The 113,523-nt window shown below is 71.8% G+C and carries 105 protein-coding genes and 1 riboswitch (2 of these 106 running past the window's edge); of the genes, 66 read left to right on the top strand and 39 right to left on the bottom strand.

Annotated elements, in window-relative coordinates; genetic code table 11:
• On the top strand, positions 1–176 hold the final stretch of the coding sequence (locus F0U47_RS07500; protein WP_149749691.1) for a GNAT family N-acetyltransferase. Its footprint begins 850 nt before the window's first position; only the last 176 of its 1,026 coding nucleotides appear in the window; its start codon lies off the left edge, out of view; its stop codon occupies positions 174–176.
• 14 nt (positions 177–190) lie between these two features.
• On the opposite strand, the gene F0U47_RS07495 is transcribed toward F0U47_RS07500, so the two are convergent.
• Genes F0U47_RS07495 through F0U47_RS07480 form a run of 4 tightly spaced genes read right to left on the bottom strand, consistent with a single transcriptional unit; the run spans position 191 to position 5,047 of the window.
• Positions 191–1,372, bottom strand: a complete 1,182-nt coding sequence (locus tag F0U47_RS07495) for a S1C family serine protease (protein WP_149749690.1) — start codon at positions 1,370–1,372, stop codon at positions 191–193.
• A 56-nt stretch (positions 1,373–1,428) separates the two neighbouring features.
• Entirely contained in the window at positions 1,429–3,063 is a 1,635-nt protein-coding gene (locus tag F0U47_RS07490; RefSeq protein ID WP_149749689.1) for a long-chain-fatty-acid--CoA ligase, read from the bottom strand.
• A gap of 59 nt (positions 3,064–3,122) precedes the next feature.
• Positions 3,123–3,767, bottom strand: a complete 645-nt coding sequence (locus F0U47_RS07485; protein ID WP_246159509.1) for an HAD-IA family hydrolase — start codon at positions 3,765–3,767, stop codon at positions 3,123–3,125.
• Positions 3,758–5,047 carry a citrate synthase gene (locus F0U47_RS07480; protein WP_149749688.1) on the bottom strand — a complete coding sequence of 430 codons (1,290 nt, stop codon included), beginning with the start codon at positions 5,045–5,047 and terminating at the stop codon, positions 3,758–3,760. The genes F0U47_RS07485 and F0U47_RS07480 overlap by 10 nt, the downstream gene beginning before the upstream one ends.
• Positions 5,048–5,272: 225 nt before the next feature.
• Between F0U47_RS07480 and rplM the strand changes: the two genes are divergently transcribed.
• Genes rplM through glmM form a run of 3 tightly spaced genes read left to right on the top strand, consistent with a single transcriptional unit; the run spans position 5,273 to position 7,621 of the window.
• Complete coding sequence (gene rplM, locus F0U47_RS07475; protein WP_149749687.1) at positions 5,273–5,716, top strand: 50S ribosomal protein L13; 444 nt, start codon at positions 5,273–5,275, stop codon at positions 5,714–5,716.
• 32 nt (positions 5,717–5,748) lie between these two features.
• Entirely contained in the window at positions 5,749–6,261 is a 513-nt protein-coding gene (gene rpsI, locus F0U47_RS07470; protein WP_188111213.1) for a 30S ribosomal protein S9, read from the top strand.
• A 13-nt stretch (positions 6,262–6,274) separates the two neighbouring features.
• Positions 6,275–7,621 carry a phosphoglucosamine mutase gene (gene glmM, locus F0U47_RS07465; RefSeq protein WP_149749686.1) on the top strand — a complete coding sequence of 449 codons (1,347 nt, stop codon included), beginning with the start codon at positions 6,275–6,277 and terminating at the stop codon, positions 7,619–7,621.
• A gap of 6 nt (positions 7,622–7,627) precedes the next feature.
• Here glmM and coaA read toward each other — a convergent pair whose 3' ends face one another.
• Positions 7,628–8,599: a type I pantothenate kinase gene (gene coaA / locus F0U47_RS07460; protein ID WP_149749685.1), complete on the bottom strand. Its 972-nt coding sequence runs from the start codon at positions 8,597–8,599 to the stop codon at positions 7,628–7,630.
• Positions 8,600–8,748: 149 nt separating this feature from the next.
• Between coaA and glmS the strand changes: the two genes are divergently transcribed.
• The 12 genes from glmS to F0U47_RS07395 all read left to right on the top strand — a co-directional run bounded on the left by glmS (position 8,749) and on the right by F0U47_RS07395 (position 21,074).
• Positions 8,749–10,593 (top strand): glutamine--fructose-6-phosphate transaminase (isomerizing), encoded by a 1,845-nt coding sequence (glmS, locus tag F0U47_RS07455; protein ID WP_149749684.1) that lies wholly within the window; start codon positions 8,749–8,751, stop codon positions 10,591–10,593.
• Positions 10,594–10,606: 13 nt separating this feature from the next.
• Positions 10,607–10,960, top strand: coding sequence for a holo-ACP synthase (locus tag F0U47_RS07450; RefSeq protein ID WP_149749683.1), 354 nt, complete (start codon positions 10,607–10,609; stop codon positions 10,958–10,960).
• Entirely contained in the window at positions 10,960–12,339 is a 1,380-nt protein-coding gene (locus tag F0U47_RS07445; protein ID WP_149749682.1) for a bifunctional ADP-dependent NAD(P)H-hydrate dehydratase/NAD(P)H-hydrate epimerase, read from the top strand. Before F0U47_RS07450 ends, F0U47_RS07445 begins: the two co-directional genes overlap by 1 nt.
• Before the next feature lie 16 nt (positions 12,340–12,355).
• A complete protein-coding gene (gene alr / locus F0U47_RS07440) occupies positions 12,356–13,534 on the top strand; it encodes an alanine racemase (protein ID WP_149749681.1) in 1,179 nt (392 codons plus the stop codon).
• A complete protein-coding gene (locus F0U47_RS07435; protein WP_246159508.1) occupies positions 13,531–14,628 on the top strand; it encodes an alpha/beta fold hydrolase in 1,098 nt (365 codons plus the stop codon). Before alr ends, F0U47_RS07435 begins: the two co-directional genes overlap by 4 nt.
• Positions 14,625–15,578: a tRNA (adenosine(37)-N6)-threonylcarbamoyltransferase complex ATPase subunit type 1 TsaE gene (tsaE, locus tag F0U47_RS07430; RefSeq protein ID WP_246159507.1), complete on the top strand. Its 954-nt coding sequence runs from the start codon at positions 14,625–14,627 to the stop codon at positions 15,576–15,578. The genes F0U47_RS07435 and tsaE overlap by 4 nt, the downstream gene beginning before the upstream one ends.
• Before the next feature lie 160 nt (positions 15,579–15,738).
• Complete coding sequence (locus F0U47_RS07425) at positions 15,739–16,635, top strand: glycoside hydrolase family 16 protein (RefSeq protein WP_188111212.1); 897 nt, start codon at positions 15,739–15,741, stop codon at positions 16,633–16,635.
• A gap of 17 nt (positions 16,636–16,652) precedes the next feature.
• The gene (locus tag F0U47_RS07420; RefSeq protein WP_149749679.1) at positions 16,653–18,062 is read left to right on the top strand and encodes a glycoside hydrolase family 16 protein; all 1,410 of its coding nucleotides are present in this window, start codon (positions 16,653–16,655) and stop codon (positions 18,060–18,062) included.
• Positions 18,063–18,100: 38 nt separating this feature from the next.
• Entirely contained in the window at positions 18,101–18,739 is a 639-nt protein-coding gene (tsaB, locus tag F0U47_RS07415) for a tRNA (adenosine(37)-N6)-threonylcarbamoyltransferase complex dimerization subunit type 1 TsaB (RefSeq protein ID WP_149749678.1), read from the top strand.
• Positions 18,736–19,194, top strand: coding sequence for a ribosomal protein S18-alanine N-acetyltransferase (rimI, locus tag F0U47_RS07410; protein ID WP_188111211.1), 459 nt, complete (start codon positions 18,736–18,738; stop codon positions 19,192–19,194). The genes tsaB and rimI overlap by 4 nt, the downstream gene beginning before the upstream one ends.
• Positions 19,191–20,243: a tRNA (adenosine(37)-N6)-threonylcarbamoyltransferase complex transferase subunit TsaD gene (gene tsaD / locus F0U47_RS07405; RefSeq protein WP_149749677.1), complete on the top strand. Its 1,053-nt coding sequence runs from the start codon at positions 19,191–19,193 to the stop codon at positions 20,241–20,243. The genes rimI and tsaD overlap by 4 nt, the downstream gene beginning before the upstream one ends.
• A gap of 429 nt (positions 20,244–20,672) precedes the next feature.
• Positions 20,673–21,074 (top strand): acyl-CoA thioester hydrolase/BAAT C-terminal domain-containing protein, encoded by a 402-nt coding sequence (locus F0U47_RS07395; protein ID WP_188111210.1) that lies wholly within the window; start codon positions 20,673–20,675, stop codon positions 21,072–21,074.
• A 146-nt stretch (positions 21,075–21,220) separates the two neighbouring features.
• On the opposite strand, the gene F0U47_RS07390 is transcribed toward F0U47_RS07395, so the two are convergent.
• From F0U47_RS07390 to F0U47_RS07380, 3 genes are all read right to left on the bottom strand, one after another.
• Entirely contained in the window at positions 21,221–22,423 is a 1,203-nt protein-coding gene (locus tag F0U47_RS07390) for a hypothetical protein (RefSeq protein ID WP_149749675.1), read from the bottom strand.
• Positions 22,420–22,959, bottom strand: coding sequence for a SigE family RNA polymerase sigma factor (locus tag F0U47_RS07385; RefSeq protein ID WP_149749674.1), 540 nt, complete (start codon positions 22,957–22,959; stop codon positions 22,420–22,422). The genes F0U47_RS07390 and F0U47_RS07385 overlap by 4 nt, the downstream gene beginning before the upstream one ends.
• A gap of 119 nt (positions 22,960–23,078) precedes the next feature.
• Positions 23,079–23,465: a Fur family transcriptional regulator gene (locus F0U47_RS07380; protein WP_246159506.1), complete on the bottom strand. Its 387-nt coding sequence runs from the start codon at positions 23,463–23,465 to the stop codon at positions 23,079–23,081.
• A gap of 196 nt (positions 23,466–23,661) precedes the next feature.
• On the opposite strand from F0U47_RS07380, the gene F0U47_RS07375 reads away from it, so the two are divergent.
• Genes F0U47_RS07375 through F0U47_RS07365 form a run of 3 tightly spaced genes read left to right on the top strand, consistent with a single transcriptional unit; the run spans position 23,662 to position 25,423 of the window.
• Entirely contained in the window at positions 23,662–24,393 is a 732-nt protein-coding gene (locus F0U47_RS07375; RefSeq protein ID WP_149749673.1) for a F0F1 ATP synthase subunit B family protein, read from the top strand.
• The gene (locus tag F0U47_RS07370) at positions 24,390–24,854 is read left to right on the top strand and encodes a phage holin family protein (protein ID WP_223162690.1); all 465 of its coding nucleotides are present in this window, start codon (positions 24,390–24,392) and stop codon (positions 24,852–24,854) included. Before F0U47_RS07375 ends, F0U47_RS07370 begins: the two co-directional genes overlap by 4 nt.
• Positions 24,827–25,423, top strand: coding sequence for a DUF3618 domain-containing protein (locus F0U47_RS07365; RefSeq protein ID WP_149749672.1), 597 nt, complete (start codon positions 24,827–24,829; stop codon positions 25,421–25,423). The genes F0U47_RS07370 and F0U47_RS07365 overlap by 28 nt, the downstream gene beginning before the upstream one ends.
• 82 nt (positions 25,424–25,505) lie before the next feature.
• Here F0U47_RS07365 and F0U47_RS07360 read toward each other — a convergent pair whose 3' ends face one another.
• On the bottom strand, positions 25,506–26,690 hold the full coding sequence (locus F0U47_RS07360) for a class I SAM-dependent methyltransferase (protein ID WP_149749671.1): 1,185 nt from the start codon (positions 26,688–26,690) through the stop codon (positions 25,506–25,508).
• A gap of 222 nt (positions 26,691–26,912) precedes the next feature.
• Between F0U47_RS07360 and groES the strand changes: the two genes are divergently transcribed.
• The 6 genes from groES (at position 26,913) to F0U47_RS07330 (ending at position 33,201) form a co-directional block, all read left to right on the top strand.
• A complete protein-coding gene (gene groES, locus F0U47_RS07355) occupies positions 26,913–27,212 on the top strand; it encodes a co-chaperone GroES (RefSeq protein WP_149749670.1) in 300 nt (99 codons plus the stop codon).
• A 79-nt stretch (positions 27,213–27,291) separates the two neighbouring features.
• Positions 27,292–28,917 carry a chaperonin GroEL gene (gene groL / locus F0U47_RS07350; protein WP_149749669.1) on the top strand — a complete coding sequence of 542 codons (1,626 nt, stop codon included), beginning with the start codon at positions 27,292–27,294 and terminating at the stop codon, positions 28,915–28,917.
• A gap of 121 nt (positions 28,918–29,038) precedes the next feature.
• Positions 29,039–29,800, top strand: a complete 762-nt coding sequence (locus tag F0U47_RS07345; protein WP_149749668.1) for a DUF1684 domain-containing protein — start codon at positions 29,039–29,041, stop codon at positions 29,798–29,800.
• Positions 29,801–29,869: 69 nt separating this feature from the next.
• Entirely contained in the window at positions 29,870–30,736 is an 867-nt protein-coding gene (locus F0U47_RS07340; RefSeq protein WP_149749667.1) for a GNAT family N-acetyltransferase, read from the top strand.
• A gap of 66 nt (positions 30,737–30,802) precedes the next feature.
• Positions 30,803–32,203: a cytochrome ubiquinol oxidase subunit I gene (locus tag F0U47_RS07335; RefSeq protein ID WP_246159505.1), complete on the top strand. Its 1,401-nt coding sequence runs from the start codon at positions 30,803–30,805 to the stop codon at positions 32,201–32,203.
• Complete coding sequence (locus F0U47_RS07330; RefSeq protein WP_149749666.1) at positions 32,200–33,201, top strand: cytochrome d ubiquinol oxidase subunit II; 1,002 nt, start codon at positions 32,200–32,202, stop codon at positions 33,199–33,201. The genes F0U47_RS07335 and F0U47_RS07330 overlap by 4 nt, the downstream gene beginning before the upstream one ends.
• Before the next feature lie 145 nt (positions 33,202–33,346).
• Here the strand turns inward: F0U47_RS07330 and zwf are convergent, their stop codons facing one another.
• Positions 33,347–34,804, bottom strand: coding sequence for a glucose-6-phosphate dehydrogenase (gene zwf / locus F0U47_RS07325; protein WP_149749665.1), 1,458 nt, complete (start codon positions 34,802–34,804; stop codon positions 33,347–33,349).
• Positions 34,805–34,859: 55 nt separating this feature from the next.
• Between zwf and guaB the strand changes: the two genes are divergently transcribed.
• A complete protein-coding gene (gene guaB, locus F0U47_RS07320) occupies positions 34,860–36,362 on the top strand; it encodes an IMP dehydrogenase (RefSeq protein ID WP_149749664.1) in 1,503 nt (500 codons plus the stop codon).
• Positions 36,363–36,368: 6 nt separating this feature from the next.
• Here the strand turns inward: guaB and F0U47_RS07315 are convergent, their stop codons facing one another.
• On the bottom strand, positions 36,369–37,001 hold the full coding sequence (locus F0U47_RS07315) for a TetR/AcrR family transcriptional regulator (protein WP_188111208.1): 633 nt from the start codon (positions 36,999–37,001) through the stop codon (positions 36,369–36,371).
• Between the two features lie 49 nt (positions 37,002–37,050).
• Here F0U47_RS07315 and F0U47_RS07310 point away from each other — a divergent pair, with 49 nt between their 5' ends.
• Positions 37,051–38,799, top strand: coding sequence for a hydroxysqualene dehydroxylase (locus tag F0U47_RS07310; protein ID WP_149749662.1), 1,749 nt, complete (start codon positions 37,051–37,053; stop codon positions 38,797–38,799).
• Between the two features lie 4 nt (positions 38,800–38,803).
• Here F0U47_RS07310 and F0U47_RS07305 read toward each other — a convergent pair whose 3' ends face one another.
• Positions 38,804–40,867, bottom strand: a complete 2,064-nt coding sequence (locus F0U47_RS07305) for an AAA family ATPase (protein ID WP_149749661.1) — start codon at positions 40,865–40,867, stop codon at positions 38,804–38,806.
• Positions 40,868–40,956: 89 nt separating this feature from the next.
• Between F0U47_RS07305 and F0U47_RS07300 the strand changes: the two genes are divergently transcribed.
• Both F0U47_RS07300 and F0U47_RS07295 read left to right on the top strand, forming a co-directional pair.
• The gene (locus F0U47_RS07300) at positions 40,957–42,063 is read left to right on the top strand and encodes a GuaB3 family IMP dehydrogenase-related protein (RefSeq protein WP_149749660.1); all 1,107 of its coding nucleotides are present in this window, start codon (positions 40,957–40,959) and stop codon (positions 42,061–42,063) included.
• Entirely contained in the window at positions 42,060–43,574 is a 1,515-nt protein-coding gene (locus F0U47_RS07295; RefSeq protein ID WP_246159504.1) for an MFS transporter, read from the top strand. The genes F0U47_RS07300 and F0U47_RS07295 overlap by 4 nt, the downstream gene beginning before the upstream one ends.
• Positions 43,575–43,621: 47 nt before the next feature.
• Here F0U47_RS07295 and F0U47_RS07290 read toward each other — a convergent pair whose 3' ends face one another.
• Positions 43,622–44,215, bottom strand: coding sequence for a TetR/AcrR family transcriptional regulator (locus tag F0U47_RS07290; RefSeq protein ID WP_149749659.1), 594 nt, complete (start codon positions 44,213–44,215; stop codon positions 43,622–43,624).
• Between the two features lie 120 nt (positions 44,216–44,335).
• Here F0U47_RS07290 and F0U47_RS07285 point away from each other — a divergent pair, with 120 nt between their 5' ends.
• The 3 genes from F0U47_RS07285 to F0U47_RS07275 are packed head-to-tail and all read left to right on the top strand — an operon-like array spanning position 44,336 to position 48,121.
• Positions 44,336–45,493, top strand: coding sequence for a phosphotransferase family protein (locus tag F0U47_RS07285; protein WP_223162689.1), 1,158 nt, complete (start codon positions 44,336–44,338; stop codon positions 45,491–45,493).
• Positions 45,490–46,653, top strand: a complete 1,164-nt coding sequence (locus F0U47_RS07280) for an Rv3169 family protein (protein WP_149749658.1) — start codon at positions 45,490–45,492, stop codon at positions 46,651–46,653. The genes F0U47_RS07285 and F0U47_RS07280 overlap by 4 nt, the downstream gene beginning before the upstream one ends.
• A gap of 13 nt (positions 46,654–46,666) precedes the next feature.
• A complete protein-coding gene (locus F0U47_RS07275) occupies positions 46,667–48,121 on the top strand; it encodes an aldehyde dehydrogenase (protein WP_149749657.1) in 1,455 nt (484 codons plus the stop codon).
• Here F0U47_RS07275 and F0U47_RS07270 read toward each other — a convergent pair.
• On the bottom strand, positions 48,087–49,778 hold the full coding sequence (locus tag F0U47_RS07270) for a PP2C family protein-serine/threonine phosphatase (protein ID WP_149749656.1): 1,692 nt from the start codon (positions 49,776–49,778) through the stop codon (positions 48,087–48,089). The two genes, F0U47_RS07275 and F0U47_RS07270, sit on opposite strands and share 35 nt — an antisense overlap.
• A gap of 257 nt (positions 49,779–50,035) precedes the next feature.
• On the opposite strand from F0U47_RS07270, the gene F0U47_RS07265 reads away from it, so the two are divergent.
• From F0U47_RS07265 to guaA, 4 genes are all read left to right on the top strand, one after another.
• Positions 50,036–50,806 carry a class I SAM-dependent methyltransferase gene (locus F0U47_RS07265; protein WP_149749655.1) on the top strand — a complete coding sequence of 257 codons (771 nt, stop codon included), beginning with the start codon at positions 50,036–50,038 and terminating at the stop codon, positions 50,804–50,806.
• Between the two features lie 99 nt (positions 50,807–50,905).
• The gene (locus tag F0U47_RS07260) at positions 50,906–52,540 is read left to right on the top strand and encodes a succinic semialdehyde dehydrogenase (protein ID WP_149749654.1); all 1,635 of its coding nucleotides are present in this window, start codon (positions 50,906–50,908) and stop codon (positions 52,538–52,540) included.
• A 2-nt stretch (positions 52,541–52,542) separates the two neighbouring features.
• Positions 52,543–54,270: a GMC oxidoreductase gene (locus F0U47_RS07255; RefSeq protein WP_149749653.1), complete on the top strand. Its 1,728-nt coding sequence runs from the start codon at positions 52,543–52,545 to the stop codon at positions 54,268–54,270.
• 218 nt (positions 54,271–54,488) lie between these two features.
• Positions 54,489–56,069 (top strand): glutamine-hydrolyzing GMP synthase, encoded by a 1,581-nt coding sequence (gene guaA / locus F0U47_RS07250; RefSeq protein WP_149749652.1) that lies wholly within the window; start codon positions 54,489–54,491, stop codon positions 56,067–56,069.
• Between the two features lie 16 nt (positions 56,070–56,085).
• On the opposite strand, the gene F0U47_RS07245 is transcribed toward guaA, so the two are convergent.
• Positions 56,086–57,600 (bottom strand): adenylate/guanylate cyclase domain-containing protein, encoded by a 1,515-nt coding sequence (locus F0U47_RS07245; RefSeq protein WP_149749651.1) that lies wholly within the window; start codon positions 57,598–57,600, stop codon positions 56,086–56,088.
• Between the two features lie 99 nt (positions 57,601–57,699).
• Positions 57,700–59,043: an FAD-dependent oxidoreductase gene (locus F0U47_RS07240; protein WP_149749650.1), complete on the bottom strand. Its 1,344-nt coding sequence runs from the start codon at positions 59,041–59,043 to the stop codon at positions 57,700–57,702.
• Between the two features lie 87 nt (positions 59,044–59,130).
• Here F0U47_RS07240 and F0U47_RS07235 point away from each other — a divergent pair, with 87 nt between their 5' ends.
• The 3 genes from F0U47_RS07235 to F0U47_RS07225 are packed head-to-tail and all read left to right on the top strand — an operon-like array spanning position 59,131 to position 62,098.
• Positions 59,131–60,108 carry a LysR family transcriptional regulator gene (locus tag F0U47_RS07235; RefSeq protein WP_223162688.1) on the top strand — a complete coding sequence of 326 codons (978 nt, stop codon included), beginning with the start codon at positions 59,131–59,133 and terminating at the stop codon, positions 60,106–60,108.
• Complete coding sequence (locus F0U47_RS07230; protein ID WP_246159503.1) at positions 60,105–60,986, top strand: DUF1295 domain-containing protein; 882 nt, start codon at positions 60,105–60,107, stop codon at positions 60,984–60,986. The genes F0U47_RS07235 and F0U47_RS07230 overlap by 4 nt, the downstream gene beginning before the upstream one ends.
• Positions 60,983–62,098, top strand: a complete 1,116-nt coding sequence (locus F0U47_RS07225) for an FAD-dependent oxidoreductase (protein ID WP_149749649.1) — start codon at positions 60,983–60,985, stop codon at positions 62,096–62,098. The genes F0U47_RS07230 and F0U47_RS07225 overlap by 4 nt, the downstream gene beginning before the upstream one ends.
• Positions 62,099–62,183: 85 nt before the next feature.
• On the opposite strand, the gene F0U47_RS21050 is transcribed toward F0U47_RS07225, so the two are convergent.
• Together F0U47_RS21050 and F0U47_RS07220 are read right to left on the bottom strand one after the other, a co-directional pair.
• Positions 62,184–62,330: a GPGG-motif small membrane protein gene (locus F0U47_RS21050; protein ID WP_188111207.1), complete on the bottom strand. Its 147-nt coding sequence runs from the start codon at positions 62,328–62,330 to the stop codon at positions 62,184–62,186.
• Positions 62,331–62,429: 99 nt separating this feature from the next.
• The gene (locus tag F0U47_RS07220) at positions 62,430–62,909 is read right to left on the bottom strand and encodes a DUF5709 domain-containing protein (protein WP_149749648.1); all 480 of its coding nucleotides are present in this window, start codon (positions 62,907–62,909) and stop codon (positions 62,430–62,432) included.
• A gap of 63 nt (positions 62,910–62,972) precedes the next feature.
• Here F0U47_RS07220 and F0U47_RS07215 point away from each other — a divergent pair, with 63 nt between their 5' ends.
• The 4 genes from F0U47_RS07215 to F0U47_RS21045 are packed head-to-tail and all read left to right on the top strand — an operon-like array spanning position 62,973 to position 65,592.
• The gene (locus F0U47_RS07215) at positions 62,973–63,572 is read left to right on the top strand and encodes a DUF4126 domain-containing protein (protein ID WP_149749647.1); all 600 of its coding nucleotides are present in this window, start codon (positions 62,973–62,975) and stop codon (positions 63,570–63,572) included.
• Between the two features lie 49 nt (positions 63,573–63,621).
• Positions 63,622–64,398, top strand: a complete 777-nt coding sequence (locus tag F0U47_RS07210) for a sulfotransferase (protein ID WP_149749646.1) — start codon at positions 63,622–63,624, stop codon at positions 64,396–64,398.
• Positions 64,399–64,408: 10 nt separating this feature from the next.
• Complete coding sequence (locus tag F0U47_RS07205; RefSeq protein ID WP_149749645.1) at positions 64,409–65,419, top strand: TIGR00180 family glycosyltransferase; 1,011 nt, start codon at positions 64,409–64,411, stop codon at positions 65,417–65,419.
• Positions 65,416–65,592, top strand: coding sequence for a hypothetical protein (locus tag F0U47_RS21045; protein WP_188111206.1), 177 nt, complete (start codon positions 65,416–65,418; stop codon positions 65,590–65,592). The genes F0U47_RS07205 and F0U47_RS21045 overlap by 4 nt, the downstream gene beginning before the upstream one ends.
• A gap of 52 nt (positions 65,593–65,644) precedes the next feature.
• On the opposite strand, the gene F0U47_RS07200 is transcribed toward F0U47_RS21045, so the two are convergent.
• Positions 65,645–66,832, bottom strand: a complete 1,188-nt coding sequence (locus F0U47_RS07200) for an ROK family transcriptional regulator (RefSeq protein WP_149749644.1) — start codon at positions 66,830–66,832, stop codon at positions 65,645–65,647.
• Positions 66,833–66,993: 161 nt separating this feature from the next.
• On the opposite strand from F0U47_RS07200, the gene F0U47_RS07195 reads away from it, so the two are divergent.
• From F0U47_RS07195 to F0U47_RS07185, 3 genes are read left to right on the top strand one after another with little or no spacing between them, the layout of a single operon-like run.
• Positions 66,994–68,088: a substrate-binding domain-containing protein gene (locus tag F0U47_RS07195; RefSeq protein ID WP_149749643.1), complete on the top strand. Its 1,095-nt coding sequence runs from the start codon at positions 66,994–66,996 to the stop codon at positions 68,086–68,088.
• Positions 68,088–68,909: an ATP-binding cassette domain-containing protein gene (locus tag F0U47_RS07190; RefSeq protein ID WP_149749642.1), complete on the top strand. Its 822-nt coding sequence runs from the start codon at positions 68,088–68,090 to the stop codon at positions 68,907–68,909. Before F0U47_RS07195 ends, F0U47_RS07190 begins: the two co-directional genes overlap by 1 nt.
• Positions 68,906–70,174, top strand: a complete 1,269-nt coding sequence (locus F0U47_RS07185) for a sugar ABC transporter permease (RefSeq protein WP_246159502.1) — start codon at positions 68,906–68,908, stop codon at positions 70,172–70,174. The genes F0U47_RS07190 and F0U47_RS07185 overlap by 4 nt, the downstream gene beginning before the upstream one ends.
• A 25-nt stretch (positions 70,175–70,199) precedes the next feature.
• On the opposite strand, the gene F0U47_RS07180 is transcribed toward F0U47_RS07185, so the two are convergent.
• From F0U47_RS07180 to F0U47_RS07170, 3 genes are all read right to left on the bottom strand, one after another.
• Positions 70,200–72,764, bottom strand: coding sequence for a bifunctional FO biosynthesis protein CofGH (locus F0U47_RS07180; protein ID WP_149749641.1), 2,565 nt, complete (start codon positions 72,762–72,764; stop codon positions 70,200–70,202).
• A 74-nt stretch (positions 72,765–72,838) separates the two neighbouring features.
• Entirely contained in the window at positions 72,839–75,004 is a 2,166-nt protein-coding gene (locus F0U47_RS07175) for an MMPL family transporter (protein WP_149749640.1), read from the bottom strand.
• Positions 75,005–75,174: 170 nt separating this feature from the next.
• On the bottom strand, positions 75,175–76,218 hold the full coding sequence (locus F0U47_RS07170) for an LLM class F420-dependent oxidoreductase (protein WP_149749639.1): 1,044 nt from the start codon (positions 76,216–76,218) through the stop codon (positions 75,175–75,177).
• A 96-nt stretch (positions 76,219–76,314) separates the two neighbouring features.
• Between F0U47_RS07170 and npdG the strand changes: the two genes are divergently transcribed.
• Positions 76,315–77,025, top strand: a complete 711-nt coding sequence (gene npdG, locus F0U47_RS07165; RefSeq protein ID WP_149749638.1) for an NADPH-dependent F420 reductase — start codon at positions 76,315–76,317, stop codon at positions 77,023–77,025.
• Here the strand turns inward: npdG and F0U47_RS07160 are convergent.
• The 7 genes from F0U47_RS07160 to F0U47_RS07130 form a co-directional block, all read right to left on the bottom strand.
• Positions 77,000–78,025, bottom strand: a complete 1,026-nt coding sequence (locus tag F0U47_RS07160; protein ID WP_149749637.1) for a hypothetical protein — start codon at positions 78,023–78,025, stop codon at positions 77,000–77,002. The genes npdG and F0U47_RS07160 overlap by 26 nt on opposite strands.
• Entirely contained in the window at positions 78,018–78,554 is a 537-nt protein-coding gene (locus tag F0U47_RS07155; RefSeq protein WP_149749636.1) for a SigE family RNA polymerase sigma factor, read from the bottom strand. Before F0U47_RS07155 ends, F0U47_RS07160 begins: the two co-directional genes overlap by 8 nt.
• 82 nt (positions 78,555–78,636) lie before the next feature.
• Positions 78,637–79,029, bottom strand: coding sequence for a hypothetical protein (locus tag F0U47_RS07150; RefSeq protein ID WP_149749635.1), 393 nt, complete (start codon positions 79,027–79,029; stop codon positions 78,637–78,639).
• 41 nt (positions 79,030–79,070) lie between these two features.
• On the bottom strand, positions 79,071–79,976 hold the full coding sequence (locus F0U47_RS07145) for a hypothetical protein (RefSeq protein WP_149749634.1): 906 nt from the start codon (positions 79,974–79,976) through the stop codon (positions 79,071–79,073).
• A gap of 4 nt (positions 79,977–79,980) precedes the next feature.
• A complete protein-coding gene (locus F0U47_RS07140; RefSeq protein WP_438362060.1) occupies positions 79,981–80,514 on the bottom strand; it encodes a YbaK/EbsC family protein in 534 nt (177 codons plus the stop codon).
• Complete coding sequence (locus tag F0U47_RS07135) at positions 80,514–80,789, bottom strand: hypothetical protein (protein WP_149749632.1); 276 nt, start codon at positions 80,787–80,789, stop codon at positions 80,514–80,516. The genes F0U47_RS07140 and F0U47_RS07135 overlap by 1 nt, the downstream gene beginning before the upstream one ends.
• A complete protein-coding gene (locus F0U47_RS07130; protein ID WP_188111205.1) occupies positions 80,786–82,009 on the bottom strand; it encodes a PspC domain-containing protein in 1,224 nt (407 codons plus the stop codon). The genes F0U47_RS07135 and F0U47_RS07130 overlap by 4 nt, the downstream gene beginning before the upstream one ends.
• A gap of 145 nt (positions 82,010–82,154) precedes the next feature.
• Here F0U47_RS07130 and F0U47_RS07125 point away from each other — a divergent pair, with 145 nt between their 5' ends.
• The 5 genes from F0U47_RS07125 to pcrA all read left to right on the top strand — a co-directional run bounded on the left by F0U47_RS07125 (position 82,155) and on the right by pcrA (position 87,925).
• Complete coding sequence (locus tag F0U47_RS07125) at positions 82,155–83,444, top strand: ATP-binding protein (protein ID WP_149749630.1); 1,290 nt, start codon at positions 82,155–82,157, stop codon at positions 83,442–83,444.
• 7 nt (positions 83,445–83,451) lie between these two features.
• Positions 83,452–84,108: a LuxR C-terminal-related transcriptional regulator gene (locus tag F0U47_RS07120; protein ID WP_149749629.1), complete on the top strand. Its 657-nt coding sequence runs from the start codon at positions 83,452–83,454 to the stop codon at positions 84,106–84,108.
• A gap of 7 nt (positions 84,109–84,115) precedes the next feature.
• Positions 84,116–85,009, top strand: coding sequence for a M15 family metallopeptidase (locus tag F0U47_RS07115; protein WP_223162687.1), 894 nt, complete (start codon positions 84,116–84,118; stop codon positions 85,007–85,009).
• Between the two features lie 14 nt (positions 85,010–85,023).
• Positions 85,024–85,380, top strand: coding sequence for a hypothetical protein (locus F0U47_RS07110; protein WP_149749628.1), 357 nt, complete (start codon positions 85,024–85,026; stop codon positions 85,378–85,380).
• Positions 85,381–85,462: 82 nt separating this feature from the next.
• Positions 85,463–87,925: a DNA helicase PcrA gene (gene pcrA, locus F0U47_RS07105; RefSeq protein WP_149750511.1), complete on the top strand. Its 2,463-nt coding sequence runs from the start codon at positions 85,463–85,465 to the stop codon at positions 87,923–87,925.
• Between the two features lie 47 nt (positions 87,926–87,972).
• Here the strand turns inward: pcrA and F0U47_RS07100 are convergent, their stop codons facing one another.
• A complete protein-coding gene (locus F0U47_RS07100; protein ID WP_149749627.1) occupies positions 87,973–88,974 on the bottom strand; it encodes a M23 family metallopeptidase in 1,002 nt (333 codons plus the stop codon).
• Positions 88,975–89,284: 310 nt separating this feature from the next.
• Between F0U47_RS07100 and sucC the strand changes: the two genes are divergently transcribed.
• Together sucC and sucD are read left to right on the top strand one after the other, a co-directional pair.
• Positions 89,285–90,460, top strand: a complete 1,176-nt coding sequence (gene sucC / locus F0U47_RS07095) for an ADP-forming succinate--CoA ligase subunit beta (RefSeq protein ID WP_149749626.1) — start codon at positions 89,285–89,287, stop codon at positions 90,458–90,460.
• A 12-nt stretch (positions 90,461–90,472) separates the two neighbouring features.
• On the top strand, positions 90,473–91,369 hold the full coding sequence (gene sucD / locus F0U47_RS07090) for a succinate--CoA ligase subunit alpha (RefSeq protein WP_149749625.1): 897 nt from the start codon (positions 90,473–90,475) through the stop codon (positions 91,367–91,369).
• Between the two features lie 67 nt (positions 91,370–91,436).
• Here the strand turns inward: sucD and F0U47_RS07085 are convergent, their stop codons facing one another.
• The 3 genes from F0U47_RS07085 to F0U47_RS07075 form a co-directional block, all read right to left on the bottom strand.
• Entirely contained in the window at positions 91,437–93,479 is a 2,043-nt protein-coding gene (locus F0U47_RS07085) for a hypothetical protein (protein ID WP_149749624.1), read from the bottom strand.
• Positions 93,472–93,984, bottom strand: a complete 513-nt coding sequence (locus tag F0U47_RS07080; protein ID WP_149749623.1) for a SigE family RNA polymerase sigma factor — start codon at positions 93,982–93,984, stop codon at positions 93,472–93,474. The genes F0U47_RS07085 and F0U47_RS07080 overlap by 8 nt, the downstream gene beginning before the upstream one ends.
• 117 nt (positions 93,985–94,101) lie before the next feature.
• Positions 94,102–95,997 carry a SigE family RNA polymerase sigma factor gene (locus F0U47_RS07075; protein ID WP_149749622.1) on the bottom strand — a complete coding sequence of 632 codons (1,896 nt, stop codon included), beginning with the start codon at positions 95,995–95,997 and terminating at the stop codon, positions 94,102–94,104.
• A 109-nt stretch (positions 95,998–96,106) separates the two neighbouring features.
• Here F0U47_RS07075 and F0U47_RS07070 point away from each other — a divergent pair, with 109 nt between their 5' ends.
• Positions 96,107–97,393: a cell division protein PerM gene (locus tag F0U47_RS07070; protein ID WP_149749621.1), complete on the top strand. Its 1,287-nt coding sequence runs from the start codon at positions 96,107–96,109 to the stop codon at positions 97,391–97,393.
• Between the two features lie 7 nt (positions 97,394–97,400).
• Here F0U47_RS07070 and F0U47_RS07065 read toward each other — a convergent pair whose 3' ends face one another.
• Positions 97,401–97,964, bottom strand: coding sequence for a hypothetical protein (locus F0U47_RS07065; RefSeq protein ID WP_149749620.1), 564 nt, complete (start codon positions 97,962–97,964; stop codon positions 97,401–97,403).
• Positions 97,965–98,061: 97 nt separating this feature from the next.
• Here F0U47_RS07065 and purN point away from each other — a divergent pair, with 97 nt between their 5' ends.
• The 4 genes from purN to F0U47_RS07045 all read left to right on the top strand — a co-directional run bounded on the left by purN (position 98,062) and on the right by F0U47_RS07045 (position 101,581).
• The gene (gene purN / locus F0U47_RS07060) at positions 98,062–98,679 is read left to right on the top strand and encodes a phosphoribosylglycinamide formyltransferase (RefSeq protein ID WP_149749619.1); all 618 of its coding nucleotides are present in this window, start codon (positions 98,062–98,064) and stop codon (positions 98,677–98,679) included.
• 12 nt (positions 98,680–98,691) lie between these two features.
• A riboswitch (ZMP/ZTP riboswitch) is annotated at positions 98,692–98,766 on the top strand.
• A gap of 36 nt (positions 98,767–98,802) precedes the next feature.
• A complete protein-coding gene (purH, locus tag F0U47_RS07055; RefSeq protein ID WP_149749618.1) occupies positions 98,803–100,377 on the top strand; it encodes a bifunctional phosphoribosylaminoimidazolecarboxamide formyltransferase/IMP cyclohydrolase in 1,575 nt (524 codons plus the stop codon).
• A gap of 26 nt (positions 100,378–100,403) precedes the next feature.
• Positions 100,404–101,252 carry a bifunctional methylenetetrahydrofolate dehydrogenase/methenyltetrahydrofolate cyclohydrolase gene (locus F0U47_RS07050; RefSeq protein ID WP_149749617.1) on the top strand — a complete coding sequence of 283 codons (849 nt, stop codon included), beginning with the start codon at positions 100,404–100,406 and terminating at the stop codon, positions 101,250–101,252.
• A gap of 17 nt (positions 101,253–101,269) precedes the next feature.
• Positions 101,270–101,581, top strand: coding sequence for a DUF3017 domain-containing protein (locus F0U47_RS07045; protein WP_149749616.1), 312 nt, complete (start codon positions 101,270–101,272; stop codon positions 101,579–101,581).
• Between the two features lie 81 nt (positions 101,582–101,662).
• Here the strand turns inward: F0U47_RS07045 and F0U47_RS07040 are convergent, their stop codons facing one another.
• Entirely contained in the window at positions 101,663–102,649 is a 987-nt protein-coding gene (locus F0U47_RS07040) for a malate dehydrogenase (protein WP_149749615.1), read from the bottom strand.
• A gap of 119 nt (positions 102,650–102,768) precedes the next feature.
• On the opposite strand from F0U47_RS07040, the gene F0U47_RS07035 reads away from it, so the two are divergent.
• The gene (locus F0U47_RS07035) at positions 102,769–103,458 is read left to right on the top strand and encodes a hypothetical protein (protein ID WP_149749614.1); all 690 of its coding nucleotides are present in this window, start codon (positions 102,769–102,771) and stop codon (positions 103,456–103,458) included.
• 9 nt (positions 103,459–103,467) lie between these two features.
• On the opposite strand, the gene F0U47_RS07025 is transcribed toward F0U47_RS07035, so the two are convergent.
• A complete protein-coding gene (locus tag F0U47_RS07025; RefSeq protein WP_246159501.1) occupies positions 103,468–104,502 on the bottom strand; it encodes an MIP/aquaporin family protein in 1,035 nt (344 codons plus the stop codon).
• A 178-nt stretch (positions 104,503–104,680) separates the two neighbouring features.
• On the opposite strand from F0U47_RS07025, the gene F0U47_RS07020 reads away from it, so the two are divergent.
• The gene (locus tag F0U47_RS07020; protein WP_149749613.1) at positions 104,681–106,867 is read left to right on the top strand and encodes an NADP-dependent isocitrate dehydrogenase; all 2,187 of its coding nucleotides are present in this window, start codon (positions 104,681–104,683) and stop codon (positions 106,865–106,867) included.
• Here F0U47_RS07020 and F0U47_RS07015 read toward each other — a convergent pair.
• The 3 genes from F0U47_RS07015 to F0U47_RS07005 are packed head-to-tail and all read right to left on the bottom strand — an operon-like array spanning position 106,842 to position 108,999.
• Complete coding sequence (locus F0U47_RS07015; protein WP_223162686.1) at positions 106,842–107,486, bottom strand: class I SAM-dependent methyltransferase; 645 nt, start codon at positions 107,484–107,486, stop codon at positions 106,842–106,844. The genes F0U47_RS07020 and F0U47_RS07015 overlap by 26 nt on opposite strands.
• Positions 107,483–108,124 carry a ribonuclease FAU-1 family protein gene (locus tag F0U47_RS07010; protein WP_149749612.1) on the bottom strand — a complete coding sequence of 214 codons (642 nt, stop codon included), beginning with the start codon at positions 108,122–108,124 and terminating at the stop codon, positions 107,483–107,485. Before F0U47_RS07010 ends, F0U47_RS07015 begins: the two co-directional genes overlap by 4 nt.
• A gap of 23 nt (positions 108,125–108,147) precedes the next feature.
• Positions 108,148–108,999, bottom strand: a complete 852-nt coding sequence (locus F0U47_RS07005; RefSeq protein ID WP_149749611.1) for an alpha/beta fold hydrolase — start codon at positions 108,997–108,999, stop codon at positions 108,148–108,150.
• A 314-nt stretch (positions 109,000–109,313) separates the two neighbouring features.
• On the opposite strand from F0U47_RS07005, the gene F0U47_RS07000 reads away from it, so the two are divergent.
• The 5 genes in view from F0U47_RS07000 to F0U47_RS06980 are tightly spaced (at most 55 nt apart) and all read left to right on the top strand, a layout consistent with a single transcriptional unit that may run on beyond the window.
• Positions 109,314–110,561, top strand: a complete 1,248-nt coding sequence (locus F0U47_RS07000) for an MFS transporter (protein WP_149749610.1) — start codon at positions 109,314–109,316, stop codon at positions 110,559–110,561.
• A 55-nt stretch (positions 110,562–110,616) separates the two neighbouring features.
• Positions 110,617–111,702, top strand: coding sequence for a tryptophan--tRNA ligase (trpS, locus tag F0U47_RS06995; protein ID WP_149749609.1), 1,086 nt, complete (start codon positions 110,617–110,619; stop codon positions 111,700–111,702).
• A gap of 4 nt (positions 111,703–111,706) precedes the next feature.
• A complete protein-coding gene (locus tag F0U47_RS06990) occupies positions 111,707–112,228 on the top strand; it encodes a 2'-5' RNA ligase family protein (protein ID WP_149749608.1) in 522 nt (173 codons plus the stop codon).
• A gap of 28 nt (positions 112,229–112,256) precedes the next feature.
• Complete coding sequence (locus tag F0U47_RS06985; RefSeq protein WP_149750509.1) at positions 112,257–113,312, top strand: YihY/virulence factor BrkB family protein; 1,056 nt, start codon at positions 112,257–112,259, stop codon at positions 113,310–113,312.
• A protein-coding gene (locus F0U47_RS06980; RefSeq protein WP_149749607.1) for an SCO4848 family membrane protein crosses the window boundary here: on the top strand, positions 113,309–113,523 show its 5' portion. It continues 10 nt past the right edge of the window; 215 of the gene's 225 nt are visible here — the first part of the coding sequence; its start codon is at positions 113,309–113,311; the stop codon falls past the right edge of the window. The genes F0U47_RS06985 and F0U47_RS06980 overlap by 4 nt, the downstream gene beginning before the upstream one ends.

Below are 113,523 nucleotides of genomic sequence, written 5' to 3'. Positions count from 1 at the left end.
GGCTCGGCCTCGCCGTCAAGATCGCCAACCTGCGCGCCCTCCAGGCCACCGGCGAGTACGACGGCCGCCGGCTGGTCACGTGGAACGCCGAGGTCAACGACCACATGATCGGCATCAACCACCGGATGGGGTTCGTCCCGACTGCGCGGGCCGGGGAGCTGCAGAAGAAGGTCTGAGACGCCGGCCCCGATCAGTCCGCGTCGGAGCCGAGCTCCATCGTGGTGGTCTGCTGCTCACCGTCGCGGAGGTAGGTGATGGTGACCTCGTCGCCGGGCCGGTAGGAGCGGACGGTCGCGACGAGAGCGGTGGAGTCCTCGACGACGTGGTCGTCGATGCGGGTGATCACGTCGCCGGCCCGCAGGCCCGCGTCGGCGGCGGCCGAGCCGTCCTCGATCGTCCGGATCACGGCCCCCCCGTCCTCGGTGCCGACCTCGATGCCGAGCCGCGCGTGGGTGGCCGGCTCGCCCGCGCGGAGCTGCTCGACGATCGGTGTCACCGCGTCGATGGGGATCGCGAACCCGAGGCCGATCGAGCCGGCCTCGCCCTGGACGCTGCCGGTCGTGCGGATCGACGCGTTGATGCCGACCAGATGCCCGTCCATGTCGACCAGCGCGCCGCCGCTGTTGCCGGGGTTGATGGCGGCGTCGGTCTGGATGGCCGGGTAGGCGGTGGCGTTGCCCTGCTCGTCACGCGCCACCTCCACCGGCCGGTCGAGCGCGCTGACGATGCCGCTGGTGACCGTCGAGTCGAGGCCGTACGGCGACCCGACCGCCACGACCTGCTCACCCACGTCGAGGTCGTCGGAGCTCCCGAGCGTGATCGGGGTCAGCCCCGAGACGTCCTCGGCCTGCACGAGCGCGGTATCGGTGAGGGGGTCGGTGCCGACCACGTCGCCGGTCGCCGTGGAGCCGTCCGCGAAGGAGACGGTCACCTCGGCGGACTCCGCGTCCGTCGTACCCCCGAGGGACACGACGTGGTCGTTGGTGAGGATCAGCCCGTCCTCGGTGAGGACGACGCCGGAACCGCTGCCGCCGGAGCCGCCCCCCTCCACGTCGAGCGCGACCACGGACGGGAGCACCGTCGCCGCGACCTCCTCGACGCTGCCGTCCGGGGCGTCGCGGTCGGCGGTGCCTGCTCCCTGGTCCGCCACCCGGAGCGGCGCTGTGGTCGGCGTGCCGGCGCCGTCTGCACCGTCGTCGTCCAGCACTGACCACAGCGCCGCACCGCCCAGGCCCGCGCCGCCGCCGACCACCAGCGCGCCCGCCAGCACCGTGGCCGTGAACCCGCGACGCGGACGCGGGACTCCCTGGTACGGCGGCGGTGCGACGGGCGGTGGCAGCTGTCGGTACGGCGGCGGCGCGGAGATCGTCATGCAGCCAGGGTGCGGACCCTGCCTGTGAGCGGGCTGAGACTGAGGTTCAGGTTTCCTCAGACCTGGCGGTTCCGCCCCTCCCAGTACGGCGCCCGCAGCTCGCGCTTGAGCACCTTGCCGGTCGGGTTGCGGGGGAGGGCCTGCACCACGTCGACCGACTTCGGGCACTTGTAGTGGGCGAGCCGCTCGCGGGCGTACGCGATGATCTCGTCCTCCGTCGCGACCGCGCCCTCCTTGAGCGCGACGAACGCCTTCACCGACTCGCCCCACTTCTCGTCCGGGACGCCGACGACCGCGACCTCCAGGACCGCCGGGTGCTCGGACAGCACGCGCTCGACCTCGGGGGAGTAGATGTTCTCGCCGCCGCTGATGATCATGTCCTTGAGCCGGTCCGAGACGTAGAGGAACCCGTCGGCGTCGAGGTGGCCGATGTCGCCGGTGCGGAACCAGCCGTCCTCGGTGATCACGTCGGCCGTCGCCTCGGGCTTGTTGAGGTAGCCGGCCATCAGCTGCGGCGTCCGCATCCAGATCTCGCCGGCCTCGCCGGCCGGGAGGTCGGCGAGCGTGCCGGGGTCGACGATCCGGAGCTCGCACTCGGGGATCGCGCGACCGGCCGACAGCAGCCGCTCGGGGTGGCCCTCCGCCTCGGCGTTGCGGTGCTCGTCGGCGAGGAGGTGGGTGGCGACCCCGGAGACCTCGGTGAGCCCGTAGACCTGGATGAAGTCCGTCGCCGGCCACGCCTCCATGGCGGCGCGCAGCAGCGGCGGCGGCATCGGCGAGGCGCCGTACGTGTAGGTCTTCAACGCGCTGAACAGCTTGATCGCGTCGGGCCCGGCCCGCAGCACCTGCGCCAGGACCGCCGGCACCAGGAAGGTGCAGGTGGCGCCGGCGAGGATCGCACCCGCCAGCGAGCCGGCGTCCGGCTCGCGGGTCATCACGCTGGGGACGCCGTCGTGGATCCCGAAGAGGACGTACGACGACCCGCCCACGTGGAACAGCGGCATCGCCACCATCGACTTGTCACCGGGGCCGAACGCCCAGCCGTCGTGGGCGTTGATCGTGTGGCGAACCATGTTGCGGTGGGTGAGCATGACGCCCTTGGGGTGGCCGGTCGTGCCCGAGGAGTAGAGCACCAGGCACACGTCGTCCTCGACCACGTCGGGGCCGTCGTCACAGGGCGTCGCCGCGGCCAGGAACGCCTCGTACTCGTCGTCCTCGGCGCCGTCCGGCGTCACCGTGATGATCCGCTCCACGTGAGCCAGCCGGTCGCGGATGGCCTCGACGGTCGGCAGCAGCTCGGCGCCGACGAAGAGCACCTTGGCGCCGGAGTCGTTGACGACGTAGTCGATCTCGTCGCCCGCCATCCGCCAGTTGATCACCGCGTTGGCGGCGCCGATCGACCCCGCAGCCATGCTGATCTCCACGCACGCCGGGTGGTTCTTGTCGAGGAAGCCGACGACGTCGCCGCGGGCGATCCCCAGCTCCCGCAGGCCGCCAGCGGCGCGGTGCACCCGCTCGTGGAGCTGCGCCCAGGTCCAGGTCCGTCCCAGGTAGGTCATCGCCTCGCTGTCCGGCGCGGCCTCGGCCCAGTAGTTGAGCCGGTCGTCGACGTAGGTCGGCTCCGGCGGCTGTGCGGGCGGCCAGGGTGCGCGGGAAGGGGCGTCAGAGACGGCGTCGTCCACAGTGGTCATCGGTGGATTGTGGCCGACGCCACACCCCGGCACAACGACCGCAACCGCGTGGGGGGAAGTCAGACCGGCAGCCCGAGCGCGCGCAGGTCGGCCCGCAGCCGGTCGGCGCCGGCGTAGACCAGGCCGCGCATCCCCAGCGCCACGGCGGCGGCCGCGTTGCCGGGCTTGTCGTCGACGAACACCAGCGCGGCGAGCGGCAGGCCGCACCGCTCGGCCGCGAGCCGGTAGATCGCCGGGTCGGGCTTGGCGACCCGCTCCGCGCCGGACACGACGACGTCGTCGAGGAGGTCGAGGAAGGGGAACTTCGCCTGGGCCTGCGGGTAGAGCTCCGCGGAGAAGTTGGTCAGCCCGACCTGGGGCACGCCGGCGGCCCGCAGCTCGCGCAGGAGGCCGATCGTGTCGGCGTGCTCGCCGACCAGGGAGGCAGCGAAGTGCTCGTGGTAGGCGCGACCGTGCTGCAGCCACTGCGGGTGCTCACGCTCGAGCCGGGCGAGCGCCTCGTCCCAGGACAGGCCGGCGTCGCAGTCGTGGTTCCAGGTGGCGAAGTCGAAGCCGTCGAAGAAGCGGCCGGCCTCCGCTTCGCCGAGACCGGCCGCCACCGCCGCCCGCGGGTCCCAGTCGATGAGGACGTTGCCCAGATCCCAGACGACCCCGGCCGCCGGGGCCGGGGTCGTCGTCGGGTCGGTCGTGGAGCTCAGCCCCACCGCTCCTCGGCGGGGGTGAACGTCAGCGTCCGGTCGCCTGTGTAGATCTGCTTGGGCCGGGCGATCTTCTGGTCCTTGTCCTGGATCAGCTCGCCCCACTGGGCCAGCCAGCCCGGCGTACGGCCGATCGCGAACAGGACGGTGAACATCTCCGGCGGGAACTGGAAGGCCTCGTAGATCAGGCCGGAGTAGAAGTCGACGTTGGGGTAGAGCTTGCGCTTGACGAAGTACTCGTCCTCGAGCGCGATCTTCTCCAGCTCCTGCGCGATCTCGAGGAGCGGGTTGACCCCGGTCACCTCGAAGACGTCGTCGCAGGCCTTCTTGATGATCTTCGCCCGCGGGTCGTAGTTCTTGTAGACCCGGTGGCCGAAGCCCATCAGCCGCTCGTTGCCGTCCTTCACGCCCTTGATGAAGGAGGGGATGTTCTCCTTCGTGCCGATCCGGCGCAGCATCCGCAGCACCGCCTCGTTGGCGCCGCCGTGGAGCGGGCCGAAGAGCGCGCCGATGCCGGCCGCCACCGCCGAGTAGGGGTCGACCTGCGAGGAGCCCACGGAGCGCACCGCGTTGGTCGAGCAGTTCTGCTCGTGGTCGGCGTGCAGGATGAAGAGCACGTCGAGCGCCTTGGCGAGCCGCGGGTCGGCGTCGTAGCGGTGCTCGCTCATCTTGAAGAGCATCGAGAGGAAGTTCTCGGTGTAGGACAGGTCGTTGTCCGGGTAGATGTAGGGCTTGCCCTGCGCGTGGCGGAACGCCCAGGCGCCGAGGGTCGGCATCTTCGCGATCATCCGCACGGTCTGGATGTGCCGGTTGGCCGGGTCCTGGATGTCCGACGCCTCGGGGTAGAACGTCGAGAGGGCCCCGACCGACGCCATCAGCATCCCCATCGGGTGCGCGTCGTAGCGGAAGCCCTGCATGAAGCTCTTGACGTTCTCGTGCACGTAGGTGTGGTAGGTGATCTCGTGGACCCACTGGTCGTACTGCTCCTTGGTGGGCAGCTCGCCGTAGATCAGGAGATAGGACACCTCCAGGAAGGTGGACTTCTCGGCCAGCTGCTCGATCGGGTAGCCCCGGTACTCCAGGACCCCCTTCTCCCCGTCGATGTAGGTCACGGAGCTGCGGCAGGAGGCGGTGTTCACGAATCCGGGGTCGTACGTCGCGAGGCCGGGCTGGTCGTCGGCCGTCTTGATCTGGCCCAGGTCAGCCGCACGGATAGTGCCGTCGGTGATCGGGATGTCGTACTCCGCGCCGGTGCGGTTGTCTCGTACGGTGAGTGAGTCAGTCACGCCTGCACCGTAGTCGCCCCGCCCAGCCGGGCGTAAGGCGCTGTCCGTCTCGTGGCGTTTTGACCAGTTCTCCAGGCGCAACGTAATCTTCTCGATTGCGTCTCCTGCCGCTCTCGCGTGCGAGGGCAGACCCAGCTCCTCGAGGACCTGGGCAGTGTTCGTCAGAAGGCGCCACGACCCGGAACCCTGGGTCGTGTCCGACACGAACGAAAGTGTGAACGCACTATGCGTACGTACGCCCCGAAGCCCGGCGACGTCGAGCGTCAGTGGCTCGTGATCGACGCGACCGACGTCCCCCTCGGTCGCCTCGCCGCCACCACCGCCAACCTCCTGCGCGGCAAGCACAAGGCGATCTTCGCCCCCAACGCCGACACCGGTGACTACGTCATCATCATCAACGCGGAGAAGGTCTCGCTGAGCGGCAAGAAGCGGACCGACAAGATGGTCTACCGCCACTCCGGCTTCCCGGGTGGTCTGACCGCGACCCCGATCGGTGAGGTCCTCGACAAGGACGCCCGCAAGGCCATCGAGAAGGCCGTCTGGGGCATGGTCCCCAAGAACCGGCTCGGCCGGCAGCTCGTGAAGAAGCTGAAGGTCTACACCGGCCCCACGCACCCGCACCAGGCCCAGCAGGCCGTCCCCTACGAGATCACCAAGATCTCCCAGTGACGTCGACCGAAGTAACGAAGAGGACTGACAACGTGTCTGAGAACACTGTGCCGACCGGCGAGGTCGAGGAGACCTTCGAGGTCGACGAGCAGGGCGTCGCCTACACCAGCGAGACCGCCGGCTCTGCCGGCGCCGCGTCCGACCGTCCGGCCACCATCGCCCCCGGCGCTGCGACCGGCCGCCGCAAGGAGGCTGTCGCCCGGGTCCGGATCGTCCCCGGCACCGGCAACTGGACGATCAACGGCCGCACGCTCGAGTCGTACTTCCCCAACAAGCTGCACCAGCAGGTCGTCAACGAGCCCTTCACGGCGCTCGGCCTCGAGGGCCGCTTCGACGTCATCGCTCGCATCCACGGCGGCGGCATCACCGGCCAGGCCGGCGCGCTGCGCCTCGGTGTCGCGCGCTCGCTCAACGCGATCGACATCGACGCCAACCGCCCGACGCTGAAGAAGGCCGGGCTGCTGACCCGCGACGCTCGGGCCACCGAGCGCAAGAAGGCGGGTCTGAAGAAGGCCCGCAAGGCGCCTCAGTACTCCAAGCGCTGATCTCGCACCCTCAGTGCGGATCTTCGGCACCGACGGGGTCCGGGGCCTGGCGAACGGTCACCTGACCGGCGAGCTGGCCCTGGGCCTCGGCGTCGCTGCTGCCCGCGTGCTCGTCGAGCGTGGCGGGCTCGGTAGTGGACGCCAGCGCCCGCTCGCCGTCGTCGGCCGCGACACCCGGATCTCCGGGCAGTTCCTGGAGCACGCCGTCGTGGCCGGCCTCGCGTCGGCCGGCGTCGACGTGCTGCGCCTGCGGGTGCTGCCGACGCCGGGCGTGGCCTACTTCACCGACGCGCTCGGTGCCGACGTGGGCGTGGTGATCTCCGCGTCCCACAACCCGATGCCCGACAACGGCATCAAGTTCCTCGCCCGCGGCGGCGTGAAGCTCGACGACGCGCTCGAGCGCGAGATCGAGGAGCACCTCGACCAGGAGTGGGAGCGACCGACCGGCGGCGACGTCGGCCGGGTGACGCCGTACGGCCCGACGGTCGAGGAGTACGCCGCACACCTGGTCTCGACCCTCGACAAGCCGCTCTCCGGCCTGCGGGTGGTCCTCGACTGCGCGAACGGCGCGGCCAGTGCGGTCGGCCCGAAGGCGCTCACCGACGCGGGTGCCGAGGTGATCGCGATCGGTGCCGAGCCCGACGGCCTCAACATCAACGACGGCTGCGGCTCCACCCACCTCGAGCCCCTCCAGCGGGCCGTGGTCGAGCACGGCGCGGACGCCGGCTTCGCGGTCGACGGCGACGCCGACCGCTGCCTGGCCGTCGATCACACCGGTGCGGTCGTCGACGGCGACCAGATCATGGCCATCCTCGCCCTGGCGCTGCAGGAGACCGGCGGCCTCGTCGACAACACCCTCGTCGCGACCGTGATGAGCAACCTCGGTCTCGTCCAGGCGCTCACGGCCGCCGGCGTGACCGTGCGGCAGACCGCGGTGGGGGACCGCTACGTCCTCGAGGACATGCGCGCCGGCGGCTACACGCTCGGTGGTGAGCAGTCCGGCCACGTGATCATGCGCGCCCATGCCACCACCGGCGACGGGCTCCTCACGGCCCTCCACGTCATGCAGCGGATGGCCACGACCGGCAAGAGCCTGCGGCAGCTCGCCGGCGTGATGACCCGGCTGCCCCAGGTCCTCGTCAACGTCCCCGGTGTCGCGAAGGACCGCTGCGACGACGCCGAGCTGGTCGCGGCCGTCCGGGCCGCCGAGGCGGACCTCGGCGACACCGGCCGGGTGCTGCTGCGCCCCTCCGGCACCGAGCCGCTGGTGCGGGTCATGGTCGAGGCGCCGACTGCCGAGCAGGCCCGGTCGGTCGCCGACGGCCTGGCGGACGTCGTCCGCGCCCGCCTGGCGCTCTGACCTGCGTCAGATCTTGCGGAGCCGCACGTACCGCACCGAGTGGTCGGCGTCCTTGCGGAGCACGAGGGTGGCGCGGGAGCGGGTGGGCAGCACGTTCTGCTCGAGGTTCGGGCCGTTGATGGAGTCCCAGATCCGGCGGGCCTCGTCGACGGCGACGTCGTGGGTGAGCTGCGCGTACCTCGCGAAGTAGGAGTGGGGATCGCGGAACGCCGTCTCGCGCAGGCGGAGAAAGCGGTCGACGTACCAGTCCCGGATGTGGGCCACCGCCGCGTCGACGAAGATCGAGAAGTCGAAGAAGTCGGACAGGCCGAGGCTGGTCCGGCCGTCCGGGCGGACCCGGGCAGGCTGGAGGACGTTGAGGCCCTCGAGGATCAGGATGTCGGGCCGGTTGATGACGAGCTTCTCGTCCGGCACGACGTCGTAGATCAGGTGGGAGTACCTCGGGGCGAGCACCTCGTCCTTGCCGGACTTGATGTCGACGACGAACCTCATGAGCGCGCGGCGGTCGTAGGACTCGGGGAAGCCCTTGCGGTCCAGGAGGCCGCGCCGCTCGAGCTCGGCGTTGGGGTAGAGGAACCCGTCGGTCGTCACCAGCGCGACGTTGGGGTGCGCCGGCCAGCGCGCGAGCATCTGCTGGAGCACGCGGGCGGCCGTCGACTTCCCTGCCGCCACGGAGCCGGCGAGGCCGATCACGAACGGCGTGCGCGGCGGGGTCGTCAGGTGGAGGAACTCCTCCTGCGCCCGGTGCAGCGCGCCGGCCGCCTCGACCCGGAGGCTCAGGAGCCGTGACAGCGGGAGGTAGACCTGCACGATCTCGTCGAGGTCCAGCGCGTCCCCGAGGCCCCGGAGCGCGATGATCTCGTCCTCGGTGAGCGGGCTCTCGGTCTCCGACGCCAGGGCGGCCCAGGTCGCCCGGTCGAGCTCGAGGTACGGCGACGTCTCCCGCTGGAGTTCGTCACTCGCGCCTGGTCCCTGCATGTCGCGATTCAACCAGGATCGGATTTCGAGACGGCTCGCGCACCCCGTCGCTGCGCGCCGGTGTGCGCCGAGCCTCCTCAATCTCCTCGCTGTTCCGGGCCCGTCCTCGTGCCTCGGACGGCACCGGCGCTCGGATAGAGTGGTGCGCCATGTGCGGGATCGTCGGCTACGTCGGACCCCAGCGCGCGCAGGACGTCGTGATCGACGGCCTCCGGCGACTGGAGTACCGCGGTTACGACTCCGCAGGCGTCGCGATCGTCCACGGCGGCGAGCTCGCGGTCGCGAAGCGCTCCGGCAAGCTCGCCAACCTCGAGAAGGTGCTGGCCGACCACCCGCTCCCGGCGGCGCACACGGCCATCGGCCACACCCGGTGGGCGACCCACGGGCCGCCCAACGACGCCAACGCGCACCCGCACACGGGCGGCGCCCGGCGGATCGCGCTGGTCCACAACGGGATCATCGAGAACTTCGCCGAGCTGCGTGCCCGGATCGAGGCCGACGACCACGCCTTCCTCTCCGAGACCGACACCGAGATCGCCGCCCACCTGGTCGAGCTGCAGGTCCAGTCCGGGGTCGACCTGCCCACGGCGATGCAGCGGGTCTGCCAGCAGCTCGACGGCGCGTTCACCCTGGTCGCGGTCGACGCCGAGGACCCGGAGCGGGTGGTGGCAGCGCGCCGCAACAGCCCGCTCGTCGTCGGGCTCGGCGACGGCGAGAACTTCGTGGGCTCCGACGTGACGGCGTTCATCGAGCACACGCGCGAGGCGCTCGAGCTGGGGCAGGACCAGATCGTCACCCTGACCCGCGACGAGGTCACGGTCACCGACTTCTGGGGCACCCCGGTCGAGGCCACCCCGTTCCACGTCGACTGGGACCTGTCGGCCGCCGAGAAGGACGGCCAGGACTGGTTCATGCGCAAGGAGATCTTCGAGCAGCCGCGCGCCGTCGCGGACTCGCTGATCGGCCGGCGCGGGGTGGGCGGCCTGCTCCAGCTGGACGAGATGCGGCTGGCTGACGAGGAGATCCGCGACCTCGACAAGATCATCATCATCGCGTGCGGCACCTCGTTCTACGCGGGCATGGTCGCGAAGTACGCCATCGAGCACTGGACCCGCACCCCGGTCGAGGTCGAGCTCGCCTCGGAGTTCCGCTACCGCGACCCGATCGTCGACCACACCACCCTGGTGGTCGCCATCAGCCAGTCGGGCGAGACCGCGGACACCCTGCAGGCCATCCGGCACGCGAAGAGCCAGCGGGCGAGGGTGCTCGCGATCTGCAACACCAACGGCTCCTCGATCCCGCGCGAGTCCGATGCGGTGATCTACACCCACGCCGGCCCCGAGATCGGCGTCGCCTCCACCAAGGGCTTCCTGACCCAGCTCATCGCCTGCTACCTGCTGGCGCTCTACGTCGCCCAGGTCAAGGGCACCCGCTACGGCGACGAGATCGACGAGATCATGGGCCAGCTGGAGGCGATGCCGGCCCACATCGAGACCGTCCTCGAGCAGGCCGGGTCCGTCTACGAGCTCGCCCGGGCGCACGTCGGCGCCCGCTCCGTGCTGTTCCTCGGCCGCCATGCCGGCTACCCCGTGGCCCTCGAGGGTGCGCTCAAGCTCAAGGAGCTGGCCTACCTCCACGCCGAGGGCTTCGCCGCCGGCGAGCTCAAGCACGGCCCGATCGCGCTGATCGAGGACGGTCTGCCGGTGCTGTGCGTCGTGCCGCCCCGGGGCCGCGACCAGCTCCACGGGAAGATGCTCAGCGGCATCCAGGAGGTGCGCGCCCGCGGCGCCCGGACGATCTGCCTGGCCGAGGAGGGCGACAGCACCATCGAGCCGTACGCCGACCACCTGGTCCGGCTCCCGCGGGTGCCTGTGCTCCTCCAGCCGCTCGTCGCGATCGTCCCGCTCCAGCTCTTCGCGTGCGAGCTCGCCACCGCGCTCGGGCACGACGTCGACCAGCCCCGCAACCTGGCCAAGTCCGTCACGGTGGAATGAGGGGCACGCCCGGATGCCCGTGATCGGAGTCGGCATCGACGTGTGCGAGCTGGACCGCTTCGCCGCGTCGCTGGAGCGCACGCCTGCGCTCGCCGTACGCCTCTTCACCGAGGCGGAGCGCACCCTGCCCGTCGCCTCGCTGGCCGCCCGGTTCGCGGCCAAGGAGGCGCTCGCGAAGGCGCTCGGCGCGCCCCGGGGCATGGAGTGGCACGACGCCGAGGTGGTCCGCGAGGAGTCCGGCCGCCCGGTCTTCGAGATCCGCGGCACCGTCCTGGCGCGGGCGGAGGCACTCGGGGTCAACCACGTCCACCTCTCGCTCTCGCACGACGCGGGGATCGCGTCTGCGATGGTCGTCCTGGAGAGCTGATGATCCGAGCGCACACGGTCGAGCAGGTCCGCGAGGCGGAGGCGACGCTGCTCGCGCAGCTGCCGGAGGGCGCGCTGATGCAGCGCGCGGCGTACGGCCTCGCCCACGCCGTGCTCGACCTGCTCGGGGGTGGCTACGGCCGGCGGGTCCTGCTGCTGGTCGGGTCCGGCGACAACGGTGGCGACGCGCTCTACGCCGGTGCCGTGCTCGCGCGGCGGGGGGCGTACGTCGAGGCGTGGCTGCTGTCCGACCGGGCGCACGCCGCAGGCGTCGCCGCGCTGCGGCGGGCCGGCGGCCGGGTGGGACCGCCGCAACCTAGCCGCTCCTGGGACGTGGTCCTCGACGGCATCGTCGGCATCGGCGGTCGTCCGCCGCTCCGCGACGACGCGGCCGCGGCGCTCGAGGCGGTGGCGGGAGTGCCGGTCGTGGCGGTCGACATCCCGTCGGGAGTGGACGTCGACACCGGTGAGCTCGCCGGGCCGCACGTCAGCGCGGCCGTCACGGTCACCTTCGGCACCCACAAGATCGCGCACCTGGTCGACCCGGCGGCGGCGGAGTGCGGGGTCGTCCACCTCGTCGACATCGGCCTGGACCTGCCGGAGCCGGCCCTGGAGGCGCTCCAGCCGGCGGACGTCGCGGCGCTGTTGCCGGTGCCCGGCGGGCAGGCGCAGAAGTACGCCCGCGGGGTCGTCGGCGTCCGCGCAGGCTCGGCCGCCTATCCCGGGGCCGCGCTGCTGAGCGTGGCCGGTGCGGCGAGCGGGCTCGCCGGCATGGTCCGCTTCGTCGGCGACCCCACGGTGCAGGACCGCGTCCGCGCCGCCTTCCCGGAGGTCGTCGGTGACGGCCGCGTCCAGGCGTGGGTGGTCGGCTCGGGCAGCGACGACTCGGCCGAGGACGCGCTCCGGGCGGCGGTCGACGACGACGTGCCGCTCGTCGTCGACGCCGACGCCCTCGCCTTCGCCGACCTCGCCTCCGGGCGACCCGCGGTGCTCACGCCCCACGCCGGCGAGCTCGCCGCCATGCTCGGTGCCGACCGCGCCGCCGTCGAGGCCCGGCCCCTCCACCACGTCCGCGAGGCGGCCGACCGCTACGCCGCCACGGTCCTGCTCAAGGGCCGGCACACCCTCGTCGCCGAGCGCGACCGGCCCGTGCGTGCCACCACGTCCGGCACGCCCTGGCTCGCGACGGCCGGCGCCGGCGACGTCCTCGGGGGCCTGGTCGGGGCGCTGCTGGCGGCCGGCCTGGCGCCGTACGACGCCGCCTCGGTGGGCTCGTGGCTGCACGGCGCGGCCGCCACCTTCGCCTCCCGGGGCGGGCCGATCGTCGCCGGGGACGTGGCGCGCGCACTGCCGGTGGTGACTGCGGCCCTGCACCCGTGATGGGAGGATCGGATCCATGTCCGACCAGCCGGCCGGCCCTCGGGTGGGCCCGAACGCGGAGATCGTCGTCGACGTCGCGGCGATCCGGCACAACGTGCGCGTGCTCCGGGAGCTGACCGGCGTGCCGATCATCGCGGTGGTGAAGGCCGACGGCTACGGCCACGGCATGCTGGCGGCGGCGCGTGCCGTCCGCGAGGCCGGCGCCGAGTGGATCGGGGTGGCGACCGTCGACGAGGCGCTGCAGCTCCGCGACGCCGGCTACTCCGGGCCGTTGCTGTGCTGGCTCACGCTGCCCGGCACGGACTACGAGCGTCCCGTGGCGGAGGGGGTGGACCTGTCGCCGTACTCGGTCTCCGAGCTCGACGCAATCGCCGCAGCCGCGGAGGCAGCCGGCCGGCGGGCCCGCGTCCAGATCAAGGTCGACACCGGCCTCAACCGCGGCGGCGCGTCGCGGTCGACGTGGGCGGAGCTCTTCGCCCGCGCCCGCGAGGGGGAGCGGGTCGGCAGCTGGAAGGTGACCGGGCTCTGGTCGCACTTCGCGTGCAGCGACGAGCCCGACCATCCCGCCAACGACCGGCAGGAGCAGGCCTTCCGCGCCGCAGTGGCGCTGGCCGGGGACTGCGGCCTCCATCCGGAGCTCCTCCACCTCTCCAACTCCGCGGCCGCCGTGCTGCGCCCGTCGGCCCGGTTCGGGGCCGTCCGCTGCGGGATCGCGGTCTACGGGCTCGACCCCGCGCCCGGCCGGACTCCCGACCTCGGTCTGGTGCCGGCGATGACCGTGCGCACGCGGCTGGCCCTGGTGAAGGACCTCGTCCCCGGCGACGCGGTCTCCTACGGCCAGCGCTGGGTCGCCGACCGGCCGACGACGGTCGGCCTGGTCCCGGTGGGGTACGGCGACGGCGTGCCCCGTCACGCGTTCCACCCGGGCGGCGGCGCCGAGGTGGCGGTGCGGGGGAAGCGCCGGCCGATCCGCGGCAGCGTCTGCATGGACCAGTTCATGGTCGACCTCGGCGGTGACGTGGCGGAGGCCGGCGACGAGGTGGTGCTGTTCGGCGCCGGTGGCGACGTGCCGACCGCGCAGGACTGGGCGGAGGCGTGCGGCACCATCAACTACGAGATCGTGACCAGGATCGGAGGCCGGATGACCCGGACGTACGTCGACAGCGCCGGCCCGGCGCCGGAGGCGGGCCCGTGAGCCCCACCCGTCGCCGCGTCGTCGGCTCCGTCGCCGGCGCGCTCGGTCTCGCCGCCGCCGGCGGCGCGATCAGCATGCTGCGCCAGCAGCGGTCGATCAGCCGGCGCGCGGGCGAGGACATCGCGTTCGGCTCGCTCCGGTCGACGCCGATCACGGTCGTCGCGGACGACGGCGTCCCGTTGCACGTCGAGGTCGACGAGGTCGACGCCGCCACGGTCCTGAACCTCGCCCACAGCCGGCTGTTCCGCCGGTCCACCACGCCCGACGCCACCGTCGTCTTCGTCCACGGGTTCTGCCTCAACCTCGACTGCTGGCACTTCCAGCGCGCGGCCTACCGCAACCTGGTGCGGACGGTGTTCTACGACCAGCGCTCGCACGGCCGGTCCGGCCGCTCCGACCGGGAGCACTCGACGATCGACCAGCTCGGCCGCGACCTCAAGGCGGTGCTCGACGCCACCGTGCCGGACGGCCCCGTTGTGCTCGTCGGCCACTCGATGGGCGGCATGTCGATCGTCGCGCTGGTCGAGCAGTTCCCCGAGGTCGTCGGCGACCGGGTGATCGGCGTCGGGCTTATCTCCACCACCGCCGGGGGGCTGGACCCGAGCCGGATGCTGCTGCCGATGCTGCCCGCGCGGCTCAGCGGCGCGATCGCCGGCCGCGCAGTCCGCACGCTCCACCGCGGCCACCGGGTGGTCGACGGCTTCCGGCGGTTGGGGCGGAGCGTCGCGACGGTCGCGACCGACCAGTTCGCGTTCGGTGGCGAGGTGCCGCAGGGCTACGTGGAGTTCGTCGACGAGATGCTGTCGGCGACCCCGTTCGAGGTCGTCGCCGACTTCTTCCCGGGCTTCTCGAGCCTCGACAAGTTCCACACGGTCGAGGCTCTCGGCCGGGTGCCGACCTCGGTCATCTGCGGCACCAACGACAAGCTCACGTCGATCGGGCACTCGCGCAAGCTCCACTCCCGGATCCCCGGATCGCGGCTGCTGGAGTGCGAGGGCGCCGGCCACATGGTGCTCTTCGAGCGTCACGACCTCGTCAACTCCGAGCTGGACCAGCTCATCACGGCGTCCGTCAGCGGGGCTCGCAGCCGGTGACCGACCAGATGAGCGCGCCGACGATCGAGGTCGTCGGGCCGGAAGCCGCGGGCGTCGTACGCCAGGTCGTGCAGGAGGCGTTCGCCGACCGCGAGCCGCTGGACCCGCCGACCGACGCGCTGTCGGAGACCGAGGAGAGCATCGCCGCCCGGCTGGCCGCGGGAGCCGGCCTCGTGGCCCGGGTCGACGGCCATCCGGCCGGGGCGGTGCTGCTCGACGCGGAGCCGGACGGGCGGACCGTGCACCTGCGCCGGTTCGGGCTGACGCCGGCGGCGCGGGGCCGCGGCGTCGCCGTCGCCCTGGTCCGGGCCGGGCTGCACGCCGCGACCGAGCTCGGCGACGGCCGGGCCGAGCGCGCGGTCGTGCTCGCCCGGGAGGAGCTGCCGCACACCGCCCGGTTCTGGCGCCAGCAGGGCTTCGCCGAGACCGGCCGCACGACGCCGTACGTCGAGATGTCCCGCGCCCTGCCGCGCCGGTTCACCGTGCCGACGGCCGAGGACATGCGCGCCATCGCCGCCCGCCTCGCCCCACTGCTCGTGGCCGGCGACGTGCTCGTGCTCAGCGGCGACCTCGGCGCGGGGAAGACGACCTTCACCCAGGGTCTCGGTGCGGCCATGAACGTGCGGGGCGACGTCACGTCGCCGACGTTCGTCATCGCGCGGGTGCATCCGTCCCTGGCCGGCGGTCCGGACCTCGTGCACGTCGACGCCTACCGGCTGGGCGGCGCCGCCGAGCTCGACGACCTCGATCTGGACGCCGACCTCGACCGCGCCGTGACCGTCGTCGAGTGGGGCGAGGGCCTCGCGGAGGACCTCGCCGACTCGCCGCTGGAGGTCCGGATCACCCGGGCCGGCGGTGGTGAGGTCGCGGACGACGACGTCGACCCGAGGACGGTCGAGCTCGACCCGCTGGGCCACCGCTGGCTCGGCGTGGACCTCTCCATCGCCTAGCTGAGATCACACCTAGCCGCGCGGCCGCCGTTCGCTTTCCTGTGTAGTCCGTTTAGACCACCTAAGCGCGGCCGTTGTGCCGATGGATCGACCCTGCCGTTCCTTTACCTTTGAGGTGTCGGTTGGTTCGTTTTTCAACTTCCCCAGGAGAGTCCGCGCCATGCGGTTCATTCGTCTTGTCGTCCTGTTCGCCTGCGCCGTCGCCGGCGGTGCGATCTCGGTCCTCGGCCCCGCCGCGGAGGCGGCTCCGGTCGCCTCCTCCGTCTCGACGGAGCCGGATGCGTGCGGTCCCCGGCTCGTCAAGGAGGACGGAACCGCGTGGGAGTGCACCTTCGTCGACAACTTCGACGGCACCGAGCTCGACACCACGAAGTGGATGGTCGCCGAGACCGCGTTCAGCGGCATCACCAACGGCAGCACGGGCTGCTTCGTCAACAAGCCGTACACCGTCAGGCTGGTGACCGGCCGGCTGCGGCTGACCGCTCGGCGGCTCAGGAAGCCGGTCCTCTGCGAGAGCCCGCTGGGCGACTTCCGCAGCGACCTGGCGTCCGCGTCCGTGACGACCCGGGGACGGTTCTCGCAGGCCTACGGTCGCTTCGAGTTCCGAGCGCGGATGCCCGTCGCCCGCGTCGGAGGATCTCACTCCACGCTGTGGCTCTACCCGAAGAAGCACGTCTACGGTGCGTGGCCGCTCTCGGGTGAGGTCGACGTGGCGGAGTGGTTCAGCGCGCTGCCCGGCCAGGTCTACCCCTCCCTCCACTACGTCGACGGCCGGCACGACGTCCACAGCGGTCACGACGGCTTCGTCGAGGACGTGAGCAGGTTCCACACCTACGCGCTCGAGTGGACCCCGACGGAGATGCGGTTCTACTACGACGGCGAGCTGACCTTCGAGCACGCCTGGAACCCCCTGGCGCCGCTCCTCGGGTCGCAGCCGTTCGACCAGCCGTTCAACCTGGTGATGACCCAGGCCTGGGGCGGACTGTGGAACGCGCCGACCGAGGCCACCCCCAAGCAGAACCTGATGGCCATCGACTGGGTCCGGGTCTGGCAGTGATCTCGACTGCGAAGTCTGTGACGCATCGGACCTCCGGTCTGGCACAGCGATCGTCGCGCACGCTGCTGCGTGCCCTCGTCGTCGTGATCGCCTGTGCCGTCCTCTCCGGCGTGGACATGGGCGGTGCATCGTCGGCGGACGCCGACCGGCGGGTCACACTCGACCGTCCGCGCTTGACGACGGACTCCGTCGTGCTCCGCGGCACGGCGCCGGCGGGCGCCTGGGTTCGGATCGCTCGCCGGGCCGGGGACCGCTGGGTCCGGGTGGCGACCGACCGCGCGAACGACCGTGGTCGGTTCCAGCTGACGGTCCAGCGCCCGACGGACAGAGACTGGGTGGTTCGCGCGGTCTCCGGCGACAACCGGAGCGTCAAGCGCCGGATCAGGGGTGTGGCGCCGCCGCTCGACGTGCCGGTGGTGGTGGCGCCACCGCCGGTGGAGCCGGTGGTGGAGCCGCCGGTGGAAGAGCCGGTGGTGGAAGAGCCGGTGGTGGAAGACCCGGTGGAGCCCGTGGAGGAGCCGGTGGAGCCGGTGGAGCCGGTGGAGCCGGTGGAGCCGGTGGTGGAAGAGCCGGTGGTGGAAGAGCCGGCCGATCCGGTGGTGGAAGAGCCCGTGGAGCCGCTGGAGCCCGTCGTGCCGCCCCCGGTCGACGCGTGCGGTGAGCAGCCGCGGAAGGACGACGGGACCTGGTGGCAGTGCTCCTTCGTCGATGACTTCGACGGCGCCGAGCTCGATCCGAGCAAGTGGCTGGCCGCCGAGACCTGGTTCAGCGGTGTGACGAACGGTCCCGACGGGTGCTTCCGCAAGGAGCCGTGGACGATCGCGGTCACCGACGGCACGCTGCAGCTCAGCGCCCAGCGGACGGCCACCCCGTTCACGTGCGAGAGTCCGTCGGGCGCCTTCACCACCGACAAGGCCACAGCTGCCATCTCGAGCAAGGGCCGGTTCAACCAGGCCTTCGGCCGCTTCGCGTTCCGGGCGAAGATGCCGAGCACCCGAGTGCCCGGTGCCCACTCCGCGTTGTGGCTCTACCCGGACAAGCACACCTACGGCCGCTGGCCGCTGTCGGGCGAGATCGACGTCGCCGAGTGGTACAGCGCGCTGCCGGAGCAGGTGTTCCCCTCCGTCCACTACGTCGGCGGGTTGAGGAACGTCCACTCCGGTTGGGACGGCGTGATCGCCGACGTGAGCGAGTTCCACACCTACATGGTGGAGTGGACCCCGACGACGATGTACTTCTTCTACGACGGCGAGCTCGTCTTCGAGCACTCGTGGAGCCCGCTGGCTCCGCTGAGCGGGTCGCAGCCGTTCGACAAGCCCTTCAACGTCGTGCTGAACCAGACCTGGGGCCAGCTCTGGAACGCCCCCACCGCCGAGACCCCCGACCGGGTGACGATGACCGTCGACTGGGTGCGGGTCTGGAAGTGACTGCGAGGGGCTGAGGCCCGGGCGCTAGCCTCGGGCGCGTGCTGCTCGCGTTCGACACGTCCTCGCCGACCGTCACGGTCGCCGTCCACGACGGCACCGACGTCGTCGCGGAGCTGACCTCTGCCGAGACGATGCGCCACGGCGAGCAGCTCACGCCCCTCGTCGACCAGGCGCTCCGTCAGGTCGGGATCGTCCCGCGCGACCTGACCGCGCTCGCCGTCGGGGTCGGGCCGGGTCCGTTCACGGGCCTGCGGGTCGGCCTGGTGTCGGCGCGGACGATGTCCTACGTCCTCCAGGTGCCCGTCTACGGCGTGTGCTCGCTCGACGTGCTGGCGCTCGAGGCGTTCGACACCGGGGTGGTGACCGGCCCGTTCGTCGTCGCCAGCGATGCGCGGCGGCGCGAGGTCTACCTGGCGTCGTACGACGAAGCGGGCCTGCGCGCCGGCGGCCCGGACGTGCAGCGCCCGGCCGACGTCGCCACGGCCCTGCCCGTCGTCGGCGAGGGCGCCGCACTCTACCCCGACGCGTTCCCCGACGGCCGGTGGCCGCTCCGACCGGCCGCGGGCTGGCTGGCGCGGTGCGTCGTCGAGGAGCGGGCCGAGCTGCACGACCCCGAGCCGCTCTACCTGCGCCGTCCCGACGCCGAGATCCCGCGCGCGCCGAAGTCGGTCTCGTGAGCCTTCGCGTCCGACCTGCCGGTCCGGGAGACGTCGAAGCGATCGTGGAGCTCGAGCAGGTGGCGTTCCCCCTCGACCCGTGGTCGGAGAACCTCCTCACGGAGGGCGTCGGTGGCCGGCTGCCGACCACCACCTACCTGGTCGCCGACCGCGATGAGGTTCTCGTGGGCTACGCAGCGGTGAGCGTCGTCCAGGACGTCGCCGAGCTCCAGCGCATCGCAACGGTCGGCAGTGCCCGTCGTACGGGCGTCGCCACCGCCCTCCTCGCCGCCGCCGAGGCGCACGCCGCGGCCGGCGGTGTCGACCGGCTGCTGCTCGAGGTCCGCGAGGACAACGCCGTGGCGCGGGCGTTCTACGCGCGGGCCGGATTCGCGGAGATCGCGCGGCGTCCGCGCTACTACCGGGACGGCACCGACGCCGTCGTGCTCGAGCGGTTTGTGACAATGGCGCAGTGACGACCGACGAACCGCTGGTGCTCGGCATCGAGACCTCGTGCGACGAGACCGGTGTCGGCATCGTGCGCGGCCACACGCTCCTGGCCGACGCGATCGCCAGCAGCGTCGACGAGCATGCCAGGTTCGGCGGCGTGGTGCCCGAGGTCGCCAGCCGCGCCCACCTGGAGGCGATGGTGCCGACGATCGAGCGGGCGTGCGAGACCGCGGGCGTCGCGCTCTACGACGTCGACGCGATCGCGGTCACGAGCGGGCCCGGCCTCGCCGGCGCGCTCCTGGTCGGCGTGGCGGCGGCGAAGTCCCTCGCCCTGTCGCTCGGGAAGCCGCTGTACGGCGTCAACCACCTCGCCGCCCACGTCGCCGTCGACCAGCTCGAGCACGGGCCGCTCCCCGAGCCGTGCCTCGCCCTGCTGGTGTCGGGCGGGCACTCCAGCCTGCTGCGGGTCACCGACGTCACCTCGGCGATCGACCCGATGGGCGCGACCATCGACGACGCCGCGGGGGAGGCCTTCGACAAGGTGGCCCGCCTGCTCGGCCTGCCGTTCCCCGGTGGGCCGCACATCGACCGGGAGGCCAGGTCCGGCTCGTCGGTCGCCATCGACTTCCCCCGCGGGCTGACCAGCCGCCGCGACCTGGAGCGGCACCGCTTCGACTTCTCCTTCTCGGGGCTGAAGACGGCCGTCGCCCGCTGGGTCGAGGCGCGCGAGCGCTCCGGCGAGCCGGTGCCGGTCGCCGACGTCGCTGCGTCGTTCCAGGAGGCGGTCTGCGACGTGCTCGTCCGCAAGTCGCTCGACGCCGCTGCCACCGAGGGCATCGAGGACCTGCTCATCGGGGGCGGCGTCGCCGCCAACTCCCGGCTCCGCGCGATGGCCGAGGAGCGCGCGTCCGCGCTGGGGATCCGGGTCCGCGTCCCGCGTCCCGGCCTCTGCACCGACAACGGCGCGATGGTCGCCGCCCTCGGCTCCTCGATCGTCTCGCGTGGGCTGCCGCCGTCGTCGTACTCCCTGCCGGCCGACTCCAGCCTCCCCGTCACCTCGGTGCTCGCCGGCTGACGATGGAGCTCCCGGACCCCGCGTGGCGCCTGGTGCACCCAGACACGCCGTCCGGTGTCGGGGTCCTGCTGCTGGCGGGGTCGAGCGGCCGGGTCGACCTGGACCGGGCGGAGGTGCTGGCGCACCACGGTGCGACGGTGCTGGCGATGCGGTGGTTCGGCGGGCCTGGCCAGCAGCCCGGGCCGTACGCCGTGCCCCTCGAGCTCTTCGTCGACGCCCTCGACGCCCTTGACCGTCTCGCCCCGGAGTGCGGTCGGCTGGCGCTGGCCGGCACGTCGTTCGGGGCGGAGGCAGCGTTGCTGGTCGCATCTCTCGACCACCGGGTGACGGCGACCGTCGCGTTCGCGCCGTCGGCGTACGCCTGGGCCGGCCACGACGGCACCCGCTGGACGTCGCACTGGACCCTGGGGCGGCGACCCGCTGCCGTTCGTGCCCTTCTGCGACGGCTGGGAGCCGGACACCGATCCGCCGGCCTACCTGGGCTGGTACGCCGCGAGCCTGGCCTCCGCCGATCCCGCGGTCGTCGACGCGGCGACCATCCCGGTCGAGCGGATCGCGGGCCGCGTGGTGCTGGTCGCCGGTGGCGACGACCAGGTCTGGCCGGCCGCCGACTTCGCCGCGGCCATCGCCGCACGCAGGGACGCCCACGGACTGCCGACCTCTGTGGTCACCGCACCGGACGCCGGCCACCGCGTCCTGCTGCCGGGCGAGACCCCGGTCGAGGGCGGGCAGCGGATGCGGCGCGGCGGCACTGTCGATGCGGACCGGGCGCTGGGCGAGCGGGCCTGGCCGCACGTCGTCGACGCGCTCGGGCTGGCGGCGTACCGATAGCCCTCGTGGGGGCCGAGACACCGGGTGAGGGGAGGAGGGGTTGTCGGCCTCTTCCACGGGTTGTCCGCTTCTGCAACGGCCGACAACCCGTGGAATACCCGGTCGACCGGGTATTCCACGCCGGTCGCCGGACCCGTCGTCCCCGATCAGTGGCCGATGAGGACGAACGGGCTGTCGACGTCCGATCCGTCGGCGGTCGCGAGCTCGGTGATGCTCCCGTCGGGCTCCATCTCCATCAGGTGCCACCTCGCGCCGTCGTAGGCAGCGAAGGCCAGCGTGCCCTCGTCGGTCCAGGCGACCTCGGCGCGGATGAACGCATCCCGCCCCTCGGGCGCGTACCTGCCGGCGGTCGGATCACCAGTCTCCGCGTCGAGGATGGTGATCTCCCGCGGTCCGAGCCCGTCGAACTGTGAGGGCAGCCCGACGACGTACCGCCCGTCGGGCGAGCTGCCGTGGACCTGGTAGTCGCACGTCTCCCAGCGATACTCGGCGTTGGGGACCTCGTAGATGCCACCGCACGTGTCGAGGAACTCGGTGACATCGTTGATCACGGTGACCGCGCCCATCGAGTCCGCGTCGTGCACCTTCGTCACTCCTGACGCCACGATGTCGCTGACGCCCTGCGAGCTGTAGGAGCGCGACTCCTCGCCGAGGTTCGAGTTGACGTACACGATGCAGCCGTCCGCCTCCTCGTTGCAGTCAGGACCACCCGTGACGGCCGCGGCGGTCCACGCGCTCGCCTCGCCCGGAGCCGCGAGGTCGACCTCCCCGAGCGAGCGCTCCTCGTCGTCCCACGCCGTCATCACGGCGCCGTCGCTGTCGACCCACGCGATGGTGGTGCCGGCGTCGTTGACGACCACGGACCCGGTCGTGGAGAACGAGCGGACGACGTCGCCGTCCGCGTCGATCACGTCGGCGGTCGAGTACACCTCGCCGCCGAACCGGGTCGCGACCAGCTGGCCGTCCCACAGGACCGCGGAGTCGTACGCCTGGTCCAGCTCCACCGTGTCGCCGTCGGCCTGGTGCCAGACCCGGTCCACGAGATAGTCGGGGCCCGCGTCCGGGGCCGGATCGGTCTCGCTCACCTCAGGCGCGAACCCCGGCTCCTTGCCACTCGTGCCGCCACCGTTGGTGAGCACGGCGATCGGCGTGAAGATCGCGGCGACGCCGAGAATGCCGCCCGCCACGGCCGCGCGGCGGTTGCGGCGGATCTTGTGGGCCTTGCCCTTCACGGACGTGAAGTCGATCGGCGCCTCGTGAAGGTCACGGACGCGCGCGTCGAAGTCGCGGCTCATCGCTTCCTCCCAGGGGGCGTCGGGGTTGGTGGGATCGCTCGGGTTCTGGTTCATGACGGGGACTCCTCGCCGTAGCGGGGGTGGAGCTCGGCGGGCACGCGCTCCCGGAGAGCGGAGAGGGCCCGGCTGCACTGGGACTTGACGGTGCCGATCGAGATGCCGAGCGCGTCGGCGACCTCGGCCTCGGACATCTGCTCGTAGTAGCGGAGCACGACGACCGACCTGGCCTTCGGCGGCAGGGTCTGGACTACCTGCCAGAGCTGGTCGTTGGTGCCGTCGTCGTACGCGTCGTGGTGCGGCGCGCCCTCGGGGACCTCGTCCGTGGCGTACTCGCGCTTCTTCCACGCGCGCCGCCACAGCGAGTTGTTCTCGTTGACCATGATCCGGCGGACGTAAGCGTCGACGGCGCCGCGGTCATGGACCTTGTCCCACGCCAGGTAGAGCTTGGCCAGCGACGTCTGGAGGACGTCCTCGGCCTGGTGGCGGTCACCGGTGAGGAGGTACGCCGTGCGCATCAGGCTCGGCTGCCGTACGGCGAGGTACTCGGTGAACTCGGCGTCCCGCTGTGCTTCGCGGTCCTTCCTGCTCATCCGCCCTCCCCTCGAGATCGCGCCATCGTGCTCTCCTCGTCGACGACCCCCTGCTCAGGGTCCTGGTGGAACTGTGTCGGGTGGAGGACGCGACTCGTCGGAGATTGGTTGCAATTGGGCTAGGCGCCTTTCGCGCAGGCGGCGCAGACGCCCCAGTACACGACCTCGGCGCGGTCGACCGTCGTACCCGGGGGGAGGTCGGGCCCGGGGCGATCAGGGGCCGGGACCACGCCGGTGACGTTCTGAACGGCCCCGCAGCTCCGGCAGACGTGGTGCTGGTGGCCGTCGCCCACCCTGGTCTCGAAGCGCGCCGGTGAACCCGGGAGGTCGACGCGCCGGACCACACCGGCGTCGGACATCGCCAGGAGACAGTCGTAGACCGTCTGCGGCGACACCCGTCCCAGGATCTCCCGGCTGCGCTCCACCACCTCCGCGACGGTGAGGTGCTCGTCCTCGGCCCGCGCCCGTTCGAGCACAGCGGTGACAGCCAGCCGTGGTTGCGTCACGCGCAGGCCGCACGAGCGGAGGAGGACCTCAGGCTCCCCCCGTTCCTCGATCACTGACGACCGATACCCGGCCAATCTGGATCGATTCGTGAACACGCCACGAAACGGAGGATTTTGCTCGCCAAACCGACGGGTCCTCGTCTGTCGGCACGGACGCGCGGGTATCGCCCGGATCCACACTGGGGAAGGACTAGCGATGACGACGTACGACTACGGAGCAGATGCTCCGCAGACCGGAGGACCGACCACTCCTGGAGGGACGCAGGAGCAGGCGAAGCACGCAGCCCGGACCGCCGCCGACGAGGGTGCACAGCTCGCCGACAAGGCGAAGACCGAGGCGCAGTCGGTGGCCACCGACGCGAAGGAGCAGGCTCGCAACCTCGTGGACGAGGCGCGCAGCCAGGTCGAGGAGCAGTCCCGGGGTCAGCTCGACAACCTGGTCAGCACGCTCCAGACCTTCGCCGACGACCTCGAGCGGATGGTGCGTGGCGAGGGAGCGAACGCCGGCATGGCACAGGACATCGTGACGCAGGTCAGCGAGAAGGCGAGGGGCATCAGCTCGCAGCTGCGGGGACAGGAGCCGGCCCAGGTCCTCGACCAGGCACGCGACTTCGCCCGTCGTCGCCCCGGCACCTTCCTGCTGGGCGCCCTCGTCGCGGGCGTGGTGGCCGGCCGGGTGACCCGCGGCGCGAAGGACGCGAAGAGCGGCACCTCGACGAGCTCTCCTGTGACCTCGCCCGCAAGCACGGACATGAGCGGATTCGCGAGCGAGGACCCGCCCACGACGCCTGACCTGACGACGACCCCCGCCTCGCCCGCCGTGACCTCGGGTGGCACCGCCGCCGCGGACCCGCTCGCCGGCACCGGCACGCCCGGCGAGCCTCCCGTCTACCCCGCGGGAGGATCCACTCCGGGAGGCACGCTGTGACCGATCAGCAGGCCCCGGGCTCGTCGGCGTACACCTCCGACGTGCCACCCACGGGACCCGCCGGCACGCACGAGACCGCGGACGGCAGGTCCCTCGGCGACATCGTCGGCGACATCGCCAACGACCTCACGACGCTGGTGAAGCAGGAGATCGACCTCGCCAAGACCGAGGCCAAGGCGGAGGCAGCGAAGGCCGGGAAGGGGGTCGGCCTCCTCGGGGGTGCCGGCGTCGCGGGGCACCTCGCCCTCCTCTTCCTGTCGCTGACGCTGATGTACCTCCTCGACTCGTGGATGCACACCGCGCTGGCGGCGCTGATCGTCACCGTCCTGTGGCTCGTGGTAGCCGCGGTGATGGCGCTGGTCGGCCGCAAGGAGCTGAAGTCGATGAACCCGAAGCTGGAGACAACCCAGAAGACTCTCAAGGAGGACGCGGCATGGGCCAAGGAACTGAAGAACAGCTGACCGGACAGATCGCCGAGACGCGACAGGACCTGTCGCGGGACGTGGATGCGCTCTACGACAAGGTGAGCCCCGGCCGGATGGTCGAGCGCCGCAAGGAAGCGGTGCGGGGCCGGATCTCCTCGTTGAGGGACACAGTGATGGGTTCGGCCGGGAGCGCCGGCGGGTCCGCGCAGGGCGCGGCCGGCTCGGTGAGGGACACCGCTTCCAACGCCACGAGCGCTGTCGCCGGCACCGCGCAGTCGGCGGTCGGCACGGTGCAGCGGCAGACCCAGGGCGCGCCGCTGGCGGCCGGCATGGTCGCCTTCGGCGCCGGGATGGTCATCTCGGCGCTCATCCCGGCCTCCCAGAAGGAGGCCGAGGCCGCCGAGCGCCTCACCGAGGCCGTCAAGGACTCGTCGCTCGCCGACGAGGCCAAGTCGGTGGGGCAGGAGATCGGCGACAACCTGAAGGACAAGGCGGCGCAGGCCGCCCAGGAGGTCAAGTCGAGCGCGCAGGACAGCGCTGCGACGCTCAAGGAGGAGGGTCAGTCCTCGGCGCAGAACGTCAAGGAAGAGGCGCCCGGGACCTGACGGATCCTGAGCTGCCGCCGGTCTGGGGCCTGTCTCCGACGGGTCCCAGGCCGGCCACTCACGAGGATCGCGCCGAGGCGGATCAGAAGGGTGCGACGAGCAGGGCAGCGCCGTGGCCGGCGACCCGGGTGAGCACCAACGTGGCCTCCTCGTCGCCGGCGAGGTCGAGCCGCTTGCGCAGCGCGTCGGGCGCCACGTCGACGCCGCGCTTCTTGATCGTGAGCCGCCCGATGTCACGCTCGCGCAGCGCCGCCTTGAGCTGCTTCTCGCGGTAGGGGAGGTGCTCGAGCACGCGGTACCCGCGGGCGAACGGGCTCCGGAACGGGCGGTCGGAGGTGACGTAGGCGATCTTCGCGTCGACCAGCCGGCCCTCGACCCCGGCGGCCACCGCGGTGACCAGGCCCGCGCGGATCACCGCCCCGTCCGGCTCGTAGAGGAAGTCGCCCACCTCGCCGACGCCCACCTCGTCGGCGCCGGGGTCGTCCTCGTCGGTCAGGGACGCCAGTCCGCCCTCGCCGATCACCGTTGCCCGGCGGTCTGCGGTCGCCGTACGGCCCGACCAGAGGGCGGCCTCCTTGACCTCGCCGCGGTCGCTGACCCACTCCGCCTCCACCCCGGCCGGCACCAGGGAGTGGGGGATCCCCGGCGCGACCTTGACGCACGCGTCGCGGCGGAACAGCCCCTCCACCCATGACCACGGCGGGATCCAGTCGTCGGTCTTGAAGCTGCGGCCGGCGCCGGTACGACGCGCGGGATCGGCGAACGCCAGGTCGAACCCGCGATGGTCGACCGTGGTCGCGTCGGCGACCTGGACGGCGCCGGGCAGGTCGAGGGCGGCGAGGTTGGCCTCGGCGACGGCGACCCGGACCGGGTCGAGGTCGACGCCAGCGCAGACGAGGCCCGCGCGGGAGCCGGCGATCAGGTCGCCGCCGATGCCGCAGCCGAGGTCGATGAGGGTGCGCGCCCCGAAGGCCTGGTAGCGCCCCGCACGGTGGGTGGCGACCGACTGCCGGGTCGCCTGCTCGAGGGCCTCGGGCGTGAAGTAGAGCCGGTCGGCCAAGTCGCCGAACTTGGCCCGCGCACGGGCGCGCAGCTCGACCTGGGTCATGGCGGTCGCGACGCCGGCCGCGGGCGCCGTACGCCGCAGCTCGGCCTGGATCCTGAGCTCGCCGCCGGGCTCGTCGCCCGTGCCGGCCAGCTCGGTGGCCCGCGCCAGCAGCGCCTGCCCTTCGTCGGTGAGCAGCCACCGGAACGCGTCGAGGTCCACCCCCCGATCCTCCCAGGTGGGACAGAGCCCACCCTTCACTGGCACTCGTTGACGGTGAGTGCTAGTTTCAGTGCTGGCACTCTCCCATCGAGTGTGCCAGCGCTTGCCGACGAGAGTGCGACCCCCGCGACGGCGTACTCGCCAAGGCAAGCCCCAACGTGGGCGGGCGCGAGCCCGTCGGACCACCTGCACACACCTGACGCAAGAAAGAGGTCGATCGACGTGTCGATCAACATCAAGCCGCTCGAGGACCGCATCGTCGTCAAGCCGCTCGACGCGGAGCAGACCACGGCCTCCGGCCTGGTCATCCCGGACACCGCCAAGGAGAAGCCCCAGGAGGGCGAGGTCCTGGCCGTCGGCCCGGGCCGCTTCAACGAGGACGGCGACGGCCGGATCCCGCTCGACGTGGCCGTGGGCGACAAGGTCATCTACAGCAAGTACGGCGGCACCGAGGTCAAGTACGCCGGCGAGGAGTACCTCATCCTGTCGGCGCGCGACGTCCTCGCGGTCGTCTCGTCCTGATCTCACGGGTCGTGTGCCTGGGAGCCCGCGGTGACGCGGCCTCAGGCACACGACCTGTTTCACTTTCGAAGGAGCAGTAATGCCGAAGATCCTGGAGTTCGACGAGAACGCCCGGCGCGCGCTCGAGCGCGGCGTCGACAAGCTCGCGAACACGGTCAAGGTGACGCTCGGTCCCAAGGGCCGCTACGTCGTCCTCGACAAGAAGTGGGGCGCCCCCACGATCACCAACGACGGTGTCACCGTGGCGCGCGAGATCGAGCTCGACGACCCGTTCGAGAACCTTGGTGCCCAGCTCACCAAGGAGGTCGCGACCAAGACCAACGACATCGCTGGTGACGGTACGACGACCGCGACCGTGCTCGCCCAGGCGATGGTGCACGAGGGCCTCCGCGCCGTGGCCGCCGGCGCCAACCCGATGGGCATCAAGCGCGGCATGGACGCAGCCGGGCAGGCGGTCAGCGACGCGCTGCTCGCCGCCGCCCGCGACGTCGACTCGAAGGAGGACATGGCCTCCGTCGCCACGATCTCCAGCCGCGACAGCCACATCGGCGAGCTGCTGGCCGAGGCGTTCGACAAGGTGGGCAAGGACGGTGTCATCACCGTCGAGGAGTCCAACACCATGGGCACCGAGCTCGAGTTCACCGAGGGCATGCAGTTCGACAAGGGCTACATCTCGGCGTACTTCGTGACCGACCCGGAGCGGATGGAAGCGGTCATCGACGACCCCTACATCCTGCTCCACCAGGGGAAGATCTCGGCGATCGCCGACCTGCTGCCGCTGCTGGAGAAGGTCATCCAGGCCGGCAAGCCGCTCTTCATCCTCGCCGAGGACGTCGAGGGTGAGGCGCTCTCGACGCTGGTGGTCAACAAGATCCGCGGCACGTTCAACGCTGTCGCGGTGAAGGCTCCGGCGTTCGGTGACCGGCGCAAGGCGATGATGCAGGACATCGCGATCCTGACCGGCGGTCAGGTCATCGCCCCCGAGGTCGGCCTCAAGCTCGACCAGGTCGGGCTCGACGTGCTCGGCCAGGCTCGTCGCGTGGTCGTCACCAAGGACAGCACCACGATCGTCGACGGCGCTGGCGACCCCGCGCAGGTCGAGGGCCGGGTCAACCAGATCAAGCAGGAGATCGAGGCCGCCGACAGCGACTGGGACCAGGAGAAGCTCCAGGAGCGTCTCGCCAAGCTCGCCGGCGGCGTCTGCGTGATCAAGGTCGGCGCGGCCACCGAGGTCGAGCTCAAGGAGAAGAAGCACCGCATCGAGGACGCCGTCTCCGCGACGCGCGCCGCGATCGAGGAGGGCATCGTCCCCGGCGGTGGCTCCGCGCTCATCCACGCGGTGTCGGTGCTCGACAAGGACCTCGGCCTCACCGGCGACGAGGCGGTCGGCGTGCGGGTGGTCCGCAAGGCCGCCGACGAGCCGCTGCGCTGGATCGCCGAGAACGGCGGTGACAACGGCTACGTCGTCACCACCAAGGTCCGCGAGCTCGGCGTCGGCAACGGGTTCAACGCTGCGACGGGCGAGTACGGCGACCTGGTCGCCCAGGGCGTCCTCGACCCGGTCAAGGTGACCCGCTCCGCGCTGGTCAACGCGACCTCGATCGCCGCCATGCTGCTGACGACCGAGACCCTGGTCGTCGACAAGCCCGAGGAGGAGGAGCCCGACGCGGCCGGTCACGGTCACGGGCACGGCCACGGGCACTGACCCGCAGCCACCCCACCTCGCCGAGCCGGCTCATCCCAGGATGAGCCGGCTCGGCGCATTTTTCGTGCCGGGGACGAGCCGCCCTCGGGCGGCGTTTGCGCGTGGGCGGCAGGATCGGGCCATGGGTGACGACTTTCTCGGGGAGTGGCACGCCTGGCGCCGCCGGCGCGAGGAGCGGCTGACCGCCCCCGACGGGTTCCTCGCGATCACCGGCCTGCACTGGCTGGGTGCGACGCCGCAGCGGTGCGCCCCCGCACCCGGCGCCTGGTCGGTCGGGGCGGACGGGGTCGTGGTCGAGCTGGACCCGGAGGAGTCGCTCGTCCTCGACGACCGCGAGATCCGCGGTCGCCACGTCGTCGGCCCGGTCGACGAGGTCGGCGTCCGGGCGCGGTCCGGCGACGTGGTCGTCGAGGTCGCGAGCCGCGGCGACGCCGTGCTGCTGCGGCCCCGCGACCCCGCGAACCCGCTCCGGACCCGCCACCGGGCGACCCCGACCTACCCGCCGTCCCCGGACTGGGTGGTGACCGCGCAGTTCAGCCCGTTCGAGGGCGACCGGCCCACCGACGACGCAGTCGGGGAGGTCACCTTCACGATCGCCGACGAGCAGGTACGGCTGGTGGCGTACGACGACGAGGGCGGCCTGTGGCTGGTGTTCGCCGACGGGACGTCGGGGCGAACGACGTACCCCGCCGGCCGCCAGCTCGTCGCCCCGGCTCCGGCCGCCGACGGCACGGTCGTCCTCGACTTCAACCGCACCACGAACCTGCCGTGCGCCTACACGGAGCTCACGACCTGTCCGGTCCCGCTCCCGCAGAACCGGCTCACGGTGCCGATCGAGGCGGGGGAGCAGGACCCGGCGTCCGTCCCGGCCGCGCAGGACTGACACCCCGTCGCGCGGCGGGGGAGGAGCCAGATCCAGCTCGGCACCCCTCGGGACTGGCATGCTGGGGGAATGCTGTGGAGGGTGCGCGCGAACCTGCCGGATCGGCCCGGAAAGCTGGCTTCCCTTTCCCACGAGTGCGGGAGGGCCGGCGTCAACATCGGCGCCGTCCAGGTGTTCAGCAGCCGGGTCCCGGGCACCGCGACGATCGAGCTGGTGATCCGCACACCCGAGGAGTGGCGGGAGGCGGACATCGTCGCCCTGGTCCAACGGTCGAACGGCGACTCCGTCGTCGCGCACCAGGTGGACCACCACGCCCTCGACGACCAGCCCACGCGCTATGTCCGGGCAGCCAAGCAGATCCTCGACCATCCTGCGACCTTCCCGGACGTCGTCGCCCACCTCTTCGACGCGGACGTGGAGCCGACCCACGGGGCGGAGGACGTGCTCGAGATGACCGTCGCGAACGCGGTGATCCAGATCCGGCGGGACACCCCGTTCACCCCGGCGGAGCGCGCCCGCGGCGCTGCGCTCGCCGAGCTGGTCAGCGACGTGCTCAGCCGGGAGTCGCCGTCCGCTCCGGACACCGCGAGCGCCGCCGAGCCGACGTTCGTCCGGGGCGAGGACGAAACCTCGGTGCTGGTGGGAGGCCGGGTGATCGGCCGCGCGTCGTTCACCCGGGGCGCCACCGACGCCGACCCGTGGCCCGTCGACATGTGGGTGGACCCCAGCTGGCAGCGCAGAGGCGTGGGCACCCGGCTGCTCGCCCACATCGCCCGGGCGGCTCGTGCCCGCGGCGCCGAGGAGATCGTACTCACCGCGCCGGCGGACAGCCAGGCGGTGCTCCCGATGGTGCTGTCGGCGGGGTTGCGGGGGCGGATCCGGATGGCCGGGGAGACGGTCATGGTGCGGATCGTGGTGAGCGACCTGCGGGTCTGACACCGACTTCGTGAAAAGTTTCACAAACGCGTGATCGGCGGCTTTCCGCCCCGTAGCGTCGTCCGCGTGGTGACCCCTGCCCTCCTCGCCGATGTCGTCGCGCAGCTCTCCGCGGCGGTCGAGCCCGAAGGCCTGCTGCCGGCCCGCCAGCAGATGGCGCTGTCCCTGGGCTGGCACATCGTCCTGGCCTGCTTCGGCGTGGCGTTCCCCGCGATGATCCTGGTGATGCACCTGCGCGGCATCCGGCGCGACGACCCCGTCGCGCTCGAGCTCGCGAAGCGGTGGGCCAAGACCTCGGCCGTCCTCTTCGCGATCGGAGCGGTCTCCGGCACCGTCCTCAGCTTCGAGATGGGCCTGCTGTGGCCCGGCCTGATGGGGACGTACGGCGACGTGCTCGGCCTGCCGTTCGCGTTCGAGGGGCTCTCGTTCTTCGTCGAGGCGATCTTCCTCGGCATCTACCTCTACGGGTGGGGCCGGATGCCACCGAAGCGGCACGTCCTCATGTTGGTGCCGATGGCGATCGCCGGCGTGGTCGGGACGTTCTGCGTGCTCGCGGTCAACGCCTGGATGAACGCACCGGCGGGGTTCCGCCTCGTCGACGGCGAGGTCACCGACGTGGACCCGTGGGCCGCGATGTTCAACGACCAGGTGTGGCTGCAGTTCGCCCACATGTGGGTCGCCGCCTACATGGTCGTCGGCTTCAGCATCGCGGGCGTCTACGCCGTCGGGATGCTGCGCGGCAGGCGCGACGAGCACCACCGGCTCGGCTTCGTCGTGCCCTTCGCCTTCGCGACCGTCGCCGCCCTGGCCCAGCCCTTCGTCGGGCACCTGCTGGGCGCCGGCCTCGACGAGCGGCAGCCCGCCAAGCTGGCCTCCTTCGAGCTCGCCGAGACCGCGGAGAGCCCGTCGCCGCTGCGGATCGGGGGTGTGTACGTCGACGGCGAGGTCAAGGGCGCGATCGACATCCCGGTCCTGGGGTCGGTCTTCGCGATGAACTCCTTCGACGAGCCCGTGCCCGGTCTCGACGAGATCCCCGAGGACGACCGGCCGCCGGTCAACCTCACGCACTGGGCGTTCCAGTCGATGGTCGGCATCGGCACCCTGCTCGCGGGCAGCGTCGCGCTCTTCTGGTTCCTCCGCTGGCGCGGCCGCGACCTGCTGGAGAAGCGGTGGTTCCTGCGGTTCGTGGCGGTGAGCGGGCCGCTCGCCGTGGTGGCGCTCGAGTCGGGGTGGATCGCGACAGAGGTCGGCCGCCAGCCGTGGATCGTCTACGGCTACATGCGCACGACCGAGGCCGCCGGCGACTACTCGGGCCTGTGGTGGCTGCTCGGCAGCACCGTCGTGGTCTACGCCGCGATGACGGCCGGTGCGGTCGTCGTACTCCGCTCCATGGCGCGACGCTGGCGGGCGGGCGAGTCCGACCTGCCGAGCCCCTACGCACCCGAGACCGTGGGGGAGCGGTCATGAGCGTCGAGGTCGCCGTCGCGGCGGCGCTCATCGTCGGCGTCGTGGCGTACGCCGTGCTCGGCGGCGCCGACTTCGGGTCCGGGTTCTTCGACCTGACTGCCGGCAGCGGCCGTCGCGGTGCCGAGCTGCGGACGCTCGTCGACCACAGCATCGGACCGGTCTGGGAGGCCAACCACGTCTGGCTGATCTATGTCCTGGTGATCTGGTGGACGGCGTTCCCGGAGACGTTCGCGGCGGCGATGACCACCCTGGTCCTGCCGCTCCTGCTCGCCCTGCTGGGCATCGTGCTGCGCGGGGCGAGCTTCGCCTTCCGCAAGTACTCCGCCACCCTCGGCCAGGCCCGCCTCTTCGGCGTCACGTTCGCCGCCTCGTCGATCCTCACGCCGTTCTTCCTCGGGACCGTCGCGGGCGCGCTCGCGTCCGGCCGGGTGCCGGCCGACGGGACCGGCGACCGATGGTCGTCGTGGCTCAACCCGACCTCGCTCTTCGGCGGCGTGATCGCCGTCGGCACCTGCGCGTTCCTCGCCGGCGTCTTCCTGGCCGCGGACGCGGCGCGCAGCGGGCAGGGCCGGCTGGCGGAGGACCTGCGGCTCCGCGCCCTCGCCGTCGGCGTCGTCACCGGCGCCGTCGTGTTCGCCGCCCTCGGCCCGATCATGGACGACGCCCCGACCCTGAGCGACGGCCTCACCGGCCGCGCCGCGCCGCTGGTCGTGCTCTCCGCCGTCGCAGGCGTCGCGACCCTCTGGCTGCTGTGGACCCGCCGCTACGCCTGGGCCCGGCTCCCCGCAGCCGTGGCAGTGGCTGCGGTGGTGTCCGGCTGGGGCGTGGGCCAGTACCCCTGGCTGCTCGTCGACGAGGTCACCATCGCCGAGGGGGCCGGCGCCCCGGCGACGCTGCAGGCGCTGCTGGTCGCCGTAGGGCTGGCGGTGGTGGTCGTGCTCCCGCCGCTGGCCTACCTGCTGCGGCTCACCCAGAGCGAGGAGTGGTCGCGCCACTGACGAGGCGCGCGTCGTACGGCGGCGTCGGCCCTGTCGTCGGCTGGCGGCCCGACTTGGCCGACGAAACTGTCGCTTGGCCGATGAAACTTCGTACTCCCAGCGACAGTTTCACCGGCCGGCCGGTGAAACTGTCTCCCGCCCCACCTCAGGACGTCAGCGACCGGTCCGGCGGGTGGTTCCCGAGCCGCCAACCCCCGAGCGGCAGGTCGATCGCGGCCTGCGGGCCCCAGGACCCCTGCGGGTAGGACAGGGGAGCGGGCCGGCGGTCGAGGACGGGCTGGCAGATCTCCCACAGCCGCTCGACCTCGTGGGAGCTGATGAACAGCGTCCGGTCGCCGCGCATCACGTCCAGCAGCAGTCGCTCGTAGGCCTCGAGCGGGTCGGAGTCCGGCACGTCGCACACCAGGTCGAGCCGGAAGACGCCTTCGACGATGTCCATGTCGGGGCCCGGCCGCTTCGCCCGGACGTCGATGGCGATCCGCGGCTGGTCGGCGAGCTCGATGACCAGCTCGTTGGGCGCGGGCATCCCCTGGTCGGCGGGCTTGAGCCACCGGTGGCGCGGGTCGGAGAAGCGGACGGTGATGGTCCGCCGCCCCTCGGCCATCGCCTTGCCCGTGCGCAGGTAGAACGGCACGTCGCGCCACCGGTCGTTGTCGATCCACATCTCGATGGCGACGAGGGTCTCGACGTCGGAGTCGGGAGCGACGTCCGGCTCGTCGCGGTAGCCGTCGTACTGACCGAAGACGACGCGGTCGGGGTCGAGCGGTCGCACCGCGGCGAACACGGCTGCCTTCGCCGCCCGCAGCGCGGACTCGCGGTAGGCGTGCGGGTCCTCGAGCGCCACGAATCCGAGCAGCTGGCAGAGGTGGGTGGTGACCATGTCGCGCAGGCACCCGGTGCCCTCGTAGAAGCTGCCGCGGCCCTCGACGGTGAGCTTCTCCGGCACGTCGATCTGCACCGACTCGATGGTGTGCCGGTTCCACGCCGGCTCGAAGAGCCCGTTGGCGAAGCGGAGCGCCAGGATGTTCTGCACCGCCTCCTTGCCGAGGAAGTGGTCGATCCGGAAGATCTGCGCCTCCTCGAACGCGTTGCGCAGCACCACGTCGAGCGCGCGGGCGGTCGCGAAGTCGGTGCCGAAGGGCTTCTCGGCGACCAACCGCGAGCGGTCCACCAGGTCCACCTTCGCGAGCATCTGGACCATGCCCTGCACGGCCGACGGCGGCACCGACAGGTAGAGCAGCCGTCGTACGTCGGACAGCAGGCAGCCTGCTTCCTCGAGGAGCCGGTCCTCGGCGTCCCGCACCGCCTCGGCCAGCGCCGTGCCGTCGTCGGCCGACGACGTGACGAACGTGATCCGCTCCACCAGCGGGCCGGCCACCGACTCGTCGACGTCCTTGACGAACTCCGTGAGCGCGGACCGGACCTGGTTGCGGAACTCCTCCTCGGTGCCGGGAGACCGGCGGCCGCTGCCGATCACCGCGAGGTGCCGCGGTAGCCGTCCGGCCGCCGCCAGCCGGTAGAGGCCGGGGAACAGCTTGCGGGACGCGAGGTCGCCGGTCGCGCCGAAGAGGACCAGCACGTGCGGGGGCAGGTCAGGGGTCACAGGAACCAGCGTGACCGATTCGGTCAAGCCACGCTACGGCCCGTAGGATTCCGTCATGGAGGTCCCCGAGAAGTTCGCGCCCCTCGGTCTCACCTACGACGACGTCCTGCTGCTGCCGGGTCATTCCGACCTGGCCCCTGACGAGATCGACACGACCACGCGCCTGACGCGGGAGATCAGCCTGCGGGCACCGCTCGTCAGCGCCGCGATGGACACCGTCACCGAGTCGCGGATGGCGATCGCGATGGCCCGCCAGGGCGGCATCGGCATCCTGCACCGCAACCTCTCCGCCGAGGAGCAGGCCTACCAGGTCGACCTCGTGAAGCGGACCCAGACCGGCATCATCTCCAACCCGGTCACCATCGGTCCCGACGCGACGCTGGAGGACCTCGACCGGATCTGCGGCGAGTACCGCGTCTCCGGGCTGCCGGTCGTCGACTCCACCAACCGTCTGCTCGGCATCTGCACCAACCGCGACCTGCGGTTCACCCCCGTCGCGGAGTGGGCCACCACCAAGGTCGACGAGGTGATGACCCCGATGCCGCTGGTCACCGGCGCGGTCGGCATCAGCCGTGACGAGGCGACCGCGCTGCTGCGCAAGCACAAGCGCGAGCGCCTCCCCCTCGTCGACAGCCAGGGCCGGCTGGGCGGGCTGATCACGGTCAAGGACTTCGTGAAGTCCGAGCAGTTCCCCAACGCCTCCAAGGACGCGAGCGGCCGGCTCATGGTCGGTGCCGCGATCGGCTACTTCGGCGACGCCTGGGACCGGGCGACCGGGCTCATCGAGGCCGGTGTCGACGTGCTCGTGGCCGACACCGCCCACGGCAACGTGAAGATGCTGCTCGACATGGTGCAGCGGCTCAAGTCCGACCCGGGTACCCGCCACGTCCAGGTCATCGGCGGCAACGTCGCGACCAAGGAGGGCGCCGAGGCGTTCATCGACGCGGGCGCGGACGGGATCAAGGTCGGCGTCGGCCCCGGCTCGATCTGCACGACGCGCGTCGTCACCGGTGTCGGCGTCCCGCAGATCACGGCCGTCTACGAGGCATCCCTCGCCGCCAAGCCGGCCGGCGTCCCGGTCATCGCCGACGGCGGCATGAAGCACTCCGGTGAGATCGCCAAGGCGATCGTCGCCGGCGCCGACGCCGTCATGGTGGGCTCGATGCTCGCGGGCTGCGAGGAGGCGCCCGGCGAGGTGGTCTTCCACCAGGGCAAGCAGTACAAGTCCTACCGCGGCATGGGCTCGCTCGGCGCGATGTCCTCGCGCGGCAAGAAGTCCTACTCCAAGGACCGCTACTTCCAGGCCGAGATCGCCAGCGACGACAAGATCGTCCCCGAGGGTGTCGAGGGCCGGGTCGCCTACAAGGGGCCGCTGGCCAGCGTCGCCCACCAGCTGCTCGGCGGCCTCAACCAGTCGATGTTCTACATCGGCGCGCGGACCATCCCGGAGCTGCAGGAGAAGGGCCGGTTCGTCCGGATCACCTCCGCCTCGCTCACCGAGAGCCACCCCCACGGGGTCGAGATGACCGTCGAGGCGCCCAACTACTCCGGCCGCTGACCTCGACTAGGGGTCGCCCGCGCGGGGGAGGCCGTTCCACAGCAGCCTCGTGGCTGCGTCGACGACCTCGTCGAACGGCGTGTCCGGGTGGAGGGCCCACCACTGGGCAAGGCCGTCGGCGGCGCCGCTGACGACGGCGACGATGACCGGCAGGCTGGTGGAGGCGAGGTCGACGCCGACCCGGGCGAGGTCGGCCGACACCATGCCGCTGATCGCGTTCGCCCGATCGTCGAGGTAGCCCCGGACAACCTCGTCCAGCTCGGCGTCGCCGGAGGGGATCGGGTCGAGCAGGAGCCGGCGCGCCGCCGGGTGGTCGCGGGTGAAGCGGAGGTACGACGCCAGCGTCGCCCGCACCCGGTCGCGCGGACCGCCCTCGCTGGTGATGCCGCGCGCGATCTCGGTGAGCATCAGCTCGTGCTGGGTAGCCAGCACGTGCAGGAACAGCGCTCGCTTGTCGGGGAAGTGGTCGTAGAGCACTGTCCGGGTCACCCCGGCCGCGGCCGCGATCTCCCCGATCGCGGTGGCGTCGTACCCCCGGTGGGCGAACGCGACCACGGCGGCCGCCTCGATGCGCGCGCGGCGCTCGGCTCCGCGCAGGCGCCGCCGCGGCGGGTTGACGGGGACGTCGGTCTTGGACACAATCCCAACTCTAACCGACACCAGTGTCGGTTAGAGAGAGGTGGGTGGCATGGGGTCGCTTTCTCGTCGCAGCGTCCTGCGCGGGTCCGGAATCGCCGCGGGGGCACTGGCTGTCGGCCCGCTGTCGCCCGCCCTCGCGGTGCGACGGCGCCGGGTCGCCGTCCTGGGCGGTGGCATGGCCGGTCTGGCCGCCGCGCACGAGCTGGTCGAGCGTGGCTTCGAGGTCACGGTCTACGAGCGCAAGGCTCTCGGCGGCAAGGCGCGGAGCATCCCGGTGCGCGGCACGGCAGCCGGCGGCCGGCGGGACCTCCCGGGCGAGCACGGGTTCCGGTTCTTCCCGGGCTTCTACCACCACATCCCGGACACGATGCGGCGCATTCCGTTCGGCGCCAACGAGAACGGCGTCTTCGACAACCTGGTCCCCGCGCCGGTCCCGTTGTTCCCGCGCTCCGGCGGGCGCGACGACATGCAGCTGTTCGGGTTCGCTCCCGATCCTCGCCACCTGGCCTCGCCCGACGCGCTGATCCGCCTGATCCGCGACGAGTGGCTCGGCCGACAGGCCGTCATGCCCCACGAGGCGGCGTACTTCGCATCCCGGCTGGTCGTCTACCTCTCCAGCTGTGACGAGCGCCGGATGGGGCAGTGGGAGAAGACGTCCTGGTGGGACTTCGTCCGCGCCGAGAAGCACTCCGCCGAGTACCAGACCGTCGCCGCCCGCGGGATGACCCGGGCGCTCGTCGCTGCCAAGGAGGAGGTCGCCAGCACCCGCACGATCGGCAACATGGCGGAGGCGTTCATGTACGCCCTCGCCGGCGTCGGCACGGAGGGGCACGCCGACATGGTCCTCAACGGCCCGACCAACGAGGTGTGGATCGACCCGTGGCTACAGCTGTTGCGCAGCAAGGGCGTGCGGTTCCGCACCGGTACGACGGTCGTCGGGCTCGACGTCGCGAACGGGCGGATCACCGGTGCGCGGGCCACCACCCCCAACGGCCCGACCACGATCGAGGCCGACTGGTTCGTGTCCGCGATGCCCGTCGAGCGGGTCACGCCCCTGTTGTCGGCCCGCGTGCTCCGCGCCGCCCCGAGGCTCGAGGGCCTGAAGAGCCTCGTCGTCGACTGGATGAACGGCGTCCAGTTCTACCTGAGGCGCCCGGTCGACATCACCCACGGCCACGTCGCGTTCATCGACTCGCCGTGGTCGCTGACCGCGCTGACCCAGGGCCAGTTCTGGACCAACGACTTCCCGGCGACGTACGGCGACGGCAGGGCGGTCGACTGCCTCTCGGTCGACGTCTCCGACTGGACGACCCCCGGCATCCTGTTCGGCAAGCCGGCCAAGCGGTGCACCAAGGCCGAGGTGCGGGCCGAGGTCTGGGCGCAGATGAAGGCCGCCCTCGAGGACACCGGGGCGTCGGTCCTGCCCGACGACGTCCTGCACTCGTGGTTCCTCGACCCGGCCATCCAGTGGGACCCGGCCCGGCGCGCCAACACCAACGACGAGCCGCTCCTCATCAACACCGTCGACTCGTGGAAGCTGCGCCCGCGCGCCCGGACGGGGATCAGCAACCTGTTCCTCTCCGGCGACTTCTGCCGCACCAACGTCGACCTGGCCACGATGGAGGGCGCCAACGAGTCCGGCCGTCAGGCCGCCAACGCGATCCTCGACGAGTCCGGGGCCAGGGGCACGCCGGCCCCGATCTACAAGATGCACCGGCCGCCGGAGTGGGAGGCGCTGAAGGTCGCCGACAAGGCGCTCTACCGGCTCGGGCGCAAGAACGCGTTCGACATCGGGTGACCCGTCAGAGGTAGAGACCGGCGCCCGCGGACGGCTTGTCGTCCGGCGGTGGCGTGGCCGGGAGGTCCTGCCAGCGGAGCATCCGGATCTCCTCGGGCGTGGTCGCACCCGAGCCGACGATCCGCTGCGCCTGGCGCGCCACGGTCTCCTCGAAGACGTTGCGCACGAACCGCCCGTTGCCGAACCCCTCAGGCCGGGGCCGCGGGAACAGCTGCCGGAGCTGCTGGATGACGTACTCGTCGAGGTCGTAGCCCGCCCGGACGCGCAGCAGCTCGAAGATCGCGACCAGCTCGTCGTCGTCGTAGTCGGCGAAGCCGATCGTGGTCGGGAAGCGGGAGGCCAGACCGGTGTTGACGGTCAGGAACCGGTGCATCTCGCGGGGGTAGCCGGCCGCGATCACCACCACCTCGTCGCGCCGGTCCTCCATCAGCTTGAGCAGGGTGGAGATCGCCTCGTGGCCGAAGTCGCGGTCGGAGTCCGGCGGGACCAGCGCATAGGCCTCGTCGACGAACAGGACACCGCCGGAGGCCCGGTTGAAGGCCGCGGTGGTGCGCGGCGCGGTCTGGCCGATGAACTCACCGACCAGGTCCTGCCTGCTGACCTCGACCAGGTGACCATTGTCGAGCACGCCGAGCTGGGCGTACACCCGCGCCAGCAGCCGCGCCACCGTCGTCTTCGCAGTGCCGGGATTGCCGAGGAACACCATGTGGCGCGAGCGGTCCGACGCCGGCATGCCGATCTCCCGGCGCAACTGCTCGGCCTTCACCTCGGCGACCAGTCGTTGCACCTGCTCCTTGACCGCCTGGAGGCCGATCAGGTCGGTCAGCTCGCCCATCGGGTCGCCGATCTCGACCGGCGGGGGAGACGCGGCGGCGGCGTCGTACTCGCCTTCACGCAGGCGCTCCCCCTCGCCCGGTCCGGTCAGGTCGGTCGGTCCGACCGGAGACACGATCGGCGAGCGCGCCTGGAGCCGGGAGGCGAACGGGTTGCGCACCGTCGGTGCCGGCCGGAAGATCGCGCGCACGTCGTCCCAGAAGCCGATCCGGTCGGGGCAGCCCGTGTTGGCGTCGGGATTGGCGAGCCGGACGTTGAAGTAGGCGACGTGGGTCGCCATCGCCATCCAGATCCGCGCGGCGTCGATCTCGCCCTGGACCATCGACCGCGCGATCCAGCCGCGGGTGTCGCCCAGCCAGTCGACGGAGTCGAAGCCAGGCCGCTGTCGCTCCATCTCGGCGCGGACCTCCTGGAACCTCGCCGGGCCGAGCACCGCGCTCAACGCCGCGGGCAGCTCGTCGATGCCGTCGTACAGGGCCATGGAGGCGATCAGCCCCTCCGCGGTCTGCCCGCGGCTGACCCGGTCGGTGAGGTGGGCGTGCGCCGCGTCGAACCCGTGGAGGCCCCAGGCGAGCAGCGAGGTCCAGCCCCGGAGCTCCGGCAGCGCGGCGGCGTCCTCGTCGGTCACCAGCGCGTGGTCCTGCTGCCAGCGAGCGTCGAGCTCGGCCCAGGAGGCACCTTGGATCGCGGCAACGAGCGCCTCGTCGGCCAGCGTCCGTCGCAGCACCCGCGCGGCTGCGACCGCGCGCTCGCGATGCGTCGGCGCCTGCGCGAGGAGGTCACAGACGGCGATCGAGACCTCCAACGCGTCCGGCACCGCGGACCGGTCGACCGCCCTCGCGTCGTAGGCGAGGTCGAGCAGCCAGTCCCACCTGCGGGTCGCGAAGGTCCGCACGCTGCTCGGCGGGAGGGTCTCCCCCGGGAGGTACCACGGCTCGAGCAGGGTCTGCCCCAGCTGGGTGTACGAGCCGACGAAGATCGGCGCCGGCGTCGGGAGGTAGGTGATCGCCGTCCAGAGGAAGGGGAGGGTGCGGGGCAGACCCGGTGCGTACGGCGACGACATCTCGCCCACCTGGGCCGGGCCGAGTCGCTCGACCAGCCGTCGCAGCTCCTGCTGGGTGTCCTGGAGCCAACCGTCCGGGACGACCCACGGATCGGAGGTGCCGACCACGTCGATGAACTCGGCGGCGCCGAGCAGCGGTGCGAGGTGGTCGGGAAGGACGAGGCCGGTCATGGTCGTCCGAGTGTGCCCGGGGAGCCGATCGTGAATCCAGCGAATCGTCCGGATCAGCGAACCGGCGGGTCACGCCCTAGAATCGCGCGGTGACCGACATCGAGATCGGCCGGGCCAAGCGCGCCCGCCACGCCTACTCCTTCGACGACATCGCGATCGTGCCGTCCCGACGCACCCGCGACCCCGAGGAGGTCAGCGTCGACTGGCAGATCGACGCCTACCGGTTCTCGCTGCCGATCCTCGCCGCGCCGATGGACTCGGTCATGTCGCCGGCGACGGCCATCGCGTTCGGGAAGTTCGGCGGCCTCGGCGTGCTCAACCTCGAGGGCATCTGGACCCGCTACAGCGACCCCGAGCCGCTGCTCGAGGAGGTCGCCGGCCTCCAGGGAGACGCCGCGACCCGGCGGCTGCAGGAGATCTACACCGAGCCGATCAAGCCCGAGCTGATCACCGAGCGGCTGCGGCAGGTCCGCGAGGCCGGCGTGACCGTCGCCGGCTCGCTGTCCCCGCAGCGCACCAAGGAGTTCGCCAAGGTCGTCACCGACGCGGGCGTGGACCTGTTCGTGATCCGCGGCACCACGGTCAGCGCGGAGCACGTCTCGAGCCAGTCCGAGCCGCTCAACCTCAAGGAGTTCATCTACGAGCTCGACGTGCCGGTGATCGTGGGTGGCTGCGCCACCCACCAGGCCGCACTGCACCTGATGCGCACCGGAGCGGCCGGCGTGCTCGTCGGCTTCGGCGGTGGTGCTGCGCACACGACCCGCACCGTGCTCGGCGTCGCCGTACCCATGGCGTCGGCGGTGGCCGACGTGGCCGCCGCCCGTCGCGACTACCTCGACGAGTCCGGCGGCCGCTACGTCCACGTGATCGCGGACGGCTCGATCGGCCGCTCCGGCGACATCGCCAAGGCCGTCGCGTGCGGTGCCGACGCGGTCATGGTCGGCTCGCCGTTCGCCCGAGCGACCGACGCGCCCGGTCGCGGCTTCCACTGGGGAACCGAGGCCCACCACCCCGAGCTGCCGCGCGGCCAGCGCGTGCAGTTCGAGCAGATCGGCACGATCGAGGAGATCCTCTTCGGCCCCAGCCGGGTCGCCGACGGCACCATGAACCTGGTCGGCGCGCTCAAGCGCTCGATGGCCACCACCGGCTACACCGATCTCAAGGAGTTCCAGCGGATCGAGGTCGTCGTCGAGTGACCGCGGGCCCGGCCGCCGAGGACGTCGCGCTGCGGATGGGCAGCGCCCGCGGACGGTGGGTGCTGCTCACGACGGTGCTGGGCTCCGGCCTGGCGATGCTCGACGCGACCGTCGTCAACGTCGCGCTGGGCCGGATCGGGGAGGACCTCGATGCCGGGTTCGACGGGCTGCAGTGGACGATCAACGCCTACACCCTGACGCTAGCCGCGCTGATCCTGCTGGGCGGGTCGCTCGGTGACCGGTTCGGGCGCCGGCGGATCTTCCTGATCGGCGTGGTGTGGTTCGCCCTCGCCTCGCTGCTCTGCGGGATCGCCCCCGACATCGGCACGCTCATCGCGGCGCGCGGCCTCCAGGGCATCGGCGGCGCGCTGCTGACCCCGGGCAGCCTGGCGATCATCGCGGCGTCCTTCCACAGCGAGGACCGGTCGGCAGCGGTCGGCGCCTGGTCAGGACTGGGCGGGATCGCAGCCGCCATCGGCCCGCTCGTCGGCGGGTGGCTGGTCGAGCTGAACTGGCGCCTGGTGTTCCTCGTCAACGTCCCGGTCGCGGTCGTGATCCTCGTGATCGCCGTGCGCCACGTGCCGGAGAGCAAGGACCCGGAAGCGGTCGCCCGGCTGGACCTGACCGGCACCGCGCTCGCCGTGGTCGGCCTCGGCGCCCTCACCTTCGCGCTCACCCGGGCCGGCGAGGCGGGCTTCAACGGCTCGGTCCTGACCACCGTCGGCGCGGGGCTCGCGTGCCTGGTGGCGTTTGTCGTGGTCGAGGCGCGCTCGTCGCACCCGCTGGTGCCGCTCGGGCTGTTCCGCAACACGCAGTTCAGCGCGGCGAACGCGGTGACCCTCCTCGTGTACGCCGCGCTCGGCGTCATCTTCGTGCTGCTGGTGCTGCAGCTCCAGGTGGTGGCCGGGTGGTCGCCGATCGTCGCGGGGTCGTCGATGCTGCCGGTCACCGTGCTGATGCTGCTCTTCTCGTCACGCGCGGGCGCGCTGGCGCAGCGGATCGGGCCGCGGCTCCCGATGACGCTGGGGCCGGTGCTGTCCGCCGCAGGGGTCCTCTGGATGGGCGCGATCACGGCCGGGGCGTCGTACTTCTTCGACGTGCTGCCGCCGGTCCTGCTCTTCGGCGCCGGCCTCTCCCTGATGGTCGCGCCGCTGACCGCCACCGTCCTCGACGCTGCCGAGGACCGGCACGCCGGCATCGCGTCCGGGGTCAACAACGCGGTCGCCCGCACCGCCGGCCTGCTGGCCGTCGCCGTCATCCCGGTCGCGGCGGGCATCGCCGGGGCCGACTACACCGACGCCGCCGCGTTCGACGCGGGCTTCGGCCGGGCCATGCTGATCAGCGCCGGCCTGCTGCTGGTCGGCGCCGCGCTCGCGGCCGCCTTCATCCGGAAGCCGCTCGCCGCGGCCGAGGAGTCGGCAGGGGACGCCGGCCGGGTCCACATCGAGGAGTGCACCCACTGCGGGGTCTCCGGCCCCCAGCTGCACCCTGCGTGCCGCTCGCCGGAGTGAGGCTCAGCCCGCCGCTGATCCCGCCAGGGGACCGGCCCCGATGAGGGTCACGGCCGGAGGCCCTCCAGGAGGAGGGTGGTCGTCCGTTCGACCCAGGCGTCGCCCAGCTCCTCGGGACCGAGGAGCACGCCGAGCAGCACCGCGCCGAGCAGCAGCCGGAGCAGGTCCTCCGGGCGGGCGCCGGGCCTGGCCTCGCCCGCCTCGGCCGCGCGCCGGAGGCGGTCGCCGACCGCGTCGAACGCGACGCTCCAGCGCGCGACCAGCGCCGTGTGCAGGGCGGGGTGGGTGGAGAACTCGGCCAGCAGGCCGGCCAGGGCCGCCGCGGCGACCGGCGTCGTGAGGGCGTCCCGCGTGCCGGCGACGATGCCGGCCAGGTCGGTGCGGAGGTCGGACTCCAGCCGAACGTCGACCACCAGCTCGTCGGGGAAGGCCGCCTCGTAGACGAGATGGGCGAGCGAGGGCCACCGCCGGTAGAGCGCGGCCTTCGTCGTACCTGCGCGTCCGGCGACGGCCGCGAGGGTGAGCCGCGCGTAGCCCACCTCGGCGAGCAGGTCGCGGGTGGCCGCCAGTGCCGCCTGCTCGATCCGCGGGTCGCGGGGCCGCCCGGCGCCGCGCGCGGGTTCCTCCGACGAGTTCGCCATGACCTCTTCCTCTATTCCGACACCGAGGGTACCGTAATCGCCAGTTGACAAAGTAGAACACGTTCTAACAGGCTGAATCCGCGGCACGGCGACGGCGCTGTGACCCGCCCAGGAGGACCCGTGAGCTCGTCCCCACCGGCACCGCCGGCCGACATGACCCTGCAGCGCTCGAGCCGCGACCCGGCGATCGTCCGGGAGCGGCTCGAGGAGTGGCTCGCCTCGGTGCTGCCCCCGGGCGCGGACCCGGAGGTCACCCTCCACGAGGGCATCCAGAGCAACGGCATGTCCAGCGAGACGGTGCTGCTCGCCATCACCGCGACCGAGGACGGCGCCCGCGTGACGACGGAGTACGTCGCGCGCGTGGCTCCGGCCGCCGAGGACCTGCCCGTCTTCCCGGAGTACCGCCTCCAGGACCAGTACGACGCCATGCGGCTCGCCGGCGAGCTCGCCGGGATCCCGGTCCCGCCGGTCGGGCTGATCGAGCCGACCGGAGAGGTGCTCGGCACCCCCTTCTTCCTGATGGGGCGACTCGAGGGTGCGGTCCCTCCCGACGTCATGCCCTACACGTTCGGCGACAACTGGCTCTTCGACGCCGCGCCCGAGCAGCAGGCGGCGCTGGAGCGCAACAGCATCGAGGTGCTGGCGAGGCTGCACGGCATCCCCGGCGCGGCCGAGCGGTTCGGGTTCCTCGACCCCGCCGTGAGCGGCCATGCCGGTGCTACCCCGCTGGCGCGCAACCTCGCGAAGACCCGCGCCTGGTACGACTACGCGGTCGCGGCCGCCGAGGGCAGCCCGCGCTCGCCGCTCATCGAGCGCGGCCTCGCCTGGCTCGAGGCCAACCTGCCCGCCGACGCAGCGGGCGATCCCGTGCTGGTGTGGGGCGACTCCCGGATCGGCAACGTGATGTACCAGGACTTCGCGCCCGTCGCCGTCCTCGACTGGGAGATGGCGACGCTCGGCCCGCGCGAGATGGACCTCGCCTGGATGGTCTTCGCGCACGCGGTGTTCCAGGAGATCGCGACCATGCTGGGACTGCCCGGCATGCCGGACTTCCTGACGAGCGAGACCGTCGTGGCGACGTACCAGGAGCTGTCGGGTGTCGAGGTCGGTGACCTCGCCTGGTTCCAGGTCCTCGCCGCGGTCAACTGGGGCATCGTCTTCCTGCGCACCAGCGCCCGGCAGATCCACTTCGGCGAGATCGAGCGGCCGGACGACCCGGAGGCCGTCCTGCACCACCGGCCGCTCTTCGAGCGCCTCCTCGACGAGGTGGGCGCATGACCGGCCACGGCCCCGGAGGTCATGGGGAGTACGTCGGCCTCGGGCCGCTCGACGAGTACCCCATCCACCAGCTGCCGCGTCCCGTCGCCTGGGCCGGCAGCAGCGACCGCAACTTCTACGACCGCTGCTACCTCAACGCGCACGACCGGACCGGCGACCTCTTCCTCATCACCGGTCTCGGCTTCTACCCCAACCTCGGCACGAAGGACGCCTTCGTCCTGCTGCGCCGGGGCGACGAGCAGACGGCGGTGCACCTCGGCGACGCCTGCGACCCGCGCGGGGCGGACCGGATGGAGCAGCGGGTCGGGAGCTACCGGGTCGAGGTCGTCGAGCCGCTGCGGAGGCTCCGGCTGGTGCTGGAGGAGACCGAGGGGATCGCGCTGGACCTCAGCTGGGAGGGCTCCTTCGAGGTGGTCCAGGAGCTGCCGCACGTGATGCGCCAGGGCTCCGGGACGATCCTCGACGCCCAGCGGTTCGCCCAGGTCGGCACCTGGGAGGGCACCATCGCCGTCGACGGCGAGGAGATCGCGGTGACGCCGGACCGCTGGGTCGGCACGCGCGACCGCTCCTGGGGCATCCGGCCGGTCGGCGAGGCGGCGCCGGCGGGCAAGCCCGCGGACCCGGCGTTCGAGGGCATGTGGTGGCTCTACGTGCCGATGCGGTTCGACGACTTCTGCGTCGTGATCATCATCCAGGAGACGCCGGACGGGTTCCGGACGCTCAACGACTGCACCCGGGTCTGGAAGGACGGCCGGGTCGAGCAGCTGGGCTGGCCGCGGGTCGAGGTCCGTTACGTGTCGGGTACCCGGGTGCCGACCAGCGCGACCATCACCTGCCAGACGCCCGAGGGCAAGGAACTGGTGCTCGAGGTGACGTCGAAGCTGCCGGTGCCGATCCACGTCGGCGGCGGCTACGGCGGCGACGCGGACTGGACGCACGGCGTCTGGAAGGGCGCCGGGTTCACCGAGCGGCGCACCTACGACATGACCGACCCCGACGTCGCGGGGCGGGTGATGTTCGGCGTGATCGACCACGTCGGACACGCCGTCGCGCACGGCCCGGGCGCGGACGGCGCGGAGGGCTGGGGCCTCCTCGAGCACGGCGCCATCGGCCGGCACGACCCCAGCGGCTTCGCCGACTGGTTCGACCTCGCTCCCTGACGGAAGGCAACAGATGACTCTCGACCGTGACGCGCTGTTCATCGGCGGCGCGTGGACGAAGCCCGCGACCGACGCCGTGCTCGAGGTGGTCTCGCCCCACTCCGAGGAGGTGGTGGCGCGGGTGCCGGAGGGCAGCGCCGCCGACATCGACGCCGCCGTGGCGGCCGCTCGGCGGGCGTTCGACGAGGGCCCGTGGCCGCGGATGTCGCCGCAGGAGCGGATCGACGTCGTACAGACCTTCTCGGGGCTGTACGCCGCCCGGCTGGCCGACATGGCCGAGCTGATCACGACCGAGATGGGCGCGCCGATCTCGTTCAGCAACCTGGCGCAGTCGCCGGCGCCCTGGATGCAGATCGAGGCGTTCCTCGGCATCGCGCGAGAGTTCCCGTGGGAGTCGACGCGGCCCGGTGTGCTCGGCGCCGACGTGATGGTGCGGCACGAGCCGATCGGTGTGGTGGCGGCGATCCCGCCGTGGAACGTCCCGCAGTTCACCGTGATGTCGAAGCTCGTCCCGGCGCTGCTGGCGGGGTGCACCGTCGTGGTGAAGCCGGCCGCCGAGAGTCCACTCGACTGCTACCTCCTCGCCGAGCTGCTGCAGGAGGCGGGCGTCCCGGAGGGAGTGGTGAGCGTCGTCGCCGCCGGCCGCGAGGTGGGGGAGCACCTGGTCGCGCACCCCGGCGTCGACAAGGTGGCCTTCACCGGGTCGACCGCAGCCGGCCGCAAGATCGGCGCGATCTGCGGCGAGCAGCTCAAGCGCTGCTCGCTCGAGCTCGGCGGGAAGTCCGCCGCGATCGTGCTCGACGACGCCGACCTCACGACGACCCTCGAGGGCCTGAAGTTCATCGGCCTCATGAACTCCGGCCAGGCCTGCGTCGCTCAGACCCGGGTGCTGGTCAGCCGCGACCGGCACGACGCGTTCGCCGCGTCGCTGGCCGAGGCGGTGGCCGGCATGCAGGTGGGCGACCCGATGGACCCCGCCACCGAGATCGGGCCGATGGTCGCGCAGCGGCAGCAGGAGCGGGTCGAGAAGTACATCGCGCTGGGCCAGGAGGAGGGCGCCACCCTGCTCACCGGCGGGCTCGGCCGGCCCGACGGGCTCGACCGCGGCTGGTACGTCCGGCCGACCGTCTTCGCCGGCGTCGACAACCGGATGCGCATCGCCCAGGAGGAGATCTTCGGGCCGGTGCTCTCGGTGATCCCGTACGACGACGTCGACGACGCCGTGCGGATCGCCAACGACTCCGACTACGGACTGGCCGGCACGGTCTGGACGAGCGACCACGACGCGGGTGTCGACGTCGCCCGCCGGGTTCGGACCGGCACCTACGGCATCAACACCTACACGATGGACTTCGCGGCGCCGTTCGGCGGCTACAAGGCGTCGGGGCTCGGCCGGGAGTTCGGACCGGAGGGGCTGGCGCAGTACACCGAGCTCAAGTCCGTGTACCTGAGCCCACCGCCGTCGTGATGATGACGGGCTCCGACGTACGCGCCGGCTCCAGCCGACGCAGCGCAAGGAGCGCGATGTCGTCGGGCGCGCCGTCTCCACGCAACCCGTCCAGGAGCGAGGTCAGGAGGTCGGCGACCGGCGCGTCCCCGTGCACGCGCGCGGCCTCGACCAGTCGCTGCATCCCGACGTCGATGTCCTCGCCGCGACGTTCGACCAGGCCGTCGGTGTAGGCGAGGAGGGTCGAGCCCGTGGGCATCGTGAACGTCGAGGACTCGTACGCCGACGGCCCGACACCGAGCGGCGGCCCGACCGGCATCGGCACGTGCTCGGTGTGGTTGGACGTCACGAGCAGTGGCAGCGGGTGGCCGGCGTTGGCGACGACGACCTCGCCGGTGCGCCAGGTGCCGACGCCGACGACGGCGGTGATGATGTGGCCGTCGGTGGTGATGTCGAACTGGCGGGAGCACTTCTCGAGCGCCTCGGCAGGGGACTTGCCGTCGACCAGGTACGCCCGCAGGGTGAATCGGGCGCGTGCCATCTCGGCGACGGCGTCGACGCCCTTCCCGGAGACGTCCCCGACGACGAAGCCGAACCGGTCCTCGCCGATGTCGATGATGCTGTACCAGTCGCCACCGATCTCGACACCCTCCGCCCCGGCGACGTAGCTGGAGGCGATCTCGAGCTGGGGTATCTGCGGGTTGACGTGCGGCAGGAGCGCCCGTTGCAGACGCAGGAAGACCTCCCGCTGCTCCTCGTAGAGGACGTTGATCCGCTGGTACAGGTCGGTGATCGTCGCCGAGTCCGACTCCACCCGCATCCCGGCGCCGACGAGGCGCCGGGTGACGAGCGCCGTGGCAAGGGTCAGCAGCAGGCCGCCGAGCAGGAGGATCAGCGGAAGTCGTCGGCTCAGCGGGCTGCCGAGGTGCTCGGTCGGCTGGGTCACCAGGGTCAGCACCGTGTCGCCGAAGGGGACCGTCGTCCGGTGGCTGGGCTCCTCCAGCGGCAGGTCCGCCGGATCCACGTTCGTCGTGGTCATGTCGGCCAGACGCGTCCGCTCACCCAGGTAGATGGCGTAGTGGAGCTGTGAGAACGCCGAGTCCCGGTCGACGGAGGCACGGCGGTCGGCGGGGAGGGCTCGCTCGACGTACACGACGAGGCCGGTGATCATGTCCGCGAGCGCGTAGGCGATCCGGATGCGCTTGCCGACGACGACGCGCTCGACCACCGAGGTCTTGCTGTCGGCCGCGCGATCGAGGAGTTCCCGCATCTCTGGGCTGGGTGCCTCGATGCCGGGAGCAGCTCCGACGCCTGCGAGCCGGTCGAACCCGCGGCCGTCACGCTGCCAGAGCGAAGCCGAGACGAAGAGTCCTTCCTTGCCGACGTTGACCGCGAAGGTGCGCCGGAACACCGAGGGGTCGCCGTCCGGGCCGGCCGCCGCCTGCACCTGTAGCGCCGTCGTCAGCGGCTGCTGGATGACGAAGATCGCGGTGGAGAGCACCGCCGCTGCCTGCTCCGTCTGGGTCTGGAGCAGTCGCTCCTCCGTGGACTGGTCGGCTCGGTACGCCGCCCACGCCGAGACAGCCGTCAGCAGCAGGCCGACCAGGCAGGTGATCGCGACCGCCACGACGGGCCTGCTCGGCCGGCCCCTGCCGCCGCGCTTGAAGAACTGAGCCACCTGCGCCCTTCCAGACGACCAAGAAGTAGATGCACCGTAACTGAGCAGGAAGTGGCCGGAGGGCGGTTTGGCCGGATGCGCAGCCGGGGGCAGGGCGACCGCCGTGTCCGACGTGTTCCTCTCGGACCGCTGGGTACCGGTCCGCGCATGAGTCTCCGTGTGCGCCCGGTCGGTGGGGCGATGGGCTGCCTGGTGATGATCGTCGTCTCGATCGTTCTGTCGGTGGCGCTGACCGTTCTGCTCAACCTCCTGCTCCGATGACGGAGGGCGGCGTCGGCGCGGCGTACGACGCGGCGGCCGCGGCCTGGCGCGCTGGACCGGCGCAGATGTATGCCCGGCTGGCCGAGGCGATGGCCGACCATGCACCCGTCGACGTCCGGGGCGCCCGGGTGCTCGATGCCGGTGCCGGCACCGGCGTGGCCGGCGAGGCCCTCCGCCGTCGCGGCGCCCGCTCGGTCGTGGCGGTCGACCTGGCGCCGGGCATGCTCGCAGCCTCGTCCGCGCCGGCAGTGGTCGGCGACCTGATCCGGCTGCCGTTCTGTGCGGGCTCGTTCGAGCTGGCCGCAGCCGCCTTCTCGCTCAACCACTTCGCGGACCCGACGCCGGCGATGGCCGAGCTCCGCCGGGTCGCCGGCGCACTGCTGGCGACGGTCTTCGCGCCGGGGTGGGACCACCCGGCCAAGGAGGCGGTCGACGCCGTCATGGCGCGGCACGGCTTCGCGTGGCCGGAGTGGTACGCCGCGTTCAAGGCCGGGGGAGGGGACGGCGACCCCGGGCCGGCCGAGCTCGAGGCGCTCGCCGGGCGGGCCGGCTACCGAACGGCCGGCGCCCGGGTCGTCGAGGTCGACACCGGCCTCGGCACGCCTGCCGACCTCGTCGACTGGCGCACCGGCATGGCGCACCTGGCCCCGTGGATCGCGACGCTCGCGCCGGACGAGCGGGCCCGGGCGCGGCAGGACGCGGAGGACGCGGTGGCCGGGATGCCGCCCCTCGTGGTGCCGATCGTGGTGCTCAGCGCGACCGGTTGAGGCCCGATCTCGGCGCTTGACACCGAATCTGGATGTGTAAAGCAGCACATCGGCTACCGATCAGTAGCCGGGAGTGACCACACTCACTACGCTCGTCACATGAGCGCTTCGAACCCCGGCCATCCCGAAGGCGTCGGCGGCGGTCCCCTCGTCGACGGGCCGCACGACCCCGAGCACGACCCGCGGGCGTCGTACGTCCTCGAGCCGGACGAGGTCGCCGCCCTCACCGAGCGGGTCCTGGCCACCTCCGGGGAGACCGTCTCGGTGACCTCGCCGTTGACCGGCGCGCCCCTGGCCAACATCCCGCAGTCGAGCGCTGCCGACGTGGCCGAGGCCTACCGCCGGGCGCGCGTCGCACAGGCGGCGTGGGCGCGGACGCCGATGGAGCAGCGGGCCGCCGTGATGCTGCGGCTCCACGACCTGCTGCTCGAGCGGATGCCGGAGCTCCTCGACATCATCACGCTGGAGAACGGCAAGGCGCGCAAGCACGCCTACGACGAGGTCGCGCACACGGCGCTGACCGCGCGCTACTACGCCCGCATGTCCGGCAAGCACGTGATGAGCGAGCGGCGCGGCGGCGTGATCCCGCTCGCCACCCGGATCGACGTCAACCACGTCCCCAAGGGTGTCGTCGGCATCATCTCGCCGTGGAACTACCCGCTGACGATGGCGCTGTCCGACGGCCTCCCCGCGCTCATGGCCGGCAACGCCGTCGTCGCGAAGCCCGACGCGCAGACCATGCTCACCGCGCTCATGGGCGTGAAGCTGATGGACGAGGCCGGCTTCCCCCGGGACCTCTGGCAGGTCGTCGCCGGCCCCGGCCGCGAGCTCGGCCCCGCGATGATCGAGCGGTCCGACTACATCTGCTTCACCGGCTCCACCGCGACCGGCAAGCTGATCGCGAAGCAGTGCGCCGAGCGGCTGATCGGCTGCTCGCTCGAGCTGGGCGGCAAGAACCCGCTCCTCGTGCTGCGCGACGCCGACGTCCAGCGGGCGGCGGAGGGGGCGGTCCGGGCGAGCTTCTCCAACGCCGGCCAGCTGTGCGTCTCCACCGAGCGGCTCTTCGTCGCCGACCAGGTCTACGACCGGTTCGTCGAGCGCTTCGTGGCGCGCACCAAGGCGATGAGCCTGGGCGCCACGCTCGACTGGGAGGTCGACATGGGGCCGCTCATCTCGGCCGACCAGCTCGAGACGGTGGTCGCCCACGTCGACGACGCGATGGCCAAGGGTGCGCGAGTCCTGGCGGGTGGCAGGGCACGGCCCGACCTGGCGCCGTACTTCTACGAGCCGACGATCCTCGAGGGCGTGACCCCCGACATGACCTGCTTCGGCAACGAGACCTTCGGCCCGGTCGTGTCGCTCTACCGGTTCCACGACGAGTCCGACGCGATCGCGCGCGCCAACGACGGCGAGTACGGCCTCAACTGCGCGATCTTCAGCCAGGACGGCGCCCGCGCCCGGGCCGTCGCGCGGCAGATCAAGTGCGGCACCGTCAACATCAACGAGGGCTTCGGCGCCACCTTCGGCAGCCTCGCCGCTCCGATGGGCGGCATGCGCGAGTCCGGGATGGGCCGCCGCCAGGGCGAGGAGGGGATCCGCCGCTACACCGAGACCCAGTCGGTCGGCACCCAGCGGTTCATCAAGCTGTCCCCGCAGTTCGGCCTCAGCGCGGAGCAGTACGCCAAGGTGCAGGTGCTCGGGCTGAAGATGCTCAACAAGCTGGGAAGGGCGTGAGCATGTCGGTCGAGAAGGGTGCCGGGTTCGACTACGACGTCCTCATCATCGGCTCGGGCTTCGGCGGCTCCGTCTCGGCGCTCCGGCTGACGGAGAAGGGCTACAAGGTCGCGGTCCTCGAGGCCGGGGCCCGGTTCAACGACGAGGACCTCCCGGAGAACGGCGCTCAGGCGCGCAAGTTCCTCTTCCGGCCCGAGCTCGGGTTCTACGGCATCCAGCGCATCGACCTGGTCAACGACTGCTTCATCCTCGCCGGGGCCGGTGTCGGCGGCGGCTCGCTCGTCTACGCCAACACGCTCTACGAGCCGCTCGACCCGTTCTACCGCGATCCGTCGTGGGCGAAGATCACGGACTGGAAGGCGGAGCTGGCGCCGTACTACGACCAGGCGAAGCGGATGCTCGGCGTGGTCGAGTACGCCCGCATGACGCCGGCCGACAAGGTCATGAAGCAGGTCGCCGAGGAGATGGGGGTCGGCGACACGTTCCACCCGACGCCGGTCGGGGTGTTCTTCGGCGGTCCCGGCCAGCCCGCCGGGACCGAGGTCGACGACCCGTACTTCGGGGGCGCCGGCCCGAAGCGCAACACCTGCCTCAACTGCGGCGAGTGCATGACCGGTTGCCGCCACAACGCCAAGAACACGCTGGTCAAGAACTACCTCTACCTCGCCGAGCAGAACGGCGCGGTCATCCACCCGCTGACCACCGTCACGGACGTCCGTCCGCTCCCCGACGGCGGCTACGAGGTCACGGCCCGCTGGACCAAGGCGAAGGCGTCGCGTCGTACGGCGGTCAAGACGTTCCGCGCCGAGCAGGTGGTCTTCGCGGCGGCCGCCCTCGGCACCCAGCGCCTCCTCCACCGGCTCAAGGCCGAGGGCTCGCTGCCGAACATCTCGGACCGGCTCGGCATCCTGACCCGGACGAACTCCGAGGCGATCCTCTGGGCGACGGCCACCGACGACGAGATCGACTGGACCGAGGGCGTGGCGATCACGTCGTCGTTCCACCCCGACGAGCACACCCACATCGAGCCGGTGCGCTACGGCAAGGGCGCGAGCGTGATGCCGTTGATGGCGACCGTCCTCGTCGACGAGCTGACCGAGGAGCCGCGCTGGCGCACCTGGGCGAAGGAGCTGTGGAAGGGGCGGCGCAGCCTCAAGGACATCTACAGCCTGTCGAGCTGGTCGCGCCGTACCGTCGTGGCGCTCGTCATGCAGACCCTGGACAACTCGATCACGACCGTGTGGCGCCAGCGTGGCCCGATCGGCTACATGTCGTCGACCCAGGGCCACGGCTCGCCCAACCCGACCTACATCCCCGTCGCCTACGACGCGGTCCGCCGGATGGCGCGCTTCATGAAGACGAAGTCGGTGTTCGGCAGCGTCGGCGAGCCGCTGGGCAGGCCGCTGACGGCCCACTTCATCGGCGGCTGCACCATCGGCGACAGCCCGGAGACGGGCGTGATCGACCCCTTCCAGCGGATCTACGGCTACGAGGGCCTCCACATCGCCGACGGGTCGGCGATCTCCGCCAACCTGGGAGTGAACCCCTCGCTGACGATCACCGCTCAGGCGGAGCGGGCCATGTCGTTCTGGCCCAACAAGGGCGAGGTCGACACCCGGCCGGCCATGGACACGCCGTACCAGCGCATCCAGCCCGTCGCGCCGAAGCAGCCCGCCGTGCCCGATTCCGCTCCGGGCGCCCTCCGGCTGCCCATCGTCGGCGTCTCCTGAGGGCCGGGCTTCGTAAAAAATCATTCAGACGGAGTCGTGAACGGGCGTAACCCGCCCCGAGACCCGTCGTTGATCGAGTCGAGCCCGGGGATTCACGCTCCCTCCCGAAAGCCTGGGCTCGGTTCAGGCACTGTCCAGCAGCTGCTTGGACGATCAGGGCCCGACCACCCTCCCTCCCCGGTCGGGCCCTGGTGCTTTTTCACCGATACGATTCGCCCATGACGGCGCCTGGCAACACTGAGCACGACCTGGTCCTGGTGGTCGACTTCGGGGCGCAGTACGCCCAGCTGATCGCCCGGCGGGTGCGGGAGGCGCGGGTCTACTCCGAGATCGTGCCCCACACGATGCCGGTGGCTGAGATGGTGGCGAAGGGGCCGAAGGCGATCATCCTGTCCGGCGGGCCGTCGTCGGTCTACGAGCCGGGCGCGCCGGGCCTCGACCCGGCGATCTTCGAGGCGGGTACGGCGGTCTTCGGGATGTGCTACGGCTTCCAGCTGATGGCGCAGGGGCTCGGCGGCACGGTCAGTGCGACCGGTGCGCGCGAGTACGGCCGCACCCGGGTCCACGTCGGCCACGCCGGCACCCTGCTCGGCGGCGTTCCGACCGAGCACAACGTGTGGATGTCCCACGGCGACTCGGTGACCGCGGCGCCGGAGGGCTTCGAGGTGCTCGCCTCGACGACCGTCACCCCGGTCGCTGCGTTCGAGAACGTCGACCGCGGCCTCGCCGGCGTTCAGTGGCACCCGGAGGTGCTGCACTCCGAGCACGGCCAGAAGGTGCTCGAGCACTTCCTCTGGGACATTGCCGGCTGCCGGCAGACCTGGACCATCGGCAACATCGCGGAGGAGCAGATCGAGCGCATCCGCGAGCAGATCGGCCCGGACGGCCGGGCGATTTGCGGGTTGTCCGGCGGCGTCGACTCCGCCGTCGCGGCGGCGATTGTGCAGAAGGCGATCGGCGAGCGCCTCACGTGCGTGTACGTCGACCACGGGCTGATGCGGAAGGGCGAGACCGAGCAGATCGAGCGCGACTTCGTCGCTGCCACCGGCACCAGGTTGGTCGTCGTCGACGCGGAGAAGCAGTTCCTCGAGGCGCTGGCGGGGGTGACCGACCCGGAGACCAAGCGCAAGATCATCGGCCGCGAGTTCATCCGCACGTTCGAGGCGGCCGAGGTCGAGATCATCAAGAGCTCGCCCGAGGGCTCGAAGGTGAAGTTCCTCGTCCAGGGCACGCTCTACCCCGACGTCGTCGAGTCGGGGGGCGGCGAGGGCGCGGCCAACATCAAGTCCCACCACAACGTCGGCGGCCTGCCCGAGGACCTCGAGTTCGAGCTGGTCGAGCCGCTGCGCACCCTCTTCAAGGACGAGGTCCGGCTCGTCGGCGAGCAGCTCGGCCTGCCGCCCGAGATCGTCTGGCGGCACCCGTTCCCCGGCCCCGGCCTCGGCATCCGGATCATCGGCGAGGTCACCCGCGAGCGGCTCGACATCCTGCGCGAGGCCGACGCCATCGCGCGGGCCGAGCTCACTGCGGCCGGCCTCGACCGCGATATCTGGCAGTTCCCGGTCGTGCTCCTCGCCGACGTCCGCTCGGTCGGCGTCCAGGGCGACGGCCGCACCTACGGCCACCCGGTCGTGCTGCGACCGGTCACGTCCGAGGACGCGATGACCGCCGACTGGGCCCGGGTGCCGTACGACGTCCTCGAGCGGATCTCGACCCGCATCACCAACGAGGTCCGTGAGGTCAACCGGGTGACCGTCGACATCACCAGCAAGCCGCCGGGCACCATCGAGTGGGAGTAGCTCCTCGGCCGGCGGGTCAGCCCACGCGCGACGCTCGAGCCACTGACGTCCGCCCCAGGACCCGGCCGAGCTGGACGCTCAGGCGGGGCGACGCACGGCTGACCTTCGCCATCCGGGCGACTGCCCGGTCCGACGCGGTCGAGATCGGGGCGTTGGGGGCCACGGCGTAGGCGGGGGCCGGGGCTGTTCGTGCACGGGAATGGCCGTCGCGGGCGGCGAGGAGCTGCCAGGTCCCGGGGACGCCCTTCAGCTCGTGCACCCCTCGGTCCTCGAACCCGATCGGTGAGCCGAGCACCAGGTCACGGACCGCTGCCGAGACGAGCACCTCGCCGCCTTGCGCCTTCGCGGCGATGCGGGCGCCGAGGTGCACGGCCATGCCGCCGAGGTCGTCGCCGAGCAGCTCGCACTCCCCGGTGTGGACGCCGGCACGGATCTGCACCCCCAGGTCGTCCGGTGCGTCCTGCACGATGGTCTGCGCCGCACGGATCGCCCGGGCCGGCCCGTCGAACCGGGCGAAGGCCCCGTCGCCCAGCGACTTCACGACCGTCCCGCCGGCGCGGCCCACCTCTCGGCGTACCAGGGCGTCGTGGCGCTCGAGGAGCGACCGCCAGCGGGTGTCGCCGAGGTCGGCCGCGAGCTCGGTGGAGCCCACGATGTCGGTGAACAGCAGGGTGACCAGCGCCCGGCTCGCCTCGTGAGGGACCTGAGCACCGGTGAGGAACTCCTCCAGGGGGTCCAGCACCGCGTCGGTGTCGCCGAGCCACGGCAGGTGGCTGGTGCCGGACAGTTGCAGCATCCGGGCGCCGGGGATGCGCTCGGCGATGTCGAGCCCGGCTTCGAGGGGGAGGGCCTCGCTCGTCCGGTGGAGCACGAGGGTCGGACACGTGATCGACGACAGCACGTGGGTCACGTCGATCTGCATCGCCGCCTGGATGAGCGCGCTCGCCATCGCCGGGCTGGCCGCGAGCCGCTCGAACAGGCCCAGGCTCTCGCGGGTGGCCGTGTCGTGGGCGAGCTCCGGTGCGAACAGGTCGAGCATCCGACCCTCGCCCCAGTGCTCGTGGATGTCGGCGAAGACCTCGAGCACGTCGTCCAGCTGGGGCACGAGGTGCGGGTAGTAGTCCTCACCCGGGAAGCGGGCGAAGCTGCCGAAGAGGGCGAGAGCGGTCGTGCGCTCCGGGTAGGTCGCGGCGAAGAGCATGCTCAGCGGCCCGCCTTCGGAGAACCCCAGCAGCGCCGTGTGCTCGGACCCGACCGCGTCGAGCACCGCGTGCAGGTCCTCCATGCGGTCCTCCATGGCCGGCAGCCCGGGAGCAGGGTCGGACAGCCCGGTGCCGCGCTTGTCGTAGAGGATCAACCGCGAGAACGACGCCAGCCGCTGCATGAACCGGGTGGTCTCCGGAAGCATCCACCAGAGGTCCAGGTGGGAGACGTAGCCGGGTGTCATCACCAGGTCGATGGGACCGTCGCCGACCACCTGGTAGGCGATCCGGACGTCGCCGTTGCGGGCGTACCCCGTCTTGGGCCGCATCGACCCCACTCCTCAGCTCGGCGGGAGAAACCGTGCGCTTCCCAGGATCGCCGCGCTGCCCGAGGAGCACAAGGAGTGCCCGCCGAAGCTTCGCCGGGCTCAGCCGTCGCGACCGGCCCGGAGCATCCCCTCGCGGTCGCCGACCTTGACCCGCGCACGGCCCTCGGCCTCGCCGAGCGCGACCTCGTGCTGGTCGAGGCGCTCCCAGTGCTCGAAGGTGGCGACGTCGACGTTGCGCTCGGCGAGATAGGCGTCGATGTCGCCCGGCTCGCGCAGCGTCGCGGTCTGCCCGGTCTCGGCGAGCAGGTGGCCGACGGTCTCTGCGGCGTCGCTCTTGGTGTGGCCGATGAGGCCGACCGGGCCGCGCTTGATCCAGCCGGTGACGAAGGTGCCGGGGATCGGGTCGCCGTCGAGGTCGAGCACCCGACCGCCGTCGTTCGGGATCACGGCGGCGCGCTCGTCGAAGGGGAGGCCGGGGAGCGGCGTGCTCCGGTAGCCCACGGCGCGGTAGACCGCCTGGACGTCCCAGTTGGTCACCTGGCCCGTGCCCTCGACGCTGCCGTCGCCGAGCGGCCGGGTGCGCTCGGTGCGGAGCGTCGTCACGCCGTCGGGTCCGCCGAGGATCTCGGTGGGCGCCTCGGCGAAGTGCAGGTGGATCCGGTGCGGCTTGCCGACCGGCTCGCGCCCGACCCAGTTGGCGAGGGTGTCGAGCACCATCTTCTGCGCCTTGTGCTTGCCGATGTGCTCCATGCCGTGGTCGTCCACGTCGAAGCCCTCGGGGTGGACGATCACCTCGACGTTGGGGGAGTGGTTGAGCTCGCGGAGCTCCAGCGGCGAGAACTTGGCGTACGCCGGGCCGCGGCGTGCGAAGACGTGCACGTCGGTGGTGGTCTTCGCCTTCAGCCCCTCGTAGACGTGGGCGGGGATGTCGGTCGACAGCATCTCGTCGGCGGTCTTCGCGAGGACCCGGGCGACGTCGAGCGCGACGTTCCCGACGCCGAGGACGGCGACGCTCTTCGCGTCGAGCGGCCAGGTCTGCGGGACGTCCGGGTGGGCGTCGTACCACGAGACGAAGTCGGCGGCGCCGTACGACAGCTCCTCGCCGGGGATCCCGAGGTCGCGGTCGGCCATCGCGCCGGTCGCGACCACGACGGCGTCGTAGAAGTCGCGCAGGTCCTCGAGCTTGACGTCCACGCCGTACTCGACGTTGCCGAGGAACCGGACCTCGGGCTTGGCGAGCACCCGCTGGAGCGCCTTCACGATCTCCTTGATGCGGGGGTGGTCCGGCGCGACGCCGTACCGGACCAGGCCGAAGGGGGCGGGCAGCCGCTCGAGGATGTCGACGGAGACGTCGGCCCCGGCCTCTGCGCTGGCCTTGGTGAGGATGTCGGCGGCATAGATGCCGGCCGGTCCGCCGCCTACGATCGCAACACGAAGAGTCATGTCCTCCAGTCTGGACACGGACGGCCGGCCACAGAACGAGGTTGGGGTTGTGGGGTCACAAGCCAACCTTGGGTAGCCTGTTGACTTGTGCTGGGATCCCATGTGCCGGAGCTGCGTGCTCTCGAGCTCCTCGTCGTCGTGTCCCGCACCGGAAGCCTGACCTCCGCGGCGGTCGAGCTCGGCATCACCCAGCAGGCCGCGTCCTCCCGGGTGCGGACCATGGAGTCGCTCGTGGGGGCGCCGCTCCTCGACCGATCGCGGCGCGGGTCCGCCCTCACGCCAACCGGTGAGCTGCTGGTGCAGTGGGCGACGCGGGTGCTGGAGGCCGCCGAGCAGCTCGACGCCGGCATCACCGCGCTCCGTGCCGACCGCCGCGGCCACCTCACGATCGCGGCGAGCCTCACCATCGCCGAGCACCTCCTGCCCGGCTGGCTGGTCGCGCTGCGGGCGCGGCAGGCACAGCTCGGCCTGGTGCCCACCGAGGTCACGATGACGGCCACGAACAGCGAGCGTGTGGCCGCCATGGTCGCGGCGGGCGAGGTCGACCTCGGCTTCGTCGAGGGACCGGAGGCGCCCGAGGGCCTGCGCCACCGGCTGGTCGGCACCGACACCCTCATCGTCGTCGTCGGGCCCGGCCACCCGTGGGCCCAGCGCTCGGCCCGGCGGGTCAGCGCGACGACGCTGGCCGCGACCCCGCTCGTCGTGCGCGAGCCCGGGTCGGGCACCCGGACCGTGCTCGCCCGGGCGCTCGAGGGGCTGCCGACCGCCCCACCCGCCCTCGAGCTCTCGAGCACGGCGGCCGTGCGCTCCGCTGTCGCCGCGGGCGCCGGACCGGCGGCCGTCGGCGCCCACGCGATCCGCGACGACCTCGCGACCGGACGGTTGGTGCAGATCAACGTCGCCGGCCTCGACCTGACCCGCCGGCTCCACGCCGTGTGGCTCGGCGGGACGCACCCGCCGGAGGGCCCGGCGCGGGACCTGGTGGCCTGGGCCGCCGGGGCCTCGACCGGCTCGACACCGAGCAGGCAGAAAACTAGAACGCGTTCCACTACGCTCGGGGTGTGAGCAAGGCGGAGTCGATGGCGCGGGTGACCGCTGCCTACCTCGTCGCGTTCGGTACGGCGACCGCTTGGCTGGCCTGGGGGCCGGACACCGGCCGGCTGTGGCTCGATGCCCTGGTCGCCGACGTGATCGCGACCGTGGTCGTGTTCGCCGCCAGCCGGTGGCACCACAACTCGAGCTTCTACGACCCCTACTGGAGCGTGCTGCCGCCGTACCTCGCCGTCTACTGGGTCGTCGCGAGCAGCGGGGCGGGCGACGACGCCCGCACCTTCCTGGTGCTGGCCGTGGTCTTCCTCTGGGCGGTCCGGCTCACCGCCAACTGGGTGGTCGGGTTCCCCGGCCTCCACCACGAGGACTGGCGCTACCCGATGCTCCGCGACCGGGCGGGGCGGCTCGAGCTGCCGGTCGACTTCTTCGCGATCCACCTGGTCCCGACGTTCCAGACCTTCCTCGGGGTGGTGCCCGTCTACGTCGCCGTCGCACGGCCCGGGCGCGAGCTCGGCTGGCTCGACGGCGTCGCGCTGGTGGTCGGCGTCGGAGCGGTGGCCCTCGAGCTGGTGGCGGACGGCCAGATGCGGCGGTTCATCCGCGACCGTGAGCCGGGCGAGGTGATGGACCGTGGTCTGTGGGGCTGGTCGCGTCACCCCAACTACCTCGGCGAGATCGGCTTCTGGCTCGCGCTCGGCCTGTTCGGGATCGCCGCCTCCCCGGGCGACTGGTGGTGGCTGCTGGCCGGCACGGCGGCGATGCTCGCGATGTTCCTCGGCGCCAGCATTCCCATGATGGAGAAGCGCAGCCTGGAGCGGCGCCCGTCGTACCAGGACGTCATCGACCGGGTGCCGATGCTGGTGCCGCGTCCGCCGCGGCGCGCGCGCTCGTGACCCGGCCGCAGGTGGTGGTCGCCGGGCTCGGCGACAGCGGCCTGCTCACGGCGATCCACCTCGCGCGGCACGTCGACGTCGTCGGTATCTCGGCGAAGCCGGGCCTGGTCAGCGGCCAGGAGCTGGGCTTGCGGCTCGCTCGGCCGGAGGAGTGGGCGCGGGAGTACTGGACGTCGTTCGACCGTTACCGCCGCCTCGACCGGGTCCGGACCGTGCACGGCACGCTCGGCGGTCTCGACCTCGACGCGCGCCAGGTCGCCGTGACCCTCGCCGACGGGACCGCCGCCGTGGAGACGTACGACGTCCTCGTCATCGCCACCGGCGTCAGCAACGGCTTCTGGCGCCGTCCGCACCTGCAGACCGAGGCCGAGGTCGCCGCGGACCTCCGCGCGGCGCACGAGCGGCTGGCCGCGGCGGACGCGGTCGTGGTCGTCGGCGGCGGTGCGGCGGCGGTCGGCAGCGCGCTGAACGTCGCGGCGCGCTGGCCGGACAAGCGGGTGGACCTGTGCTTCCCGGGTGACCGGGGTCTGCCGCGGCACCATCCGCGGGTCTGGGGGCACGTGCGCGGCCGGCTGGTGGAGGCCGGCGTCCGGCTCCACCCCGGGCATCGCGCTGTCACGACCGACGGGGCCGCTTGCGACCGGATCACCGCGGGGCCGGTCTCCTGGTCCACCGGTCAGGCGCCGATGCCTGCGGACGCGGTGCTGTGGGCGGTCGGGCGGGTGCGCCCCAACAGCGGCTGGCTGCCGGGCGAGCTGCTCGACGACGGCGGGTTCGTCCGGGTGGACCCGACGCTGCAGGCCCCGACCCGTCCCGAGGTCTTCGCCATCGGGGACGTCGCCGCGACCGACCCGCTCCGGTCGTCCGCGCGCAACCGGGCGGACCGGCTGCTGGCCGCCAACATCCGCGCCCACCTCGCCGGGAAGCCGCTGCGCTCGTTCCGCGCGCCGCGCAGCCGCTGGGGATCAGTGCTCGGCCCGCAACCCGACGGGCTCCAGGTGTTCGCCCCGTCCGGGCACCCGTTCCGCTTCCCGGCCTGGTCGGTGCGGCACGTGCTGCAGCCGTGGATCGTCCGGCAGGGGATCTACAAGGGCGTACGCCGCGAGACGTGAACGGTCCGCGGGGCCGGCGAGCTCTCGCCGGCCACCGCGGACCGTGCTACCGCCTCACAGAGGCGTTCCCGACCTCTGGCTGGTGTCAGGTGAAGATGCTGACTCCGCCGGGACCGACCAGCAGCCCGACCACGATCAGCAAGATGCCCCACAGCAGCTCCCCGCGGAACAGGCTGACGATGCCCGAGACCACCAGGATCACGGCAAGGATCCACAGAATGAACGCAAGCACTTTCCAACCTCCTGGTAGGTGACAGATCGTCCGACCTGTCGGGCCGGAGCGGTACCCGCTCGGCCTGAACGCAGACGTTCGGGGCGGGCCACCGGGCCGTTACAGGGGCTCCTCGGTGTCGTCCGGGATGACGTGCATGGCCGCCTCCTCGGCGCTGGCAGCGGCACCGTCGATCCCGACGTCGGTGCCCACCAGCCCGGCCTCGGTGTCCTCGTGGACGCCCTCGTCGGGCGCCACCAGTCGGCCGGCCCGCTCCGCTCCCACCTCGCCGTCGTCGAGGTCGCCGTCGACGATCGCGTCGGGGCCCAGGTCGGCCTCCGCGTAGGGATCGGGCTCGGGCTGCTCCTGGGCGAGCCGCTGCTCGAGGGTCTCGCCCTCGGCCTCCTCCTGCGGCGTGGTGCCGTGGTCCTGGGCGGTGGACCAGCGCTCGGGCGGGGAGTAGCCGCGGTCCAGGGAGTCCTCGACGTCGGGGTCGTCCAACGTGTCGGACGGCTGCAGCTGGTCCTCGTCGTCGATGCTGTAGTCGCCGTAGCTCTCGCGCTCCGGCTCCGGGGCGGGGTTCGGGTCGTCGCTGCTCATTCGTGAGGAGTACCCGGGCCTCGACCGGCCACACGGGGCGCCGACGCCCACTACCCTGCCTGCGTGGAGTCCCTCGCCCTGACCTTCTCCAGCGGTTGGGCCAGCGGGGTGAACGCCTACCTGGTCGTGCTCGTGCTCGGGATCGCCGACCGGGTCGGCGGCCTCGCGCAGGTCCCCGACGAGCTGGGGCGGTGGGAGGTGCTCGGCGTCGCCGCGCTGATGTACGCCTTCGAGTTCGTCGCCGACAAGATCCCGTACGTCGACTCCGCATGGGACGTCGTGTCGACCGTCATCCGGCCGCTCGTGGGTGGCGTGATCGGCGTCCTGCTCGCCGGCGACTCCGAGTCGATGAACGCGCTCGTCGGCGGCATCGTCGGCGGGGGCAGCGCGCTGGGCGCCCACTCGGTCAAGGCCGGCACCCGGCTCGCCGTCAACAGCGTGCCGGAGCCCTTCAGCAACGTGGCGGTCAGCTCGGCCGAGGACGTGGTGGTGCTCGTGGTCGTGTGGTTCGCGATCGAGCACCCCTACATCGCGGCCGGGATCGCCGGCACGCTGCTGGTGGTCGGCCTCGTGGTGCTGTGGTTCGCGATCCGCCTGGTCAGGCGCGGGTGGCGCCGGTTCCTGGCCTGGCGGGAGCGCCGGAGGAGCCGGCAACAGGCTTGATAGCCTCGCCAGGCCCACGCACCCGGACCGAGAGCGACCCACCACCCCCATGACCGGCATCCCTGGCGCCAACTCACGGGCGGTCCTGGTGGCGTGCATGCCGAAGAGTGGCTCGACATTCCTCTCGGCCGCGCTGTCCGCGATGCCCGGGTTCCGGCGCGAGCACGTCGTGCCGTCGTACGCCCGCCGGGAGCAGGAGCTCAGCGAGCCGGAGATCCAGCGCGCGTTCGCCGCGACGCAGGTCCTGCGGCGCGCGTTCGACCAGGGGCAGATGGCGAGCCCGCACCGGCCGCGCGCCTGGGTCGCGCAGAACCACGTCAAGCACAACGCAGAGACCCAGGCACTCATCGACCGCTACCAGATCGTGCCGGTCTGCCTGGTGCGCAACATCTTCGACATCGTGGTGAGCCTGCGCGATCACGTCGTCAACGACTCCCCGCTCACTGCCGCCGCCTACATCGACGAGTCGATGGTCAGCTGGGAGCCGGAGCGGATGTACGAGTTCCTCGTCGACCTCGCCGTGCCGTGGTACATCCACTTCTACGTCAGCTGGGTCAAGGCCGAGCACAAGGTGCTCGTCACCTACGAGGACCTCATCGCCGACCCGCACGGCCAGCTGCGGCGGATTCTGAAGTTCGGCCAGCTGCCGTGGAACAACGACGCGATCGCCGAGGCGCTCGAGACGGTGGCCGGCGGGGTCAACGTGCGCAAGAACGTCGGGACGACCGGCCGGGGCGACGCGATCCCCGTCGAGCTGAGGGCCCGCGTCGAGCGCTTCTGTCAGTACTATCCGGACGTTGACTTCGGGCCGATCGGAATCGGATGAGGTGCGGGCCATGAAGATCGTCATCCCGACCGCTGACCGGCCGCACTCCCTGCGGTCGGTCCTCGACTACTACGCACGGTTCTACCCGCGCGCCGACCTCGTCGTCGCCGACGGCAGCGGGGCGGAGGCGCGGGAGCTCAACCGCACGACGGTGCGGCAGTCCGCACTCACCGTCGACTACCGCGCGTACGACGCGTCGCTGCCGGTCTTCGAGCGCCTGCTGAGCGTCGTCAACGACCTCGACAGCGAGTACGTCGTGATGGGCGCCGACGACAACTACCCGGTCCTGGAGACGCTCGAGAAGGCCCGCAAGCGGATGGCCGACCGGCCGGACGCCGTGTGCGCCGGCGGCCACATCATCCACCTCTCGGTCGTCGCGCCGGACCGTGCCACCGCGACCCTCGAGGTGGTGCGCCACGTCAACGCCGACGACCCCGCCCAGCGGATGCGGGTCTTCGGCTCGCTGCCGTTCCCGTCGAGCTACGGCGTGGCCCGGCGCGAGCTGGTGGTCGAGCGGCTGGAGTTCCTCCGGTCGTGGTACCTCAAGGGCTTCTACGCCCTCGGCGTCGGTCTCATGGCCATGGCGAAGGGGAAGTACGTCGCCGTCCCCGAGCCGGGGTTCATCCTCACGAGCAACTACGTCGACGACACGGCGCCCGCCGAGGAGCCGCTGGCCTGCCTGCGGGGCGCCGACCTGGTCCTCGCGATGCACGACGCGGTCCTCGAGCGGGCGTCCACGGAGCCGGGCTTCGACGAGGTCAGGACGCGCGACGTCCTCAGCGCGGTGATCGGCCGTCGTGTCGCAGCGCTGGCGGGTGCGCCGGCGCTCCAGCTCGTCGGCTTCACGGACAAGGCGCCGTACCGCACCCCGATGGTCGAGGGTGCCCGCCAGCTCTTCTCCGACCTGTTCACCGAGGGCACGCCGACGCGGGCGGCGTACGCCGACCGGCTGGCCTTCATCGCCGAGCGGCTCCAGCAGGCGACCGACTCCGACAACAGACTCGAGGCAGGTGCTGTATGAACTCCTCCCAGCCCGACGGCGCGGCCCAGGCCGCCGCGCAGCCGGCCCCGCCGGTCGACGTGATGGAGGCCCTCGGCCTCCGCGTGCAGCTGTCGTTCCCCGACTTCCTGGCCCTGCCGCCTGAGCAGGCGAAGGCCCAGGCCGAGGCCCAGCCCCCGTCCCGACCGGAGTAGCCGCCCAGCCCCAGCAGACCAGCCTCAGCCGACCGGCCTCAGCCGACCGGCCTCAGCCGACCAGCAGCTCGGTCCGCTCGGCGGCGAGCAGCACGGCGCCGACGAGGCTCGCCCGCTCGCCCAGCGCGCTCGCCAGGACCGGTGTCTGGGCGACCGCGTCGAGCGCGTGCCGGCGCAGCCCGATGCGGGCGGGCTCGAGCAGCAGCTCGCCCGCCCTGGCCATGTCTCCGCCGACGACGATCACCGACGGGTTGAGCAGGTTGACGATGGTCGCCAGGCCCCAGCCGAGGTGGAGCCCGGCGTCCTCGAGCGCCCGCCGCGCGGACACGTCGCCCTCCTGCGCGGCTGCGACGATGTCGTCGAGGGTGGCCCCGGGGTACTGGCTGGCGATCATCGAGGTGACGGCGCCGACCGACGTGTAGGCCTCCAGGCAGCCACGGCTGCCACAGCGGCACATCGGGCCCTGCTCGTCGAGCGTCAGGTGGCCGATCTCGCCTGCGGTCCCACCGGCGCCGTGGAACAGCTCGTTGCCGATGATGAGGCCGGCACCGACACCGGACGAGATCTTGACGAACACCGAGCTGTCGCGACCGCGGCCGACCCCGCAGCGGTGCTCGGCGAGCGCGCCCAGGTTGGCGTCGTTCTCGACGTCGACCGGCGCTCCCAGCACGGCGGAAGCGGCCGCCGCGGCGTCGACGCCGCGCCAGCCCGGGAAGATGGCAGGGGTGCGGACCACGTCGTCGGTCACCGGGGCCGGCAGGCCCATGCCGATGTGGCGCAGGGCGGCGCCCTTGGGGACCATGCCGTCGATGAGCTCGGCGGCCAGCGCGAGCGCCTCGTCGTGCTCGAGGGCCGCGGCCAGGTGGCGGCGCTCCTCCGCGAGGACCCGCCCGGTCAGGTCGCCGATCGCCACCGCGAGGTGGCTGTGCCCGAAGTCGACACCGGCGACGACGCCGGCCGCCGGGGAGAGGCTGACCGCCGAGCCCCGACGGCCGCTTCCTGCCTCGCTGTCGACCAGTCCGGCGGCGCTGAGCTCGCGCACGATGTTGGAGACGGTCGCCCGGGCGAGGCCGGTGACGCGGGCGAGCTCGGCCTGCGTGAACGCGGTCGGACCGCCGTCCGCGTCGGCGTCGTGGGTGCCCGGGGCGGCGGTCCGCAGCACGTCGAGGACGCGCTGCTGGTTGGCGGTGCGCAGGGACGCGGGGGACCCGGGAGCCGGGTCGCCGTGCGCTGGGGACATGGCGGAACTGTGCACCGATCACAGCCTTGTGGTCAAGCCGCGATCACTAGCGACGGCAGAATCCGGGATTCGAATCTTTTATGTTCAAGTCTTGACGGCAAGAACGTGACGGTCGACACTCGACCCAAGTTCGTGTTCCGCACCCCGCGTCGAGGAGTCTCATGTCCACATCCACGTTCCACCGCGCTGCCGGCTTCGGCGCCGCCGTCGTACTCGGAGCCATCACGCTGACCGCCTGTGGCGCCAACGAGGCAGAGGACGGCGGCGAGGGCGGTGGCGGCGCCACCATCGCGCTGCTGCTGCCCGAGACGGCGACCACCCGCTACGAGGAGCACGACCGCCCGCTGTTCGAGGCCAAGGTCGAGGAGCTGTGCTCCGACTGCGAGATCCTCTACCAGAACGCCGACCAGGACGAGTCCAAGCAGGCCGAGCAGCTCACGAGCGTGCTCGACCAGGGCGCCGACGTGGTCGTGCTCGACCCGGTGAACTTCGAGACCGCGGCCGGCATGGTCGACGAGGCGCAGAGCCAGGACGTGCCGGTCATCGCCTACGACCGGTTCATCGAGAACGCCGACTACTACATGTCCTTCGACAACGAGACGGTCGGACGCCTTCAGGCCGAGGCGCTCGTCGAGGCCATGGGCGACGAGGGCAGCATCCTGATGCTCAACGGCGCGCCGAGCGATCCCAACGCCGCGCAGTTCAAGGCCGGCGCGCACAGCGTGATCGACGAGAGCGGCCTCACCGTCCTCGCGGAGTTCGACAACCCCGACTGGAGCCCCGAGCAGGCCCAGCAGTGGACCACCGACCAGCTCAACAAGTACGACCCGTCGGAGATCGACGGCGTGTACGCCGCCAACGACGGCCAGGCCGGCGGCGTCATCGCGGCCCTGACGGGTGCCGACGTCCCCGCCGACGCGCTGCCGCCGGTGACCGGGCAGGACGCCGAGATCGCGGCGATCCAGCGGATCCTCGTGGGTGAGCAGGCGATGACGATCTACAAGTCGATCAAGCTGGAGGCCGAGACCGCGGCCGAGGTCGCGGTGGCGCTCGCCGACGGCGAGGAGGCGCCGGCCACCACGGAGACCGGAGTGGAGCAGACCGACTTCGAGGGCGTTCCGTCGTACATCTTCGACCCGGTGGTCGTGACCGCCGACAACGTCAACGACACCGTCATCGCCGACGGGTTCTACGAGGCGTCGGACATCTGCACCGGCGACTACGTGGAGGCCTGCGAGGCGGCCGGCATCTCCTGATGACGGTCACCGACTACGAGACCACGGTCAGGGGCAGGGCCGAGCGGGTCCTGTCCCTGACCGGGATCAACAAGCGGTTCGGCGCCGTCCAGGCGCTGACCGACGTGGCGCTGGAGGTGCACGCCGGCGAGGTCGTCGCCCTGGTCGGCGACAACGGTGCCGGGAAGTCGACGCTCGTCAAGACGATCGCCGGCGTCTACCAGCCCGACAGCGGCATCATCGAGGTCGGCGGGCAGGCGGTGTCCATCTCGGGACCGTCCGCCGCGCAGCACCTCGGCATCGCCACCGTGTTCCAGGACCTCGCCCTGTGCGACAACCTCGACGTGGTGGCCAACCTGTTCCTCGGCAAGGAGCACCACCTCGGGCCGGTGATGAACGAGGTCTCGATGGAGAAGGAGGCGTGGCGGCTGCTGCGCAGCCTCTCCGCGAAGATCCCGTCGGTCCGGATCCCGGTGGCGTCCCTCTCCGGCGGCCAGCGGCAGACCGTGGCCATCGCCCGGTCGCTGGTGGGCGAGCCGCGGGTGGTGATGCTCGACGAGCCCACCGCGGCGCTCGGCGTCGCCCAGACCGCGGAGGTTCTCAACCTCGTGGAGCGGCTCCGGGAGCACGGGCTGGGAGTGATCCTGGTCAGCCACAACATGGCCGACGTGCAGGCGGTCTCAGACCGCATCGTCGTGCTCCGGCTCGGCCGCAACGCGGCGGAGTTCCGCACCGAGGAGGCCACCACCGACCAGCTGGTCGCCGCCATCACCGGGGCGTCCGACAACGTCGTCGCAGCGCGCGCCGCGCGCCGCGCGGCTCCCGGGGAGGGAGAGCAGTGACCGATCTGCGTGAGAGCGACCCCACCGCAGCGCCCGGCGTCCCCGTCGCCGCCGACGCGGCCGACGAGCGACTGATCCGGGTGGTCTCGCCGGCCGACTACCTGCGGCAGCTCTGGGGCCAGATCAAGGGCGGCGAGCTCGGCATGATGCCGGTGGTCCTCGGCCTCATCATCATCGGCACCGTCTTCTACCTGTACGAGCCGACGTTCCTGTCCTCGCGCAGCCTGGTGTCGATGATGCTCTTCGCGGCGCCGGTGGGGATCATCTCGCTCGGCATCGTCATCGTGCTCCTGCTCGGTGAGATCGACCTGAGCGTGGGTTCCGTGTCCGGCTTCGCAGCAGCGGTCATGGCCGTGCTGCTGGTCGACCAGGGGCGTTCGCTCTGGCTGGCGATGGGGGCGGCGATCCTGGTGGGGGCGGTGATCGGCGCGTTCTACGCCGCACTCTTCGTCTGGGTCGGCGTGCCGAGCTTCGTGTTCTCCCTCGCCGGACTGCTGGCGTTCGAGGGCGCGCTGCTGTGGGTCCTCTCCGACGGCAGCATCAACGTCCCGCGCGACTCCGGCATCGCGGAGTTCGCCCGCAACAAGTTCCTCACCGACGGCCAGGCCTACCTGCTCGTCGCGGTGGTCACCCTCGCCTACCTCGGCTCCCGGCTGTGGGCGATCCGCCAGCGCCGGGCGGCAGGCCTGACCCCGCCGAACCTGCTGGGCATCATCCTGAAGACCGCGGCCCTCGGTCTCGGTCTCGCGTGGCTCACCTACTACCTCGGGATCGCCCGCGGCTGGGGCTACCTCCCGGTGCTCTTCGCGGCGCTCGTGGTGCTGATGGACTTCCTCCTCCGCCGGACCCGCTGGGGACGGCACCTGTTCGCCATCGGCGGCAACGAGGAGGCGGCGCGGCGGTCGGGCATCCGGGTCGGGCTCGTCTACTGCTCCGCGTTCGTCCTCTGCTCGGCGTTCGCGGCCCTGGGCGGTGTGCTGGCCGCGGCTCAGCTGACCTCGGTCTCGCAGGCCAGCGGCACCGGTGACACCAACCTGACGGCGATCGCCGCGGCGGTCATCGGCGGCACCAGCCTCTTCGGTGGCCGTGGGTCCGCGTACGCCGCGATGCTCGGGATCCTGGTGCTCCAGGCGATCGAGTCCGGGCTCAACCTGATGAACGTCGACTCCGACGTGCGCTTCATCGTGACCGGAGGCGTGCTCCTGCTCGCCGTCGCCATCGACTCGGTGGCGCGTCGGGCCCGCTCCAGCAGCGGACGGGGTTAGCCCGCGCCAGGACCAGCCAGCTCGGTCAGCGGGCGGGCGGCGCGTCGTACGTCGTCGTCCGCTCGCGCACCGGGCGGCCGATGCCGGCTCCGATCTCGGTGAGCTCGGCGACGGTCTTGGCGGAGCCGTGCTCGGAGCCGGCCATCCGGGAGATGGTCTCCTCCATCAGGGTGCCGCCGAGGTCGTTGGCGCCCGCCTGCAGCATCGCGCGGGTGCCGTCGACGCCGAGCTTGACCCAGCTGGTCTGGATGTTGGAGATCCGGTCGTGGAGGAGGATCCGGGCCATCGCGTGCACGGCGAGGTTGTCGCGCAGCGTCGGGCCGGGGCGGGCGACGCCGGCGAGGTAGATCGGCGCGCTCGTGTGCACGAAGGGGAGCGGCACGAACTCGGTGAAGCCGGTGCGGCCGGCCTCGAGAGCCTGGTCCTGGACCCGGGAGAGGACGCGGAGGTGGGCGACCCAGTGCCGGGGGTTGTCGACGTGTCCGTACATCATCGTCGAGGTCGTCGGGATCCCGAGCCGGTGCGCGGTGGAGACGATCTCGATCCAGGTGCGGGCGGGGAGCTTGCCCTTGGTGAGCACCCAGCGGACCTCGTCGTCGAGGATCTCCGCGGCGGTGCCGGGCAGGGAGCCGAGGCCGGCCTCGCGGGTCTTGATGAGGAAGTCCTCGATGCTCAGGCCGGTGCGGGCGGTGCCGTTGACGACCTCCATCGGGGAGAAGGCGTGCACGTGCATCTCGGGCACGCGCTGCTTCACGGCCTGCACGAGGTCGAAGTACGCCGTCGCCGGCAGCTCCGGGTCGATGCCGCCCTGCATGCACACCTCGGTCGCGCCGAGGTCCCAGGCCTCCTGCGCGCGGTCGGCCACCTCGTCGTAGGACAGCGAGTAGGCGTCGGCGTCGGTGCGCCGCTGGGCGAACGCGCAGAACCGGCAGCCGACGTAGCAGACGTTGGTGAAGTTGATGTTGCGGTTGACGACGTAGGTCACCGCGTCGCCGACCGTCTCGCGGCGCAGGTCGTCGGCCAGCCGGACCACCTCGCGGAGCAGGTCGCCCTCGGCCGTCATCAGGGTCAGGGCGTGCTCGTCGGAGAGGTTGCCGGGATCCTGCTCGGCAGCGCGCAGCGCGTCGCTGCCCTCGGCGTGGAGCACCGCGGGGGCCCCGGTGGTCGCGGCGAGGTCTCGGACCTCGTCCCAGTCGCCGTAGACGGAGGCGAAGTCGCCGCGCCGGTCGTCGGTGCGGCCCTCGGTGTCGACGCCGGTGTGGAGGTCGGTGCGGCCCCAACTTTGCTGGTCGAGCTTGTCGAGACCGCCGCCGTCCGGCTCCTGCCAGGGCAGGCCGGTGGGCTTGACGCCGGGCACGGCGAGCCCGTCGTCACCGGCGAGCGCGGCGACGTGGCCGGCGACCCGCGGGTCGATCCACGGCTCTCCGCGCTGGAGCGCACCGACGACGTACTCCGGGTGCACCGTCAGCCGCGCCCTGAGCTCGAACCCACAGGCGGCGGTCAGCTCGCGGAGCCGGTCCAGCGAGGGCCACGGGCGCTCGGGGTTGACGTGGTCGGGCGTCAGCGGCGACACACCGCCCCAGTCGTCGACACCGGCCTCGAGCAGCAGCCGGCACTCGGTCAGGTCCACGAGGTTGGGGGGAGCCTGGACGCGTGCCTTCGGGCCGAGGACGAGGCGGGTGACCGCGATCGCGGCGCGGTAGTCGTCGAGCCCGAGGTCGTCGGCGTGGCGCATCGCGGTGTCGGGCTTGGCGCGGAAGTTCTGGACGATGACCTCCTGGACTGCGCCGTAGGCGCGGGAGGTACGGCGCAACGCGAAGATCGTCTCCGCCCGCTCCCGGAGCGTCTCGCCGATGCCGACCAGCAGGCCGGTCGTGAACGGCACCGACAGCCGGCCGGCGTCGTCCAGCACCCGGAGCCGGACCTCGGGATCCTTGTCGGGGGAGCCGTAGTGGGCCTCGCCCTTGGTCTCGAACAGCCGGCGCGACGTGGTCTCGAGCATCATGCCCATCGACGGCGAGACCGGCTTGAGTCGGTTGAGCTCCTCCCACGACATCACGCCCGGGTTCAGGTGCGGCAGCAGGCCGGTCTCCTCCAGCACCCGCACCGCCATCGCCCGGATGTAGGCGAGCGTGGAGTCGTAGCCCTGCTCGTCCAGCCACGCACGAGCCTCGGGCCACCGGTCCTCGGGACGGTCGCCCAATGTGAACAGCGCCTCCAGGCAGCCCAGGGCGGCGCCGTCGCGGGCGATGGCGAGGATCTCGTCCGGAGAGAGGTACGGCGCCCGACCCTCCCGCGCGGCCTGCTTCGGGGTCTCGACAAAGGTGCAGTAGTGGCACTTGTCGCGGCACAGCCGGGTGATCGGGATGAAGACCTTGGGGGAGTAGGTGAGGACTCCCGGCCGGCCCGCCGCGACCAGGCCCGCGTCGCGCACCTTCGCGGCGGCGGCTGTCAACCGGTCGAGGTCCTCGCCCGTCGCCGCCAGCAATGCGGTCGCCTCGTCGAGATCGAGGGCCGCCCCGCGCTCGGCTCGGGCGAGAGCCCGGCGGACCTGCTGGGGGGTGGGCTGGTCGGGCCAAGAATCGGACATCGACGCCAAGACTAACGGACAACCCCCTGCACTAGAACACGTTCTAGTGCAGGGGGTCGTCGGACGCGCCGTGCTCAGTCGAGCGCGGGCACCTTCTCCCGCTCCGGCTCCTGCCCCGGCTCGGGCAGCTGCCGGTCCTCGGCGTCGAGCTTGCTCGGCCACCAGATCTTGCCGCCGAGGTCGAGGTTGAGCGCCGTCACCAGGACCGAGCGGACGATCATCGTGTCGAGCAGCACCCCGAGCGCGATGGTGGTGCCGAGCTGCAGCGTGAAGGTCAGCGGCATCGTCGCGAGGGCGGCGAAGGTGGCTGCCAGCACGATGCCGGCCGAGGTGATCACGCCACCGGTCGAGGAGAGGGCGATCAACGACCCCTTCCGCGTCCCGTGGTTCATGGTCTCCTCGCGCACCCGGGTCATCAGGAAGATGTTGTAGTCGATGCCCAGGGCGACCAGGAACACGAACGCCCACAGCGGGAACCCGGGATCGGTCTGGTGGTGACCGTAGATGAAGTCGAACACCAGGCCCGAGATCCCGAGCGCAGCGCCGAACGACAGGATCACGGTGCCGATCAGCAGGAGCGGCGACAACACCGATCGCAGCAGGATGAACAGGATGAGCAGCACGGCCAGCAGGACGATCGGGATGATCACCTTGTTGTCGCGGTCGGACGCTTCCATGATGTCGACCGTCACCGCGCTGATGCCGGTCGTCAGCCCGTCGGCCCCGTCGACGCCGTGGACAGCGTCGCGGACGTCCTCCACTGCTGTGAAAGCGCTCTCGGAGTAGGGATCGCTCCTCAGCTCCGCCACGATCAGCGACGTGCCGTCCTTGGTGGCGACCAGGGCCGGCTCCCCGATGCCGTCGATGCCCTGCATCGCCGTCACGACGGCCTCGGCCCGGTCGGCGTTGGCGACGACCTGGATCGGCGTGCTGGAGTCGACGAGACCGTGGTCGACCAGGATCCCCTGGCCGGTCACCGAGTCCTGGTCGGTCGTGTACTGCTCGTCGCTCGGGATGCCGCCGGTGTCGAGGCGCAGGAACCCGAGGCAGACCACCGCGAGGGCAGCGGCGGTGCCGATCCACACCATCCGCGGCTGTCCGCTGACCGACCTGCCGACCTTGGCCCAGAAGCCGGACGCCGTGGGCTCCTGGGAGCCGAAGTGGGGGACGAACGGCCAGAACATCCAGCGGCCGAAGATCACCAGCAGCGCCGGCAGCAGGGTGACCATCACCAGCACGGTCACCACGATGGCGACGGCGTTGGCCGGGCCCAGGCCAGCGGTCGAGTTGAGGTCGGCGAACAGCAGGCACAGCAGGCCGACGGCGACCGTCGCCGCACTGGCCAGGATGGCCGGGGCCGCCCGGTGCAGCGCGAACGCCATCGCCTCGTGGCGGTCCTCGTGGCGGCGTAGCTCTTCTCGGTAGCGGGCGATCAGCAGCAGCGCGTAGTCGGTGCCGGCGCCGATGACGAGCACCGTCATGATGAACTGGGTCTGGCCGTTGACGGTGAGGTCGGTGTTCTTGGCCAGGAGGTAGAGCAGGCCCATCGAGGCGCCGAGCGACACCAGCGCGCTGATGATCGGCAGGATCCAGAGCAGCGGACTGCGGTAGCTGACGAGCAGGATCAGGATCACCACGCCGAGCGTGATCAGCAGCAGCTTGCTGTCGAAGGACGTGAAGATCGTCGCCGCGTCGGCGTTCTGCCCGCCGGCGCCGGCGAGGTAGACCTCGCCCCCGTCAGGCAGCGAGGTGATGTCGTCGACGTCCTCCTTGAGCGTGGGCAGCTCCTCCCACAGCTTGTCGCCGTAGTTGACGGTGAACTCGATCTTGGCGACCTGGTTGTCCTCGGACACGAACGGCGGGGGTGCCGGCGCACCCTCCGGCAGCTCCTCGGCCGCAGCCGCAGCCCGGCCGGGCGTCAGCACGTTGCTGATGCCGTCGAGCTCCTCGATCTCGGCTGCCTGCTCCTCGATCGCGGCGAGGTCGGCCTCGGTGAGGCCGGAGGCACGGTAGTAGACGACCGTCGTGCCGACGTCGTACTCGTCCTGGAACTCTCCCAGCTTGTCGAACGCCTTCGTCGACTCGGCACTCTCGGGGAGCCAGGACTGGGTCTCGTTGTTCTGGACGTCGACGAGCTTCCCGGCCAATGAGCCGAGGCCGCCGGCGATCAGCACGACGGCGACGAGGACGATCCATTTGGTGACGGGGCCGGTCAGGGAACCGGCTATCTGACGGTGCATGGGAAGCAGCCTTCCAGGAGGCACGGACATTGGCATCAGGGTTTCGCCGGATCCGACCCCGAGAACGTCAGGGATTCATCGGGGATCCACCCTGGTACGACGCAACCGGCCCGGCAGGCGTCATGAAGACACCAGGCCGGGCCGGTCCGTGACACTCCGGACAAGCGGGCTCAGGCGGAGATGAGCTCCTTCATCCTGCGCACGAGGGCGGGGGCGTCCTCGGCCGCCGGTGTGATCTGCAGGTTGGTGACGCCCGACTCCTGGTAGGCGGCGATCCGCTCCTTGACGTAGGACTCGGGGCCCACCAGGTTCATCGCCTCGAGGAACTCCATCGGGACCAGTGCCTCCGCCTCCCGCTTCTTGCCGTCGAGGTAGAGGTCCTGGATCTCCTTCGCCTCCTTCTCGAAGCCGTAGTCGCAGAAGAGGTCGTTGTAGAAGTTCTTGCCGCGCGCGCCCATGCCGCCGACGTACAGGGCGATCAGGGGGCGGGCGAAGTCGAGCAGCGCCTTCGTCTCCGGTCCGTCGCCGATCGCGCACATACCGCCCGCGACCACCTCGAGCGGGGCGAGCGAGTCGGGGCGCTTCGCCGTGCCGTTGGCCACGGCTTCGCCCCAGACCTCCTTGGCCTTCTCGGGGTAGTAGAGGAACGGCAGCCAGCCGTCGGCGTACTCGGCCGTGCCCTGGACCGACTTCTGGCCGAGTGCGGCGATGTAGATCGGCACGCTGTCGCGCTCGGGGTGGGTGAGCAGCTTCAGCGGCTTGCCGAGGCCGGTGACCGCGCCGTTCTCCTTGGTCAGGGGGAGCTTGAAGATGCCGTCGTTGGTGAGCACCTCGCGCCGCAGACCGCGCCGGATCAGGTCGACGATCTCGCGGGTCCGGCCGAGCTGGCTGGCGTAGGGGACGCCGTGGAAGCCCTCGATCACCTGGGGCCCGGACGCGCCGAGGCCGAGGATCGCGCGCCCGCCGCTGACGTTGTCGAGGCCCGCCGCGGTCTGGAGCAGAGCGCCCGGCGTGCGGGAGTAGATGTTGAGGATCGCGGAGCCGATCTCGATCGTCTCGGTCTTCGCGGCGAGGTAGCCCATCAGCGTCGGGGAGTCGAAGCCGTAGGCTTCGGCGACCCAGATGGTGTCGAGACCGGCCTGCTCGAGAGCGGTCACCTGGTCGGCGGCCTCGCGCGGGTTGCCGGCGTACATCAACGAGCTGGAGAGCTTCACGGGCGATCCTTCGGGTACGGGGTAGCGTTCGGCATCAACTGTGACAGTAGTACTGTCACGTTCGCAACGTCGACCGGATGTGACCTAGGAGGACCAATGACCGAGACCACGTCGGATGCAGCGTCGGATCCCAGGTACCGCGTGGCCGTGATCGGCGGCACCGGCCCGCAGGGCAAGGGGCTGGGCTACCGGTTCGCCCGTGGCGGGCACTCGGTCGTCCTCGGGTCCCGGGCGGCGGAGAAGGCCGAGGCCGTCGCCGAGGAGGTCCGGGAGCGGCTCGCCGGCGCCCCGGGCGCCGGCGAGGTCAGCGGCGCCTCCAACCCCCACGCCGTGGAGCAGTGCGACGTCGTGCTCCTCGCGGTGCCGTACGACGGCCACGACGAGCTCGTGGCGTCCCTGCCGCTGGCCGGCAAGACCGTGATCTCCTGCGTCAACCCGCTCGCCTTCGACAAGCGCGGCGCGCACGGCCGGATCATCAACAACGGTGCGGGATCCGCGGCCGAGTCCGCCCAGGAGCTCGCCCCCGAGGCGACCGTGGTCGGCGCCTTCCACAACGTCTCGGCCGTCGGCCTCTGGGACGACATCGAGTTCCTCGACGAGGACGTGATCGTCGTCGGCGACGTCGTCGAGGCGAAGGGGATCGCGATGAACCTCGCCGCCTCGGTCACCGGCCGCGTCGGCATCGACGGCGGCAAGCTCCGGCTGGCCCGCCAGCTCGAGCCCTTCACCGCCGTGCTGATCTCGATCAACCGGAAGTACAAGGTCCACTCCGGCCTGCGGATCACGGGACTGGGCGAACCTCACTGACCAGCCGGTCGAGGATCTGCTGGGCCTCCGTCGAGGGCACCCAGGTCCGCCCATCGGGGAGGACGTAGGTGTCGCAGTGGTAGCCCACCTCGACACGGTCCCCCCAGACTGTGACGCCTGAGATCCAGGGTGCATCGCGGTAGCAACGGTTGACCCCGCCTCCTCGGACCGCCTCCACCTCGATGTCGGCGAGCAGAGCGGCCAGGTCGTCGGCCGGGATCGGCAACGACCAACGGGGCACGCGTCCTTCGTTGACGCACAGCACTGCTGCGGCCATCTCGGCCACCTGACCGGTCGCGTCGGCTGCGGTGCCATCGGTCTCGCAGGAGGGAGCGACCGGCGGCTCCTCCGGAGGTTCCGCTGCGTCCCGCTGGGCTTGGAGCAGCGACAGGAAGTCACTCTGTGCGGCTTCCGGGTCGGCGCGGTACCCGCTGCCGACGACCAACGTGTGGCAGCCGTAGAGCTGACCGCTCACGACGAAGGTCGTGCTGTCGCCGTAGCCGAACACGATCCGATAGCCCGGGCCGAGGTCGTGCGTGCACATCTGGTGTTCAGGGGCCTCGTCGAGCGCGTTGATCGAGGCCGCCAAGGTTTCGACGTCGGTGACGAGCGCGTCCGCGGGCACCTCGAGGGGCGTGCCGGGCCCTTGGCACAGCCGAGCGGACGTCGCGCCCCCGGGGACGGCATCGGGTGCGTCGGGGTCCGGCTGGTCGATCGCGGACCCCTGGGCGACGCCGTCACGGATCTTGATCGGTGGGCACTCGACGACGGACGCCGGCGGATCCGAGGCGGTCTGGTCGTCGTCGGTCACGTCGCCGGAGGAGAGCGTCGCGGTGAGCGCGGCGGCAGCGGCCACGGCACCGGCCGTGCCCACGACCGCGAGCACCGTCGTACGACGTCGCCGGGCCCGGCCCCGGGCAGCGCGGGCTCGGTCGGGGTTGCCGGGCGGCTCGGGCACGGCGTCGGCCAGCCCGTCCCGCAGCCACTGCTCGTCAGTCATCGGAGGTCTCCTCTCGTCGCAGACGGGGAGAGGAACGCAGTGCTGCCAGCGCGCGTGAGCACTGGCTCTTAACGGTGCCGAGGCTGATGCCGAGCAGGTCCCCGGTCTGCTGCTCGGTCAGGTCCTCGAAGTAGCGCAGCACCACGACCGCTCGCTGCCCGCGCGGCAGGTCGGCGAGCGCGGCGACCAGGTCGTTGCGCGCGTCGCTGTCACCGGGGGTGGTCGCCGCCTCGGGCAGGTGCTCCGTCGGCCGCTCGCCGCGCCACTTGCGGCGCCACCAGGCTGCGTACGTCGTGAACAGCACCCGCCGGACGTACGCCTCGAAGCCGTGGGGGCCTACCCGGGACCAGGCCCGCCAGCTCTTGGCGAGCGCGGTCTGCACGAGGTCCTCGGCGAGCTGGTGGTCGCCGGTGAGCAACCAGGCCGAACGCCACAGGGCGTCGCCCCGCGCGGCGACGAACGCCTCGAACGAGGCGTCGCCGGTCTCGGTCGGCGCTGCTGTCTGCTCGCTCACCACGCTCCCGTCCATGCCGCTCCTCTCACCACCAGAAGCGGCGAGGGTGGCCGAAAGGTTGTCACGCCAGCGTCGGGCGCGGACAGCCGCGGCTTGATCAGGGCCGGGCTACGCGGGTGTTGAGGTCCTCGAGCCAGCCCTGCAGGGTCGGGAGGAGCTCGTCGCCGAACGCGGTGTCGAGGCCGAGGTAGCGCACGGAGACGACCAGCAGGGCCATCCCGGCCATGGCGAGTCCGAACGGCGCCAGGGCGCGGCCGGCGACGTGGGCGCTGCTCGTCGCCGCGAGCCCGCGGAAGGCGAGGAGCGCGCCGAGCACGCCGGACCCGAGCGCGAAGGAGTGCATCACCGAGAACGGGGCCGCGAGGAGGGCGGCGAGCCCGAGCAGGAACCCGGTCTCTGCGGCTGCCGACGTGTGGACGTCGGGGTCGGGAGAGCTCTCGAACAGTGCGTCGATGCCCTCAGGCTCGGGTGACACCGGAAACGTGGCCACGTCTCCATGGTAGGTCGCCGTGGCGCATGTAAAAGCCCTGGTCAGCCCGCATTTTTCACGAGTTTTCGGACGATCTCCCGCGCCTCTCCTCGCGGGCGCCAGTCGCGGCCGGGGCGGATGGTCGGGCCGAGGCAGCCGTGGGGCAGCGTGATCGGGTCTCCCCAGGCGTTCGCGCCGACGATCCAGTGCTCCGTCCGGGGGACCGGGCAGGTGAAGACGTCGGCGGTGGACGCGGTGTGGCGCTCCATGCTCGCCACGAGCGTCGCCAGGTCGTCGGGTGGGATCGTCGCCCGCCGGGCCTCGCCGGGTCGGTCCGGCTGCCCGACGCAGAGGACCGCGACGGTCAGCTCGGCCGGGTCACCCAGCGGCCAGGTCCACTCCTGCTGCGGCTGCGCACAGTCGAGCGAGTCGGGCCCGAACATGCGGTCGGGCGGGGTCGTCGTCGAGCGTTGCGCCTGGAGCAGGTCGAGGAAGGTGCGGAGCGGCGGACCCGCCTTCGCGCGCCGGCCGCTGCCGACGAGGAGCTCCCCGCACCTGGTGAACCTGCCGGCGACGACGAAGCGCGAGCCGTCGGGATACCCGAAGGCCAGCTGGTACGTCGGCAGCTGGCGGTCGGCGCAGGCCCGCGACACCAGCGGCTGGTCGTTGATCGCGCTCGCCACGGACGCGACGTCGGTCGTGAGCGCGTCCAGCGGCGGCGTCACCTCGTCGGCGCCTCCGTCGCAGAGGCGGACCGAGGTGGCGCCGTCCGGCACCTCGTCCGGCAGCTGGGGATCGGGCTCCGCGACGGCCCGGGGGCATTCCACGACGGGGCCGGGGTCGACGGCCTCGCTCGTCGGGCTGCTGGTGACGACCGCGTCGCTCGGCTCGGTGTCGGGCTCGGCGGAGCCGTCGCACCCGGCGAGCACGACGACGACGGTGGCGGCGGCGAGCACTCGGCGCATCATCGCCTCAGCCTGCCAGTCCCTCGACGACCTCGGCACCGGGCAGCTGTGCCAGCAGCGCGCCGGGGAGGAGGAGCTTGGACCGGCGCACGCCCGAGCCGATGATCGCGGTCTCGACGTCCGGCACCCGGGCGTCGACCAGCAGCCGCCATCCGTCGGGGAGCCCGACGGGCGTGATGCCGCCGTACTCCATCTCGGACTCGGTCACCGCCCGCCCCATCGGCAGGAACGACGGCTTCCGTACGTCGAGCAGCCGCTTGACCGTGTGGTTGACGTCGGCACGGGTGTCGGCGCGGACCAGGCACGCGGCGACCCGCTCCTCGCCCTCCCGCCTGCCGGCGACGACCACGCAGTTGACGCCGGCCGAGAGGGGGAGGTCGTACGCCGCGCTCATGGCTGCGGTGTCGGCGAGCTCCGGGGGGATCTCCACGACCGCGACACCGTCGGCCGCCGCCCACGAGGCGAGCGCCGCGGCGACCCGCGGCGCCACCAGCTCGGGGTGGTCGAGCGCCGGCAGCGAGGTGAGCCCCGGGAGGGAGATCAGATCCACCCGGACATCTTGCCGGGTCGCCGTCGGAGGTTGCGCAGGACGGTCGCGGCCAGGCCGACGACACCGGCGACCAGCCAGGGGAACGGCAGCAGCCAGCGCGCGTCCGCCAGGTCGACCAGGTCCGAGCTGATCAGCGCCCAGACCACCACCAGGCCGACGAAGGCCGTGCCCATCACCAGGTGGCCGACGTTGACGGTGTGCCAGCCGGAGGGCTCCTCGACTCGCTCCTCGACTCGCTCCTCGACCGGGGTCTCGGGCTCGGTCATCGCGCTGCCTCCTTGGTCCGCACTTCGATCTGTCCGAACAGCACCTCGAGGTCCAGCGTCACGTCCGGGTCGGCAGCGTCGCCGTAGGAGTCGTCGAACGAGCTGTCGCGCCGGTCGTCGAAGAGCACGCTCTCGCCGGCGCCCTCGATGCTGCTGAGCACGTCCACCTCCAGCCCGTCCTCGGGCACCAGGACCAGGACGTGGCCCAGCCGGACGTCGGCCTGGATGGTGCGGCCGTCGAGGGCCTCGAGCTCGTCCTGGGACAGGTCGCTCAGGTCGAGGATGATCTCGCCCATCCCGAGCGTGTACTCGTCCTCCACGGCCGCTGCCGTCGTCGGCCTCGCGTCGATCTGGCCGGCGATCTGGCCGTCCGCGACGTCCGCCACCACGGTGGTCGCCAGCGTGGCCGCTGCGGCGACGAGGCCGACGAAGACCAGCCCGCCGGCACGCCCGTAGACCGAGCCGACGAGCAGCATCACGCCGCAGGCGGCCAGCACGGCGGCGGGGTACGCCGACGCGGGCGCGTCCCAGCCGGCGAGGTCGAGGGTGCCGACGAGGGCGATGCCGACGCCGGCGAGCGCCATCGTGAACCAGAAGAGGATCGGGCCGCGGCGGCGCGGGTCGGGCTGTCGCGGCGCACGCGGACCGAGGTCGGGCTGATAGCCGACGTACGTCGGTCCGTAGCCCGTCTGCGCGCCCGGGACCTGGCCCGGCGTTCCCGGCGGGATCCAGCCGCTGCTGGGCAGCGGGCCGGGGTGGGGCTTGGGCTTGACGGCGGCGGCGACGGCCGCGATCACCAGGCCCATGATCGCCAGCGGCCAGGGGAAGCTCCAGCCGCCCAGGGAGTCGCCGACCAGCGACAGCGCGGAGACGCCGCCGACGACGGCGAGCAGCACCGTGCGGGTGCGGTGGTCGACCCGGATCACACCGTCGTCGCTGCCCTCCTCCGGGATGAGGAGCCAGCCGGCGGCGTACGCCAGGATCCCGCCGCCGCCGAAGATCGCGAACAGCACGAACGCGACCCGGACCAGCAGCGGGTCGACGTCGAAGTGACGCGCGACGCCGGCCGCCACCCCCGCGATCTTGCGGTCGGTGGTGCTGCGCCGGATCCGGCCGAGGTCCTTGGCTTCCTCGCGGGTCACGCGGGGGCCCCGGGACGGGGGAGCCTCGGGAGACGGCTCGTGGGAGCCGCTCGGGGCCTCGGGTGGAGTCGTCGTCATACCACTCAGACTGGGTCGTCGCGCGTGCGCGCACCATCGGGGACTGCCCTGAATCTTGCCGCACCGCGTGGGCGCCGGTCTCGGGGTCGGCTCAGGGTTCATCCCGCTGCTCCGCGCGACCGCGCTGTGTGACGATGGATGCACCATGACGGGATCGTTGGGGACCATCGGCGCACCGGGGACACACGCTCCGCGGGACGTCCGACGCGCCTACCGCGACCTGCGCGAGCCCGTGCTCGGCGGGGTCGCCGCGGGACTGGCCGAGCACCTCGGTCTCACCGTGCTCGTGGTGCGCGCTGGGTTCGTCGTGACCGCGGTCCTCGGCGGCGCGGGCATCGCTGCGTACGCCGTGCTGTGGGCGATGCTCCCGGCCGGCCCGCCGGCCGGCGCGGCACTCGCGCCGGGGCTCGACAGCGCCACCCGCGGCGGTCGTCGGCCGGGGCCGGTCCGCCGGCTGACCGACGTCGGACCGGTGATCGTCCTCGGTGCGCTCGGGATCGGCGCGGTCTTCGTCCTCGAGGGCCTGCTCGGCGCCGGCGGCTGGGTCTGGCCCCTCGGCATCGCGATCGTCGGTGTCGGACTGCTCTGGCGCCAGGCCGACGAGGCGCAGCGGGAGCGCTGGGTCGATGCGACCGGCCGGATCGACCCGGTCCGGATCGTCCTCGGTGACGGTGGCTGGGCGTCGTACGCCCGGCTCGCGGCGGGTGTCGGCCTGATCGTGGTCGCGATCGTGCTGTTCTCGCTCCGTGGTGGCTCGCTGTCGCTCGCCCGCGACGTGACGCTCGCCGTGCTGCTCGTCCTCGGCGGCCTCGCGATCGTGGTCGGCCCGTGGATCTACCGGCTGGCCAATGAGCTCAGCGACGAGCGGGAGGAGCGGGTGCGCACGCAGGAGCGGGCCGACGTGGCCGCCCACCTCCACGACTCGGTGCTCCAGACGCTGGCACTGATCCAGAAGAACCCGGCCGACGCCGCCCGGCTCGCCCGCGCCCAGGAGCGGAGCCTCAGGTCCTGGCTGTTCTCGACCGAGTCGCTCGACGAGCGCACCGTCGGCAGCGCGCTGCGGGCGATGGCAGGGGAGATCGAGGACGCCTACGGCCTCAACGTCGACGTCGTCGCGGTCGGCGACTGCGACCTCGACGAGACGATGCGCCCGATCGTCTCGGCCGCGCGGGAGGCGACCACCAACGCCGCGAAGCACGCGGGGGTGCCGCGGATCGACGTGTACGCCGAGATCACGCCGGGCGCCGTCGACGTGTTCGTGCGTGACCGCGGCGTGGGTTTCGACCCGGACGCGACCCCGGAGGACCGGCTCGGCGTGCGCCGGAGCATCATCGACCGGATGCACCGGCACGGCGGCACCGCCGACGTGCGGTCCGCGCCCGGTGAGGGCACCGAGGTGCGACTGCACCTCGGCCGCGATCGTGAGGGGGACTGAGAGCTCGATGACCGTCCGAGTAGTGGTCGTGGACGATCACGCCATGTTCCGCCGCGGCGTGACCGCCGAGCTCGAGGCGTCCGGCAGGGGCGCCGTCACGGTGGTCGGTGAGGGCGAGGACGTCGACAGCGCGGTCGCCGCGATCACCGAGACCGGGCCCGACGTCGTGCTGCTCGACGTGCACCTGCCCGGAGGAGGCGGCGTCGAGGTCATGCGCAAGCTGTCGACCCGCGCGCTGGCCGAGCAGCCGCGGTTCCTGGCGCTGTCCGTCAGCGACGCGGCCGAGGACGTCATCGGCACCATCCGGGGTGGCGCCCGCGGCTACGTCACCAAGACGATCACCGGCGCCGAGCTGGTCGACGCCATCCAGCGGATCGCCGACGGGGACGCCGTGTTCTCGCCGCGGCTCGCGGGTTTCGTCCTCGACGCGTTCGCCGGCTCGATCGAGGTCGCTGAGATCGACGAGGACCTCGACCGGCTCACCGAGCGTGAGCGCGAGGTGATGCGGCTGATCGCCCGCGGCTACTCCTACAAGGAGGTCGCCAAGGAGCTCTTCATCTCGATCAAGACCGTCGAGACCCACATGTCGGCGGTGCTCCGCAAGCTCCAGCTCTCCTCGCGCCACGAGCTGACGAAGTGGGCCTCCGACCGGCGGCTCCTCTGAGGTGCTCGTGCGGAGACCGGCCGCGTACGCCGTCGCGCTGCTCCTGGCGCTGACGCTCACCGGTTGCGCCGCGGACGTCGAGCCGACCGGCGGGCCGGCGGACCCGGCGGAGACCGCGAGGCACAGCCAGCAGGAGAGCGCGCGGACGGACCCGTCCGGGGAGTCCGACCGCCGCCCGGCCGGCCCGCCGTCGTCCTACTCCGACTGGGCGCTGGGCGCCACCCCGCTCCCGCTGAGACCCGACGGGTTCGGCGAGATGCGACCGACGCCGCCCGAGCTCGTCGAGCGCCGGTTCGTGACCACCGACCTGCTGCCGCCACCCGTGGACGGCCGGTTCCACTCGACGATCGGGCCGGTGACGCCGGCGATCCGGCGGCGGATGGGGAAGACCTGGTCGCCCGCGTGCCCGGTCGGGCTCGACGGGCTGCGGTACCTCACGGTGTCGTTCCGCGGCTTCGACGGCCTCGCCCACACCGGCGAGCTCGTCGTCGCGGCGGGTGAGGCGGAGGAGGTGGTGTCGGTGTTCGCGGCACTCTTCCGGGCCGGCTTCCCGATCGAGGAGATGCGGCTGCCGACGACGGCGGACCTCGACGCGCACCCGACCGGCGACGGCAACAACACCGCCGGGCTGGTGTGCCGGCCGATGCGCGGGGGGACCTCGTGGTCGGCGCACGCCTACGGGCTCGCGGTCGACATCAACCCGTTCAACAACCCCTACCAGAAGGGCGACGTCGTGCTGCCCGAGCTCGCGTCGTCGTACCTCGACCGCGGCTGGCAGCGCCCCGGCATGGTGCAGCCCGGCTCGGTCGCCGTCCGCGAGTTCGCGCGGATCGGCTGGTCGTGGGGCGGCGCCTGGTCGACGCTCAAGGACTACCAGCACTTCACCGCGACGGGCCTCTGACTAGGCTCCTCGCCATGGACACGCTCCGCCTGATCCTGCTCATCCTCCACATCCTCGGGTTCGCCGCCCTGATCGGCGGGCTGCTGGCCCAGGCCGGCTCGGAGGAGAAGAAGGTCAACGGCGCGATGCGCGATGGCGTCGGCACCGCGTTCCTCACGGGCCTCGCCCTGGTCGGCGTGCTCGAGGCGGGCGACGGCGACGTCAACCACGCCAAGATCGGCGTGAAGTTCGCGCTCGGCCTCGTGCTCCTGGTGCTCGTCATGGCCAACACGCGCAAGGCCACGATCCCCAAGGGCCTGTGGGCTGGCCTGCTCCTGCTCTCCGTCGTCGAGGTCTGCGTCGCGGTGGCTTGGTCGCCCGTCCACAGCTGATCCCCCGGGCGCCGGTGACGGTGCCGCGCCGTAGGCTGGCGACAGCATGAGTGGAGTCCAGCCGCTGCCCGGTTTCGAGGGCATGAGCCTCGAGGGCACGACCCCCGCCGAGGAGCCGCGCACGACGCGGCGCGGACCGACCGCGGACGAGCTGTTGGAGGGCCTCAACGACCCCCAGCGGGAGGCGGTCAAGCACGCCGGTCCGCCGCTCCTCGTCGTGGCGGGCGCGGGGTCGGGCAAGACCCGGGTGCTGACCCGGCGGATCGCCTGGCTGATCTCCGAGCGCAAGGCCCACCCGGGCTCGATCCTGGCGATCACCTTCACCAACAAGGCTGCCGCCGAGATGAAGGAGCGCGTGACCGACCTGGTCGGCAACCGCGCCCGGATCATGTGGGTCAGCACGTTCCACTCCGCCTGCGTCCGGATCCTCCGCAAGGAGGCCGAGCACCTCGGCTACGCCCGGCTGAAGTCGAACTTCTCGATCTACGACGCCCAGGACCAGAAGCGGCTCGTCACCCTGGTCTGCAACGACCTCGACCTCGACCCGCGGCGCTACCAGCCGGGCCCGGTGCTCCACTGGATCAGCAACCACAAGAACGAGCTGCGCGAGCCCGACGAGGTCAAGGCCGACGCCCGCAACAGCATCGAGGAGAGCTACGCGGCGGCGTACTCCCTCTACCAGCGCCGGCTCCGCGAGGCCAACGCCCTCGACTTCGACGACCTGATCATGGAGACGGTCCGGCTCTTCCAGCTCCACCCGGACATCCGCGAGACCTACCGGCGGCGGTTCCGGCACGTCCTCGTCGACGAGTACCAGGACACCAACCACGCGCAGTACGCCCTCATCCACCAGCTCTGCGGGCAGAGCCTGGAGGAGACCACCACCACGGCGTACGACGCCGGCGACGACCGGGTGCCGCCCGCCGAGCTGATGGTGGTCGGTGACGCCGACCAGTCGATCTACGCGTTCCGCGGTGCCGACATCCGCAACATCATGGACTTCGAGCAGGACTTCCCCGACGCGCGGACGATCCTGCTGGAGCAGAACTACCGCTCCACCCAGACCATCCTCACCGCTGCCAACGTGGTCATCGGGCACAACCAGGGCCGCAAGGAGAAGCGGCTGTGGTCCGAAGCCGGTGACGGCGAGCGGATCATCGGCTACGTCGCCGACGACGAGCACGACGAGGCACGGTTCGTCTCCGACGAGATCGACAAGCTCACCGACCACGGCCACAAGGCCGGCGACGTCGCGGTGTTCTACCGCACCAACGCCCAGTCCCGGGTGTTCGAGGAGATCTTCATCCGCACCGGCCTGCCCTACAAGGTCGTCGGCGGCGTGCGGTTCTACGAGCGGCGCGAGGTCCGTGACGCGCTGGCCTACCTGCGGATGCTGGTCAACCCCGACGACCAGGTCTCCCTGCGCCGGATCCTCAACACCCCCAAGCGCGGCATCGGCGACCGTGCCGTCGAGTGCGTCAACGAGCTGGCCACCCGCGAGCAGATCACGTTCTGGGAGGCCCTCCAGCGCGCCGACGAGGCGCCCGGGCTCGCCACCCGCAGCCAGGCCAACATCGAGGGCTTCGTTGCGCTCGTGACCGAGCTGCAGTCGATGGTCGAGGGCGGCGAGCGGCCCGACGTGATCCTCGAGACGGTGCTCGACCGCTCCGGCTACCTCGCGTCCCTCGAGGCGTCCGACGACCCGCAGGACGAGACCCGCGTGGAGAACCTCGGCGAGCTGGTCGCCGTGGCCCGCGAGTTCGCCGAGGACCCCGTCGCCGGGCCGAGCGCGGACCCCGCCGACGTCGACGCCGGACTGGTCGAGCCCGGTCTCGCCGACTTCCTCGAGCGGGTGGCGCTGGTCGCCGACGCCGACCAGATCCCCGACGCGCCCGCTGACCGCACCGTCGACCCCGACGCGCCGCCCGACCAGGGCGTCGTGACGCTGATGACGCTCCACACGGCGAAGGGCCTGGAGTTCCCGGTCGTCTTCCTCACCGGTCTCGAGGACGGTGTCTTCCCGCACTCACGGTCGCTCGGCGACCGGCCGGAGCTCGAGGAGGAGCGGCGACTGGCCTACGTCGGCATCACCCGCGCCCGCCAGCGGCTCTACGTCTCCCGCGCGGTCGTCCGCTCCGCCTGGGGCGCGCCGGCCCACAACCCGGCGTCGCGCTTCCTCAGCGAGCTGCCGGTGGACCTCGTCGACTGGCGCCGCACCGAGGCCGACCAGAGCCGCTGGTCGCGGCCGACGTTCGCGAGCGACTCCGCGTCGTCGTACGCCGGTCAGCGGCTCGGCAGCCCGACCGCCGCCGGCCGCCGCAACTTCACGTCCGCGGCCGCCCGCGCCGACGCGGCCGCGAAGGCGAAGCCCAGCCGCCCGATCCCGGTGCTGGAGCCCGGCGACCGGGTCACCCACGACAGCTTCGGGCTGGGGACCGTCGTCTCCGTCGAGGGTCAGGCCGAGAAGTCGGTCGCGTCCATCGACTTCGGCACCGAGGGCGTCAAGCGGCTGCTGCTCCGCTACGCGCCTGTCGAGAAGCTCTGAGAGCTGCCGGCTCAGGCCCGAGACGCGCGTGAGCCCCGAGCGAACACCTACGGGTTGACGCCGTTCACCACGAGCGCGGCGAACGGGTCGACCGGGTCACCGCCACCGGGGCGGACCTCGAGGTGGAGGTGGGGGCCCGTGGAGTTGCCGGTCGAGCCGACGTAGCCGATGACCTGGCCGGCGATGACGTTCTCGCCCTCGGACACCGTGAACGACGTCTGGTGGTTGTACCAGACCTCGGTGCCGTCCTCGAGGGTGACGACGGTCTGGTTGCCGTAGGCCCCCTCGTAGCCGACCGAGGTGACCACGCCGTTGGCGACGGACATGATCGGCGTGCCGCTCGGCGCCGCGAAGTCGAGGCCGGTGTGGTAGCCGCTGGACCAGTACGGGCCGGCCTGGCCGAACTCGGCCGACAGCCGGTAGACCCCGGCGGCGATCGGGAGCGACCACCGGTTGAGGTTGATGTTCTTGGCTTCCTTCTCGGCCTGCTCCGCCAGGTTGCCGAGCGCCTCGTTGCGCTGCTCGGCCTGGAGCTCGACCTCCTGGACGATCGACGCCTCGCTGGCGTCCTCCAGGGCGTCGCGGTCGGAGTCGCGGCTGAGGACGGGGGAGCGGTCGAGGGCGTCGTAGACGCCGCCGCCGATCTCGCCGGAGGCGGCGTTCGGGGCGGCGATCCGCGCGGCGTCGCTGCCGACGAGCGTCGTGTCGCTGGTCGTGAGGACGCCACCGGCCGACACGGCGAGGGCGGCGACACCGACCATCACCGGCAGCGACGGCAGGCCCCGCATCAGCGGGGTGCGGGTGGCCTTCGCCGCGCGGCGCTTGCCGGGCACGGCGGGCCGGAGCGAGTCTGCGGTCGTGGCGGTGAAGGTCGCGGCGGGCAGCTCGACTGTGACGGCGGGAAGCTCGGGGAGGTCGGCGCTACGGGCGGTCGACGCCTCGGCGGCGGTGTCGCGGCTGGCGACCCGGCGGCCGGCGTACGGCCGCTTCGCAGGGCTTTCCGAGCGGGTTTGCGGCGCGGCGCGTCGTGCCCCTCGGTGATTGCCCATCGGCTGGTGTGTCCCCGTGTCGACGATCTGGTCCTTGGTCCACCTCGGTCACGGCGACCTCCCCCACGGGGTCCCGCTGCCAGTGGCCGTCAGGCGACGGCCTGGTGAACGAATCCGGACGACCCTAACCGATCTGCCGCTCCAGCAGAAATCCCCCCGGCCGGTCCTGTGGGGAATAAACCCCCTGAGCGATGTAACGCCGGTCACGTCCTCCGTGGGCACCCTCGTCGGGACCGGCACCACCCGACTAGGGTGCCCGAGGACCCGCACTGCAGCGTGGCCCGCACCCGAACAGCTGAGGACATAACCAGTGGACCTGATGGAGTTTCAGGCGAAGGAGCTCTTCGCCAAGCACGGGGTGGCGACCACCCTCGGTGTGGTCGTCGAGACCGCCGAGGAGGCGAAGGCCGCCGCGGAGAAGATGGGCGGCGTCGTGGTCGTCAAGGCGCAGGTCAAGGCCGGCGGCCGCGGCAAGGCCGGGGGCGTCAAGCTGGCCAAGACGCCGGACGAGGCCTTCGAGCACGCCACCAACATCCTCAACCTGACGATCAAGGACCTGCCGGTCAACCGGGTCCTGATCACCCCCGCGACCCCGCCGGAGGAGGAGTACTACTTCTCCTTCCTCCTGGACCGCTCGAACCGCCAGTACCTCTGCATCGCGTCGGTCGAGGGTGGTGTCGAGATCGAGGAGGTCGCGAAGACCAACCCGGACGCCGTGAAGAAGATCGCGATCGACCCGGGCGCCGGCGTGGACGCCGACAAGGCCCGCGCGATCGCCACCGAGGCCGCCTTCCCGGAGCCCGTCTTCGAGCAGGCCGTCGAGATGATCGAGAAGCTCTACAAGGTGTTCGTCGAGGAGGACGCGACCCTCGTCGAGGTCAACCCGCTCGCCCGCCTCGCCGGCGACAAGCTCGAGGCGCTCGACGGCAAGGTGTCGCTCGACGACAACGCCTCCGAGGTCCGCCACCCCGACCACGAGGAGTTCGAGATCCGCGAGGAGGCCGACCACCTCGAGTCGAAGGCCAAGGACCTCGGTCTCAACTACGTCAAGCTCGACGGCGAGGTCGGCATCATCGGCAACGGCGCGGGTCTCGTCATGAGCACCCTCGACGTCGTCGCGTACGCCGGCGAGGCCCACGGCGGCGTCAAGCCGGCCAACTTCCTCGACATCGGTGGCGGCGCTAACGCGGAGGTCATGGCCAACGGCCTCGACGTGATCCTCCACGACCCGCAGGTCAAGTCGGTCTTCGTCAACGTCTTCGGCGGCATCACCGCCTGCGACGAGGTCGCCAACGGCATCGTCGGCGCGCTGAAGATCCTCGGCGACGAGGCGAAGAAGCCGCTCGTCGTCCGCCTCGACGGCAACAACGTCGAGCTGGGGCGCCAGATCCTCGCCGACGCCAACCACCCGCTGGTGACCCTGGCCGAGACGATGGACGGCGGGGCCGACAAGGCCGCCGAGCTCGCCAACAACCAGGCTGCCTGAGAGGACGACGACATGAGCATCTACCTGAACAAGGACTCCAAGATCATCGTCCAGGGCATCACCGGCGGCATGGGTGCCAAGCACACCGCCCTGATGCTCGACTCGGGCGCGTCCATCGTCGGTGGCGTCAACGCCCGCAAGGCCGGCACCACGGTCACCCACAAGGACCACGACGGCAAGGACGTCGAGCTCCCCGTGTTCGGCACGGTCAAGGAGGCCATGACCGAGACCGGCGCCAACGTCTCCGTCCTCTTCGTCCCGCCCGCGTTCACCAAGGACGCGTGCGTCGAGGCCATCGACGCCGAGATGCCGCTGATCGTCGTGATCACCGAGGGCGTGCCGGTCCAGGACACCGCTGAGGTGTGGTCCTACCTGCAGGGCAAGTCCACCCGGATGATCGGCCCCAACTGCCCGGGCATCATCACGCCGGGCGAGTCGCTCGCCGGCATCACCCCGCACACCATCACCGGCCCCGGCCCGGTCGGTCTCGTGTCCAAGTCAGGCACGCTGACCTACCAGATGATGTACGAGCTGAAGGACTTCGGCTTCTCCACCGCCATCGGCATCGGCGGTGACCCGATCGTCGGCACCACGCACATCGACGCGCTCCAGGCCTTCGAGGAGGACCCGGACACCAAGGTGATCGTGATGATCGGCGAGATCGGCGGCGACGCCGAGGAGCGGGCCGCGGCCTACATCAAGGACAACATCACCAAGCCGGTGGTCGGCTACGTCGCGGGCTTCACCGCCCCCGAGGGCAAGACCATGGGCCACGCGGGTGCGATCGTGTCCGGCTCGTCCGGCACCGCCGCCGCGAAGAAGGAGGCCCTCGAGGCCGTCGGCGTGAAGGTCGGCAAGACGCCGTCCGAGACCGCCGCGCTGGCTCGGGAGATCCTGCAGGGCCTCTGACCCGCTCGCTATGCACGACGAGGGCCGTCACCCGATCGGGTGACGGCCCTTCGTCGTCCCTTCCCGGTCAGCAGCCGTCGACGGTGAACACGCACATCTCTGCGCCGATCCCACGTGCGATCTGGACCTGGGTGGATGCGGAGTCAGCCATGAGCTCGGCGCTGTACTCCCCGGCCCACTCGATGGCGAGGATCGCGTTGCCGACCCGGACGACGGTGTAGAGCTGCCCGGCCGGCGCCCCGACATCGTCCGTCCCGTCGTACGTGTAGCCGAACGTGACCGAGTCGTAGCCGGTGTCGGAGCTGAACGTCCGCCACCGCCGGTCCGACCGGCCGTCGCCGTCGTCGTCGCGGTTGCAACCCTGCACCGCGGCGCGAAGGCTCGCCATCTCGTCGAGTGCCGCCTCGACCGTCGGATAGGCGCGGATGGTCCGTCCGTCGTAGCCCTCGATGTCCGAGACCGAGTAGCCGAGCTCGTGCTCGGGGTCCGGGCTTCCGGCGTTGGGCATGGCCAGGGGCGTGCCGCACGCCGTCTGCGCACGGACGCCCGCCACCTCGGCGCCCGGCCCGGCGACGTTCGTCCCGCCGTCCTCCTCGGGTGGCTCGCTGATGGCGAGCCCGAGCGGGAACCCGTCCGGGATCGTCGTGACCTCGGCAGGGTTCGTCAGGTCTGGGCCGTCGGCGGCCTGTCGCAGCGCAGTCATCGCGGTGATCGGCTCGGCCGCCTCGTCGATGATGGACGCGATCGCGGCCTGCCCGTCGCCGCTCGGGTAGCCGGCGTGCCCACCGTGGTCGAGGATCATGACCGCTGCCCCGACCCGGACCACCACCGTGGTCGACCCGAACGGGGTCTCGGCGCCCTCGAAGCTGTCCCGCTGCAGGACGGCCCACGCCTGCTCGCCGGCGTCGACCGGGACCACCTCGTAGTCGGTGCGGTAACCATCGTCACGGACCGGCCCGGTCCCGCACGAGCGGAAGAAGTCCACCAGCTCGTCCGTGGCAGTCGTGGCGGCGGCTGCGTCGGCATACACCGTGAGCTGCCGCACGCGGTAGTCCTCCGCGCCGCTCCAGGTGGCGAGCAGGCGATCGAGGTAGTCGGGCTCCGCGAACGTCGCGTCGCAGGCGGAGAACTCCAGCGAGGGAAGGGTGCGGTTCGGTCCTTCCAGCCCTTCGCCGTCGGCCTGCGAGCTGTCCGGCCACCCGGCGGCGAGCGGGAAGTCGTCCGGGATCAGCCGGGTCCCCCCGGGCTCGGACGGCTGGCCGTCGCCGTTGCCGAGCACCAGTTGGCGCGCCGCGTCGGGCAGCATCACTACGATCGGCCGGCGGTCGGCCTCGAAGTTGTAGTCCTGACCGACGATGCTCTGGCTCAGGACGGCCACCCGGTCGCCGGACAGGACGAGTCCCGTCTCGAGGAAGTAGCCGAGGTCACCGGTCGGGTCGAGGCTCTCGTCGACCGGACGGTACGTGGAAAGCTGCACCTCAGCCGTGCCCTCGACGCCGACCGGGACCGCCGCGAAGTCGCCGGCGTCGTAGCGGTCTGCGCCGGGCGGGAGGCACTCGACGTGCCACTCCTTGATCTCCGCGTACGCCGCCTCGGCGTCGGCCGCGCTGGGGAACTCCGCGATGACCTCGTTGAGGTAGTTGGTCCCGTCGACCTCGTTGGTCTCGGTGACGACGAACTCGAAGTCCCGGCGGAGGACGGCCTCGGCGCCGAGGCCGTCGAGCGACTGCTGCGCGCACGGGCTGAACGCGGCCTGGCCGTCGCCGGGGTAGGTGTCGGACTCGACCCAGTCGACCATGCCCCCCGTGGGATAGACCGCATCCTCGCCGGTGAGCAGGTTCTCGGTGGTCAGCGGCGCGGTCGCCACCGGGTCGGAGATGGTCGGCGAAGGGGCAAGCTCCGGCTTGTCGTCGGATCCGCCGCCGATCGTGAGCGCGACGACGGGCACGGCCACAGCAGCGACGACGGCGGCGCTGGCGCCGGCGACGACGATGTGCCTGCGGCGGCGGATCCGGTCGCCACGGGCGCGGATCTCGGAGGCGGGAAGTGGCATCGGTGCTCCCTCCATCGCGTCGCCGAGACGGGTGAGCTTCTCGATCGGGTCAGACATGGCTCATTCCTCCAGCCAGACCGCCAGGGGTCTCGTCCGTGAGCAGCGCGGCCAGCGCGGTGCGTCCGCGGCTCAGCCGGGCCTTGATGGTTCCTTCGGGGACGCCGACCTCGGCCGCGATCTGGTGGACCGGGAGGTCGGCGATGTGGTGCAGCACCAGCGCCTGGCGCTGCGCCTCGGGCAGCTTCTTCAACGCGGCGACGAGCGCGACGTGCGACTCGTCGACGGCGGGCAGCTGGGTGTGGGAGCCGACCGCCCGATCGGTCGGCCGCTTCGCGAGCCTGGTACGGCGCCAGCGGCTCACCGCGAGCCGGTAGGCCGTCGTACGGATCCACGCCTCGGGGTACTCCGCCTTGTCGAGCTTCCGGCGGTTCGCCCAGGCGCGGGCGAAGGCCTCCTGCACGCACTCGGTGGCCTCGTCCAGGTCGCCGATCATGGCGTAGACCTGGCTGGTGATCCGACGGAACGACGCGGCATAGAGCTCGTCGAACTCCTGTGCCTCCACGGCCGTCCCCCTCTCCGCGCCCGGCTGCGGCCCGAGACCCGCAGCGTGTGATGTCGATGGTGGTACGCGTGAGCCCGGGCCCGGGTTGCATCCGCCCCGGCGATTCTTCGCGGGAGGTCAGCCCGGGTACGGCGGGAGCTGCGCGAGCCGGTCGAGCGCGCGCCGGGTGAGGGTGACGAACTGGTCGTCGGTCATCCGAGCGCCCGGTGCGGAGACGAACACCAGCTGGGAGACGGCGGAGCCGCGCCGGAGGAACGCGACGGAGTACTCCACGGTGCGCTCGTTCGGGAGCCGGGTGCTGAGGTGCCACGCCGTGAAGGAGACGTCGCCGTCGTCGGAGGCGCTGAGCACCCGGACCTCGGTGCCCGCGCCGGCGTCGCGGTCGGGGCAGCCGTTGATCGCCGACCGGTAGTCCTCGAGCAGCGCACCGGCGGCCTTCTTGGGCAGGGAGGCGACCGCCTGGGTGAGCCCGAACTCCGCCGGCAGGTCGCTGTCGACCTTCACGAAGGTGCGGACCAGGTCGGCGCGGAACCGGTCGCCGTCGTACTCCCCGGCGAGGCTGGGCTGCACGCAGCCGAGCACGTCGATCTCGGTGCTGGCATTGGTGATCTCGCGCGGAGGTGTGCCCATCCACGGCTGCGCCGGGTCGCCCACGAACGGCAGGTCGACCTGGGCGAGCATCGCGGGCACCTGCCCGGCGGCGTACGGCGTGACCAGCTCGAGCGGGCCGGGATCGCCGGCGCAGCGGCCCGCGTCCGGGAGGGTGCAGAGCCGGTCGACGGCCTCCCCGAGCAGCCTCGCGACACCCGAGCGGTCGGCGACCTCGGGTGCGACGTCGGTGCTGAGGGCGACGGCAGTCGTGAACAGGCCCGTCCGGGCGACCCCGACGACGTACGTCGCCGTCTCGGGGTGCTGGTCGTGGAGGACGAAGACGGCAGAAGAGTCGGCCACGGCGGGTGGCTCGGCGGTCGCCACCAGCCGGTAGCCGGGCGTGAGGCAGTCGGCGACCCACCCGCGCAGCCGCTGGTAGGTCTTGCGGGCGCGCTCGGGGCTGCGGGACGCCTCGACGACCTCGGTGAGCCGGCGGGGCGCCTCGCCCGCCTTGCCGTTGCGGAAGGCCCGTACCCAGGCCGCGCTGCCACGGGGGTCGGCGTAGCGGGCGTCCGCCTCGGCGGGCTGGCACGGCAGCACGACCCCGTTGCCGACGGAGTTGTCGTGGGTCCGCCCCTGCTGCCAGTCGCCGATCAGCGTGCGGCGCACCGTCTCCAGCGGGAGGAGGCTGGTGTCGGGCAGCACGACCTCGGGACCCGCCGCGACCGAGCCGCCGTTCGGTCCTGCCACAGCCTCACGCGCGAGCGTCGGCCGCACCCCGGTGGCGTCGGTGACGACGGCGCCGCTGGTGACCAGGGCCGCGACGACCACGCCGGCACCGACCACCGTGTGCATCCGCCGCCGCGCGGCGCCCGCCCGGCGGATGATGGTGACCCGCGGCCACGCGACGTCGCGGATCGCCGTCCCCAGCGCCGCGAACGCCATCGGGATCGACGACGTCGCGACGTCGCGGTGCGCCGCGAACTGGGCGGCGCCGCTCTGCAGCTCGCGCTCCGCCATGTCGGCCGGCAGCCCGAGCTCGCGTGCCATCTCCTCCATCGACACCGCCGCCAGCTGGGTGAGGATCAGCGCGCGTCGCTGCTGCGTCGACAGCGACGCGAGCGCGTCGAGGGTCGCGCGGTTGTCGGCGTCGAGGCCCTTCTCCTTGTGCCAGGGGCGGACCGTGGCACGCCGCTGGGCGTGCCGCCACGCGTGCGGTCGCACCGCGGACTCGGGGTCGTCGAGGCGGGAGGTCTTCCGCCAGTGGTGCCAGGCGACGACGAACGCGTCGCGCACGGCGCTCCGGGCTGCGCCGAGATCACCGGTGAGCGCGTAGGCCTGGAGGAGCAACCGGTCCCGCGCGGACTTGTAGAACGCGTCGAACTCGGCCGTCGGGTCCGGCGGGAGGGCGGTGGAGACCATGACCGGACCAAGGTACGACGCCGCGGATCGAAGGCGGCAACCGGCTGCCGCTCCTGGACCGGCGTGGCACCGCCTTTCGGTGCCCGTCCGGCGTGAAGATGAAGGAGTCATGACGTCGTTGCAGTCGCCGCCCCGCAAGAGCGCGAGCCAGGAGTCCGACCTCCGGCAGACTCTCGTGGCGCGCCGACCGCTGGTGCCGACGGCGACGCTCGGCGGTGCGCTCGCGGCCGCCGGTCCGCTGCTCGTCTGCATGGCGGTCGCCGTGGTCGGCTGGTTCCTGACCGACGCCGGCAGCCACGGCACGCCGAGCGGTGCGCTGCGCGTCGGAGCACTGGGCTGGTTGGTCGCGCACGGCGCCGGCGTGACCGTCGAGGGCGTCCGGATCACCGCCGTACCCCTCGGGCTCACGCTCCTCGCCGCCTGGTCGGTCTGGCGGGTCGGCCACCGGGTGGGGGAGTCGGTGTCGGGCCACGGCCCGGACGCCGGCCGGATCGCCGACGGCGAGCGCGACTGGACCGTCCCGGTCGCGGCCGGCATGTTCACCGTCGGCTACGTCCTCGTGGGCGTCGTCGCGACGACCCTGGCGTCGACCGTCGAGACCGCGCCCAGCACCGGCCGGGTCGTCCTGTGGTCGGTGCTCCTCGCCGGCGGTGTCGGGCTCCCGGCGCTGGCCCGGGGATCAGGCAGGGCGGCGATCTGGGTGCCGGCGGTTCCCGCTGCGATCCGTGACGGGGCAGCGCTGGTGCGCTCGATGCTGCGCGCGTGGCTGGCGGTCGCGCTCGTCGCTCTCCTCGTCGCGCTGGTGCTCGACTTCTCGACCGCGGCCAACATCGTCTCGCAGCTGCGCTCCGACACGGGCGAGACCGCGATGATCGGCGCGCTGACCCTCGCCGTCCTCCCGAACGCCGGGCTGTTCAGCAGCGCCTACCTGCTCGGTCCGGGCTTCACCGTCGGCACCGGCACGCTCGTGTCACCCGGCGCGGTCGTGCTCGGTCCGTTGCCGCTGTTCCCGCTGCTCGCCGCCCTCCCCGACAGCGGACCCACGCCCGGCTGGACCGGGTGGCTGATGGCCACGCCGGTGCTGGTCGCGTTCCTCGCGTCGGCGCTCGCCCACCGTTCGCGCCCCGCAGCGGCGTGGGACCAGGCAGCGACCCGCGGCTGCGGCAGCGGCCTGGTCGCGGGCCTGGTGCTCGGCCTGCTCACCACCCTCGCAGGGGGTGCCGTCGGGCCGGGCCGGATGACGGAGATCGGCCCGTTCGCGTTCGACGTGCTCCTGCACGCCGTCACCGCCTTCGGCATCGGCGGGCTGCTGGGCGCCCTGGCGATGACGTGGTGGCAGCGCCACGGTGCCGAGCTGCTCGCCGGCCTGGCCGGCCGGGTCCGCGCCCGTCGCTAGGGCGGGCTCAGAAGGAGTCGGCGACCTTCACGGTGTCGAAGTCGGCGACGTAGGGGTCGACCGAGTAGCAGTCGACCGCCGTCTTCACGTCCGGCTCGAGCGTGCCGCCGGAGTTGCAGCTGATCGCGGCGATCTCGACGTCGTCCCGATAGATCGTGAACTCCAGGGAGGCGGAGCGGGAGGTGTCGTCCTCGTTGGTCACCGTCAGCCCCTCGATGTCGAAGTCACCGAGGTCGTCGCTGACCACGCTCCACCCGGACTCGATCCGGAAGTCGTCGTGCTCGAACGAATCACCATGCTCGACCGCGGACGGGGTGTCGTTCTCGCGCTCCTCGTCGATCGCGTTGTCCGCCTCGTTCCACACGAAGGCGAAGAGGCCGATGAACCCGCCGCAGCACAGCAACAGAACGAAGCCGACGATGCCGAGCACGATCCACAGGGTCTTGTTGCTCTTCTTCGGCGGCGTCCCGTAGGGGTTCGGCTGGTAGGGCTGCCCGTACGGTCCCGGCTGCTGCCCGTAGGGGTTCGGCTGCTGGCCGTAGGGGCCGGGCGGGGGCGGCGGCTGTGTCATGTTCGTCCTCCGGGTCGACTGAGGACCCGGGTCCGTCCCGAAGGTGGCCCCGAGCCTCGGCGGAGCCTACCTGTCGCCCGTCGCCTAGAATCCGGGCGTGGCAGCCGCTCCCGCACGACTGGTCGTGCTCGTCTCGGGTGCCGGCACCAACCTCCAGGCCCTGCTGGACGCCTGCGCCGATCCGGCGTACGGCGCCACCGTGGTCGCCGTGGGAGCCGACCGCGACGGCATCGAGGGGCTGGCCCGCGCCGAGCGCCTGGGGATCCCGACGTTCGTGCACCGGGTCAAGGACTTCGCGAGCCGGGAGGACTGGGACGCGGCGCTCACCGACAGCGTCGCGTCCTACGAGCCCGACCTGGTCGTGCTGGCGGGCTTCATGAAGCTGGTGGGTGCGTCGTACCTCCCGGTCCTCGGGCGCCGCACGATCAACACGCACCCTGCCCTGTCGCCGGCCTTCCCCGGCATGCACGGGCCGCGGGAGGCGCTGGAGTACGGCGTCAAGATCACCGGCTGCACGCTCTTCGTCGTCGACGACGGCGTCGACACCGGCGCGATCGTCGCCCAGACCGCCGTGCCCGTGGAGGACGACGACACCGTCGAGACCCTGCACGAGCGGATCAAGGTGGCCGAGCGCGCGATGCTCGTCGACACGGTGGGCCGGATGGCCCGCGAGGGCTGGACGGTCGACGGCCGGCGGGTTCGTTTGGGAGGGTGACCTCTCGGTAGAGTGAGGGCACACGACTGGCGTAGGTGGGACACCACCAGGGAGTGTGAGCCGGCATCGACCGCCTGGGTGCCCTCGTCGACTGCACCGACCCGATGAGGAGCACCATTCCGCATGCCTGAGCCCACTGCTGACCGGATCGCGATCAAGCGGGCCCTCGTGTCCGTCTACGACAAGACCGGCCTCGACGAGCTGGTCCGCGGCCTCGCCGGCGCCGGCGTCGAGCTGGTCTCGACCGGAGGCTCGGCGGCGCTGATCGAGTCGCTCGGCCTGCCGGTCACCAAGGTCGAGGACCTGACCGGGTTCCCCGAGTGCCTCGACGGCCGGGTCAAGACGCTGCACCCGCGCGTGCACGCCGGCATCCTGGCCGACCGCCGGCTGCCCGAGCACGTCGCGCAGCTCGAGGAGCTCGGGGTGGCGCCGTTCGACCTGGTCGTGGTCAACCTCTATCCCTTCACCGACACCGTGATGTCGGGTGCGTCGGTGCAGGAGTGCATCGAGAAGATCGACATCGGCGGTCCGTCGATGGTCCGCGCGGCCGCCAAGAACCACGCCTCGGTCGCGATCATCACCGACGGCGCCGACTACGGCCGGGCGCTCGAGGCCACGCTCGCGGGCGGCTTCACCCAGGCCGAGCGGGAGGCGCTCGCCGCCAAGGCATTCGTGCACACCGCGACCTACGACGTGCACGTCGCGTCGTGGATGGGCAACGTGCTCACCGACTCCTCCGGGGGCAGCGGGTTCCCCGCGTGGGTCGGCGCGACGTGGAACAAGAGCGCGGGGCTGCGGTACGGCGAGAACCCGCACCAGCCCGCCGCGCTCTACCGCTCCGGCTTCGGGCCCGGCGGGCTCGCCGCCGCCGAGCAGCTCCACGGCAAGGAGATGTCCTACAACAACTTCGTCGACACCGACGCGGCTCGGCGGGCGGCGTACGACCACGGCGACCAGCCGACCGTCGCGATCATCAAGCACGCCAACCCGTGCGGCATCGCGGTCGGCACGGATGTCGCCGAGGCCCATCGGAGGGCGCACGAGTGCGACCCGGTCTCCGCGTTCGGCGGCGTCATCGCCACCAACGTCCCGGTGTCCGTCGCGATGGCCCAGCAGGTGGCGGAGATCTTCACCGAGGTGATCGTGGCGCCGGCGTACGACGACGGCGCGGTCGAGGTCCTCCAGAGCAAGAAGAACATCCGGGTCCTCGTCGCCGAGCCGCTCCAGCCGGGCGGCGCCGAGGTGCGGCCGATCAGCGGTGGGCTGCTGATGCAGCACACCGACACGTTCCAGGCGGAGGGCGACGATCCGACGCGCTGGACGCTGGCGACCGGACAAGCGGCCGACGAGGCCACGCTCGCCGACCTGGCGTTCGCGTGGCGCGCGGTGCGGGCGGCGAAGTCCAACGCGATCCTGCTCGCCTCCGACGGCGCGTCGGTCGGCATCGGCATGGGCCAGGTCAACCGGGTCGACTCGTGCCGGCTCGCGGTGGCCCGGGCGGGGGAGCGGGCGACCGGGTCCGTCGCGGCGTCCGACGCGTTCTTCCCGTTCGCCGACGGACCCCAGATCCTGCTCGACGCCGGCGTCAAGGCCATCGTCCAGCCGGGCGGCTCGGTGCGGGACGAGGAGACCATCGCGGCCTGCCAGGCTGCGGGCGTCACGATGTACTTCACCGGAACGCGCCACTTCGCGCACTGAGCAACGACTGAGGAAGGATCGGTGCTGTGACCGCACAGAAGCTCGACGGGACCGCCACTCTTCAAGCCATCAAGGCTGAGCTGACCGAGCGAGTGGCTAAGCTGAGGGAGCAGGGCGTTACCCCCGGGCTCGGCACCGTCCTGGTCGGCGATGACCCCGGCTCGCACTGGTACGTCGGCGCGAAGCACAAGGACTGCGCCTCCATCGGCATCACCTCGATCAGACGCGATCTGCCGGCGACGGCCAGTCAGGCCGAGGTCGAGAGCGTCATCGACGACCTCAACGCGGATCCTGCGTGCACCGGGTTCCTCGTCCAGCAGCCGACCGGTCTCGACGAGTTCGCCCTGCTGTCCCGCGTCGACCCCGACAAGGACTGCGACGGCCTCCATCCCTTCAATCTCGGACGGTTGGTGCTCGGCGAGGCGGGACCGCTGCCGTGCACACCGGTCGGCATCATCGAGCTGCTGCGCCGCCACGACGTGCCGATCGCCGGGGCCGAGGTCGTCGTCGTCGGCCGCGGCATCACCGTCGGCCGGCCGCTCGGCCTGCTGCTCACCCGCCGCTCCGAGAACGCCACGGTCACGATGTGCCACACCGGGACGGTCGACCTCGCTGCCCACGTGCGGAAGGCCGACATCGTGGTCGCCGCCGCCGGGGTGCCGAGCATCATCACCGGCGACATGGTCAAGCCGGGTGCCGCCGTGCTCGACGTCGGTGTGTCCCGGGTCGAGGGCAAGCTCGCCGGCGACGTCGCCGCCGACGTGTGGGACGTCGCGGGCTGGGTGTCGCCGAACCCCGGCGGCGTCGGCCCGATGACCCGGGCGATGCTCCTCGCGAACGTCGTCGCCATGGCCGAGAAGCAGGTGTCGCGCTGAACGACGAGGCGCTCCCCGTGACCGACCCGCTGCCGGAGCCCCCGCACCGTCGACGCTATCCGTCGACGATCGGCGGCGTGCTCTACATCCTGGTGCTGGCCGCGATGGCGGTCGGCATCGGCATCACCTGGCACGGCCCCGACTGGCGGCTCGGGATCCGGGTGGTCGCCGGTGCGCTCGCTGCCGCGGCGCTCCTGCGGCTGGTGCTCCCGCAGCGCGACGCGGGAATGCTCGCCGTACGCCCCCGGGTCGTCGACGTGCTGCTCGCCGGCTCCGTGTCCGTGGTCCTCTTCGTCCTCGCCGACAACATCCCCGACCAGCCGTCCTGACCGCGAGTCGGCGCGGCCGACCCCCGAACAGCAGCGCGAGCCGGCCCATCGTGAGATGAGCCGACTCGCGCGCAGGGTGGATCAGATGAGGCCCAGCTCGGTGACCGCCTGGCGCTCGTCGGCGAGCTCCGCGGCCGAGGCGTCGATCTTGCCGCGGGAGAACTCGTCGATCTCGAGGCCCTGGACGATCTCCCAGTTGCCACCGGAGGTCGTGACAGGGAAGGACGAGACCAGGCCCTCGGGTACGCCGTACGACCCGTCGGAGACGACGGCCATCGACACCCAGTCGCCCTCGGGCGTGCCGTTCAGCCAGTCGCGGGCGGCGTCGCAGGTCGCCGACGCGGCGGAGGCGGCCGAGGAGGCGCCCCGCGCGTCGATGATCGCCGCACCGCGCTTGGCGACGGTCGGGATGAAGTAGTCGGCGATCCAGGCGTCGTCGTTGACGACCTCGGCGGCGTTCTTGCCACCGATCTCGGCGTGGAAGACGTCGGGGTACTGGGTGGCCGAGTGGTTGCCCCAGATCGTCATCTTCTTGATCTCGGTGACGGCGGCCCCGGTCTTGGTGGCCAGCTGGGAGATCGCCCGGTTGTGGTCGAGGCGGGTGAGCGCGGAGAACCGCTCGGCCGGGATGTCGGGGGCGTTCTTGAGCGCGATGAGGGCGTTGGTGTTGGCCGGGTTGCCGGTGACACCGACGCGGACGTCGTCGGCGGCCACCTTGTTGAGCGCCTTGCCCTGGGCGGTGAAGATCGCGCCGTTCGCCGAGAGCAGGTCGCCGCGCTCCATGCCCGGGCCGCGCGGGCGCGCGCCGACGAGGAGGGCGAGGTTGACGCCGTCGAAGATCTTCTCCGGGTCGGCACCGATCTCGATGCCGGTGAGGTTCGGGAACGCACAGTCGTCGAGCTCCATGACGACGCCCTCGAGCGCCTTCAGGGCCGGCTCGATCTCGAGCAGGCGGAGCTCGACGGGACGGTCGCCGGCGATGGCGCCGCTGGCGATGCGGAACAGCAGGCTGTAGCCGATCTGGCCGGCTGCGCCGGTGACGGCGACCTTCAGAGGCGTGTCGCTCACGGGTACTCCTTCGATGGGTGCGACTCGGCCCCCAGCTTGAGCCGAGTCAGACGATGCAGCGAAACTAGCAGCGCCACCACCTGCCGGAGCACGCGGGCGCGGGTGCGAGACTCGGCGCCATGTCGAGACGCGCGCGGCTGATGGCGGCGGTCCTGGGCGTCGCCCTCCTCGGCGGCTGCGGCAGCGCGTCGGCGCCGAGCCCGCCGACCGGGGTCGACGAGCTGGTCATCCCCAGTCCGTCCCTCGACGCCGCCGACTTCGTCGACGAGATCGACAACCCCTGGCTGCCCCTGGCCCCCGGGAACGAGTGGGTCTACCAAGGGTCCGAGGCCGGCGCGCGGAGCGTCGTCACCGTGCTCGACGACCACCGCGAGATCCAGGGCGTGACCGCGACGGTCGTCCGAACCACCGTCACCGACGTGCAGGGACGAGAGGTCGAGGACCGCACCACCTGGTTCGCCCAGGACGAGGACGGCAACGTCTGGTCCCTGGGCGAGGACGGCGTGTGGGAGGCAGGGGTCGGCGGCGCCGAGGCCGGGCTGGCCATGCCGGCGCGGCCCCGGATCGGCGACGGCTACCGGACGGAGTACCTCGCCGGGGTGGCCGAGGACTCCGCACAGGTCGTCAGCCTCGACGGCTCCGCCTCGGTGCCGTACGGCGACCTCACCGATCTGCTGGAGACCGAGGTGACCAGCCCGCTCGCGCCCGGCGTCGTCGAGCGCCGGCTCTTTGCGCGCGACATCGGGCTCGTGCGGGTCGTGACGGACGACGAAGGCGACGAGCTCGCGCTCGTCGCCTTCGAGGGTTGACCGGTCGGGTCAGGCGTCCGGGGGCCGGACGACGGTGTGCTCGCCCGGCGGCGGGGCCCAGCCGCCAGGCTCGTCCGCCTGTGGTGCCGGGGGCTGCTGGGCCGGGATCCACTGCTGGGCCGCCGGGTCCCACTGCCAGCCGTCCTGGATGATCGGCTGCTCCGCCGGCTGCGCCTGGGGCGCGGCGTAGCCGCCACCCTGCTGCGGGGCGGCGTAGCCGCCGCTCTGCTGGTTCCACTGCTGCTGGAACGCGTCCGGGGCGCCGAGGCCGGGCACCGCGCCCACCGGCGTGGCGGCGCCGGCCGGGAGGCCGGAGCCCGGCACGGGCGCGCCGCTGCGGCCGAACACGAGGGGGTAGAGGAAGCCGGCGGCCGCGCCGCCGATGAGCGGCGCCACGATGAAGACCCACAGCGCGATCAGCGCGTCGCTGCCGGAGAACCAGGCGACACCGATGGACCGGGCCGGGTTCACCGAGGTGCCGGTCAGGTTGATGCCGACGAAGTGGACGGCGGCGAGGGCGAGACCGATCGCGAGCGGGGCGAAGGCCACGGTGTCGTTGCGGTCGTCGGTCACGCCGACGATCACCATCACGAAGATGAAGGTCAGCACGATCTCGAGGAGCAGCGCGCCGACGAGCTCGATGTTGCCGGAGTCGCCCCAGCCGTTGCTCGCGAGCGGGTCGCCGAACTCCCAGCCCCCGACGTCGCCGGTGAGGACGATCAGCATCAGGACCACGCCCCCGATGAGGGCTCCGACCACCTGGGCCGCGGCGTAGAGGCCGGTGTCCTTCCAGGAGATCCGGCCGGCCAGGGCAGCGCCGACGCTGACGGCGGGGTTGAAGTGTCCGCCGGAGATGCGACCGAAGGCGTAGGCCATCATCACGATCGTGATGCCGAAGGCGAGGCCGGTGGCGACGACGTCGGCGCCGGTCGCGTAGGCCGCGCCGCAGCCGATGATGACCAGCACCGCAGTGCCGACCACTTCCGCTGCGAGCTTCTGGGCGAGGGTGGGCGGAGCGGTCTCCGCGGTCATCTGCTCGGTCATGGCTTAGAGCACTCTCCTTCGGTCGGCTCCCGGAACCCGCCAGGTACGGCAGAAGAGTAGCGATCTTGCCGGTCGTTACCCGGGATGCGAGGCTGGCACGGCCCGCAGGCGTCGCGCTCGAGCGCGTCCGATATCTTGACGTCAAGCAATCCCACCGTCCCAGGAGTGCCGCCCGACCATGCCGAGCATCATCTACACCCACACCGACGAGGCGCCGCTGCTCGCGACGTACTCCTTCCTGCCGATCGTCGAGGCGTACGCCGCCAAGGCCGGTGTCAACGTCGAGACCCGCGACATCTCGGTCGCCGCGCGGATCCTCGCGCAGTTCGGCCTCGCGGACGACGCGCTGGCCGAGCTCGGCGCGCTCGCCAAGACGCCGGAGGCCAACATCGTCAAGCTCCCCAACGTCTCCGCGTCGGTCTCGCAGCTCAAGGCCGCGATCAAGGAGCTGCAGGAGAAGGGCTTCGACATCCCGAGCTACCCGGAGTCGCCGGACAATGACGCCGAGCGCGAGGCGCGGGCGAAGTACGACAAGGTGAAGGGCTCGGCCGTCAACCCGGTGCTGCGGGAGGGCAACTCCGACCGGCGGGCGCCGGCGTCGGTGAAGAACTACGCCAAGACGCACCCCCACACCAACAAGCCGTTCGCCGAGGGCTCGAAGACCAGCGTCGCGACCATGGGCGACCACGACTTCGCGAGCAACGAGAAGTCGGTGACGATGCCCACCGACGACACCCTGTCGATCGTGCTCGAGACCGCCGAGGGCACCACCACGCTCAAGGACGGCCTCGCGGTGCTCGCCGGCGAGATCGTCGACGCCACCCACATGGACGCCGCCGCGCTCAACGCGTTCCTGGCGAAGACCCTCGAGCAGGCCAAGGCCGACGACGTCCTCTACTCGGTGCACCTGAAGGCCACCATGATGAAGGTCTCCGACCCGATCATCTTCGGCCACGTGGTGAAGGCCTACTTCGCCGACGTCTTCGAGAAGTACGGCGACGACCTCGCCGCCGCCGAGCTCTCCCCGAACGACGGCCTCGGCGGGATCCTCTCGGGCCTCGACGCCCTCCCGAACGGCGCGGAGATCAAGGCAGCGTTCGAGGAGGCGCTGGCGAACGGGCCCCGGCTGTCCTACGTCAACTCCGACAAGGGCATCACCAACCTGCACGTGCCCTCCGACGTCATCATCGACGCCTCGATGCCGGCGATGATCCGCAACGGCGGCAAGCTCTGGGGCGCCGATGGTGGCGAGGACGACACCCTCGCCGTGATCCCGGACTCGTCGTACGCCGGTGTCTTCCAGGCCGTCATCGACGACGTGAAGGCCAACGGCCCGCTCGACCCGGCCACCATCGGCACCGTCCCCAACGTCGGCCTGATGGCGCAGGCCGCCGAGGAGTACGGCTCCCACGACAAGACCTTCGAGATCCCCGCCGACGGGACCGTCAAGGTGGTCAACAGCGCGGGGGAGACCCTGATCGAGCACGAGGTCGGCGCCGGTGACATCTGGCGCGCCTGCCAGACCAAGGACGTCCCGGTGCAGGACTGGGTCAAGCTCGCGGTGGGTCGCGCCCGGGCGACCGGGTCTCCGGCGATCTTCTGGCTCAACGAGGAGCGCGCGCACGACCGCGAGATCATCAAGAAGGTCAACGCCTACCTGCCCGAGCACGACACCGAGGGCCTCGACATCCGGATCATGGCTCCGGCAGAGGCAGCGGCCTTCTCGGTCGAGCGGATGCGCAAGGGCGAGGACACCATCTCGGTGACCGGCAACGTGCTGCGTGACTACAACACCGACCTGTTCCCGATCCTCGAGCTCGGCACGTCGGCCAAGATGCTGTCGGTGGTGCCGCTGATCGCGGGCGGCGGCCTCTTCGAGACCGGCGCGGGCGGCTCGGCGCCCAAGCACGTGCAGCAGCTGGTCGAGGAGAACTACCTGCGCTGGGACAGCCTCGGGGAGTTCTTCGCACTGGTTCCCGCGTTCGAGAAGTACGCCGACCAGGCCGATGCGCCGGCAGCGAAGGTGCTGGCGGACGCGCTCGACCGCGCAACGGGCACGTTCCTCAACGAGAACCGGTCGCCCGGGCGGAAGCTCGGCACGATCGACAACCGTGGCTCCCACTTCTACCTGGCGCTCTACTGGGCCGAAGAGCTCGCTGCGCAGACCGACGACGCCTCGCTGGCTGCCGCGTTCGCGCCGCTCGCCAAGACCCTGCGGGAGAACGAGTCGGTCATCGCCGAGGAGCTGATCGCGGTCCAGGGCAGCCCGGTCGACATCGGTGGCTACTACGCCGTCGACGCCGAGAAGACGTCCGCGGTGATGCGGCCGAGCAAGACGCTCAACGAGGCTCTCGCCTCGCTCTGACCTCGGCTGCGCCTGAGCCGGCGGCAAGGACGCAGACGAGGAGCCGGTCGTCGTCGCACGTCCAGCGCTCGTGCCGGACCAGCCGGAACCCGTGCGGCGCCAGCGCGGCGGCGACGAGCTCGGGTGTCCGGAAGTGCTCGTGCCGGCGGACGAAACCGCCCGCGCCCGGACCGTCGGACTGCCCGGCCACGGGTGCGAACGTGGCCGTCACCGCGAGGCCGCCGGCCCTCAACACGCGCGCCCACTCGGCGAACGCCGCGGCCGGGTGCTCGAGCAGGTGCAGGGCGGTGACGCAGGTGACCAGGTCGACTGCGTCGTCCGGCACCGGCACGCGGCCGGCGTCGGCGAGTGCGAACGTCGCGCCGGGCAGCCCACGGCGGGCAACGCCAAGCATCCCGGGGGAGAAATCCACGCCGACCAGGCACCGGCCCGGGTGCCGCTCCTCGATCGCTCGCAGCATCAGGCCGGTGCCGGTCGCGATGTCGAGGACCGTGGTCGCGTCGGCGACCTCCGGCAGGCCCGCGACGGCACCGGCCAGGCCGCGGTGCATCGCGCTGTCGTCGTACGACGTGGCGCGCTCGTCGTAGTGCGCGACCACCGCGGCGACGTGGTCGCTCACGGCAGCACCGGGACCGGCCAGTCCGGGTCGGGCCGGAACGTCTCCCAGCCGTCGCAGAACGGCGGACCCCAGGCGCGGATGACGCCCTCGATCTCGTCGGCGACGGCCGTGATGGCCGCAGCCTCCTCGGCTGTGTAGCGCCCCTGCTCGACGGCCAGCTCGAGCTCGTCCTCGTCCTTGCGCCAGAACGTCCGGTCCGGCTCGATCCACACGTCCAGCACGTGGTCGCGGGAGTAGGTCCCGTGGGCGTCGCGGACGTGCGCCTCCTCGATGTTGGCGTACCAGCCCACGAACTCTCCGGAGTCACCCTTGAAGAACAGCAGGGTCGACCACTGCCGACCGGGCTGGTGGATGCGCAGTGTGTGGTGGGCGGAGAACGGGCGCACGACCTCCTTGCGCGGCGCGGTGAAGACGTCGCTCCTGTCCGCCCGCAGCTCCCGTCCGTCGGCGCGGATCTGCAGCCGGCCCAGAGTGCCGACGGTCAGCCAGGTGACCAGCGCGTCGGCGTCGTCCTGCACCACGGTCATCGGATAGACCCAGGACGGCCGGCCCGGCAGGCCGTAGGTCCAGGTGATGTGCTCGCCCCGGCTCCAGAACGGAGGAGTGCCGGACGGACGCAGCTGGTCGGGGTAGTCCACCCCGCTTTCCTACCAGGGCAGGCTCAACGGCCGGCGATGGCGACGATCTCGTCGGTCAGCTCGTCGGGGGCGTCGAGGGCGAGCAGGGTTCGGGCGCCGGGCACCGGGACGAAGGCTGCATCCGCGAACGCGGCGTGCAGGCGCCGGCCAAGCGACGGGCGGAACGCGCGGTCGGCCATGCCCCACACCACCGAGACCGGGATCTTCACGTCCGCCAACCGGGTGGAGACGTCCAGCAGCTCGGCCGGCCTGAGGTTGCGGAGGAGCCGCACGGCGTCGCGTCGTACGCCTGCGTCGGTGCGGACCGGCTCGATCCACGCGCGGGTGAGGTCGGCCGGGAGGTTCTTCGCGAGCAGGCCGAAGCCGAGCCACGACTGGCGCAGCGGCCGCAGGCGCAGCTGGCCGGCGAGCACCTTCGCGCGCCACTCGTTGCGCAGGAGCGGGAAGATCAGGGTGAACGGCGCCGGCGGGAACTGGTCGAACGCGTCGCAGTTGGCCAGGACGACCCGGCCGACGCGGGAGGAGTCGAGGCCGGAGCCGGGATCGATGGCGAACTGGCAGATCGCACCGCCGGTGTCGTTGCCGACGAGCGTGACGTCGGTGAGGTCGGCTGCTTCGAGGAAGTCGAGCACGAGCCGCGCCACCCCGCGTGGCGACTGGTCGGCGTCAGCCGGGAGAGGGATCCGGTGCGAGCCCAGCGGCCAGTCCGGCGCGTAGGACCGGATGCCGCGCGCCGCGAGCCGCTCCGCCACCGGTGCCCAGAGCGAGCCGTCGGTGAGGATCGGATGGATGAGGACGACCGGAGGAGCCGACGACGTGTCCGGTCCGGCGACGCGATAGCTCAGCGTTGCGTGGGGCAGCTCGATCGTGGGCATGCGGGCCTCCCGGCTCGGTGCTGGTGCTGTCCCGCAACCGTCGCAGACGAGTCCCTGCGACCGCATCCGACGGTGGTAGGAACTGGCCGCGGCGAACGCCTACCGTGACGAAGTCGAGCCCGGTCTTCGCGCGCCGGGCGTGCGTGCCGTCGTACGCCGCGCGCACCACCGCCGCGCCGGCCGCCGCCGCCGCGCGACATCGACATCGGTCGTTGCGTCTGTCACATTGCACATCGTGACGGATCCCTCGGAATGCCCGTCCCCCGGCGACCGTTGCGCCCTGTCGTGACCCCGACGCCGATGACGCCTGCCCGATGACCGCCGAGGTCACGACCGGGGCCGGCGGGGCCGGCGGGCCCACCTGGGCCGAGCCGACCGTTCCGACCCGCCGCCCCGCGTTGGCGATCCTCGCCCTGGCCGTCGGGGGCTTCACGATCGGCACGACCGAGTTCATGACGATGGGCGTCCTGCCCGAGATCGCCGACGGCGTCGACGTGTCGGTGCCGTCCGCGGGGCACGTGATCTCGGCGTACGCACTCGGTGTCGTCATCGGCGTGCCGGTGCTGGCCTTCTTCGGCGCCGCCCTGCCGCGGCGCGCGATGCTCGTCGGCCTGATGGTGGCCTACGGCGCCTTCAACCTGATGAGCGCGGCGGCGCCGGACTACCACGTGCTGGCCGCCGCGCGGTTCCTCGACGGCCTCCCGCACGGCGCCTACTTCGGCGTGGCCAGCCTGGTCGCGGCAAGCCTGGTCCCGCCGGCCAGGCGCGGACGAGCGGTGGCGAGCGTGATGCTCGGTCTGTCCGTCGCCAACGTGGTGGGTGTCCCGTTCGCGACCTTCCTCGGTCAGCAGGTCGGCTGGCGGTCGACGTACGTCCTGGCCGCGGCACTCGCGCTGGCGACCGCCGGGCTCGTCCTCGCCGTGGTGCCGTCGGTCCCGGGCGACCCGGAGACCAGCGGGCGCAAGGAGGCGCGCGAATTCTTCGGCAGCCTCCAGGTCTGGCTCACGATGGCGGTGGGCGCGATCGGCTTCGGCGGGATGTTCGCCGTCTACTCCTACATCGCCAAGACGGTCACCGTCACCGGCGGGCTGGAGCGCGGCACGGTGCCGATCTTCGTGCTGGCCCTCGGGCTCGGCATGGTCGCGGGCACCTGGGTCGCCGGCGAGCTCGCTGCCTGGTCGGTGTACCGCAGCCTGCTGCTGTCGAGTGCGACCGGTGTCCTGGTCCTGCTGGTCTACTTCGTCGCCGCGCCGGGTGGCTGGGCGCTGCTCCCGGTCGCGTTCGTGGTCACAGCGACCGGCTCCGTGCTGGTCGTCAACCTGCAGCTGCGCCTGATGGACGTCGCGGGCGGCGCCGTCACGCTGGGCGCTGCCATGAACCACGCCTCCCTCAACGTCGCCAACGCCCTCGGCGCCTGGCTGGGCGGCGTCGTGATCGCCGCCGGCTGGGGCTACCGGGCGCCGGCGCTCGTCGGCGCGGGCCTCGCCCTACTGGGGCTGCTCATCCTGCTGGTGTCGGCGGTCGTGCACCGGCGGGGGACGGCCCTCCCCGCCGCTGGCTGACCACGACGGGGAGCCTCTTTCGCCGCGGTGCCGGGGTGCTGAGAGAATCGCACCCATGGCCGCGACGACTGAGCAACAGCCGCTGCCGGCGACGGCGCAGCCGGCGACGTCCGGGGGCGGGGCGCGACCGCGCGTGCTCTCGGGGATCCAGCCGACCGCGGACTCGTTCCACTTCGGCAACTACCTCGGTGCGCTCCGGCAGTGGGTGGACCTCCAGCAGGACCACCAGCCGTTCTTCTTCATCGCCGACCTGCACGCCATCACCGTCGAGCAGGACCCCAAGGTCCTCCGGGAGCGCACCCTCCGCGCCGCGGCGCAGCTGCTGGCGATGGGCATCGATCCCGCCCGGTCGGCGATCTTCGTGCAGAGCCAGGTCCCCGAGCACGCCCAGCTGGGGTGGATCCTCAACTGCCTGACCGGGTTCGGTGAAGCGCGGCGGATGACCCAGTTCAAGGACAAGTCGGCCAAGCAGGGCGAGGGGGCCGCGTCGGTCGGCCTGTTCACCTACCCGATCCTCCAGGCCGCCGACATCCTGCTCTACCGGCCGCACTTCGTGCCCGTGGGCGAGGACCAGCGCCAGCACCTGGAGCTGACCCGTGACCTCGCGCAGCGCTTCAACAGCCGCTACAAGAAGACGTTCCGGCTGCCGGAGCCCTACATCCTCAAGGCCACCGCGAAGATCGGCGACCTGCAGGTGCCGACCGCCAAGATGTCCAAGTCGGCGTCCTCGCCCAACGGCATCATCGAGCTGCTCGACGACCCCAAGGTCAGCGCGAAGAAGATCCGGTCCGCCGTCACCGACTCCGGCACCGAGATCCGGTACGACGTCGAGGAGAAGCCCGGCATCAGCAACCTGCTCACCATCTACTCCGCGCTCAGCGGCGAGCCGGTCCCGGTGCTGGAGGAGCAGTACGCCGGCAAGGGGTACGGCGCGCTCAAGGGCGACCTGGCGGACCTCGTCGTCACCTTCGTGACGCCGTTCCGCGACAAGACCCTCGAGCTGCTCGACGACCAGGCCTACCTGACCGCGGTCCTCCAGAAGGGCGCGGAGACCGCCGGGGGCGTCGCCGAGGCGACCCTGCGCGACGTCTACCAGCGGGTGGGCTTCGTGGCGCCGGCCCGCGGACCGGCCGGGGCCTGACGGCGTGCCGACCATCGGCGTCGCGATCGCGATCCCCGAGCCCTGGGCCACCGAGCTCCAGGACTACCGGACGGCCATCGGCGACCCCACGGCATCCGGTGTCCCGAGCCACATCACGCTGATCCCGCCGCTGGACGTCGACGACAGCCTCGTCGACGACATCGAGGCCCACCTCGACCGGGTCGCCCACCGCCACGAGCGCTTCCGCGTGCACCTGCGCGGGACCGGCACCTTCCGGCCCGTGTCGCCGGTCGTGTTCATCGCGCTCGCGGAGGGGATCTCCCAGTGCGAGCAGCTCGCGGACGACGTACGCGACGGTCCGCTCGCCCTCGACCTGCACTTCCCCTACCACCCGCACGTGACGGTGGCCCACCACCTGGGCGACGCGGAGCTCGACCGGGCGTTCGACGAGCTGGCCGGCTTCGACTGCGCCTTCGACGTCGGCGAGTTCCACCTGTACGTTCACGAGGGCGACCTCGGCTGGCAGTCGAGCCGCTCGTTCCCGCTCGAGGCAATCGGAATCTGACACAGGCAGGGTGATCTCGGTGCCGGCGATGGTGGACAGGATCAAGCGGCGGCTCGCGGACGCGCGCGAACGACGGCCGCTGCTCGACCAGCTGGTGCGGACGGTCGAGCACTACAGCGAGGTCAAGGGCAACATCCAGGCCGGGGCGGTGACCTACTTCGCCTTCATCTCGTTCTTCCCGATCCTCGCCCTGGCGTTCGCGGTCATCGGGTTCGTCGCGCGGGTCTACGACGGCGCGGAGAGCGACCTCGTCGACGCCGTCAACTCGGTGCTGCCGGGACTCGTCGGTGAGGGCGAGGGCGAGATCTCGCTCACCGACATCCGCGAGTCTGCGCCGGGGATCCTGTCGGTCGGTCTGGTCGTGGTGCTCTACTCCGGGCTGGGCTGGCTCTCGAGCATGCGGGACGCGCTGATCGTCATGTTCGAGCTGCCGGAGCGCGAGCAGCCCAACTTCTTCGTCGGCAAGGCCCGCGACGTCATCGCTCTGGCCATGCTCGGCGTCGTCCTCGTCGTGAGCGTCGGCGTCTCCGGCGTCGTCCGCGGCCTGTCCGAGCACATCCTCGACTGGATCGGTCTCGACTCCGAGCTCGGCTGGCTGCTCGGGCTCGTCGCCGTCGTCATCGGGTTTGCCGCCAACGCCCTGCTCTTCTTCGCCCTCTTCAGGATCCTGGCCGATCCCGGGCTGCCACGCCGCGCACTCTGGTCCGGCGCGATCCTCGGCGCCCTCGGCTTCGAGGTGCTCAAGCAGGTCTCGCAGCTCCTCCTGCAGTCGACCGCCAACTCACCGGCGTTCCAGGCCTTCGGCATCGCCCTGATCCTCGTCGTGTGGATCTACTACTTCTCCCGGGTGGTCATGTACGCCGCCTCGTGGGCCTACGTCCACCCGGCGTCGCGGGCGCTCCGGCCGGTCGGCGCTCCACCCGTCCAGGGTCCGTCGTCACCGTCGCTGCCGTGGCGGGAGCGCCTCGCGGCCGATCGCGAGGCCGAGGAAGGCACGGCGGCGCGCTGGGCCGCCCCGTTCGCGGCCGGCAGTGCCGTCACGCTCGCCCTCGTCGCCGTACTCAGGAAGAAGGAGCCTCGATGAGGCTCGAGCGCAGGCACGCGATCCTGCTCCTCGCCGTCGCGGCTTGGAACGTGCTCACGTTCGGTAACTTCGCGGCGAACCTCTGGTCGGCTTACGACGCGGGGGAGGACCGCTCCACCGGCTACTGGGTCGCCCACACCGTGCTCATCGTCGTGAACTTCCTGATCGCGGCGCTCCTCGGCCGGCTGGGCTGGAAGGCGTTGCGCGCCAC

It is taken from the genome of Nocardioides antri, from assembly GCF_008373765.1.
Taxonomy (GTDB): Bacteria; Actinomycetota; Actinomycetes; order Propionibacteriales; family Nocardioidaceae; genus Nocardioides; species Nocardioides antri.
This window is presented reverse-complemented; position numbering and strand designations above follow the sequence as displayed.

Coding starts and splice junctions, on each gene's coding strand:
- F0U47_RS07495 (WP_149749690.1), bottom strand. CDS start 1,372: ATGACGATCTCCGCGCCGCCGCCGTACCGACAGCTGCCACCGCCCGTC.
- F0U47_RS07490 (WP_149749689.1), bottom strand. CDS start 3,063: ATGACCACTGTGGACGACGCCGTCTCTGACGCCCCTTCCCGCGCACCC.
- rplM (WP_149749687.1), top strand. CDS start 5,273: ATGCGTACGTACGCCCCGAAGCCCGGCGACGTCGAGCGTCAGTGGCTC.
- coaA (WP_149749685.1), bottom strand. CDS start 8,599: ATGCAGGGACCAGGCGCGAGTGACGAACTCCAGCGGGAGACGTCGCCG.
- glmS (WP_149749684.1), top strand. CDS start 8,749: ATGTGCGGGATCGTCGGCTACGTCGGACCCCAGCGCGCGCAGGACGTC.
- F0U47_RS07450 (WP_149749683.1), top strand. CDS start 10,607: ATGCCCGTGATCGGAGTCGGCATCGACGTGTGCGAGCTGGACCGCTTC.
- F0U47_RS07445 (WP_149749682.1), top strand. CDS start 10,960: ATGATCCGAGCGCACACGGTCGAGCAGGTCCGCGAGGCGGAGGCGACG.
- alr (WP_149749681.1), top strand. CDS start 12,356: ATGTCCGACCAGCCGGCCGGCCCTCGGGTGGGCCCGAACGCGGAGATC.
- F0U47_RS07425 (WP_188111212.1), top strand. CDS start 15,739: ATGCGGTTCATTCGTCTTGTCGTCCTGTTCGCCTGCGCCGTCGCCGGC.
- F0U47_RS07390 (WP_149749675.1), bottom strand. CDS start 22,423: ATGAACCAGAACCCGAGCGATCCCACCAACCCCGACGCCCCCTGGGAG.
- F0U47_RS07385 (WP_149749674.1), bottom strand. CDS start 22,959: ATGAGCAGGAAGGACCGCGAAGCACAGCGGGACGCCGAGTTCACCGAG.
- F0U47_RS07375 (WP_149749673.1), top strand. CDS start 23,662: ATGACGACGTACGACTACGGAGCAGATGCTCCGCAGACCGGAGGACCG.
- F0U47_RS07365 (WP_149749672.1), top strand. CDS start 24,827: ATGGGCCAAGGAACTGAAGAACAGCTGACCGGACAGATCGCCGAGACG.
- groL (WP_149749669.1), top strand. CDS start 27,292: ATGCCGAAGATCCTGGAGTTCGACGAGAACGCCCGGCGCGCGCTCGAG.
- F0U47_RS07345 (WP_149749668.1), top strand. CDS start 29,039: ATGGGTGACGACTTTCTCGGGGAGTGGCACGCCTGGCGCCGCCGGCGC.
- F0U47_RS07340 (WP_149749667.1), top strand. CDS start 29,870: ATGCTGTGGAGGGTGCGCGCGAACCTGCCGGATCGGCCCGGAAAGCTG.
- F0U47_RS07330 (WP_149749666.1), top strand. CDS start 32,200: ATGAGCGTCGAGGTCGCCGTCGCGGCGGCGCTCATCGTCGGCGTCGTG.
- guaB (WP_149749664.1), top strand. CDS start 34,860: ATGGAGGTCCCCGAGAAGTTCGCGCCCCTCGGTCTCACCTACGACGAC.
- F0U47_RS07310 (WP_149749662.1), top strand. CDS start 37,051: ATGGGGTCGCTTTCTCGTCGCAGCGTCCTGCGCGGGTCCGGAATCGCC.
- F0U47_RS07305 (WP_149749661.1), bottom strand. CDS start 40,867: ATGACCGGCCTCGTCCTTCCCGACCACCTCGCACCGCTGCTCGGCGCC.
- F0U47_RS07290 (WP_149749659.1), bottom strand. CDS start 44,215: ATGGCGAACTCGTCGGAGGAACCCGCGCGCGGCGCCGGGCGGCCCCGC.
- F0U47_RS07280 (WP_149749658.1), top strand. CDS start 45,490: ATGACCGGCCACGGCCCCGGAGGTCATGGGGAGTACGTCGGCCTCGGG.
- F0U47_RS07275 (WP_149749657.1), top strand. CDS start 46,667: ATGACTCTCGACCGTGACGCGCTGTTCATCGGCGGCGCGTGGACGAAG.
- F0U47_RS07265 (WP_149749655.1), top strand. CDS start 50,036: ATGACGGAGGGCGGCGTCGGCGCGGCGTACGACGCGGCGGCCGCGGCC.
- F0U47_RS07260 (WP_149749654.1), top strand. CDS start 50,906: ATGAGCGCTTCGAACCCCGGCCATCCCGAAGGCGTCGGCGGCGGTCCC.
- F0U47_RS07255 (WP_149749653.1), top strand. CDS start 52,543: ATGTCGGTCGAGAAGGGTGCCGGGTTCGACTACGACGTCCTCATCATC.
- guaA (WP_149749652.1), top strand. CDS start 54,489: ATGACGGCGCCTGGCAACACTGAGCACGACCTGGTCCTGGTGGTCGAC.
- F0U47_RS07245 (WP_149749651.1), bottom strand. CDS start 57,600: ATGCGGCCCAAGACGGGGTACGCCCGCAACGGCGACGTCCGGATCGCC.
- F0U47_RS07240 (WP_149749650.1), bottom strand. CDS start 59,043: ATGACTCTTCGTGTTGCGATCGTAGGCGGCGGACCGGCCGGCATCTAT.
- F0U47_RS07220 (WP_149749648.1), bottom strand. CDS start 62,909: ATGAGCAGCGACGACCCGAACCCCGCCCCGGAGCCGGAGCGCGAGAGC.
- F0U47_RS07210 (WP_149749646.1), top strand. CDS start 63,622: ATGACCGGCATCCCTGGCGCCAACTCACGGGCGGTCCTGGTGGCGTGC.
- F0U47_RS07205 (WP_149749645.1), top strand. CDS start 64,409: ATGAAGATCGTCATCCCGACCGCTGACCGGCCGCACTCCCTGCGGTCG.
- F0U47_RS21045 (WP_188111206.1), top strand. CDS start 65,416: ATGAACTCCTCCCAGCCCGACGGCGCGGCCCAGGCCGCCGCGCAGCCG.
- F0U47_RS07200 (WP_149749644.1), bottom strand. CDS start 66,832: ATGTCCCCAGCGCACGGCGACCCGGCTCCCGGGTCCCCCGCGTCCCTG.
- F0U47_RS07195 (WP_149749643.1), top strand. CDS start 66,994: ATGTCCACATCCACGTTCCACCGCGCTGCCGGCTTCGGCGCCGCCGTC.
- F0U47_RS07190 (WP_149749642.1), top strand. CDS start 68,088: ATGACGGTCACCGACTACGAGACCACGGTCAGGGGCAGGGCCGAGCGG.
- F0U47_RS07180 (WP_149749641.1), bottom strand. CDS start 72,764: ATGTCCGATTCTTGGCCCGACCAGCCCACCCCCCAGCAGGTCCGCCGG.
- F0U47_RS07175 (WP_149749640.1), bottom strand. CDS start 75,004: ATGCACCGTCAGATAGCCGGTTCCCTGACCGGCCCCGTCACCAAATGG.
- npdG (WP_149749638.1), top strand. CDS start 76,315: ATGACCGAGACCACGTCGGATGCAGCGTCGGATCCCAGGTACCGCGTG.
- F0U47_RS07160 (WP_149749637.1), bottom strand. CDS start 78,025: ATGACTGACGAGCAGTGGCTGCGGGACGGGCTGGCCGACGCCGTGCCC.
- F0U47_RS07155 (WP_149749636.1), bottom strand. CDS start 78,554: ATGGACGGGAGCGTGGTGAGCGAGCAGACAGCAGCGCCGACCGAGACC.
- F0U47_RS07145 (WP_149749634.1), bottom strand. CDS start 79,976: ATGATGCGCCGAGTGCTCGCCGCCGCCACCGTCGTCGTCGTGCTCGCC.
- F0U47_RS07135 (WP_149749632.1), bottom strand. CDS start 80,789: ATGACCGAGCCCGAGACCCCGGTCGAGGAGCGAGTCGAGGAGCGAGTC.
- F0U47_RS07130 (WP_188111205.1), bottom strand. CDS start 82,009: ATGACGACGACTCCACCCGAGGCCCCGAGCGGCTCCCACGAGCCGTCT.
- F0U47_RS07125 (WP_149749630.1), top strand. CDS start 82,155: ATGACGGGATCGTTGGGGACCATCGGCGCACCGGGGACACACGCTCCG.
- F0U47_RS07120 (WP_149749629.1), top strand. CDS start 83,452: ATGACCGTCCGAGTAGTGGTCGTGGACGATCACGCCATGTTCCGCCGC.
- F0U47_RS07110 (WP_149749628.1), top strand. CDS start 85,024: ATGGACACGCTCCGCCTGATCCTGCTCATCCTCCACATCCTCGGGTTC.
- pcrA (WP_149750511.1), top strand. CDS start 85,463: ATGAGCCTCGAGGGCACGACCCCCGCCGAGGAGCCGCGCACGACGCGG.
- F0U47_RS07100 (WP_149749627.1), bottom strand. CDS start 88,974: ATGGGCAATCACCGAGGGGCACGACGCGCCGCGCCGCAAACCCGCTCG.
- sucD (WP_149749625.1), top strand. CDS start 90,473: ATGAGCATCTACCTGAACAAGGACTCCAAGATCATCGTCCAGGGCATC.
- F0U47_RS07085 (WP_149749624.1), bottom strand. CDS start 93,479: ATGTCTGACCCGATCGAGAAGCTCACCCGTCTCGGCGACGCGATGGAG.
- F0U47_RS07075 (WP_149749622.1), bottom strand. CDS start 95,997: ATGGTCTCCACCGCCCTCCCGCCGGACCCGACGGCCGAGTTCGACGCG.
- F0U47_RS07070 (WP_149749621.1), top strand. CDS start 96,107: ATGACGTCGTTGCAGTCGCCGCCCCGCAAGAGCGCGAGCCAGGAGTCC.
- F0U47_RS07065 (WP_149749620.1), bottom strand. CDS start 97,964: ATGACACAGCCGCCGCCCCCGCCCGGCCCCTACGGCCAGCAGCCGAAC.
- purH (WP_149749618.1), top strand. CDS start 98,803: ATGCCTGAGCCCACTGCTGACCGGATCGCGATCAAGCGGGCCCTCGTG.
- F0U47_RS07035 (WP_149749614.1), top strand. CDS start 102,769: ATGTCGAGACGCGCGCGGCTGATGGCGGCGGTCCTGGGCGTCGCCCTC.
- F0U47_RS07025 (WP_246159501.1), bottom strand. CDS start 104,502: ATGACCGAGCAGATGACCGCGGAGACCGCTCCGCCCACCCTCGCCCAG.
- F0U47_RS07020 (WP_149749613.1), top strand. CDS start 104,681: ATGCCGAGCATCATCTACACCCACACCGACGAGGCGCCGCTGCTCGCG.
- F0U47_RS07005 (WP_149749611.1), bottom strand. CDS start 108,999: ATGCCCACGATCGAGCTGCCCCACGCAACGCTGAGCTATCGCGTCGCC.
- F0U47_RS07000 (WP_149749610.1), top strand. CDS start 109,314: ATGACCGCCGAGGTCACGACCGGGGCCGGCGGGGCCGGCGGGCCCACC.
- trpS (WP_149749609.1), top strand. CDS start 110,617: ATGGCCGCGACGACTGAGCAACAGCCGCTGCCGGCGACGGCGCAGCCG.
- F0U47_RS06985 (WP_149750509.1), top strand. CDS start 112,257: ATGGTGGACAGGATCAAGCGGCGGCTCGCGGACGCGCGCGAACGACGG.